General features: G+C 66.9%; 112 protein-coding genes, 1 tRNA gene and 4 pseudogenes (1 of these 117 running past the window's edge). 67 read left to right on the top strand and 50 right to left on the bottom strand.

Features of this window, described 5'->3' with window-relative positions; translation table 11 throughout:
* Positions 1–285, bottom strand: the 5' portion of a protein-coding gene (locus WDM94_14695) for an HlyD family secretion protein (protein MEJ0013832.1). Its footprint begins 810 nt before the window's first position; only the first 285 of its 1,095 coding nucleotides appear in the window; its start codon is at positions 283–285; the stop codon falls past the left edge of the window.
* A gap of 44 nt (positions 286–329) precedes the next feature.
* Positions 330–848: a MarR family transcriptional regulator gene (locus WDM94_14690; GenBank protein ID MEJ0013831.1), complete on the bottom strand. Its 519-nt coding sequence runs from the start codon at positions 846–848 to the stop codon at positions 330–332.
* A 206-nt stretch (positions 849–1,054) separates the two neighbouring features.
* Between WDM94_14690 and ileS the strand changes: the two genes are divergently transcribed.
* The 3 genes from ileS to WDM94_14675 are packed head-to-tail and all read left to right on the top strand — an operon-like array spanning position 1,055 to position 4,676.
* Entirely contained in the window at positions 1,055–4,192 is a 3,138-nt protein-coding gene (gene ileS / locus WDM94_14685; protein ID MEJ0013830.1) for an isoleucine--tRNA ligase, read from the top strand.
* 32 nt (positions 4,193–4,224) lie between these two features.
* Entirely contained in the window at positions 4,225–4,425 is a 201-nt protein-coding gene (locus WDM94_14680; GenBank protein MEJ0013829.1) for a hypothetical protein, read from the top strand.
* Positions 4,422–4,676, top strand: coding sequence for a hypothetical protein (locus WDM94_14675; protein ID MEJ0013828.1), 255 nt, complete (start codon positions 4,422–4,424; stop codon positions 4,674–4,676). Before WDM94_14680 ends, WDM94_14675 begins: the two co-directional genes overlap by 4 nt.
* Positions 4,677–4,682: 6 nt before the next feature.
* On the opposite strand, the gene WDM94_14670 is transcribed toward WDM94_14675, so the two are convergent.
* A complete protein-coding gene (locus tag WDM94_14670; protein ID MEJ0013827.1) occupies positions 4,683–5,294 on the bottom strand; it encodes a biotin transporter BioY in 612 nt (203 codons plus the stop codon).
* Between the two features lie 148 nt (positions 5,295–5,442).
* On the opposite strand from WDM94_14670, the gene eda reads away from it, so the two are divergent.
* The 3 genes from eda to WDM94_14655 all read left to right on the top strand — a co-directional run bounded on the left by eda (position 5,443) and on the right by WDM94_14655 (position 8,154).
* Positions 5,443–6,084: a bifunctional 4-hydroxy-2-oxoglutarate aldolase/2-dehydro-3-deoxy-phosphogluconate aldolase gene (gene eda, locus WDM94_14665; protein MEJ0013826.1), complete on the top strand. Its 642-nt coding sequence runs from the start codon at positions 5,443–5,445 to the stop codon at positions 6,082–6,084.
* A gap of 237 nt (positions 6,085–6,321) precedes the next feature.
* Positions 6,322–6,537, top strand: coding sequence for a cold-shock protein (locus tag WDM94_14660; GenBank protein MEJ0013825.1), 216 nt, complete (start codon positions 6,322–6,324; stop codon positions 6,535–6,537).
* A 783-nt stretch (positions 6,538–7,320) separates the two neighbouring features.
* The gene (locus WDM94_14655) at positions 7,321–8,154 is read left to right on the top strand and encodes an alpha/beta hydrolase (GenBank protein MEJ0013824.1); all 834 of its coding nucleotides are present in this window, start codon (positions 7,321–7,323) and stop codon (positions 8,152–8,154) included.
* 154 nt (positions 8,155–8,308) lie between these two features.
* On the opposite strand, the gene WDM94_14650 is transcribed toward WDM94_14655, so the two are convergent.
* Positions 8,309–9,508: a pyridoxal phosphate-dependent aminotransferase gene (locus tag WDM94_14650; protein MEJ0013823.1), complete on the bottom strand. Its 1,200-nt coding sequence runs from the start codon at positions 9,506–9,508 to the stop codon at positions 8,309–8,311.
* 73 nt (positions 9,509–9,581) lie between these two features.
* Here WDM94_14650 and WDM94_14645 point away from each other — a divergent pair, with 73 nt between their 5' ends.
* Genes WDM94_14645 through denD form a run of 4 tightly spaced genes read left to right on the top strand, consistent with a single transcriptional unit; the run spans position 9,582 to position 12,839 of the window.
* Positions 9,582–10,418 (top strand): isocitrate lyase/phosphoenolpyruvate mutase family protein, encoded by an 837-nt coding sequence (locus WDM94_14645; protein ID MEJ0013822.1) that lies wholly within the window; start codon positions 9,582–9,584, stop codon positions 10,416–10,418.
* The gene (locus WDM94_14640; GenBank protein MEJ0013821.1) at positions 10,415–11,110 is read left to right on the top strand and encodes a GNAT family protein; all 696 of its coding nucleotides are present in this window, start codon (positions 10,415–10,417) and stop codon (positions 11,108–11,110) included. The genes WDM94_14645 and WDM94_14640 overlap by 4 nt, the downstream gene beginning before the upstream one ends.
* Entirely contained in the window at positions 11,107–11,859 is a 753-nt protein-coding gene (locus WDM94_14635; protein MEJ0013820.1) for an SDR family oxidoreductase, read from the top strand. The genes WDM94_14640 and WDM94_14635 overlap by 4 nt, the downstream gene beginning before the upstream one ends.
* Complete coding sequence (gene denD / locus WDM94_14630; protein ID MEJ0013819.1) at positions 11,856–12,839, top strand: D-erythronate dehydrogenase; 984 nt, start codon at positions 11,856–11,858, stop codon at positions 12,837–12,839. The genes WDM94_14635 and denD overlap by 4 nt, the downstream gene beginning before the upstream one ends.
* Here denD and WDM94_14625 read toward each other — a convergent pair.
* From WDM94_14625 to WDM94_14575, 11 genes are all read right to left on the bottom strand, one after another.
* Positions 12,836–13,291, bottom strand: a complete 456-nt coding sequence (locus WDM94_14625; protein MEJ0013818.1) for a hypothetical protein — start codon at positions 13,289–13,291, stop codon at positions 12,836–12,838. The genes denD and WDM94_14625 overlap by 4 nt on opposite strands.
* A 12-nt stretch (positions 13,292–13,303) precedes the next feature.
* Positions 13,304–14,242: a 2-hydroxyacid dehydrogenase gene (locus WDM94_14620; protein ID MEJ0013817.1), complete on the bottom strand. Its 939-nt coding sequence runs from the start codon at positions 14,240–14,242 to the stop codon at positions 13,304–13,306.
* Between the two features lie 14 nt (positions 14,243–14,256).
* Entirely contained in the window at positions 14,257–15,153 is an 897-nt protein-coding gene (locus tag WDM94_14615) for a DMT family transporter (protein ID MEJ0013816.1), read from the bottom strand.
* Positions 15,154–15,167: 14 nt separating this feature from the next.
* Entirely contained in the window at positions 15,168–15,926 is a 759-nt protein-coding gene (locus tag WDM94_14610) for an SDR family NAD(P)-dependent oxidoreductase (protein MEJ0013815.1), read from the bottom strand.
* A 69-nt stretch (positions 15,927–15,995) separates the two neighbouring features.
* Positions 15,996–16,481 carry a MarR family winged helix-turn-helix transcriptional regulator gene (locus WDM94_14605; protein MEJ0013814.1) on the bottom strand — a complete coding sequence of 162 codons (486 nt, stop codon included), beginning with the start codon at positions 16,479–16,481 and terminating at the stop codon, positions 15,996–15,998.
* 224 nt (positions 16,482–16,705) lie between these two features.
* Positions 16,706–17,287: an NAD(P)H-dependent oxidoreductase gene (locus WDM94_14600; GenBank protein ID MEJ0013813.1), complete on the bottom strand. Its 582-nt coding sequence runs from the start codon at positions 17,285–17,287 to the stop codon at positions 16,706–16,708.
* Entirely contained in the window at positions 17,288–18,700 is a 1,413-nt protein-coding gene (locus WDM94_14595; protein ID MEJ0013812.1) for an FAD-binding oxidoreductase, read from the bottom strand. It abuts the gene before it with no gap.
* A 136-nt stretch (positions 18,701–18,836) separates the two neighbouring features.
* Positions 18,837–20,156 carry a cytosine deaminase gene (locus WDM94_14590; GenBank protein ID MEJ0013811.1) on the bottom strand — a complete coding sequence of 440 codons (1,320 nt, stop codon included), beginning with the start codon at positions 20,154–20,156 and terminating at the stop codon, positions 18,837–18,839.
* 1 nt (position 20,157) lies between these two features.
* A complete protein-coding gene (locus WDM94_14585; GenBank protein MEJ0013810.1) occupies positions 20,158–21,027 on the bottom strand; it encodes an ABC transporter permease in 870 nt (289 codons plus the stop codon).
* Complete coding sequence (locus WDM94_14580) at positions 21,024–21,836, bottom strand: ABC transporter ATP-binding protein (GenBank protein ID MEJ0013809.1); 813 nt, start codon at positions 21,834–21,836, stop codon at positions 21,024–21,026. The genes WDM94_14585 and WDM94_14580 overlap by 4 nt, the downstream gene beginning before the upstream one ends.
* A gap of 92 nt (positions 21,837–21,928) precedes the next feature.
* Positions 21,929–22,945 (bottom strand): ABC transporter substrate-binding protein, encoded by a 1,017-nt coding sequence (locus tag WDM94_14575; protein MEJ0013808.1) that lies wholly within the window; start codon positions 22,943–22,945, stop codon positions 21,929–21,931.
* Between the two features lie 298 nt (positions 22,946–23,243).
* Between WDM94_14575 and WDM94_14570 the strand changes: the two genes are divergently transcribed.
* From WDM94_14570 to WDM94_14505, 14 genes are all read left to right on the top strand, one after another.
* A complete protein-coding gene (locus WDM94_14570) occupies positions 23,244–23,633 on the top strand; it encodes a RidA family protein (GenBank protein MEJ0013807.1) in 390 nt (129 codons plus the stop codon).
* A gap of 3 nt (positions 23,634–23,636) precedes the next feature.
* Complete coding sequence (locus WDM94_14565; protein ID MEJ0013806.1) at positions 23,637–24,980, top strand: 8-oxoguanine deaminase; 1,344 nt, start codon at positions 23,637–23,639, stop codon at positions 24,978–24,980.
* A 62-nt stretch (positions 24,981–25,042) separates the two neighbouring features.
* A complete protein-coding gene (locus WDM94_14560) occupies positions 25,043–25,300 on the top strand; it encodes a BrnT family toxin (protein MEJ0013805.1) in 258 nt (85 codons plus the stop codon).
* Positions 25,301–25,319: 19 nt separating this feature from the next.
* Positions 25,320–25,574 (top strand): BrnA antitoxin family protein, encoded by a 255-nt coding sequence (locus WDM94_14555; protein ID MEJ0013804.1) that lies wholly within the window; start codon positions 25,320–25,322, stop codon positions 25,572–25,574.
* Positions 25,575–26,372 carry a creatininase family protein gene (locus tag WDM94_14550; protein MEJ0013803.1) on the top strand — a complete coding sequence of 266 codons (798 nt, stop codon included), beginning with the start codon at positions 25,575–25,577 and terminating at the stop codon, positions 26,370–26,372.
* Entirely contained in the window at positions 26,360–27,730 is a 1,371-nt protein-coding gene (locus WDM94_14545) for an FAD-binding oxidoreductase (protein ID MEJ0013802.1), read from the top strand. Before WDM94_14550 ends, WDM94_14545 begins: the two co-directional genes overlap by 13 nt.
* Before the next feature lie 267 nt (positions 27,731–27,997).
* A complete protein-coding gene (locus WDM94_14540) occupies positions 27,998–29,593 on the top strand; it encodes an ABC transporter substrate-binding protein (protein ID MEJ0013801.1) in 1,596 nt (531 codons plus the stop codon).
* Positions 29,594–29,941: 348 nt separating this feature from the next.
* Positions 29,942–31,543 carry an ABC transporter substrate-binding protein gene (locus WDM94_14535; protein MEJ0013800.1) on the top strand — a complete coding sequence of 534 codons (1,602 nt, stop codon included), beginning with the start codon at positions 29,942–29,944 and terminating at the stop codon, positions 31,541–31,543.
* Between the two features lie 166 nt (positions 31,544–31,709).
* Positions 31,710–32,717: an ABC transporter permease subunit gene (locus tag WDM94_14530; protein MEJ0013799.1), complete on the top strand. Its 1,008-nt coding sequence runs from the start codon at positions 31,710–31,712 to the stop codon at positions 32,715–32,717.
* A gap of 15 nt (positions 32,718–32,732) precedes the next feature.
* Complete coding sequence (locus WDM94_14525; protein MEJ0013798.1) at positions 32,733–33,638, top strand: ABC transporter permease subunit; 906 nt, start codon at positions 32,733–32,735, stop codon at positions 33,636–33,638.
* Between the two features lie 4 nt (positions 33,639–33,642).
* Complete coding sequence (locus WDM94_14520; protein ID MEJ0013797.1) at positions 33,643–34,179, top strand: YbjN domain-containing protein; 537 nt, start codon at positions 33,643–33,645, stop codon at positions 34,177–34,179.
* 5 nt (positions 34,180–34,184) lie between these two features.
* Entirely contained in the window at positions 34,185–34,697 is a 513-nt protein-coding gene (locus tag WDM94_14515; GenBank protein ID MEJ0013796.1) for a YbjN domain-containing protein, read from the top strand.
* Positions 34,698–34,706: 9 nt separating this feature from the next.
* A complete protein-coding gene (locus WDM94_14510) occupies positions 34,707–35,717 on the top strand; it encodes an ABC transporter ATP-binding protein (protein MEJ0013795.1) in 1,011 nt (336 codons plus the stop codon).
* Positions 35,714–36,760, top strand: a complete 1,047-nt coding sequence (locus WDM94_14505; protein ID MEJ0013794.1) for a dipeptide ABC transporter ATP-binding protein — start codon at positions 35,714–35,716, stop codon at positions 36,758–36,760. The genes WDM94_14510 and WDM94_14505 overlap by 4 nt, the downstream gene beginning before the upstream one ends.
* Here WDM94_14505 and WDM94_14500 read toward each other — a convergent pair.
* Both WDM94_14500 and WDM94_14495 read right to left on the bottom strand, forming a co-directional pair.
* Positions 36,757–37,323 (bottom strand): WHG domain-containing protein, encoded by a 567-nt coding sequence (locus WDM94_14500; GenBank protein ID MEJ0013793.1) that lies wholly within the window; start codon positions 37,321–37,323, stop codon positions 36,757–36,759. The two genes, WDM94_14505 and WDM94_14500, sit on opposite strands and share 4 nt — an antisense overlap.
* Positions 37,323–38,177: an alpha/beta hydrolase gene (locus WDM94_14495; protein MEJ0013792.1), complete on the bottom strand. Its 855-nt coding sequence runs from the start codon at positions 38,175–38,177 to the stop codon at positions 37,323–37,325. The genes WDM94_14500 and WDM94_14495 overlap by 1 nt, the downstream gene beginning before the upstream one ends.
* Positions 38,178–38,347: 170 nt before the next feature.
* Here WDM94_14495 and WDM94_14490 point away from each other — a divergent pair, with 170 nt between their 5' ends.
* From WDM94_14490 to WDM94_14470, 5 genes are all read left to right on the top strand, one after another.
* Positions 38,348–38,881: a VOC family protein gene (locus tag WDM94_14490; GenBank protein ID MEJ0013791.1), complete on the top strand. Its 534-nt coding sequence runs from the start codon at positions 38,348–38,350 to the stop codon at positions 38,879–38,881.
* Between the two features lie 56 nt (positions 38,882–38,937).
* Positions 38,938–39,972: a GTP-binding protein gene (locus WDM94_14485; protein MEJ0013790.1), complete on the top strand. Its 1,035-nt coding sequence runs from the start codon at positions 38,938–38,940 to the stop codon at positions 39,970–39,972.
* A 242-nt stretch (positions 39,973–40,214) separates the two neighbouring features.
* Positions 40,215–41,186: a WD40 repeat domain-containing protein gene (locus WDM94_14480; GenBank protein ID MEJ0013789.1), complete on the top strand. Its 972-nt coding sequence runs from the start codon at positions 40,215–40,217 to the stop codon at positions 41,184–41,186.
* A gap of 21 nt (positions 41,187–41,207) precedes the next feature.
* Complete coding sequence (locus WDM94_14475) at positions 41,208–41,738, top strand: DUF2937 family protein (GenBank protein MEJ0013788.1); 531 nt, start codon at positions 41,208–41,210, stop codon at positions 41,736–41,738.
* A 72-nt stretch (positions 41,739–41,810) separates the two neighbouring features.
* Positions 41,811–42,149, top strand: a complete 339-nt coding sequence (locus WDM94_14470) for a hypothetical protein (protein MEJ0013787.1) — start codon at positions 41,811–41,813, stop codon at positions 42,147–42,149.
* On the opposite strand, the gene WDM94_14465 is transcribed toward WDM94_14470, so the two are convergent.
* Complete coding sequence (locus WDM94_14465; GenBank protein MEJ0013786.1) at positions 42,146–43,579, bottom strand: homospermidine synthase; 1,434 nt, start codon at positions 43,577–43,579, stop codon at positions 42,146–42,148. The two genes, WDM94_14470 and WDM94_14465, sit on opposite strands and share 4 nt — an antisense overlap.
* Before the next feature lie 135 nt (positions 43,580–43,714).
* On the opposite strand from WDM94_14465, the gene WDM94_14460 reads away from it, so the two are divergent.
* The 4 genes from WDM94_14460 (at position 43,715) to WDM94_14445 (ending at position 49,691) form a co-directional block, all read left to right on the top strand.
* On the top strand, positions 43,715–44,947 hold the full coding sequence (locus WDM94_14460; protein MEJ0013785.1) for a S41 family peptidase: 1,233 nt from the start codon (positions 43,715–43,717) through the stop codon (positions 44,945–44,947).
* A gap of 672 nt (positions 44,948–45,619) precedes the next feature.
* Positions 45,620–47,659 (top strand): M3 family metallopeptidase, encoded by a 2,040-nt coding sequence (locus tag WDM94_14455; GenBank protein ID MEJ0013784.1) that lies wholly within the window; start codon positions 45,620–45,622, stop codon positions 47,657–47,659.
* Positions 47,660–47,889: 230 nt separating this feature from the next.
* Positions 47,890–48,876, top strand: coding sequence for an NAD-dependent epimerase/dehydratase family protein (locus WDM94_14450; GenBank protein ID MEJ0013783.1), 987 nt, complete (start codon positions 47,890–47,892; stop codon positions 48,874–48,876).
* A gap of 89 nt (positions 48,877–48,965) precedes the next feature.
* The gene (locus tag WDM94_14445) at positions 48,966–49,691 is read left to right on the top strand and encodes an outer membrane beta-barrel protein (GenBank protein MEJ0013782.1); all 726 of its coding nucleotides are present in this window, start codon (positions 48,966–48,968) and stop codon (positions 49,689–49,691) included.
* 61 nt (positions 49,692–49,752) lie between these two features.
* On the opposite strand, the gene WDM94_14440 is transcribed toward WDM94_14445, so the two are convergent.
* Entirely contained in the window at positions 49,753–50,271 is a 519-nt protein-coding gene (locus tag WDM94_14440) for an N-acetyltransferase (GenBank protein MEJ0013781.1), read from the bottom strand.
* 7 nt (positions 50,272–50,278) lie between these two features.
* The gene (locus WDM94_14435) at positions 50,279–51,412 is read right to left on the bottom strand and encodes a type III PLP-dependent enzyme (GenBank protein ID MEJ0013780.1); all 1,134 of its coding nucleotides are present in this window, start codon (positions 51,410–51,412) and stop codon (positions 50,279–50,281) included.
* Positions 51,413–51,872: 460 nt separating this feature from the next.
* On the opposite strand from WDM94_14435, the gene WDM94_14430 reads away from it, so the two are divergent.
* A complete protein-coding gene (locus WDM94_14430) occupies positions 51,873–52,268 on the top strand; it encodes a cupin domain-containing protein (protein ID MEJ0013779.1) in 396 nt (131 codons plus the stop codon).
* A gap of 321 nt (positions 52,269–52,589) precedes the next feature.
* Here WDM94_14430 and WDM94_14425 read toward each other — a convergent pair whose 3' ends face one another.
* Together WDM94_14425 and WDM94_14420 are read right to left on the bottom strand one after the other, a co-directional pair.
* Positions 52,590–53,003: an SRPBCC family protein gene (locus WDM94_14425; protein MEJ0013778.1), complete on the bottom strand. Its 414-nt coding sequence runs from the start codon at positions 53,001–53,003 to the stop codon at positions 52,590–52,592.
* Positions 53,004–53,008: 5 nt separating this feature from the next.
* Positions 53,009–53,317, bottom strand: coding sequence for a metalloregulator ArsR/SmtB family transcription factor (locus tag WDM94_14420; GenBank protein MEJ0013777.1), 309 nt, complete (start codon positions 53,315–53,317; stop codon positions 53,009–53,011).
* 65 nt (positions 53,318–53,382) lie between these two features.
* Here WDM94_14420 and WDM94_14415 point away from each other — a divergent pair, with 65 nt between their 5' ends.
* The 5 genes from WDM94_14415 (at position 53,383) to WDM94_14395 (ending at position 58,145) form a co-directional block, all read left to right on the top strand.
* Positions 53,383–54,978, top strand: a complete 1,596-nt coding sequence (locus tag WDM94_14415) for a gamma-glutamyltransferase (protein MEJ0013776.1) — start codon at positions 53,383–53,385, stop codon at positions 54,976–54,978.
* A 227-nt stretch (positions 54,979–55,205) separates the two neighbouring features.
* Positions 55,206–56,132, top strand: coding sequence for a DUF1007 family protein (locus tag WDM94_14410; GenBank protein MEJ0013775.1), 927 nt, complete (start codon positions 55,206–55,208; stop codon positions 56,130–56,132).
* Positions 56,132–56,512, top strand: coding sequence for a hypothetical protein (locus WDM94_14405; protein MEJ0013774.1), 381 nt, complete (start codon positions 56,132–56,134; stop codon positions 56,510–56,512). Before WDM94_14410 ends, WDM94_14405 begins: the two co-directional genes overlap by 1 nt.
* Entirely contained in the window at positions 56,512–57,630 is a 1,119-nt protein-coding gene (locus WDM94_14400; GenBank protein ID MEJ0013773.1) for a nickel/cobalt transporter, read from the top strand. Before WDM94_14405 ends, WDM94_14400 begins: the two co-directional genes overlap by 1 nt.
* A 29-nt stretch (positions 57,631–57,659) precedes the next feature.
* The gene (locus WDM94_14395) at positions 57,660–58,145 is read left to right on the top strand and encodes a DoxX family protein (protein ID MEJ0013772.1); all 486 of its coding nucleotides are present in this window, start codon (positions 57,660–57,662) and stop codon (positions 58,143–58,145) included.
* 2 nt (positions 58,146–58,147) lie between these two features.
* On the opposite strand, the gene WDM94_14390 is transcribed toward WDM94_14395, so the two are convergent.
* Positions 58,148–58,930 carry a gamma-glutamyl-gamma-aminobutyrate hydrolase family protein gene (locus WDM94_14390; protein ID MEJ0013771.1) on the bottom strand — a complete coding sequence of 261 codons (783 nt, stop codon included), beginning with the start codon at positions 58,928–58,930 and terminating at the stop codon, positions 58,148–58,150.
* A gap of 121 nt (positions 58,931–59,051) precedes the next feature.
* Between WDM94_14390 and hemH the strand changes: the two genes are divergently transcribed.
* From hemH to WDM94_14375, 3 genes and pseudogenes are all read left to right on the top strand, one after another.
* On the top strand, positions 59,052–60,092 hold the full coding sequence (hemH, locus tag WDM94_14385) for a ferrochelatase (GenBank protein MEJ0013770.1): 1,041 nt from the start codon (positions 59,052–59,054) through the stop codon (positions 60,090–60,092).
* Positions 60,093–60,304: 212 nt separating this feature from the next.
* A pseudogene (locus WDM94_14380) lies at positions 60,305–61,272 on the top strand (SPFH domain-containing protein).
* Positions 61,269–61,720: pseudogene (locus WDM94_14375) on the top strand (NfeD family protein). The pseudogenes WDM94_14380 and WDM94_14375 overlap by 4 nt, the downstream one beginning before the upstream one ends.
* Before the next feature lie 3 nt (positions 61,721–61,723).
* On the opposite strand, the pseudogene WDM94_14370 reads toward WDM94_14375, so the two are convergent.
* Both WDM94_14370 and WDM94_14365 read right to left on the bottom strand, forming a co-directional pair.
* Positions 61,724–62,727 (bottom strand): annotated as a pseudogene (locus WDM94_14370) (KpsF/GutQ family sugar-phosphate isomerase).
* A gap of 489 nt (positions 62,728–63,216) precedes the next feature.
* Complete coding sequence (locus WDM94_14365) at positions 63,217–63,408, bottom strand: hypothetical protein (protein MEJ0013769.1); 192 nt, start codon at positions 63,406–63,408, stop codon at positions 63,217–63,219.
* A gap of 71 nt (positions 63,409–63,479) precedes the next feature.
* On the opposite strand from WDM94_14365, the gene WDM94_14360 reads away from it, so the two are divergent.
* Positions 63,480–64,136 carry an outer membrane beta-barrel protein gene (locus WDM94_14360; GenBank protein MEJ0013768.1) on the top strand — a complete coding sequence of 219 codons (657 nt, stop codon included), beginning with the start codon at positions 63,480–63,482 and terminating at the stop codon, positions 64,134–64,136.
* On the opposite strand, the pseudogene WDM94_14355 reads toward WDM94_14360, so the two are convergent.
* A pseudogene (locus tag WDM94_14355) lies at positions 64,091–65,017 on the bottom strand (UTP--glucose-1-phosphate uridylyltransferase). The gene WDM94_14360 and the pseudogene WDM94_14355 overlap by 46 nt on opposite strands.
* Positions 65,018–65,183: 166 nt before the next feature.
* Here WDM94_14355 and galE point away from each other — a divergent pair.
* From galE to WDM94_14335, 4 genes are all read left to right on the top strand, one after another.
* The gene (gene galE, locus WDM94_14350; GenBank protein MEJ0013767.1) at positions 65,184–66,176 is read left to right on the top strand and encodes a UDP-glucose 4-epimerase GalE; all 993 of its coding nucleotides are present in this window, start codon (positions 65,184–65,186) and stop codon (positions 66,174–66,176) included.
* A gap of 61 nt (positions 66,177–66,237) precedes the next feature.
* Positions 66,238–67,434 carry a lytic murein transglycosylase gene (locus WDM94_14345; protein MEJ0013766.1) on the top strand — a complete coding sequence of 399 codons (1,197 nt, stop codon included), beginning with the start codon at positions 66,238–66,240 and terminating at the stop codon, positions 67,432–67,434.
* A gap of 8 nt (positions 67,435–67,442) precedes the next feature.
* Entirely contained in the window at positions 67,443–68,660 is a 1,218-nt protein-coding gene (locus WDM94_14340; GenBank protein ID MEJ0013765.1) for an SGNH family hydrolase, read from the top strand.
* Between the two features lie 133 nt (positions 68,661–68,793).
* Positions 68,794–69,540: an MBL fold metallo-hydrolase gene (locus WDM94_14335; GenBank protein ID MEJ0013764.1), complete on the top strand. Its 747-nt coding sequence runs from the start codon at positions 68,794–68,796 to the stop codon at positions 69,538–69,540.
* Between the two features lies 1 nt (position 69,541).
* Here the strand turns inward: WDM94_14335 and WDM94_14330 are convergent, their stop codons facing one another.
* The 5 genes from WDM94_14330 to gltB are packed head-to-tail and all read right to left on the bottom strand — an operon-like array spanning position 69,542 to position 76,708.
* Positions 69,542–69,919 carry a helix-turn-helix transcriptional regulator gene (locus WDM94_14330; GenBank protein ID MEJ0013763.1) on the bottom strand — a complete coding sequence of 126 codons (378 nt, stop codon included), beginning with the start codon at positions 69,917–69,919 and terminating at the stop codon, positions 69,542–69,544.
* A gap of 9 nt (positions 69,920–69,928) precedes the next feature.
* Positions 69,929–70,171: a type II toxin-antitoxin system RelE/ParE family toxin gene (locus WDM94_14325; GenBank protein ID MEJ0013762.1), complete on the bottom strand. Its 243-nt coding sequence runs from the start codon at positions 70,169–70,171 to the stop codon at positions 69,929–69,931.
* A 43-nt stretch (positions 70,172–70,214) separates the two neighbouring features.
* Positions 70,215–70,553, bottom strand: a complete 339-nt coding sequence (locus tag WDM94_14320) for a hypothetical protein (protein ID MEJ0013761.1) — start codon at positions 70,551–70,553, stop codon at positions 70,215–70,217.
* A gap of 3 nt (positions 70,554–70,556) precedes the next feature.
* Complete coding sequence (locus WDM94_14315) at positions 70,557–71,975, bottom strand: glutamate synthase subunit beta (GenBank protein MEJ0013760.1); 1,419 nt, start codon at positions 71,973–71,975, stop codon at positions 70,557–70,559.
* Positions 71,976–71,989: 14 nt separating this feature from the next.
* On the bottom strand, positions 71,990–76,708 hold the full coding sequence (gltB, locus tag WDM94_14310) for a glutamate synthase large subunit (protein ID MEJ0013759.1): 4,719 nt from the start codon (positions 76,706–76,708) through the stop codon (positions 71,990–71,992).
* 334 nt (positions 76,709–77,042) lie between these two features.
* On the opposite strand from gltB, the gene WDM94_14305 reads away from it, so the two are divergent.
* Positions 77,043–78,098 (top strand): beta-eliminating lyase-related protein, encoded by a 1,056-nt coding sequence (locus WDM94_14305; protein MEJ0013758.1) that lies wholly within the window; start codon positions 77,043–77,045, stop codon positions 78,096–78,098.
* A 17-nt stretch (positions 78,099–78,115) separates the two neighbouring features.
* Here WDM94_14305 and WDM94_14300 read toward each other — a convergent pair whose 3' ends face one another.
* Complete coding sequence (locus WDM94_14300; GenBank protein ID MEJ0013757.1) at positions 78,116–78,313, bottom strand: hypothetical protein; 198 nt, start codon at positions 78,311–78,313, stop codon at positions 78,116–78,118.
* A gap of 145 nt (positions 78,314–78,458) precedes the next feature.
* Complete coding sequence (locus WDM94_14295; GenBank protein MEJ0013756.1) at positions 78,459–78,923, bottom strand: Hsp20 family protein; 465 nt, start codon at positions 78,921–78,923, stop codon at positions 78,459–78,461.
* 386 nt (positions 78,924–79,309) lie between these two features.
* Here WDM94_14295 and WDM94_14290 point away from each other — a divergent pair, with 386 nt between their 5' ends.
* Positions 79,310–80,251 (top strand): alpha/beta hydrolase, encoded by a 942-nt coding sequence (locus tag WDM94_14290; protein MEJ0013755.1) that lies wholly within the window; start codon positions 79,310–79,312, stop codon positions 80,249–80,251.
* A 187-nt stretch (positions 80,252–80,438) separates the two neighbouring features.
* Here WDM94_14290 and hisN read toward each other — a convergent pair whose 3' ends face one another.
* Both hisN and WDM94_14280 read right to left on the bottom strand, forming a co-directional pair.
* Positions 80,439–81,221 carry a histidinol-phosphatase gene (gene hisN, locus WDM94_14285; protein MEJ0013754.1) on the bottom strand — a complete coding sequence of 261 codons (783 nt, stop codon included), beginning with the start codon at positions 81,219–81,221 and terminating at the stop codon, positions 80,439–80,441.
* A 267-nt stretch (positions 81,222–81,488) separates the two neighbouring features.
* On the bottom strand, positions 81,489–82,379 hold the full coding sequence (locus WDM94_14280; GenBank protein MEJ0013753.1) for an N-formylglutamate amidohydrolase: 891 nt from the start codon (positions 82,377–82,379) through the stop codon (positions 81,489–81,491).
* Positions 82,380–82,526: 147 nt separating this feature from the next.
* Here WDM94_14280 and WDM94_14275 point away from each other — a divergent pair, with 147 nt between their 5' ends.
* Positions 82,527–82,886: a response regulator gene (locus WDM94_14275; GenBank protein MEJ0013752.1), complete on the top strand. Its 360-nt coding sequence runs from the start codon at positions 82,527–82,529 to the stop codon at positions 82,884–82,886.
* Here WDM94_14275 and WDM94_14270 read toward each other — a convergent pair.
* Positions 82,843–83,535, bottom strand: coding sequence for a sulfotransferase family 2 domain-containing protein (locus WDM94_14270; protein MEJ0013751.1), 693 nt, complete (start codon positions 83,533–83,535; stop codon positions 82,843–82,845). The two genes, WDM94_14275 and WDM94_14270, sit on opposite strands and share 44 nt — an antisense overlap.
* Before the next feature lie 195 nt (positions 83,536–83,730).
* Between WDM94_14270 and WDM94_14265 the strand changes: the two genes are divergently transcribed.
* Positions 83,731–83,805 (top strand) — tRNA-Val (locus WDM94_14265).
* A gap of 19 nt (positions 83,806–83,824) precedes the next feature.
* Here the strand turns inward: WDM94_14265 and WDM94_14260 are convergent.
* The 4 genes from WDM94_14260 to WDM94_14245 form a co-directional block, all read right to left on the bottom strand.
* Positions 83,825–84,094 carry a hypothetical protein gene (locus tag WDM94_14260; protein MEJ0013750.1) on the bottom strand — a complete coding sequence of 90 codons (270 nt, stop codon included), beginning with the start codon at positions 84,092–84,094 and terminating at the stop codon, positions 83,825–83,827.
* A gap of 68 nt (positions 84,095–84,162) precedes the next feature.
* Entirely contained in the window at positions 84,163–84,951 is a 789-nt protein-coding gene (locus WDM94_14255; GenBank protein MEJ0013749.1) for a sulfotransferase domain-containing protein, read from the bottom strand.
* A 168-nt stretch (positions 84,952–85,119) separates the two neighbouring features.
* On the bottom strand, positions 85,120–86,547 hold the full coding sequence (locus WDM94_14250) for a gamma-aminobutyraldehyde dehydrogenase (protein MEJ0013748.1): 1,428 nt from the start codon (positions 86,545–86,547) through the stop codon (positions 85,120–85,122).
* An 88-nt stretch (positions 86,548–86,635) separates the two neighbouring features.
* Complete coding sequence (locus WDM94_14245; GenBank protein ID MEJ0013747.1) at positions 86,636–87,436, bottom strand: ABC transporter permease; 801 nt, start codon at positions 87,434–87,436, stop codon at positions 86,636–86,638.
* A 191-nt stretch (positions 87,437–87,627) separates the two neighbouring features.
* On the opposite strand from WDM94_14245, the gene WDM94_14240 reads away from it, so the two are divergent.
* Positions 87,628–88,005: an endonuclease domain-containing protein gene (locus WDM94_14240; protein ID MEJ0013746.1), complete on the top strand. Its 378-nt coding sequence runs from the start codon at positions 87,628–87,630 to the stop codon at positions 88,003–88,005.
* Between the two features lie 106 nt (positions 88,006–88,111).
* Here the strand turns inward: WDM94_14240 and WDM94_14235 are convergent, their stop codons facing one another.
* Genes WDM94_14235 through WDM94_14225 form a run of 3 tightly spaced genes read right to left on the bottom strand, consistent with a single transcriptional unit; the run spans position 88,112 to position 91,280 of the window.
* A complete protein-coding gene (locus tag WDM94_14235; GenBank protein ID MEJ0013745.1) occupies positions 88,112–89,017 on the bottom strand; it encodes an ABC transporter permease in 906 nt (301 codons plus the stop codon).
* A 38-nt stretch (positions 89,018–89,055) separates the two neighbouring features.
* A complete protein-coding gene (locus tag WDM94_14230; protein ID MEJ0013744.1) occupies positions 89,056–90,075 on the bottom strand; it encodes an ABC transporter ATP-binding protein in 1,020 nt (339 codons plus the stop codon).
* A 47-nt stretch (positions 90,076–90,122) separates the two neighbouring features.
* Positions 90,123–91,280, bottom strand: a complete 1,158-nt coding sequence (locus tag WDM94_14225; GenBank protein ID MEJ0013743.1) for an ABC transporter substrate-binding protein — start codon at positions 91,278–91,280, stop codon at positions 90,123–90,125.
* A gap of 240 nt (positions 91,281–91,520) precedes the next feature.
* Between WDM94_14225 and ykgO the strand changes: the two genes are divergently transcribed.
* The 3 genes from ykgO to WDM94_14210 all read left to right on the top strand — a co-directional run bounded on the left by ykgO (position 91,521) and on the right by WDM94_14210 (position 93,019).
* Positions 91,521–91,646: a type B 50S ribosomal protein L36 gene (gene ykgO, locus WDM94_14220; GenBank protein ID MEJ0013742.1), complete on the top strand. Its 126-nt coding sequence runs from the start codon at positions 91,521–91,523 to the stop codon at positions 91,644–91,646.
* Positions 91,647–91,709: 63 nt separating this feature from the next.
* Positions 91,710–92,378 (top strand): tetratricopeptide repeat protein, encoded by a 669-nt coding sequence (locus WDM94_14215; protein MEJ0013741.1) that lies wholly within the window; start codon positions 91,710–91,712, stop codon positions 92,376–92,378.
* Between the two features lie 59 nt (positions 92,379–92,437).
* Positions 92,438–93,019: a tetratricopeptide repeat protein gene (locus tag WDM94_14210; GenBank protein ID MEJ0013740.1), complete on the top strand. Its 582-nt coding sequence runs from the start codon at positions 92,438–92,440 to the stop codon at positions 93,017–93,019.
* Positions 93,020–93,025: 6 nt separating this feature from the next.
* Here the strand turns inward: WDM94_14210 and pyk are convergent, their stop codons facing one another.
* On the bottom strand, positions 93,026–94,453 hold the full coding sequence (gene pyk / locus WDM94_14205; protein MEJ0013739.1) for a pyruvate kinase: 1,428 nt from the start codon (positions 94,451–94,453) through the stop codon (positions 93,026–93,028).
* The gene (locus WDM94_14200) at positions 94,453–94,857 is read right to left on the bottom strand and encodes a DUF1036 domain-containing protein (protein MEJ0013738.1); all 405 of its coding nucleotides are present in this window, start codon (positions 94,855–94,857) and stop codon (positions 94,453–94,455) included. The genes pyk and WDM94_14200 overlap by 1 nt, the downstream gene beginning before the upstream one ends.
* 382 nt (positions 94,858–95,239) lie before the next feature.
* On the opposite strand from WDM94_14200, the gene WDM94_14195 reads away from it, so the two are divergent.
* Positions 95,240–96,031, top strand: coding sequence for an N-formylglutamate amidohydrolase (locus WDM94_14195; protein ID MEJ0013737.1), 792 nt, complete (start codon positions 95,240–95,242; stop codon positions 96,029–96,031).
* Positions 96,032–96,140: 109 nt separating this feature from the next.
* Positions 96,141–96,419, top strand: coding sequence for a DUF2312 domain-containing protein (locus WDM94_14190; protein MEJ0013736.1), 279 nt, complete (start codon positions 96,141–96,143; stop codon positions 96,417–96,419).
* A gap of 150 nt (positions 96,420–96,569) precedes the next feature.
* On the opposite strand, the gene WDM94_14185 is transcribed toward WDM94_14190, so the two are convergent.
* The 3 genes from WDM94_14185 to WDM94_14175 all read right to left on the bottom strand — a co-directional run bounded on the left by WDM94_14185 (position 96,570) and on the right by WDM94_14175 (position 101,921).
* Positions 96,570–98,288, bottom strand: coding sequence for a DUF882 domain-containing protein (locus WDM94_14185; GenBank protein MEJ0013735.1), 1,719 nt, complete (start codon positions 98,286–98,288; stop codon positions 96,570–96,572).
* A 268-nt stretch (positions 98,289–98,556) separates the two neighbouring features.
* Positions 98,557–100,290, bottom strand: coding sequence for a L,D-transpeptidase family protein (locus WDM94_14180; protein ID MEJ0013734.1), 1,734 nt, complete (start codon positions 100,288–100,290; stop codon positions 98,557–98,559).
* A gap of 113 nt (positions 100,291–100,403) precedes the next feature.
* Positions 100,404–101,921, bottom strand: coding sequence for a sigma-54 dependent transcriptional regulator (locus WDM94_14175; protein ID MEJ0013733.1), 1,518 nt, complete (start codon positions 101,919–101,921; stop codon positions 100,404–100,406).
* A gap of 246 nt (positions 101,922–102,167) precedes the next feature.
* On the opposite strand from WDM94_14175, the gene WDM94_14170 reads away from it, so the two are divergent.
* The 10 genes from WDM94_14170 to WDM94_14125 all read left to right on the top strand — a co-directional run bounded on the left by WDM94_14170 (position 102,168) and on the right by WDM94_14125 (position 110,002).
* A complete protein-coding gene (locus WDM94_14170) occupies positions 102,168–103,988 on the top strand; it encodes a M3 family oligoendopeptidase (protein ID MEJ0013732.1) in 1,821 nt (606 codons plus the stop codon).
* A 75-nt stretch (positions 103,989–104,063) separates the two neighbouring features.
* On the top strand, positions 104,064–104,231 hold the full coding sequence (locus WDM94_14165; protein MEJ0013731.1) for a hypothetical protein: 168 nt from the start codon (positions 104,064–104,066) through the stop codon (positions 104,229–104,231).
* 55 nt (positions 104,232–104,286) lie between these two features.
* A complete protein-coding gene (locus WDM94_14160) occupies positions 104,287–104,547 on the top strand; it encodes an AbrB/MazE/SpoVT family DNA-binding domain-containing protein (protein MEJ0013730.1) in 261 nt (86 codons plus the stop codon).
* The gene (locus tag WDM94_14155) at positions 104,544–104,930 is read left to right on the top strand and encodes a type II toxin-antitoxin system death-on-curing family toxin (GenBank protein ID MEJ0013729.1); all 387 of its coding nucleotides are present in this window, start codon (positions 104,544–104,546) and stop codon (positions 104,928–104,930) included. The genes WDM94_14160 and WDM94_14155 overlap by 4 nt, the downstream gene beginning before the upstream one ends.
* A gap of 86 nt (positions 104,931–105,016) precedes the next feature.
* Entirely contained in the window at positions 105,017–105,169 is a 153-nt protein-coding gene (locus WDM94_14150) for an aa3-type cytochrome c oxidase subunit IV (protein MEJ0013728.1), read from the top strand.
* A gap of 42 nt (positions 105,170–105,211) precedes the next feature.
* Positions 105,212–106,351, top strand: coding sequence for a Re/Si-specific NAD(P)(+) transhydrogenase subunit alpha (locus WDM94_14145; GenBank protein MEJ0013727.1), 1,140 nt, complete (start codon positions 105,212–105,214; stop codon positions 106,349–106,351).
* Positions 106,348–106,854 carry an NAD(P) transhydrogenase subunit alpha gene (locus tag WDM94_14140; protein ID MEJ0013726.1) on the top strand — a complete coding sequence of 169 codons (507 nt, stop codon included), beginning with the start codon at positions 106,348–106,350 and terminating at the stop codon, positions 106,852–106,854. Before WDM94_14145 ends, WDM94_14140 begins: the two co-directional genes overlap by 4 nt.
* A gap of 11 nt (positions 106,855–106,865) precedes the next feature.
* Entirely contained in the window at positions 106,866–107,138 is a 273-nt protein-coding gene (locus WDM94_14135; GenBank protein MEJ0013725.1) for a hypothetical protein, read from the top strand.
* Complete coding sequence (locus WDM94_14130) at positions 107,138–108,532, top strand: NAD(P)(+) transhydrogenase (Re/Si-specific) subunit beta (protein MEJ0013724.1); 1,395 nt, start codon at positions 107,138–107,140, stop codon at positions 108,530–108,532. The genes WDM94_14135 and WDM94_14130 overlap by 1 nt, the downstream gene beginning before the upstream one ends.
* A 141-nt stretch (positions 108,533–108,673) precedes the next feature.
* On the top strand, positions 108,674–110,002 hold the full coding sequence (locus WDM94_14125; protein MEJ0013723.1) for an outer membrane beta-barrel protein: 1,329 nt from the start codon (positions 108,674–108,676) through the stop codon (positions 110,000–110,002).
* Positions 110,003–110,309: 307 nt separating this feature from the next.
* On the opposite strand, the gene WDM94_14120 is transcribed toward WDM94_14125, so the two are convergent.
* Together WDM94_14120 and rpsU are read right to left on the bottom strand one after the other, a co-directional pair.
* The gene (locus WDM94_14120) at positions 110,310–111,176 is read right to left on the bottom strand and encodes a tetratricopeptide repeat protein (GenBank protein MEJ0013722.1); all 867 of its coding nucleotides are present in this window, start codon (positions 111,174–111,176) and stop codon (positions 110,310–110,312) included.
* A 90-nt stretch (positions 111,177–111,266) separates the two neighbouring features.
* Entirely contained in the window at positions 111,267–111,566 is a 300-nt protein-coding gene (gene rpsU / locus WDM94_14115) for a 30S ribosomal protein S21 (GenBank protein ID MEJ0013721.1), read from the bottom strand.
* Between the last annotated feature and the right edge of the window lie 116 nt (positions 111,567–111,682).

Here is a 111,682-nt window from a genome sequence, read left to right as displayed (position 1 = left end):
CTGGAAGAGGACATCGCCGGCAGCGACGCTGTCGTTCTCGTGCACCGGCGCGGCGACGATGCGGCCCGACACCTGCGCGGTGACCGTGACGCGGTCCTGCTGGACGTAGGCGTTGTCGGTCGAGGCGTAGCGGCCGCCGGTCAGGTAGAAATACCCGCCGATCAGCACGAGCAGCACCGGCACCGACGCCATCAGGATGTAGCGCGTGCGGTTATTCTTCTTCGGCGGCTCTTCCGGCTTCGGCGGAACCGGCGGTTCGGCCTTCATCACCGGAGGCGGGGGCACTGCGGGACGCCCCTCGGCCGGTCGCTTGTCACCACCATCGGCACTCATGATGCAATTCCTTGCTTGATCGTTGAACGGGATTTGGCGGAAGCCTTCGGCTTCGACGCCGGTTTGGGATCGGCAAAGGGCACGACGGTCTCGGCCTTGCCGGTGAGGTTGTTGCGGACGCGGGTGAGGACCTCGGTCATCTTGTCGATCTCGGCCTCGCTGACGCCGGCGAGCGCGCCGTCGAGGCAGCTCGACGCCACCTCGCGGAACTTGGCGACCAGCGGACGGGCGCCTTCCTGCAGGTGAATGCGGTGGGCGCGGCGGTCGGCCGGGTCGGGGCGCCGCTCGATCAGTTTGGCGGCTTCCATGCGGTCGATGAGGCGGGAAAGGGTGATCGGCTCGAGGTCCATCTGCTCGGCGAGGGCGGCCTGGTTGGGCGCCTCCTCGTTGCGGAATTCCGCACGGGCGACGACCGAAAGGACGCGCCACTGGGCGCTGGTCAGGCCGACGGCCTGGGCCCGCTGGTCTATGCGATTGCGGAGCAGCCGGGCCACGTCGTGGATCAGCAGGCCCATGCCTTTCGCGGGAGGAAGGTGGTTTTGCATGCGGCGGATATAATAAGGATGCTTATTATATGCAAGCTTGCCAGATTGTCGCACCCGGTGGGACACTCAAAGGCACGCCGCGCAAGGCTTCTTTAAGTATGGCGCGGCGATGCCGATATCTGTATCGATCCCGCCCAACCCCGACCTGATGCCGCCGGACTCCCATGAATCAGCCCGTGAAGCCGACCGTTTATCCGCCCGCCGAGCCGTCCCCAAGCTTCCCGAAGCTGGAGGAGGGGATCCTCAAGCTGTGGGGCGAGGAGAAGACGTTCCAGCGCTCGATCGACCGACGGAGAGAACAGAAGGCGCCCGAGTACGTCTTCTATGACGGCCCTCCGTTCGCGAACGGCCTGCCGCACTACGGGCACATCGTCACCGGCTTCGTGAAGGATCTGGTGCCGCGCTACCAGACGATGCGCGGCAACACGGTCGAGCGGCGCTTCGGCTGGGACTGCCACGGCCTGCCGGCCGAGCTGCACTCGGAAGCCGAGCTCAAACTCTCCGGGCGCCGCGACATCCTCAAGTATGGCGTCGCGCGCTTCAACGAGCATTGCCGCTCGTCGGTCATGCAATTCCGCAACGACTGGGAATTCTACGTCAACCGCTCGGCGCGCTGGGTCGACTTCGACAACGACTACCGGACGATGGACCTGAACTACATGGAGTCGACCATGTGGGCCTTCAAACAGCTCTGGGACAAAGGGCTGGTCTACGAAGGCTTCCGCGTCGTGCCGTACTCGTGGGCGGCGCAGACGCCGCTGTCGCAGTCGGAGACGCGGCTCGACGATTCCTACCGCATGCGCCAGGACCCGGCGCTTACCGTCGGCTTCAAGCTCGACGGCGAGCCGAACACGCGGCTGGTCGCGTGGACGACGACGCCGTGGACGCTGCCCTCCAACATGGGCCTCGCGGTCAAGCCCGACGCCGACTACGCCGTGATGGAGAAGGGCGGAGCGAAGCTGATCCTTGCCGATTCCTCGCGCGAGCATTACGCGCCGGAGCTCGAGGGCTACACGCACGTCGGCACGCTCAAGGGCGCCGACCTCGTCGGCAAGACCTACGCGCCGCTGTTCCCGTTCTTCGCCGACAAGAAGAAGGAAGGTGCATTCCGCGTCGTGCCCGCCGACTTCATCGAGCTCGGCGAGGGCACCGGCGTCGTCCACATGGCGCCGGCTTTCGGTGAGGACGACCTGGCCGTAGCGCAGAAGGAGAAGCTGCCGCTGGTCGATCCGGTCGACCTCGAGGGCAACTTCACCGACGCGGCGCCGCCCTACCAGGGCAAGAACGTCTTCGTCGCCAACAAGGACGTGATCCACGACCTCAAGGCGGAGCCCGGCGTCGTCATCCGCCACGAGACCTACGACCACAACTACCCGCACTGCTGGCGCACCGATCAGCCGCTGATCTACAAGGCGATGCCGTCCTGGTACATCGCGGTGACCAAGTTCCGCGACCGCATGGTGGAGCTCAATCAGGGCATCGACTGGACGCCCGGCCACATCAAGGACGGCGTCTTCGGCAACTGGCTCGCCAACGCGCGCGACTGGAACGTCGGCCGCAACCGCTACTGGGGCGCGCCGATCCCGGTGTGGAAGTCGGACGACCCGGCCTATCCGCGCATGGATTGCTACGGCTCGCTCGATGAACTCGAGCGCGATTTCGGCGTGCGGCCGAAGGACCTCCATCGCCCGTATGTCGACGATCTGGTGCGTCCTAACCCGGACGATCCCACCGGCAAGTCGATGATGCGGCGCGTGCCGGACGTGCTCGACTGCTGGTTCGAGTCAGGCTCGATGCCGTTCTGCCAGGTGCACTACCCGTTCGAAAACAAGGACTGGTTCGACAACCATTTCCCCGGCGACTTCATCGTCGAATACGTCGGGCAGACGCGCGGCTGGTTCTACACGCTGATGGTGATGTCGACGGCGCTGTTCGACCGCGCCCCGTTCCGCCGCGCCATCTGCCACGGCATCGTGCTCGACGAGAACAAGCAGAAATTATCGAAGCGGCTGAAGAATTATCCGGACCCGGTCGCGGTCTTCAACGAGTACGGCGCCGACGCGCTGCGCTGGTACATGATGTCGTCGCCGCTGATGTCGGGCGGCGATCTCGCCATGCCCAAGGACGGCAAGGCGATCGGCGAGGCGACGCGCGCGGTGCTGCTGCCGCTGTGGAACGCGTATTCGTTCTTCACGCTCTACGCCAACATCGACGGCATCCGCGGCAAGCTGATCACGACCGCGGACGCGGAACTCGATCGCTACATCCTCGGCAAGACGGCCGAGCTGGTGCGGGGCGTGCAGGACGACATGGACCGGCTCGACCTCGCGGCGGCGTGCGATCAGCTTCCGCCGTTCATCGAGGCGCTCAACAACTGGTACATCCGCCGCTCACGCGAGCGCTTCTGGAAGAGCGAGAAGGACGCCGACAAGACCTCTGCCTACGACACGCTCTACACCGTGCTGGTCACGCTGACGCGGACGATGGCGCCGTTCCTGCCATACGTCACCGAGGTGATCCACCGCGCGCTGGTCAACGGCGAGAGCGTGCACCTGCAGGACTGGCCGGATGCGTCCAAGTTCGCGGTCGATGAGGCGCTGGTCGTGCGCATGGACATGGCGCGCGACGTCGCCTCGGCGGCGGCCTCGATCCGCACGGCCAAGAATCTGCGCAACCGCCTGCCGCTCGCCAAGGTGACGGTGGCGCATCCCGACCACGCGATCCTCAGGCCGCTCCGCGAGGTCATCGCCGAGGAGGCGAACGTCAAGGAGGTCGTGCTCACCGACAACCCGTCGCAGTTCGGTGCCGAGGTGCTGGTGGTCAACCCGCGCATCGTCGGCAAGCGGGTCGGCGGCGCGATGAAGGACATCCTCGCGGCGGCGAAGGGCGGCAACTGGCGGCGGATCGACAATGGCGCGGTCGAGGTGGTGAACCACCGCATCGAGGCTGGCGAATACGAGGTGCGCTTCCAGGCGCGGCAGGGACTCGACGCGACCAGCTTCGACGGCAACGCCGGCGTCGTGGTGCTCGACACCCACGTCACGCCGGAGCTCGAACGCGAGGGCCTTGCCCGCGACTTCATCCGCCTGGTGCAGGTCGCCCGCAAGGACGCCGGGTTCAATGTTTCGGATCGCATCGCGATCGAAACGAAGGCCGGGCCGGTGGGCGCGATCGCGCTCGAAGCTTTCGCCGATACGATCCAGCGCGAGACACTGGCCGTGTCGCTGACGCAGTCCGGGGCGCCGGCGGGAACGGTGTCGGAGGCGAAGCTCGGCGATGAGGCGATCACGCTTGGGGTGAGGGTGGCGCGGTAGCCGCGTCGCGTCGTCGGAGGTATGATCGTCCCATGACGAAGGTTCAGGAAATCGAGAAGGCGATCTCGGCGCTGGCTCCGACGGAGCTCGCCGAGTTTCGCGCTTGGTATGAGGCGTTCGACGCGGAGCGCTTTGACGCCCGGATTGCGCGCGATGCCGCCGACGGCAAACTCGATCAGCTCGCCGAGGCTGCCCTTGCAGATTTCAAAACCGGCCGCACGCGCGATTTATGAGGCACGTCGCCAGCCGCGCCTTCTGGAAGGCGTACGATGCATTGCCTCTCCCGGCGCGCGAACTGGCCGACAAGACATTCGAGCGCCTGAAGGACGATCCCGATCATCCCTCGCTCCATTTGAAACGCGTCGGCAAGTATCGGTCAGCACGCGTCGGACTGCGCTATCGGGCGCTGGCCGTCGAGATTGACGGCGGATTGTTGTGGTTCTGGATCGGGACGCACAGTGAGTACGACGTCCTGATCCGCTGAAACCGGCTACCGCTTCCCGACCAATCCCCACACCGCCGGCACCAGCGCGGCGGCGAGTGCAATCTTCAGCAGGTCGCCCAACAGGAACGGCGCGGCGCCGTTGGCCCAGGCGGCGGAGAAGCCGATGCCGGTCTTGCTGCCGAGATGTGCGAAGGCGGCGAGCCAGGTGACGCCCAACGCAAACACCACGGCGTCGGCGACGATCATCGCGCCGAACAGGCGGAAGGGCGACCTGTCCCAGCCGCGGTCGGCGGCGTAGCCGACGATGAGGGCGAGCAGCACGAAGCCGGCGAGGAAGCCGCCGGTGGCGCCGAGGAAATACAGCGGCCCGGCGACGGCGGGCGGCGTCGCGGTGAAGACCGGCAGGCCGGCGAGGCCTTCGCCCAGATATGCCAGCACGGTGAGCGTGCCAAGGCGCAGGCCGTAAGCGGCGGCGATCGCCATCACTGCCAGCGTCTGCAGCGTCATCGGCACAGGATAGAACGGCACCGAGATCTTGGCCGAGAGGTAGAGGACGAGCGTGCCGGCGAGGACCAGCGCCACTTCCTGCAGGGTGCGGCTGCCGCGCGAGGAGAGAAGCGAGGGCGCCAGCGCGGCGCCATGGGAATTCGTCTGCACGGATTTGCCCCCGTTCGGCACGTTGATTTCCAGGCGAAGCTATAGGGAAAATTGCGCTCCCCGACAAGGCGAGCGGCTGTGCACCGCTTCCCGAAAAGACCTTGTCGCCGGCTTGGGCTCCGCTACAACACCGCCCATGGCCGACATGATTGACGATCGCAACCGCCGCCTGACGGCGATACTCACCGCCGCGCCCGTGGTGCCGGTGATCACCATCGAGGATCGTGACACCGCGGTGCCGCTCGCCCGCGCGCTGGTCGAGGGCGGGCTCACCGCGCTGGAGATAACGCTGCGCACCGCCGCCGCGCTCGACTCGATCCGCGCCATCATCGGCGAGGTGCCGGGCGCCAACGTCGGCGCCGGCACGGTGGTCGATGCCGGGCAATACGCGACCGTGGCCAAGCTCGGGGTCAAGTTCGTGGTCAGCCCCGGCGCCACCCCGGCGCTGCTCGCGGCCGCCGCGGACTCGGCCGTGCCGTATCTGCCGGGCGTCGCCACGGCCGGGGAGGCGATGGCGCTGTTCGACGCCGGCTACCGCACGTTGAAATTTTTTCCGGCCGAGCAAGCGGGGGGTGCAGCCTACCTGAAGGCGCTGTCGGCACCGCTGCCGGCTATCCGCTTCTGCCCCACCGGTGGTGTGAGCCTCGTCAACGCACCCACATACCTTGGGTTGCCGAATGTTATCTGCGTCGGCGGCTCATGGGTGGCCCCCGCCGCGGCGGTGGCAAAAGGGGACTGGGCGGCTGTCACAAAGCTGGCACGCGAGGCTGTGACGCTCGTCTCACCATGACGTGAAATACTGGGAATTGCCTTGCAATTCTTGCGTAAAACAGCCATATGACGGCCGTTCGGGCACTACATCCCGGAGACTGGAAAACGGCGCGAGGGCGAATTCCTCGCTGGTTCTGTGTAAAACCGGACCGTCAAGATAAGACGCTTGGTTCCTTTCCCCGAAAGAAAGATGCCGCGGAACGCGGGTTGTAAAGAAACACCCGCGTCACACTAACGGGAGAAGGAATCCCATACTATGGCTCGCCAAACTGGCACCGTGAAGTTCTTCAATTCGTCCAAAGGCTTCGGCTTCATCACCCCGCAGGGCGGCTCCAAGGACGTGTTCGTCCACGTGAGCGCGCTCGAGCAGGCCGGCATCAGCCATCTCACCGATGGCCAGCAGGTCTCCTTCGAGGTTGAGCCGGACCGCATGGGCAAGGGCCCGAAGGCCGTCAAGCTCGAGCTCATCTAGCTCCGGTCTTCCCGCGCTCCGGCGCGGGTCCAAAAATAAAGCGACGCCGCCGGCAGCAATTGCCGGCGGCGTTTCTGTTTATTGGACATGACGAAAAGCGATCAGGTCAGGACGCTTCACGCACTACGCCACCATGCCCCATGAATCAGAAAGGCGTCGCTTGGGTTGCCCCACACGACGCCTCCCTGATCAGTTCGCTTGGCCGTCGATTGCACGTGCTCCAAAGTTGGCCTCAGAAGCACAAGCGCCGTCGACCGCGAGCCGATGCGTGATGTCGCTCCGCATCCCGGTTGCCCGGGAACCTTAGCGCAATCACCCGAGTACGGCCTTGCGACCGGCCCGGACCACCCTTTGCGAACCCGCGATACCGCCTCGCGGCAGCTTCGCGTGAACTTTCCAGGCGGCGCCGCGGGGCATCCGGTTCCTCGGGCTTGCACCCGACCACCGGCGCGGTCCGCGTAAGAACCAGTCTCGGACGTTCGGTTTGCCCTTCCGAACTCGGCCAGTTCCTTGCGGTGATCAGACTGTGCGCGAACGCCGCCCTGGGCGAAAGCGCGAAGGGGCGCGGCTGGGATGAGTGGGGATATTGGGGAGGCAGCGAAGATTCGGACTCGCTTTTGCCGCGCCGTTCGGCCAGCCGCGAAAGATGAGTCGAGTGAGTCGCTTGGCGCGAAGTCTTCACCATGTACGGTGAGAGCGGCGCAAGGAGATCGCGAGTCGCGAGAATCACTTGGCGGAAGTTGCTAAGGTGATCCGGCGGGCGGGGACAAGGATACTTCCGGCTTGCGATCCATCCTCCTGTTTCTGCTGCTGTTGCTCGTCGTTGCCGGCGCAGTCACCGCGTTGTGGCCGCTCCGTGTCCTCTCCGCCGTCACCGGCCATCGCGGCATGGCGCTCCGCGCCAACGTCGCCTTCGGTCCGCTGCCGCAGCAGACGCTCGACGTCTACACGCCCGACGACGTCGCGGCCGATGCGCCGGTGGTGGTCTTCTTCCACGGCGGCTCGTGGGAGATCGGCGACAAGGACGAGTACGGCTTCGTCGCCGATGCGCTGCGGAGCGCAGGCTACGTCGTGGTCGTGCCCAACTACCGCATGAGCCCGCAGGTGACGTTCCCCGCCTTCGTCGATGACGGCGCCGCCGCGGTCGCGTGGGTCGCGGCGAACCTGCCGGGCCGGCCGCTGTTTCTGATCGGCCATTCGGCCGGCGGCCACATCGTGGCGCTGCTCAATCTCGATGAGCGGTATCTGGCCGGGAAGGGCATGCGCATCGCCGGCACCATCGGGCTGTCGGGACCTTACGATTTCCTGCCGCTGACGGAGGAGCGCTACAAGCGCGTCTTCCCGGAGGCGACGCGCGACCAGAGCCAGCCGATCAATTTCGTCGATGGCAGCGAGCCGCCGATGCTGCTGGTCACCGGCGATGCGGATACCACGGTCGATCCCGGCAACACGACCCGGCTGGCGGCGGCGATTACCGCCAGGGGCGGGCGGGTCACGGTCAAGGTTTATCCCGGCGTCGGGCATCTCGGCACGATGACGGCGCTGGCGCGGGTGCTGCTCTACCGGAAGCCGCCGGAGATTGCGGATATCGTGGCGTTCGTAAACGCCAACCGATGATCGTGCTTCGCTGGACGGGGAGGGAGGCGACGCTGGTGCCACCCCACAATTGTCATCCCCGCGAAGGCGGGGATCCGGTAGACACCGGCGGTGCGTGTCGGCAACTGGCGGCGGCGTTTACCGGGTCCCCGCCTTCGCGGGGACGACAGTGGAGCTACGAATTCCGCGTCGCCAGAAACTCGCCGATGCGCGCCACCGCCCGCCGGATGTTCTCCGCCGAGTTGGCATACGACAGCCGCAGATATCCCTCGCCGAGAATGCCGAAGTCGGGACCGCCGATGGTGGCGACACCGGCCTGCTCGAGCAACTGGGAGGCCAGCGCCTTCGCCTTGAAGCCGGTCTTGCCGATGTTGGGGAAGGCGTAGAACGCGCCCTTCGGCATGATGCACGAGAAGCCGGGCAGGCGGTTGACCTCCTCGACCACGATCTTCCGCCGCTTGTCGAACTCCGCCACCATCGCGTTCACTGAATCCTGCGGCCCGGTGAGCGCCGCGAGCCCGGCGTGCTGCGCCGGCGCGTTGACGCAGCTCCACGCGTTCACCGCCAGCTTGCGGATGTGGGCCATCAGCGGCTCCGGCCACACCGAATAGCCCATGCGCCAGCCGGTCATGGCGTAGGTCTTCGACCAGCCGTCGAGCAGGATGACGCGGTCGCGGATCTCCGGGTACGACATGAGCGAGACGTGCGGCAGGCCGTCGTACGTCATCTGGCCGTAGATCTCGTCGGAGAGGATCGCGACGTCGGGGAAGCGGGCGAGGCCTGCGACCAGCGCGTCGATCTCGGCCTTCGGCGTGACGCCGCCGGTCGGGTTTGCCGGCGAGTTCAAAATGATGAGCCGGGTTTGCGGCGTGATCAGCGCCAGCGTCTCCTCGGCCGAGAAGGCGAAGCCGTTCGCCTCGCGGATGGGAATCGGAATCGGCCGGGCGCCGGTGTACTCGATCATCGAGCGATAGATCGGGAAGCCGGGGTCGGGATAAAGAATATCGGCGCCGGGCTCGCCGAACATCAGGATCGCGGCGAACATCGTCACCTTGCCGCCCGGCACGATGGCGACCTGGTCGGGCGACACCGTCACGCCGACGCGGCGGTGGATGTCGGCGACGACGGCCTCGCGCAGCACCTTGATGCCGGTCGCCGGCGTGTAGCCGTGGTGGCCGTCGCGCAGCGCCTTCACCGCCGCCTCGACGATGTGCTCAGGCGTGCGGAAATCGGGCTGGCCGATGCCGAGATTGATGATGTCGCGCCCCTCGGCGGCAAGCTCGGTGGCGCGCGCCAGAACGGCGAACGCATTCTCCTCGCCGATCCGGTCGAAGCCGGCGATGGTGTGGAACACGGGCGATTCCCTAGATTGCATTCCAGTTTGATTTCGCAGGAACAATAGGCGCATAAAACCGCCCAAAATAAAACCTTCCGGAAGCGCCCACCCCTTGCCGACCGTCGCCGAAAAACGCCGCACGTTCCGCGCGCTCCACGAGAGCGGCTGCTTCGTCATGCCCAACCCGTGGGACGTCGGCTCGGCGCGCTATCTGCAGAGCCTCGGCTTCAAGGCGCTGGCGACGACCTCGAGCGGCGCCGGCTGGAGCCTCGGCTACGCCGACGGCGCCGTGCCGATCGACGCGATGCTCGAGCACATCCGTACCATCGCGGCGGCGAGCGACGTGCCGGTCAACGCCGACTACCTCGCCGGCTTCGCGGTCGAGCCGGAGCAGCTCGGCATCAACGTCATCCGCTGCGTCGCCACCGGCGTCGCCGGCCTGTCGATCGAGGATGCCACGGCCGACGTGCCGGTGCTGGATTTCGATCTCGCGGTGGCGCGCATCGCGGCGGCACGCGCGGCGATCGACGCCACCGGCGGCGACACGCTGCTCGTCGCCCGCTCCGAGGTTTTCTTCTCCGATCACGCCGAGCCGCTGAAGGAGGCGATCCGCCGCCTCAAGGCATTCGCCGCGGCGGGCGCCGATTGCCTTTACGCGCCGGGCGCCGCGACGCGCGACGATATCCGCGCACTGGTCGAGGCGGTGGCGCCGAAGCCGTTCAACGTGCTGGTCGGCGGCCCCAGCGAACTCACCGTCGCCGATCTTGCCGCGCTGGGTGTCCGCCGCATCAGCACCGGCGGCGCGCTGGCGCGGGCGGCGTGGGGCGGCTTCCAAGCAGCCGCGGCCGAAATCGCGGAGAAGGGCAGCTTCGCCGGCCTGAAGAATGCCGCGCCGGGCCGTGCGCTCAACGACCTGTTCGCCGCCAATGCCGGCCGGAGGGCAAAATGATGCCGCAGCCGCTTGGCCCCGCCGTCGACACGACGCCGTCCGATCGTCCGGGGCCGGTGACGCTCACCGGCCGCTACGCTCAGGTCGAGAAGCTCGACCCGAAGCGCCACGCCGAGGGGTTGTGGCGCGTGCTGAAGGACGACGATCGCGTCTGGGCCTATCTGCCGTACGGCCCGTTCAAGGATCGCGCGACCTTCGAAGATTGGCTCGACGAGCGCGCCGTGTCGCTCGACCCGTATTTCTACGCCGTCGTCGACAGGGCGACGGGCGCGCCGGTCGGCCAGTTCGCGCTCATGGAAATCCGTCCGGCGATGCGCGTCATCGAGGTCGGCAACGTGCTTTATTCGCCGGCTTTGCAGCGCACGCCGGCGGCGACCGAGGCGCAGTATCTGCTGGCGCGCTACGCGCTCGATACGCTCGCCTACCGCCGCTACGAGTGGAAGTGCAATGCGCTCAACGCGCCGTCGCGCCGCGCCGCCGAGCGCTTCGGCTTCACCTTCGAGGGCATCTTTCGCCAACACATGATCGTCAAGGGCGCCAATCGCGACACCGCCTGGTACGCGATGATCGACGAAGACTGGCCGGCGATCCGCGCCGCCTTCGAGACCTGGCTCAACCCTGAAAATTTCGACGCCGACGGCCAGCAGCGCGTCAGCCTCGCGGACCTGATGAAGAAGAGAGCGACACCATGAACCGACTGAAGGGCAAGCGTGCATTTCTAACGGCGGCGGGCGCCGGCATCGGCCGCGCGACGGCGCTGATGTTTGCCGCAGAGGGCGCCGAGGTCATCGCCACCGATCTCAAGCTGCCGCTGCTTGCCGATCTCAAGGACCACGGCGTCGCCGAGACCTATTCGCTCGACGTGCGCGACACCAAGGCGGTGCGGGCGCTCGCCGACAAGGTCGGCACGGTCGATATTCTCTTCAACTGCGCAGGCTTCGTGCATCACGGCACCGCACTCACCACGAGCGACGAGGACTGGGACTTCTCCTTCGATATCAACGTCAAGGCGATGCACCGCGCGATCGGCGCGTTCCTGCCCGCGATGCTGAAGAAGGGCGCCGGGTCGATCGTCAACATCTCGTCGGGCGCCTCGTCGGTGCGCGGCATCCCCAACCGCTACGTCTACGGCGCGTCGAAGGCGGCGATCATCGGCCTGACGAAATCCGTCGCCGCCGATTTCATCCGCCAGGGCATCCGCTGCAACGCGATCTGCCCGGGCACGGTGCAGTCGCCGTCGCTGGACGGGCGCATCGCCGAGCAGGCCAAGGCGACCGGCAAGCCGGAGAGCGAGATCCGCCAGGCGTTCATCGACCGCCAGCCGATGGGTCGCCTCGGCACCGCCGAGGAGATCGCGGCGCTGGCGGTCTTCCTCGCCTCCGACGAAGCCGCCTATTGCACCGGCCAGCTCTATCTCGCCGACGGCGGCTTCGCGCTTTGACGCGCGTCCTGGTCATCGGCGCCGCCGGCATGATCGGCGCGAAGCTGACCGCTCGCCTGATCGCCGATGGCACGTTGGCCGGCAAGCCGATCGAGGCCCTCGACATCGTCGACGTCGTGCCGCCGACCGCGCCGGACGGCGTGCCGTTTGCGATCGAGCGCCGCGCCATCGACCTGACGGTGCCGGGCAACGCCGACGTGGTGATCGCGCCGCGGCCGGACGTCATCTTCCATCTCGCGGCGATCGTGTCGGGCGAGGCGGAGGCCGATTTCGACAAGGGCTACCGCGTCAACCTCGACGGCGCGCGCTACCTGTTCGACGCCATCCGCAAGGTCGGCGGCTACGTGCCGCGCGTCGTATTCACCTCGTCGATCGCGGTGTTCGGGGCGCCGTTTCCGGACGCCATCGCCGACGATTTTTTCGAGACGCCGCTCACCTCGTACGGCACGCAGAAGGCGATCGGCGAGCTGCTGCTCTCGGACTATACCCGCCGCGGCTTCATGGACGGCATCGGCATCCGCCTGCCGACGATCTGCGTCAGGCCCGGCAAGCCCAACAAGGCGGCGTCCGGCTTCTTCTCCGGCATCATCCGCGAGCCGCTGGCGGGGCTGGAGGCCGTGCTGCCGGTGCCGGAGACCGTGCGCCACTGGCACGCCAGCCCGCGCTCCGCTGTCGGCTTCCTGCTGCACGCCGCCGGCCTCGACGGCGCCAAGCTGGGGGCGCGGCGCAATCTTTCGATGCCGGGCGTCTCGGCGACGGTCGGCGAGCAGATCGCGGCGCTCCGCAAGGTCGCCGGCGACAAGGTCGCGGCGCGCATTCGCCGCGAGCCCGACGCCACGATCATGAAGATCGTCGACGGCTGGCCGCGCAATTTCGCGCCGGAGCGCGCGCTGGCGCTGGGCTTCCGCGCCGAGGCGAACTTCGAGGAAATCATCCGCATCCACATCGCCGACGAACGCGGCGGGACGTGGGTGGCCTAGCCGGCAGGTGCCTCCGCGATCACCCGCGCCGCATCGGTCAGCGGACTTCCCTTGTCGCGCAGCAGCCGCAAGACCTCGGCGAGCGCCGCCCTGCCGCCGGTATTGCCGACAAAGCGGAAGTTCGAGTCGGTGAACGACAGGACCACCGCGGCCCGTCCCCATCCGGTCACGGCGTCGACGCCCGCGATGCCTGAGTAGGCCACTGACGTGCGCTTCAGCACGCGATATTCGATGCGGTCGTCGTAGAGCAGCAGCAGCGGATTGAAGTTGTTGTGGCTGCCCAAGAGGCCGAAGCCCTTGCGCGACCCATAGGCGGCCCTGAGCGGCACGCGGATGCCTCCGTCCGTCTGTCGCGCCGGTCCGCCCTGGCCGCGGAGCGCGAAGACGAACACCGCCGCGACGATGACGACGACCGCGAAGGAGGCGACGCTGACAACGAGGCTAACGTCCACTGGCGGCCCCCGTTATTTCCTGCGCGGCCACGGCGTCTCCGGCACCGGCGTCAGCGGCCGGCCCTGGTCGAACCAGCTCGTCAGGTTGTCGAGTACCAGCTGGCCCATGCCGTCGCGCGTGTGCACGGAGGCGGAGCCAACGTGGGGCAGCAGCACCGCGTTGGGCAGCGCCATCAGCTCGGCCGGCACGCGCGGCTCGTCGGCGAAGACGTCGAGGCCGGCGGCGCGGATGGTGCCGTCCTTGAGTGCGGCGATCAGCGCCGGCTCATCGACCGACATGCCGCGGCCGATGTTGACCAGGATGCCGTCCGGCCCCAGCGCCTTCAGCACGTCGGCGTTGACGATGTTGCGGGTTGCCGCCGTGCCGGGCAGCACCATGACGAGAGTATCGACGTCCCTGGCCATGGCGATCAGGTCGGCGTAGTGGCGGTAGGCGACGTCGTCGCGTTTCGTGCGCGAGTGGTAGACGACCGGCACAGCCATGGCGTCCAGCCGCCGGGCGATGGCGAGGCCGATGCGCCCGAGGCCGAGGATGCCGACGGTGCGGTTGCGCATGGTCGCCTTGGTCAGCGGGTAGGGCTTCTCGGTCCACTTGCCGGCGCGGAGGTAGCGTTCGGCGGCGGAAAATTCGCGCACCGTCATGAGCAGCAGGCCGAGCGCGGTATCGGCGACTTCCTCGGTCAGCACGTTTGGCGTGTTGGTGACGACGATGCCGCGGTCGGCCGCGGCGGCGGTGTCGACGCCGTCGTAGCCGACGCCGAAGTTGGCGACGATCTCGAGCTTGGGCAGCTTCGCGATCAGCGCGCGGTCGACGGTGAAGCGGCCGCCGCCGGCGATGCCGCGGACCGCGGCGATGTCCTCGTTCGCCCGCCGGACGGCGAAGCGCTCGCTTAGTTTCCGCTCGGTGGTGGGCGGGATGGTGCCAGCGTACAGAATCTCGATCTTGTCCACGTTCAGAAGCTCCTTCAGCGGTCGCGGTGCACACGCTCGCGATAGACGATGTAAAGCCCGCTGGCGATGATGACGAGGGCGCCGGCGAGCGTCGAGAGGTCGGGGACGGTGTCGAATACCAGGTAGCCGGCGACCGCCATCGACAGAAGCTGCACATACGAGAATGGCGCCAGCACCGTGGCGGGGGCCCGGCGGTTGGCGAGGATGAGGAACCAGTGCCCGACGGCGCTGGCGACGCCGGTCATGACGAGGGCGCCGAGCACGCGCCAGTCGCCCGGCAGCACCCACACCGTCGGCAGCGTCGGGGTCAGCGCGACGGCGGAGAGGAGCGAGCCGTAGACCAGCATGCCGGCCGCCGATTCGGTGGCGCTGAGCAGGCGCGTCGTCAGGCCGTAGCCGGCGTAGCAGAAGGCGGCGGCGACGGAATAGAGGACCGCCGGCTGGAAGGCGCCGGCCTCCGGGTGGACGACGATGACGACGCCGATGAAGCCGACGACGATCGCCGCCCAGCGATGCACGCCCGCCCACTCGCCGAGTATCGGCCCGGCGAGGGCGGTGACGATGAGCGGCGAGGCGAAGGTGATCGAAACCGTCTGGGTGAGCGGCAGGTACTGCAGCGCGATGAAGTTCAGCACCGTCGAGCCCAGCAGGAACACCGCCCGCAGTCCCTGCACGACGGGGCGGCGCGAAACGTAGTCGGCCGGGTGCTTCCACGGCTGCAGCAACGCGATCGACAGGACGACGGACAGCGCGTAGCGGAACCACGCGATCTCCAGCGTCGGCACGCCGTGGAGGGCGGCAAACTTCGCCGACGTATCGAGCAGCGTGAAGGTCGTGACCGCGATGCAGAACAGGCCGATGCCGACCAGCCGCTCGGCGGATTCATGCTCGGTAAGCGGGGCATGCGGCATGTCGGCGAGGCGGCTCAGTAGGTGGCGCGGCCGCCGGAGATGTCGAAGGTGGCGCCGGTGGTAAAGGAGCACTCCGCCGATACCATGAAAGCGACCATGTCGGCGATCTCTTCCACCTTGACCGTCCGGCCGCGCGGAATTTTGGACAGCATGTAGGCGAGATGTTCCCCGCTCACCTGCTCGGCGACCATCTTGGTCATCGCGGTCACCGGGGTGATGGCGTTGACCGATATGTCGCTGCCGGCCAGTTCCTTGCCGAGCGACTTGGTGAGCGCGATGATGCCGGCCTTCGACGCCGAATAAGCCGAGGCGTTGGGGTTGCCCTCCTTGCCGGCGATCGAGGCGACGTTGGCGATGCGGCCGTAGTTGCGTTCCACCATGCCGGGCACGAGCGCGCGGCAGCAGAGGAATGTGCCGCGGAGGTTGACGCGGATCACGGCGTCCCACGAGTCGATCGGGTAGTTTACCAGCGTAGCGTTGACCCCGTTGATGCCGGCATTGTTGACGAGGATATCGACCTTGCCGAACGCACGGAGCGTCGCGTCGCGGGCGGCGTCGACCGCGGCCTCGTCGCCGACGTCGACCTGAAAGGCGGCGACCTCGCCCTTCGCGGCGAGTTCGGCCGCCGTCGCCTCGGCGGTCGTCTTGTCCCAGTCCCAGATCGCCACCGTGGCGCCGCCGGCGATGAGCCGCTCGGTCACGGCGCGCCCGATACCCTGGCCGCCGCCGGTGACGACGGCGACGCGGTCGGTGAAATCGAACTGAGTTGGCATGGGAGGCTCGGGCGGACGGCGGAGGTGGGCGCGATGCTAGTCCGCCACGCCGACGTTCGGCAAATCGGCTTAGACGGCGTCGTCCTCGACGTCGATCTCGTCGTCCTCGGGGATGCGCCCGGCGCGCTTGCCGCCCAGGTTGCGCTCGACCTGGCGCAGCAGCTTGCGCAGGCGCTTGCGGTCCTTGTCCTCGATGTCGGCGAGGGCCGTCTTCTCGATCCGCTTCCACACCTTGTCGATGGTGGCGATGGCGCGGCGGCCGCGCTCGGTCAGGAACACCTCGGCCTGGCGACCGTCGCCGGAGGAGGCGCGGCGCTCGACGTAATCCTGCGCGGCAAGCCGGCTGATCATTTTGGTGATAGTCGGGGGCTGGACGCCCAAGGCCGCGGCGATGTCGCTCATCGACATGCCGTCCTCGGCCGACAGCGACTTCAGCAGGCTTTCCTGTCCGGAATGAAGGCCGATCCGCGAAAGCTGGCCGCCGGCGCGCACCCGATAGGCGTGCGCCGCCTGGGACAGTCGATGGGTAACCGTGCGGCGATGATCGAAGCCCATGTTAGTGAGCAGGCTAAGGGGGGTCGATGTCGGCTGTATGACAACCGGTTCGCTGGCGTGGGGGGAGGAGAGACACCCCTCCCCAAACGGCCTTCGGCCGTTTGACCCTCCCGCGAGGGGAGGGTTCGCCTTGCTGCCCGACCCAGACTCCACTTGAGCCCACCCCTTGCGGGAGGGCCAAAACCGCACTTCGCGGTTTTGGGGAGGGGTGTGCCAACCCAAACTCAGAACCCACGCATCTCCTGCGACACCTTCGCCAAAAACGCCTTCAGCGCCGGCTCACCATTCCGGTTCATGTCGTAGAGGGCGAGAAACTTCCGCTTGGCGAGCGGGTGGGCGAGGGCGCGCAGCGTGCGCGTGAATTGCTTGCGCGGCGCGTCGCCCATCAGGAAGGTGCGGAACCACGTGCCGCCGTAGGTGTGGATCGCGGCGATCTTGCGCAGGTGCCAAAGATTCGGGCCGACCTTGCCGTTCTCCAGCTTGAACGAGACGCCGGGCAGGAAGACGCGGTCGGAGAATCCCTTCAGCATCGCCGGGTAGCCGTAGTTCCACACCGGGCAGGAGAGCACCAACGCCTCGGCGGCGCGCAGGCGGTCGACGTATTGCTGCACCGGCTTCGTATTGATCGCTTCGTCGTGATAGTCGATGCGCTCCTGCCGCGACATCACCGGGTTGAAGCCTTCGGCGTAGAGATCGCAGTCGTCGACCTCGTAGCCCGACGCCTTCAGCGCATCGACGGCGGCGCGGTGGAGCGCGGCGTTGTAGCTCGTCTCGACCGGATGGCAGTAGATCACCATCACGCGCATCTATTCGGCCGCCTGCATGCCGGGGAAGAGATAGACCTTGTCGGAGTTCAAATCGAAATCCGGATTCTCCCACGCGATCATCTTGCCGGGGTTGAGCAGGCCCTTGGGGTCGGCTTCCTTCTTGAAGGCGAGTTGCACGGCGTCGGTGCGTTTCATGCCGCCTTCCTCCAGCGTGTAGCGGTGCGGGTTGAAGATCGGGCAGCCGTTCTGCTCGTGCAGGCGAATGATCTCGTCGAGCCTTGCTTCGCTGGTGAAGCGGACGATCGGCAGGCCGGTGGCGGCGACGTTGCCGTCGAAGCGGATGAATTCGAGATGGCCGGGCACCTCGTCGCCGAGCAGCGCGGTCATCCTGGCGACATGGGCGACGGTGTCGGGGAAGGGGTAGAGCACCTGCAGGTAGGTGATGGTCGGATCGACGCGCAAGCCCCGCAGCGTCGTGTGGTTCCACGTCAATTCGTAGACCGGCGGCAGGCCCTTCTTCTCGGCCTCGCTCGCCGTATCGGAGCGATGGAGGATCTCCGCCTTCTCGCGGTCGGCGAGCGCCAGGAACGGATCCATCGCGTGCGGCGCGACCATCAGCAGCGCGACGGATTGCTCGCGCTTCAGGAACTTCTGGTGGCGCAGGAAATAGTCGTAGGGCACCGGCGCCGCGACGGTGGCGACTTCCTTGAACAGCAGGCCGTCCTGGTTTGCCAAAAGATTGGCGAAGCGCACCGCCTTGCCGTAGTCGTCGAAGCCGACGACGACGTCGACCCAGTCGTAGGCGGCCTCGAGCGGCATCTCGACCTCGGTGATGATGCCGTTGGTGCCGTAGGCGTGCATCACCTTGGCGAGGTCGCGGCCCTTGACGATCATGACGCGCGGCTCGGCTTCCATCGTCACGACGCGGAGCGACAGGACGTTGCCGGCGTCGCGCAGGCCGCCCCAGTTGATCGACCCGACGCCGCCGGAACCGCCGGCAACGAAGCCGGCTATGGAAGCGGTGTTATACGTCGAAGGATGCAGTCGCAGCTCCTGCTGCGAATGGGCGCGCGTCTGGCGGTCGATCTCGGCGAGGATGGCGCCGGCCTCGGCGACGACGCGGCCGCGGCTGATCGACTTCACCTTGTTCATGTCGGCGAGGCTCAAGATGACGCCGCCGGACAGCGGCATCGCCTGGCCGTAGTTGCCGGTGCCCGAGCCGCGCGGCGTCACCGGGATGGCGCGGGCGTAGCACTCCTTGAGGATGCGGATGACCTCCGCCTCGTCCTTCGGCGAGACGACGATGTCGCCGGTGACGTGATCGAGCTGCCGCTTCAGCACCGGCGAGTACCAGAAGAAGTCGCGCGACTTCTGCTTCACGATCGCCGGGTTCTCCTCGATCTTGAGGCCGGCCAGCGCCGCCTTCAGGCCGGCGATGTCGTAGGTCGTCATGCGCGTGCTCGCCTATCCACCGTCGTCAAACCCGCCCTCGATGTCATCCCCGCGAAGGCGGGGATCCAGTACACGCCGTCGGTCCCGTGGCTACTGGGTCCCCGCCTGCGCGGGGACGACAGCGGAGCGGGCTTCATCATCCGAACCCCACCACGCCATCCAGCTCGCGATAATCCGGCAGCGTCGTGTCGATCGCCTTGCCGGCGCGCAGCACCGTGCGGTCGCCCTGCGGGCGCGACAGAAGTTCGGTGAACGACCTCGCGCGGAACAGCACGAGATCGGCCGCGCCGCCTGCCGCGATGACGCCGAGATCGGGTCGCCGCACGACCAGGGCGGGCGTGCGCGTCACCGCCGCCGGCCAATCGCCGAAGGGATGGTCGAGATGGAGAATGCGCACCGCCTCGCGGAAGACTTCGACCACGTCGAGGTCGCCGTAGGCATAGAACGGATCGCGGGTGTTGTCGGAGGCGACGGACACCTTTACGCCGCGCTCGGCCAGCTCGTGGACGAGCGTGACGCCGCGCCAGTGCGGCGTGTCGCGCTCGCCGTCGCGGCCCTGCAGGTACATGTTGCACATCGGCAGCGAGACGACCGCGATCCCGGCCTCGGCGACCTTGTCCATGGTCGCGTCGGCCTCGGCCGGGTCCTGCGTCGCCAGCGAGCAGCAGTGGCCGGCGACGATCTGGCCGCCGAAATCGGTGCGGAGCGCGGTCTCGGCGATGACGCGCAGCGTGTTGACCGCCGGGTCGCCGGTCTCATCGACGTGGAAATCGAGGTCGAGGTTGCGATTGGCGGCGCGCAGCATCACACCCTCTAGCAGCCGCTCGAGGTCGGGCATGGGATAGGTGACGGCGCCCAGCGTCCCGCCGGTGTCGGCGATCAGGTCGGCCAGTTCGTCGGCGTACTTCTCGTCGCGGAAGGCGTCGATGCCGACGATCGACACCGCCTGCAGGTCGACCTTGCCGCGCCACTTGTCGCGCATCTCGGCAAACACCGGCCACGAGATGCGGTGCTGCGGCGCGGCGGAATCGAGATGCGTGCGGATCAGGCGCGTGCCGTGCGCGCAGGCGGCGCGGATGGCGAAATCCATGCGGGCGGCGACGTCCTTCGCCTTCCAGTACTTGCGGCGGTCGGCATCGACGGCGGCGAGGGCGCCGGCGAAGCTGCCGTCCGGATTTTCCTCGCGCGGCCAGATGTGACCCTTGTCGAGGTGGGTGTGCATGTCGACGAAGCACGGCCACACCATGCCGCGGTCCATGTCGAATTTCGGCAGGGTCGTGCGGCGGCCGGGCGCGTCGATGCGCTCGATCTTGCCGTCTTTCACGATGATGTCGGCGCGGATCAGTCCGTCGCCGTCGGCCTTGGCCGCGAAGCCGTCGACCAGCACGGCGGGCAGCGTCGCGTCGGCGAGGACGAAACGCGGGGCGCGGGGGACGGCGGCAAATCCTTTCGCCACCTCAATTCTCCCGGCGGACGGCGCTCTCGTGCCACTTCCGCAGAAGCAGCCAGGAAATCAGGCTGGTGGCCGCGAAGATGAGAACGCCGGTGAACGACAGCAGTAGCAGTGCGGCGTAGAGGCGCGGAATGTTGAGCCGGAACTGCGACTCGAGCAGGCGGAAGGCGAGGCCGGAATTGGCGCCCGCCGAGCCGGCGGTGAACTCGGCCACGACGGCACCGATGAGCGACAGGCCGCCGGCAATCTTCAGCCCCGTGAGGAAGTAGGGCAGCGCATTCGGCAGCTTCAGGTGGATCAGCGTCTGCCAGCTTGAGGCGCCGTAGAGTTCGAACAGGTTGAGCAGATTGTGGTCAGTCGAGCGGATGCCCTGTGTCGTGTTCGACAGAATCGGGAAGAACGACACGATGAAGGCGACGATCAGCAACGCCACCATGGTCGAGGGCGCATAGATGATGATGAGCGGCGCGATGGCGACGATCGGGGTCACTTGCAGGATCACCGCATAGGGATAGATCGCGAGTGCGACCAGACGCGATTGCGCCATGGCGACCGCGAGCAGCACGCCGCCGACCAGAGCAAGTGCCAGCGCCGATAGCGTCGTCTTTAACGTGATAATCAGCGACTTGAGGAGGATCGGCCAGTCGGTGATCAGCGACTGGACGACCAGCACCGGACTCGGCAGCACGTAGTGGGGAACGTTGGCGAGCGTGACGTAGAGGTGCCATGCGACCAGCACCGCGGCCAGCATCGCCAGCGGGACGGCGATGCGCGCAATCTGCTCGCCGCGGCTGGCGCGAGCGGCCAGCACTGGCGTCTCGTCGCCATCCGGGGTGGCTACGGCGGGGCGCGCCGCGGTCTCGCTGACGCTCATGCTTCGCCTCCCGCGGCGATGGCGGCATGGAGCGCCTCCGAGGTGCGGCGGCAATACTCGTTGTAGACGGCGGACGTGCGGAACGCGTCGTCGCGCGGGTAGGGCGCATCGATGGCAAGATCCTCGAACACGCGGCCGGGCCGCGGCGCCATCACGACAATGCGGTTGGAGAGGTAGACCGACTCGAAGACCGAGTGCGTAACGAAAATCACGGTCCAGCCGAACGTCTCCCAGAGCCGCAGAAGATCGTTGTTGAGCTTGAAGCGGGTGATCTCATCCAGCGCGGCGAAGGGTTCGTCCATAAGCAGCAGCTTCGGCCGCGTGATGAGCGCCCGCGCGATCGAGACCCGCATCTTCATGCCGCCGGAAAGCTCGCGCGGGTAGGAGTCGGCGAATTTCTCGAGGCCGACCATCTGCAGCGCTTCCATGACGCGGTCGCGCGAGGCTTTCCTCGATTGTCCATGCAGGCGAAGCGGAAGCCACACGTTGGCTGCGACCGTCGCCCAGGGCATCAGCGTCGGCTCCTGGAAGACGAAGCCGATCTCGCGCTCCGGTTTGCCGCTGACATCGTAGGAGGACGCGGTCGGCCATTCGATCGCGCCCGAGGACGTGTCGCCGAGGCCGGCGATGATGCGAAGCACGGTGGATTTACCACAACCGGACGGACCGAGCAGGGAGACGAACTGCCCCTCGGCGATGTCGAGCGACATGTTCTGCAGCGCCAGCGTGCCGTTGGAGAATCGCTTGGAGATGCCGCGCAGCGAAACCAGCGTGCGACCGATCTTGTGCGGCCCTGCGGCGTTCGGCATGGCTCCTGTCTGCTGCAGCACGAGGGTATTCCGCCTCCAAACAAACGGTCCCGGCAACGCGCCGGGACCGAGGGATCGTATCCGGGCGATGGCTACTTCTTCAGGTCCTTGCCGACGCCCTTGCACACGAACTGGTTCGTGTAGATCTTCGACAGGTCGACTCCGGCCGGGACGACGTTTGCCTTCACCATCTCGTCGTAGAAGGTTTTCTGGTTGTCGTCGCTGAAGCAGCCAATGCCCTTATCCAGCGTAATGCCGGAATCCACGAGGCCGACTTCCTTCATCTTGGCGATGGAAAAGGCGAGCTGATCGTCGCCCATTTCGGGGTTTGCCGCCTTGATCGCGGCGTTGCCCTTCGACGGATCGCCGTAGATGTAGTTGTACCAGCCGATGATCGAGGCATCGACGAAGCGCTGCACGATGTCCGGATTCTTCGCAGCGTAATCGGCCAGCGTCTCGATCATGGTCGAGGGCGTAACGAAGCCAGCGTCGGCGAGCAGGAATTCCTTGGCCTTGATTCCCGCGGCCTTCTCGACGGCGAAGGGCTCCGAGGTGATGTAGCCCTGCATCGCCGACTGCTTGTCGACGATGAACACCTGCGGATCGAAGTTGTACGGCTTGTACTGCTCGTCCTTGAAGCCCGGATAGGCCTGCTTCATCCACTGGAAGTACGAGGCGAAGCCGTCGGCGCTCATGAAGATAGTCGGCAGCGTCGCCAGGTCGGCGAACTTGTCGATGCCGGGCGCGTCTGGATGGGCCAGCAGCACCTGCGGGTCCTTCTGGAATATTGCGGCGACCTCGAGGATCGGGACGTTCTGCGTCGGCGCCTGCAATGGCACCAGCATGTTGCCCGACATGTAGAACTGGACTTTGCCGGCGAGCAGAGAGGCGCGCGTATCCTCCTGCGGCGCTCCCGGCACGATGGTCACCTTCAGCCCGTACTTCTCGTAGGTGCCGTCGGCGACTGCCTGGTAGAAGCCGCCGTGCTCCGCCTCGGCCACCCAGTTTGTCTTGAAGGAAATTTCATCGAGCGCCATCGCCGGGCCGGCGAGCGCCGCCGCTGCCGCGCCCGCGGCGAGCGCGAGTGTCAGGTTTCTGATGCTACGCATGTTCTCTTGTTCTCCGCCTTCCTTGGCGTGGCCGAAAACTCGGCGCCACGCTTCCCGTTGACCCTTGGGGTGCATCGCTGGTGCAGAGCCGCGATGCGTTGAAAACCAGCCGCCCCGAACGATCCAGCTTCGCAAGAGGTATGCCATCGAAGCCCGGCCGCGACCGCGCCAGACTGACGGCGACCGTCATATTAGGCCAAGGGCGATGCACAAGAAAGCGGCAGCGGCATTCGCCTTGCCATGCCGCCAACCGCAATCGTAGCGTGGCGGCGAGGTTCGAGCCGAGGCCAATCCATCCATGCAGCGTGCGCTCAATCCCGCCGGCATCCGCGCGCCGTTCGGCCGCTACAGCCATGGCATCGCGGTGCCTGCCGGCGCGCGGCTCGTCTTTTGCTCTGGTCAGCTCGGCGTCAAGGAGGGCGACCTCCTGCCGCCGACGGTCGAGGGGCAGGCGGAGGTCTGCTTCACCAACATCGCGGCGATCCTCGCCGAGGATGGGATGACACTGGCCGATATCGTGCGGCTCAACGCCTACGTGACGAACCGCGAGGACATGAAGGCATACATGAGTGTCCGCGACCGCATCGTCACCGATCCGCTGCCGGCCTCGACGCTGATGATCGTCGCCGGCTTCACGCGGGCGGAGTTCCTGGTCGAGATCGAAGCCATAGCCGCGAAGGTGGAATAGTCGATGCGCCAATGGATCAAGAACCCGCTGGCGGTGCTGGCGGATGGGGCGGGCGGCGGCATCGTCGTCGAGGATGGCAAGATCACCGCGCTGGTGGCGAGCGGCAGGACGCCGGAAGGGCAGATCGACCAGACGTTCGATGCCTCCAACCACGTCGTCATCCCCGGCCTCATCAACACGCACCACCACTTCTTCCAGACGCTGACGCGCGCGCACCCAGCAGCGATCAACAAGGAACTGTTTCCATGGCTGAAGGCGCTCTACCCGATCTGGGCGCGCAACGTGAAACCGGAAGCCTTCCGGCAGGCGACGCGGCTGGCGCTGACCGAACTGCTGATGTCTGGCTGCACCTGCGCCTCCGACCACCAGTATCTCTTCCCCGTCGGGCTGGAAAACGCGATGGACATCCAGGCCGAGGAAGCCTCCGCGCTTGGCATCCGCATGACGCTGACGCGCGGCTCGATGAACCTGTCGGAGAAGGACGGCGGCCTGCCGCCCGACGGCGTCGTGCAGGACGAGGAGACGATCCTCGCCGACTGCGAGCGCATCCTCGGCCGCTATCACGATGCCAGTGAGGGCGCGATGCTGCAGGTGGCGCTGGCGCCGTGTGCGCCGTTCACCGTGACCAAGCGGCTGATGGTCGACAGCGTCGGGCTGGCCGAAAAATACAACTGCCGCCTCCACACGCATCTCGGCGAGACCGAGGACGAGAACGAATACTGCCTCGAGCATTTCTCCTGCCGGCCGGTCGACTATCTCGAGGAATGCGGCTGGCTGACCGGACGCGCGTGGCTGGCGCACGGCATCCATTTCACCGACGAAGAAGTGCATCGCCTCGGCCGCCACAAGGTCGGCATCTGCCATTGCCCGACCTCGAACATGACGCTCGCCTCGGGCCAGTGCCGCACGATCGAGCTGGAGGCGGCGGGCAGCCCGGTCGGCCTCGGCGTCGACGGCTCGGCCTCGAACGACAACTCTAATTTGATGGAAAGCATCCGCCACGCGCTGATGCTGAACCGGCTCACGTATGACGCCGCATCGGTGACGCATTTCGACGCCTACCGCTGGGCGACGGAAGGCTCGGCCCGCCTGCTCGGCCGCGACGACCTCGGCGCGATCCAGGTCGGCAGGCAGGCCGACCTCGCGCTCTACACGCTCGACGAACTCCGCTTCTCCGGCGCCGGCGACCCGCTTGCCGCGCTGGTGCTGTGCGGTGCCCACACCGCCGACCGCGTCATGGTCAAGGGCGAATGGAAGGTCGAGGGCGGCATGCCGAAGGGCGTCGATGTCGCCAAGCTCCGGCGCGAGCACGGGGCGGCGGCGAAGGCGTTTCTGGAGGCGGTGTGATCAGATTGTAGATACAATTTGATTGACACGGGCGGAGCCCGGCCTAGATAAGCTGACGTGCAATGATCATCGTCTGGGATGAACCAAAGCGCCTTGCGAATCTGTCGAAGCATAGGCTCGACTTTGCCGACATCGATGATTTTGGCTGGGCCGATGCCTTTATCACTCCCAGTCACTCTCGCCGGCTCAAAGCGGTTGGGCTGCTCCGCGGGAAGATAGTGGTCGTTGTCTATGCGCGCTTGGGAACTGAGGCGATCTCAATCGTAGGCATGCGTCCGGCAAACGCCAAGGAGCGAGGTCTATATGAGCAAAACGGCTAAGGGCTATACGGCCGCTGACATGAAGGTCGTTTCCGAGAAACATGAATGGACCGCCGAAGACTTTCGGCGCGCCCGGCGTGGCCGGGACGTGTTGCCGAAGCGATTTTTCGATGCGCTGGAGACGCGTCGAGCCCGCGGTCCACAAAAGACGCCGACCAAGAAACTCGTATCGCTGCGCATCGATCCGGACGTGCTGGCGAAATTCAAGGCCGGTGGCGAAGGCTGGCAGAGCCGCATGAATGACGCGCTGCGCAAGGCCGCGGGTCTGAAATAGATGCTCCCCCGCCGCTACTGGCACGAAATGACCACCCGCGACTTCGCCGACAGCGACACGTCGTCGTGGATCGCCGTGCTGCCGGTGGCGGCGATCGAGCAGCATGGGCCGCACCTGCCGGTCTACACCGATACCTGCATCGCCGAGGGCATGATCAAGCGCGTGATCGAGCTGCTGCCGGAGAGCGCGGCCGTCACGTTCCTGCCGGTGCAGGCGGTGGGAAAATCGAACGAGCACATCTCGTCGCCGGGCACGCTCACCTCGACCTGGGAGTCGACGACGAAGCTCTGGATCGAGATCGGCGACAGCGTGCATCGCGCCGGCGTCGAGAAACTGATCATCGTCAATTCGCACGGCGGCAACGTGCCGATGGTGGACATCGTCACACGCGAGCTGCGCGTGCGGCACGACATGCTGGCGGTCGGCACGGCGTGGTCGCGTTTCGGATATCCGGAAGGCGTCGCGTCGGCGGAGGAGTCGGCCTACGGCATCCACGGCGGCGACTACGAGACGTCGGAGATGCTGCATTTCCGGCCGGATCTCGTGAAGATGGAGCTGGCCGAGGATTTCCGCTCGACCCAGCTTTCGTTCTTCGCCGAGTTCAAGCATCTGCGCGCCCACGGCCTGCACCAATTCGGCTGGAAGGCGCAGGACCTGAACCCCAAGGGGACCGTCGGCAACGCGGCGAAGGCGACGGCGGAGAAGGGCAGGGCGATCGTCGATCATCAGGCGCGCGGCTTTGTCGAGCTGTGTGCCGATGTCGCCGCCTTCGATGTGGGCCGGCTGTGGACGCCCTGACGGGCCTCGTCGCGCTCCGCGCCGAACTCGCCGGCATCGAACAGGCCGACGACGCGGCGACCGTGAGGCTCAAGAGCCGCGACTTCTTCTGGTTCTCGCCGATCCTGAAAGCCCAGCTCGACGACAAGCGCGCCGATCTCGTCGTGCTTCCAGAGACCAAGGCCGAGGTGATCCGCATCGCCGCCGCGTGCGCGCGCCATCGCGTGCCGCTGACGGTGCGCGGCGGCGGCACCGGCAACTACGGGCAGGCGGTGCCGCTTGCCGGCGGCGTCATCCTCGACATGGCCAATCTCGATCGCGTCGTCGAGGTGGTGCCGGGGGCAGGGCGGTTCGAGGCAGGCGCGCGGCTGCTCGAGATCGACAAGGCCTTGCGGGCCGATCGCTGGGAGCTCCGCTTCCATCCCTCGACGCGCAAGCAGGCGACCATCGGCGGCTTCATCGCCGGCGGCGCGGCGGGGTGCGGCTCGTGCACGTGGGGGCAGATATCCGATCCCGGCGCGGTGCTGGCGCTGGAGGTGGTGACCGTGGAGGAGACGCCGCGCATCGTCGAACTCACCGGCCGCGATATCCTCAAGGTGCTGCACGCCTACGGCGTCAACGGCATCATCACCGAGGTCGCGGTGCCGCTGGCGCCGTGGCAGCCGTGGGCAGAGCGCGTTGCGGCGTTTCCCTCGCTTGCCGGGGCGGCGAAATTCGGATGGGCGCTCGCCGCGGCGGAGGGCGTCGCCAAGAAGGAGATCGGCATCTTCGATGCGCGCATTCCGCCGATGCTGAAGCGGCTGGCGCCGCTGGTGCCGCCGGGTCGTGCGATGGCGGTGGTGATGGTCTCGGAGCCGCAGGCGGGGCAGCTCGCCGATCTCGTCGCCGAGCATGGCGGTGCCATCGTCTACGAACGCAGCGCGGCGGAAGCCGAGGCCGCCGCCTTCGACGGCCACGGCACCATGCCGCCGCTCTACGAGTACACGTGGAACCATACGACGCTGCACGCGCTGAAGGTCGAGCCCACGATCACCTACCTGCAGGTGCGCTACCCCGAGGGTCGCGAACTGGCGGTGGTCGCCGAACTGGAGCAGGCGCTCGGCGACGAGATGCTCCAGCATCTCGAGTTCCAGCGCCGCTTCGGCCGCGTTTTCGTCTCGGCGCTGCCGCTGCTCCGCTACCGCTCGCCCGAGCGGCTGGCGGAGGTCGTCGCCATCATCGAGAAAACGGGCGCCTCGGTTTCCAGCCCGCACACCTACGTCCTCGACAACGCCGGCTGGAAACGCACCGACGCGCCGCAGGCGGCGTTCAAGTCGCGTGCCGATCCGTATGGGCTGATGAATCCGGGGAAACTGAAGGCGTGGCCGCCGGCGGCGTGATCCTCCGCTTCCCCGGCGAAAGCGGGGTCCAGGTATAGGGATAGGCCGCGACCGAAGCCGCCGCACCGTCCCGCACAATCTCACCTCCTGAGTCCCCGCCTTTGCGGGGAAAGCGGAGGGGAGGATCGGTCCGCGCTCCATTACTCGTGGAATGGTCGCGCATCCGGAGCGCCCCGGGTTGCCTGTGACCGGCGCCAATGACAGCATCGCCCGGGCGCGATACAAGGGCCGCCGCCTCGGGGCGGGGTCTGATCTAGGGGAATCACCATGCGGTCCGTGACTTCAGCGCTGCTTGCGGCGGTTTTTGCCGTTGGCCTTGGCTCGGTGGCGCAAGCGAAAATCCTCACCTACTGCTCGGAGGCCGCCCCGGAAGGCTTCGATCCGGCGCCCCATCTCATGGGCGCGACGTTCGATGCCTCGGCGCAGGTGTTCTACGATCGTCTCGTCTCCTTCGTGCCGGGCTCGACCGCGGTGCAGCCCGGCCTCGCGGAAAGCTGGGACGTGTCGGCGGACGGCAAGGTCTACACCTTCCACCTCCGCGACGGCGTCAAGTTTCATACGACGGCGTACTTTACGCCGACGCGCACGCTCAACGCCGACGACGTCGTCTTCTCGATCAACCGCCAGCGCGACAAGAAGAACGCCTGGTACAACTACGCCGGCGGCTCGTGGCCGTACTTCTCGGCGATGGGCCTCGATACGCTGGTGAGGGCGGTCGAGAAGGTGAACGCGACGACGGTGAGGGTGACACTGGCGCGGCCCGACCCCGGCATCCTCGCCGACCTCGCGATGGATTTCGCCTCGATCCTTTCCAAGGAATACGCCGACAGCCTCACCAAGGCGAAGACGCCGGAGCAGCTCGACCAGTTGCCCGTAGGCACGGGCCCGTTTTCGTACATCGTCTACAACGCCGGGCAGGGCCTCTACATGGTCGCCAACCGCGACTACTGGGCCGGCATCCCGCCGATATCGAATCTCAACTTCGCCATCGTGCCCGGCGCGGCGGATCGCCTGGCGAAGCTGCAGGCGGGCGCCTGCCAGGTGATGGCGGCGCCGGATGCGGTCGCGCTCGCTGCCGCGAAGTCCGACGCCAACCTCAAGCTCGTTTCCGGCGAGCGCACCGACGTCGCCTTCCTCGCCTACAACGCGACCGATCCGAAGTTTTCCGATCCGCGCGTGCGCAAGGCGCTCGGCATGGCGATCGACCGGCAGGCGATCGTCGATCAGGTCTACGGCGGCGCCGCCAATGCCTCCAACAGCGTCATGCCGAATACGATGGCCGGCTACGACGGCAAGCTGCTCGGCGATACCTACAACGTCGAGGGCGCCAAGGCGCTGCTTGCCGAGGCGCGCGTCAGCAACCTCAGCATCAAGCTGCTCGCAACCAGGACGCCGCGGCCCTACAGCCCGGATCTTGCCAAGACGGCGACGCTGATCGCCGCCGATCTCGCCAAGGTCGGCGTGACCGCGACGGTCGAGACGCCCGACCTGCTCGGCGATTATCTCAGGCAGTCGACCGACAAGAAGCGCGACAGCGCGGTGCTCATCGGCTGGACCAGCGACAACGGCGACCCGGGCGACTATCTCGCGTTGCTCCTGTCGTGCGAGGCGGTCGGCCAGTCGAACCGGACGGAGTGGTGCGATCCGAATTTCACCAAGGCTCTCGGCGCGGCGCGCGCGGCGACCGATCCGGCCACGCAGGCGACGCTCTACAGCGAGGCGCAGAAGATCGTGCTCGACCAGGCGCCGCTCACGGCCATCGCGCATACGCTGGTAAGCGTGCCGATGCGCAAGACGGTGACCGGGGTGGTTGCCGATCCGCTGGGGCGGCACAACTTTGCCAAGGCTGATATCGGCGGGTAGCCGACGTTGGCGAGGAGGAGAGACACCCCTCCCCAAAACCGCCATGCGGTTTTGGCCCTCCCGCAAGGGGAGGGCTCAAGGGGAGTTTGTTGGAGCGCGATGTTTCAACAAGCCGAACCCTCCCCTTGCGGGAGGGTCAAAACGCCGAAGGCGTTTTGGGGAGGGGTGCCTTCGCGGGCGCAAAGCGACGCCCACCACACCTTCGTGACATTTTCCTTCTTGCATTCGCGCGCCGGCTGCGGTCGATTGAGATCAACCCTCCCGGGGCTGGTCCGCCTGTTCGCGCGGAATCCGGGGCGAAGGGACATGAGCGCCGCCAAAAAAGCGGCATCCAGTTGGAGGTTCCCAATGAAACGTATTGCGTACTTCGCGGCCGCGGCCGTGCTTGCGCTCGGCATGGCCGGCAACGCCTATGCCGCCAAGCAGCTCGTCTATTGTTCGGAAGGCTCGCCGGAAGGCTTCGACCCGGCGCCGTGGACTGCCGGCACGACCTTCGATGCCTCGTCGCGCACGATCTATGACCGCCTGGTCGACTTCAAGAAGGGCGGCACCGACATCGTCCCGAGTCTCGCCGAGAGCTGGGACATCTCGCAGGACGGCACCGAGATCACCTTTCATCTCCGCAAGGGCGTGAAGTTCCAGACGACCGACTACTTCAAGCCGACGCGCGACTTCAATGCCGATGACGTGCTGTTCTCGTTCAACCGCCAGCGCGACAAGACGAGCCCGTGGTACACCTACGCGCCGGGCATCACCTGGCAGTACTGGGATTCGACCGGCTTCGGCGCCGCGGTGAAGGACATCACCAAGGTCGACGACTACACCGTGAAGTTCACCTTCAACTCGGCCGACTCGACCGTGTTCGTGAACTTCCCGACCGACTACCTGTCGATCGTCTCGAAGGAATATGCCGACCAGCTTCAGAAGGCCGGCAACCTCGGCGACCTCAACCTTAAGCCCGTCGGCACCGGCCCGTTCACGTTCGTCGACTACCAGACGGACGCGACCATCCGCTACAAGGCCAACCCGGACTACTGGGGCGACAAGCAGAAGATCGACACCCTGGTCTTCCAGATCACCAAGGAGCCGGCGGCCGCCGAGCAGGCCCTCAAGGCCGGCGACTGCGACGTGATTCCGTATCCGATCCCGGCCGACATCCCTGGCCTCAAGGCGGACCCGAATCTCCAGGTCTTCCAGACGCAGGGCCTCAACGTCGGCTTCCTCGCCTACAACACGCAGCAGAAGCCGTTCGATGACGTGCGCGTCCGCAAGGCGCTCAACATGGCCATCAACAAGCAGGCGATCCTCGAGGGCGTCTACGCCGGCAACGCGCAGATCGCCAAGGAGCCGCTGCCGCCGGCCTCGTGGGGTTACGACGACGCCGTCGTCGACGATGCCTACGATCCGGACGCGGCCAAGAAGCTGCTCGCCGACGCCGGCCAGTCAAACCTCAAGCTGAAGCTTTGGTGGATGCCGGTTGCCCGTCCGTACAATCCGAACGGCAAGCGCATGGGCGAACTGGTGCAGGCCGACTGGAAGGCCATCGGCGTCGACGTCGAGCTGTTCTCGATCGGCGACTGGCCGACGTACCTGGCAGAGTCGTCGAAGGTCGATCGTGACGGCGTCGTCATGGTCGGCTGGGGTGCGGATAACTCCGACCCCGACAACTTCCTCGGCGTGCTGCTCACCTGTGCCGCGGTCGGTTCCAACAACCGCGCGCAGTGGTGCAACAAGGACTACGACGCGCTGATCGCGAAGGGCAAGGCAACCTTCGATCAGGGCGAGCGCGCCAAGATCTATGCGCAGGCGGCGGAGCTCTTCAAGCAAGAGGCTCCGTGGGCGACGATCGCACACTCCGTGCAGTTCGTGGCGACCAGCAAGAAGGTCGTGGACTTTGCCCAGGACCCGCTCGGCTACCATCGCTTCAACGGCGTGGACAAGACCGAGTAGCCTGAACCAAACGAGGGGCGCCGGAGCAATCCGGTGCCCCTTTTCTCTGGTCTGTCGGGCCATCCGAGATCAACGTCACGCTCCGCTTGCGGCCGATCGCCCGCCCTCGACAGCCGGACCTCATGAAGCCGTCGCCGACAGGTGACCGGCAGGCTGCACGGCGAAAATGATCCGCTTCCTCCTCCATCGCCTCGTGGTCATCGTGCCGACGTTCATCGGCATCACCATCGTCGCCTTCCTGTTCATTCACGTGCTGCCGGGCGACCCGGTGGCGGCGCTTGCCGGCGAGCACGGCGTCTCGCCCGAACGCCACGCCGAGATCATGACCCAGCTCGGCCTCGACCTGCCATTGTGGAAACAGTACGCGAATTATCTTGGAGCGCTGGCGCACGGCGATCTCGGATATTCGTTCGCCACGAAACGGCCGGTGGTCACCGAATTCTTCGCGCGCTTCCCGGCGACGCTGGAGCTCGCGCTCTGCGCCATCGTGCTGTCGATCGTCGTCGGCGTGCCGATCGGCATCCTCGCCGCCGTCCGGCGCGGAACGGTCGTCGACCAGGCGACGATGGGCGTCGCGCTTGTCGGCTACTCGATGCCCATCTTCTGGTGGGGCCTGCTGCTCATCATCCTGTTTTCGGGCACGCTGCACTGGACGCCGGTGTCGGGCCGCATCGACCTCGCCTATTTCTTCAAGCCGGTGACCGGCTTCATGCTGATCGACAGCCTGATCGACGGAACGCCGGGCGCGTTCCGCTCGGCGCTCGGCCACCTGCTCCTGCCGACCATCGTGCTTGCCACCATCCCGCTCGCCGTGATCGCGCGCCAGACGCGCTCTGCGATGCTTGAGGTGCTCGGCGACAACTACGTGCGCACCGCCCGCGCCAAGGGCCTCCCCCAGCTCCGCGTCGTCGGCGTCCACGCGCTCCGCAATGCGCTCATCCCGGTGATCACCACCATCGGCCTGCAGGTCGGCGTGCTGATGGCCGGCGCCATCCTCACCGAGACGATCTTCTCGTGGCCGGGGATCGGCAAATGGATGGTCGACGCGATTGCCAAGCGCGACTATTTTGTCGTGCAGGGCGGTCTGCTGCTGATCGCGCTGATCGTCATGGTCGTCAACCTGGTGGTCGACGTGCTCTACGGGCTGATCAACCCGCGTATCCGGCATGCCTGAGAGCGCCGCCCGCCCATGACCCTCGCCGTTTCCCCCATCGAGGTGCCGGTCCGCAAGCCGCCGGGGCTGCTGCGCGAGACGTGGATCTATTTCTCGGAAAGCCGCGGCGCCGTCGTCGGGCTGGTCGTCTTCGGGCTGCTCGTGGTGCTCGCGGTCACGGCGCCGCTGATCGCGCCGTACGACCCGACCGAGCAGTACCGCGACTCGTTCCTGAAGCCGCCGGTGTGGGAGGAGGGCGGCACCTGGCGGTTCATCCTCGGCACCGACCCCATCGGCCGCGACATGCTCTCGCGCCTGATCTTCGGCGCCCGCTATTCGCTGCTCATCGGCACCGTGGTGGTGACGCTGGCGCTGGTCGGCGGCGTCGTGCTCGGCCTTATCGCCGGCTATGTCGGCGGCGTCGTCGATACCGTGATCATGCGCGTCATGGACGTCATCCTGGCGTTCCCCTCGCTGCTCTTGGCGCTGGTGCTGGTGGCGATCCTCGGGCCGGGGCTGTTCAACGCGATGCTGGCGATCGCGCTGGTGCTGCAGCCACATTTCGCGCGCCTGACGCGCGCCAGCGTGATCACGGAGCGCAACAAGGAATACGTCGTCGCCGCGCGCATCGCCGGCGCCGGCCACGTGCGGCTGATGTTCATCACCATTCTGCCCAACTGCCTGGCGCCGCTCATCGTGCAGGGGACGCTGTCGTTCTCCAACGCCATCCTCGAGGCCTCGGCGCTGGGCTTCCTCGGCCTCGGCGCCCAGCCGCCGACGCCGGAGTGGGGCACGATGCTCGCCGACGCGCGCGAATTCATTCTCAGCGCGTGGTGGGTAGTCACGCTCCCCGGTATCGCTATTCTCATCACCGTCCTGTCGATCAATCTGGTCGGCGACGGGCTGCGTGACGCGCTCGACCCCAAGATGAAGAGGAGCTGACGCCATGAAGACAACGCTATTCGCACTGGCCGGTGCGGCGCTGATGCTGAGCGCCGGGCTGGCGCTCGCCGCCGACGACGAATACGCCGAGTTCAACAAGCCGGGCGCGATCGACTCCGCCGTCGCCGAGGGCCTGATCACCGGCTCGCGCGTCGGCCTCATCGTCGACGCGCTGCAGAAGGCCGGCTTCGAGGTCGAGGTCACCAAGGACAACAGCGGCGCGCCGCGCATCGCCTCGACCGACAAGGAGCAGCCGTTCTCGATCCACTTCTACGGCTGCACCGACGGCGTCGATTGCGGCTACATCCAGTTTCTCAACGGCTGGAACATGAAAAACGGCGTCACCGCCGTGACCATCGAGCAGTGGAACTCCGATCAGGTCTGGGGCCAGGCCTTCCGTGACGACGAGAAGGACCCGTGGATGGGCCTGACGGTGAACCTGCGCGGCGGCGTCACCCCGGAGAATTTCCAGGACACCGTCGAATGGTGGGCGAAGGTCCTGCAGGATTTCCAGGATCACATCGGCTGGGACAAGGAGTGAGGGCGATGCAGAAATTGGGGGGCGCTGCCTGCGGCCTGGCCGCGTTGCTTCTGGTCTGTGCGGCGCTGCCCGCTGCGGCCGAAGATCGGCAGACCGGCGGGCCGACGATACTCGACGAGGCGTCGCCCGACGCGGTTCTCGCGGCGCTGGAGCGCGGCGGCTTCGAGGCCGAGATCGGCAAGGACGACGAGGGCGATCCGAAGATCAACTCGACCGACAAGAGCCAGCCGTTCGGCGTGCATTTCTACGGCTGCGACGACGACCACGCGCACTGCAAGTACGTGCAGCTCACGCAGGGCTGGAACCTCAAGAAGGGCATCACGCTCGACAAGATCGACGCGTGGAACAACGACAACGTCTGGGGCCAGGCCTACCGCGACGACGAGAAGGATCCGTGGCTGGCGCTCACCATCAACTTCGAAGGCGGGGTGACGCCCGAATATGTCGACAACATGCTCGACTGGTGGTCGATCATCGTCGACGACTACGAAAAAGCCATCGGCTGGGATAAGGACTAGCCGGGAGACATGGCGCTTCTCGAGATCAGCGGCCTCACCGTCGAGTTCGCCACTTCCGGCGGCGTTTTCCGCGCGGTCGACGAGGTGTCGCTGACGGTCGAGGGCGGCGAGGTCCAGGCGATCGTCGGCGAGTCGGGCTCGGGCAAATCGGTCGCCATGCTGGCGGTCATGGGCCTGTTGCCGTCGACCGCGGTGGTGACGGCGAAGCGGCTGACCTTCGACGGCCAGAATCTCATCGGCCTCTCGCCGCGCCAGCGCCGCCGGATCATCGGCAAGGACATGGCGATGGTTTTCCAGGAGCCGATGTCGAGCCTCAACCCGTGCTTCACCGTCGGCTTCCAGATCGGCGAAAGCCTGAAGGAGCACCTCGGCCTGTCGCGGCAGGAGCGCAAGGCGCGCACTATCGCGCTGCTCCGCTCGGTCGGCATCACCGACGCCGAGCGCCGCATGCGCGCCTTTCCGCACCAGCTTTCCGGCGGCATGAACCAGCGCGTGATGATCGCCATGGCGATCGCCTGCAATCCGAAGCTGATCATCGCCGACGAGCCGACGACGGCGCTCGACGTCACCATCCAGGCGCAGATCCTCGATCTCCTGCTGGCGCTGCAGCGCGAGACCGGCACGGCGCTGATCCTGATCACGCACGACATGGGCGTGGTGGCGGAGACGGCCGAACGCGTCGCGGTCTTCTATTCCGGGCAGAAGGTCGAGGAGCAGCCGGTGCGGCCGCTGTTCGCCGACCCGCACCATCCCTACACCGCGGCGCTGCTCGCCGCGCTGCCCGAGCGCGCCACCGGCCGCCGCCTGCCGTCGATCCCCGGTGTCGTGCCGGGCGCGTTCAACCGGCCGACCGGCTGCCTGTTCTCGCCGCGCTGCCCGCACGCCACCGTCAAGTGCGTCGAGAAGGTGCCGCCGCGGCAACTGGAAAACATGGGCTACGCGCTCTGCCACTATCCGCTGGTCGGCGGTCGGCCGTTCGGCCATCCCGACCGCTTCGGCGAAATCCCGGCCTTCGCATGAGCAACGCGCTGGCCCCCACCGACGACGCGAAACTGCCGGTGCGGCCGGGCGGCGTCGTCATGCAGGCGGAGAACCTGTCGCGCTTCTACAAGGTCGGTCTCGGACCGTTCCGGGCGCCGGTGACACTGAAGGCGGTCAACGGCGTTTCGTTTTCGCTGTCGGCCGGCAAGACGCTGGCGGTCGTCGGCGAATCCGGCTGCGGCAAGTCCACGCTGGCGCGCATGGCAACGATGATCGAGGCGCCGACGTCCGGCCGCCTGCTGGTCGACGGCATCGATGTCGCCGGCCATTCGCGCTCCGTGCTCAGGCGCCTCCGGAGCGAGGTGCAGATCGTCTTCCAGGATCCGTTCGGCTCGCTCAATCCGCGCCAGAAGGTCGGCTCGGCGCTGGAGGAGCCGCTCAAGATCAACCGCCCCGACATGGATCGCGGCCTGCGGCGGACGGCGGCGATGGAAATGCTGACGCGTGTCGGGCTCCGGGAGGAGCACTACGACCGCTATCCGCACATGTTTTCCGGCGGCCAGCGCCAGCGCATCGCGATCGCGCGCTCGCTGATGCTGCGGCCCCGCATCCTCATCCTCGACGAGCCGGTGTCGGCGCTCGACCTGTCGGTGCAGGCGCAGGTGCTCAACATCCTGTCGGCGCTGCAGGAGGAGTTCGGTCTCGCCTACCTGTTCATCAGCCACGGCCTGTCGGTCGTGCGCCACATGGCCGACGAGGTGATGGTGATGTATCTCGGCCGCGCGGTGGAGCAGGGGCCGCGCGAGGAAATTTTCGCCCACCCGCGCCACCCCTACACGCGCGCCCTGCTGTCGGCGACGCCGGTCGCCGACCCGACGCGGCCCAAGGAGCGCATGCGGCTGGAGGGCGAGCTGCCGTCGCCGATCAATCCGCCGAAGGGATGCGCTTTCCATCCGCGCTGCCCGCTGGCCTTCGACCGCTGCCGGGTCGAGCGGCCGGAGCTGGAGCGCAAGGGCGGCGCCGATGTCGCCTGCTTCGCGGTCGATGCCGACGGCGAAACGCGCCGCGCGCTGGCCGCCTAGCCGCTGCGCGCGGCCATGTCCCTGGCGAAGGCGCCGAGCAGGCGATCGAATGACTCGGCGAGATCGAGCTTCATGCGGAAGCCGCCGGCGGCATCGAGCGAGACGAAGCCGTGGATGATGGCGCGCAGGCCGCGCGTGGCGTGCAGCGCGTCGTCGCCCTTGATGCGGTATCCGTTCAGCACGGACAGCACCGTCCCCAGCACGGCTTCCCCGGCCACGGCGACGTCGTTCTCGCCGGGCTTGGCGGCGCGCAGCGATGCGGCGTAGAGGCCGGGCTTGTCGCGGGCGAACTGCCAGTAGGCATGCGCCAGCGCGAACAGCGCCTCGTCGCCGGACTTGCCGACTGTCGCCCGCTGCAGCCGCTCGCCGACCTCGCGCATGCCGCGAACAGCCAGCGCCCGGTTCACCGCATCGACGCTGTCGACGTGCTTGTAGAGCGACGGCGGCTTGATGCCGAACCTTTCGGCGAGACGCGCGAGGGTGACGGCCCCGATCCCGTCGCGGTCGGCGATGTCGGAGGCGGCGTCGATCACCGCCTCGGTGGTCACTCCGGCGCGCGGCATCAGGCGGCCGCGGCGAGGAAGTCGAGGATCGCCGGCGCGGTGACCTCGGGCATCTCGGCGTGCGGATAGTGGCCGGCGCCCTCGATCATGGCGACGCGCCCGCGCACCAGCTTGGCGACCGTCGCGGCCTCGGCGGCGGCATCGGGGAAGTCGGGATCCTTGCTGCCCATGACGACGAGCGCACGGGCGCGGACATCGGCCAGCCTTCCGGCGACGTCGGCCTTGGAGGCGTTCATCATGGCGCGCGTCGCGGCCATGCGGCCCGGCTCGGCGAGGTTCGCCTTCAGCCCTGCGAGGTAAGCATCGAAGTCGGCAGGCTTGGCGGTTGGGTAGAGCGAGCGGTAGTAGGCGCCCCAGGCGGCCACCGCCCACGGCGCGGCAAAGGCGACGCGGAGCATCGCCTTGATCGCCATTTCCTTCCACCACGGGCCGAGCGGCACATCGCGGACGAACGGGCCGATGAGGACGAGTTTGGCGATGTCGGTCGGGGCCTCGGCCGCCGCCCAGGCTGCGGCGCCGGCGCCCATGGATGTGCCGATGACCGTCGCGGGGCCGGCGTTCAGATGGCGGACTAGGGCGACGATGTCGCCGCCCAGCGCCGCGCATGTGTAGTCGGACCAGCCGGCCGACGAGTTGCCGAGGCCGCGGAGATCGGCAGTGACCGCGCGATAGCCGGCGGCGGCGAGCTGGCGGGCGAGGAAGCGATATTCCTCCTTCACGTCGCCGAGGCTCGGGATCATCACCACCAACGGGCCGCTGCCGGCGTCGGTGTAGGCGGCGCGCCCCTCGGGCCGGTCGAGGTAGCGGTCCGCGGCGGGGGACAGGTGGGCGGCGGTCGGGGCGACGGCGTTCATGGCTGTTTCCTTGTTCGTGGCGTAAAAGCTAATATACATAGCTTATAGGCTACGTCAAGTATCTTAGAGAGGGCCTTGCCCTTCGCGCCGGTCAGCCATGACGCAATCGCCCCCTACGCAGCGGGCGCGGCGATGCCTATATCCCTCGAACCGTTTCCCCAGGGGGTTCCATGTCCGACACCATTCTCGCCGAAAAGCCGCCGATTTCCGCGGCTTCCGCGCCGATCGACCCCGGCGTCCGCATAGGCCACGTCCATCTCAAGGTTGCCGACATCGAGCGGTCGCTCGCCTTCTACGTCGGCGTCCTCGGCTTCGAGCTGCAGACGCGCTACGGCACGCAGGCCGCGTTCTTCTCGGCCGGCGGCTACCACCACCATTTCGGCATCAACACGTGGGAAAGCCGCGGCGGTCGCCCGCCGGCCAAGGGCACCACCGGCCTCTACCACACAGCCATCCTCTACCCGACGCGCGCCGCGCTCGCCGATGCGCTCCGCCGCCTGATCGCGGCGGGCATCCCGCTCGACGGCGCCAGCGACCACGGGGTCAGCGAGGCGCTCTACCTCCGCGATCCCGACGACAACGGCGTCGAGCTCTACTGGGACCGGCCCAAGGACCAGTGGCCGACGAATCCCGACGGCTCGCTCGCCATGAAGACCGAGTGGCTAGACCTGGAAGATTTGCTCAACGAGCCTCCGCTCGCTTAAGAAACACGCCACCGCTTTGACACAGGCGGCCTTGAACCGCCCTGGAGACACGATCCATGCCCGACACCCAGATCCCCGTCACCGTGCTCACCGGCTACCTCGGCGCCGGCAAGACGACGCTGCTCAACCGCATCCTCACCGAGAACCACGGCAAGAAGTACGCCGTCATCGTCAACGAGTTCGGCGAGATCGGCATCGACAACGACCTGATCGTCGAGTCCGACGAGGAAGTCTTCGAGATGAACAACGGCTGCATCTGCTGCACCGTGCGCGGCGATCTCATCCGCGTCGTCGAGGGCCTGATGAAGCGGCCGGGCAATTTCGACGGCATTCTGGTCGAGACCACCGGCCTCGCCGATCCGGCGCCGGTGGCGCAGACCTTCTTCATGGACGACGACGTCAAGGCGAAGGCCAAGCTCGACGCGGTCGTCACCGTCGCCGACGCCAAGCATCTGCTCGGCAGCCTCAAGGACAGCCCGGAAGCGCAGGAGCAGATCGGCTTCGCCGACGTCATCCTGCTCAACAAGACCGATCTCGTCACCGCCGACGAACTGAAGATCGTCGAGGCGCGCATCCGCGCCATCAACCCGCACGCCGTCGTCCACAAGACCGAGCGCTGCGCGATCGCGCTCGACCGCGTGCTCGACCGCGGCGCCTTCGACCTCGACCGTATACTGACGCTCGATCCGGAATTCCTCGAGGGCCACGATCACGACCATGATCATGACCACGATCATCACCACCACGACGGGCATGACCACGACCACGATCACCACCATCACCACGACCTTGAGGGGCAGGGCGTGAACAGCGTGTCGCTGCGCATGGGGACGCTCGACCCGAAGAAATTTTTCCCGTGGATCGAGAAGACGACGCAGGAACAGGGGCCGGACATCCTGCGCCTCAAGGGCATCCTGTCGATGAAGGACGACGACGAACGCTACGTCGTGCAGGGCGTCCACATGATCATCGAGGGCACCCACCAGCGTAAGTGGCGCGACGACGAGAAGCGCGATTCTCGGTTGGTATTTATCGGGCGCAAGCTGGACGAGAAGGCGCTGAAGGCGGGCTTGGAGTCTTGCCTGGCTTAGGGAATTTGTGGGGAGGAGGGACACCCCTCCCCAAAACCGCAAAGTGCGGTTTTGGCCCTCCCACAAGGGGAGGGCTCAAGCGGAGTTCTGGTCTTGCAGCGAGGCGAACCCTCCCCTTGTGGGAGGGTCAAAACGCCGTAGGCGTTTTGGGGAGGGGTGTGTCTCAGCGTCCGCACCTCCACAAGGGTACTTCCCCGCCGCCACCCCGATAGGCTAAGGGCAAGGCCCGCAGAGAAGAGTCCATGCCCACCATCCAGGAATTCCCGCTCGGCGCCTTCGTTGTCGAGGCCGCCTTCCTCGGCGAGACGCCGACCTTCGCGCTGGGCAACGGCCTGGTGCGGCGGGTCAAGGGCAATGCCGCCGAGCCGACGCCGGTCCACAAGGGCGCCATCCTGGAAGCCGCGGTCACCGGCGACGGCCGCCTGCTTACCGGCGGCGACGACGGCGCCGTCGGGCTGACCGCCGCGGACGGCACGGTCGAGACCTTCAGCCCACCGCAGAAGAAGTGGATCGACCACGTCGCCGCCGGGCCGAACGGCGCCATCGCCTACTCGGCCGGCAAGCAGGCGATCATCCGCACCGCCGACGGCAAGGAGCGCGTCTTCGAGGAGAAGCGCTCGGTCGGCGGTCTCGCCTTCGCGCCCAAGGGCCTGCGCATCGCGATCGCGCGCTACGACGGGGTGACGCTGCGCTGGGGCGCGACCGAGAACGCCGTGCCGGTCGAGCTTGGCTGGAAAGGCGCGCACCTCGGCGTCACCTTCTCGCCGGACGGAAAATATCTCGTCACCTCGATGCAGGAGAATGCGCTCCACGGCTGGCGCCTCACCGACGGCAAGGACATGCGCATGACCGGCTACCCGGCCAAGCCGCGCTCGCTGTCGTGGTCGGTCAAGGGCCGCTTCCTCGCCTCCAGCGGCGCGCCGGCTGCGATCCTATGGCCGTTCCATTTCAAGGACGGGCCGATGGGCCGCGATCCGCTGCAGCTCGGCCCGCGCGAGGTGGGCGTCACGCGCGTCGCCTGCCATCCGCGCGAGGAGATCCTCGCCATCGGCTACACCGACGGCCAGGTGTCGTCGGTGCGGTTCGACGACGTGCGCACCACGATCTACCGGCGCCCGTCGGGCAGCCCGGTGTCGTCGCTGGCGTGGGACAAGGACGGCGCGCGCCTCATCTTCGGTTGCGAGGATGGCGGCTCGGGCATTGTCACCCTCTAGGGCTCAGATACGATCCGCCCCATGATCATGCGCACGATTGCCCTCGTCCTCGCGATCGCCGGCGGCATTGCCGCATCGCAGGTGCCCGAGTTCGCGCAGCAGTACCGCCAGCGCCTCGGCGGCGCCGTCGACGAGCTCGGCCGCGTGCTCGACAGCTTCGATCAGGATGCGGCATCCACCGGCACCGACCGTGCCGGCGGTCTGGCGCTGATGGCCAAGAACGGCGAGCCGCTGGTGCGCGCGCAGGCGGTGACCGTGGCCAAGGCGATCATCCGCTACGACCGCCTGGTGAAGCAGCAGGCGGCGTTCCAGGCGAGCCTGCCGTTCGAGCGGCTCACCGTCTTCTTCCAGGATTTCGACCGCCCGCTGGTTGAATCGACCTTGCGCGACTACGAGCCGGCAGTGCCGACGACGTCGGAAGGCTTCGTCTTCGCGGTCATCGGATTCTTCGCCATTTACGGCGTGCTCGGCATCCTCGGTGTCATATTTCACCCGCGCCGCCGCCGGCATCGCCACCGCCATCCCGACCCGGCTCCCGAGCAGACCGCCTAGCCGGAAACTTTTCCCGTCCTCGGCCGTTATGGCTTCGTCAGGAGCCGTCAGGAGCCGTAAGGAGCGAGTCCCATGGCCGAAAATTCGCAGAGCACAATCGCCAAAGCCGGCGCGACGCTGTCGTGGCGCGACCTGGAAAATGCCGAGCGCAGGGCCGAGGGTCTGCCGGCTTTGCCCGACGCCAAAACCGAGCCCGAGGTCATCGGCGGCGTCTACGGCGACGAGCCGCGCATGATCGTGCCGGATGCGCTGCCCGAGAATTACGACAGCGCCGCATTCCGGTCGGGCCTGCCGTACAGGACCGGCTGGCCGGCGCGCGACGATGCCCAGGCCAGCCGCGGCCTCATCCTCGGTGCGCTGCTGGTGTTCGTCGCGGTCGCGGCGCTGCTCGGCGTCGCCTTCGCGGTCTAGCGCACCAGCACGTTGCGGAACTGCCAGGGATCGGCGGTGTCGATGTCCTCCGGGAAAAATCCCGGCCGGTCGGTCAGTGGCGTCCAGTCGGTATAGACGCCCTTGACCGGACCGAGATACGGCAACTGCACGTCGAGGCAGCGGCGATAGTCCATCTCGTCCGTCTCGACGATTCCGGCTTGCGGATTTTCCAGCGCCCACACCATGCCGGCGAGCACGGCGGAGGTAACCTGCAGGCCGGTCGCGTTCTGGTACGACGCGATCCGCCGCGTCTCCTCGATCGAAAGCTGCGAGCCGTACCAGTAGGCGTTCTTCTTGTGGCCGTAGAGCAGCACGCCGAGTTCGTCGATGCCGTCGACGATCTCGTCCTCGCTCAGAATATGATGCTGCTTCTGCTGCACGCCGGCGCGGCCGAACAGCTCGTGCAGCGACAGCACGGCGTCGTTCGCCGGGTGATAGGCGTAGTGGCACGTCGGCCGGTAGGCGACCTTGCCGCCGTCGCGCACCGTCAGATAATCGGAGATGGAAATCGCCTCGTTGTGCGTGACGAGGAAGCCGTACTGCGCTCCCGGCGTCGGGCACCATGAGCGCACGCGCGTGTTGGCACCCGGCTGGCGGAGATATATCGCCGAGGCGTCGGGGCCGAGCGTGCCGGCGTTGTCGGGCGTCCACGTCTCGTGCGTGCCCCAGCCGAGCTCCGCCGGCTGCATGCCCTCGGACAGAAATCCCTCGACCGACCAGGTGTTGACGAACACGCCCATCTGCTTCGGATTGCGGGCGCGCTGCGTGTCGCGCTCGGCGATGTGGATGCCCTTGACGCCAAGTGACTGCGCCAGCTTCGCCCAGCCCTCGCGATCGTTCGCCTTCGGCTCCCTGAAGCCGGCGAGTGCGATGTCCTTGGCCAGATTGACCAGCGCCTGCTTGACGAACCACGACACCATGCCGGGATTGGCGCCGCAGCAGGAGACCGCGGTCGGCCCGCCGGGGTTCGCCGCCTTCTCGGTGCGCACGGTCTGGCGCAGCGCATAGTTGGTGCGCGCGTCGGCGCCCAGCGACTTGTCGAAATAGAAGCCCGGCCACGGCTCGACGACCGTGTCGATGTAAAGCGCGCCGACCTCGCGGCAGAGCCGCATGATGTCGAGCGACGACGTATCGACCGAAAGATTGACGCAGAAGCCGGTGCCGCCGCCGGCGGTCAGCAGTTGCGTCAGCAGGGCGCGATAGTTGTCGCGCGTCACCGCCTTGTGCAGGTGGCGGATGCCGTGATTGTCGAGGATGTGCGTGCCGTCCTGGTTGGGATCGATCACGACCATGCGCTTCTTGTCGAACTCGAAGTGCCGCTCGAGCAGCGGCAGCACGCCGCGTCCGATCGAGCCGAAGCCGATCATCACGATGGGGCCGTCGATCTTGCCGTGCACGGGCCATTGCATGGGCCGTCTCCTCGCCTCGATTTTTCTGTGCACCTGATGGCGGGAAAGGCGCGGCGGAGTCAACCGCAGAGCGTTGACAGCGGCGCCCGGCGTCCTATCCTTTGCCCCGGCGACTACGCTTGAGGGTCCGCGATCATGACAATCCGTCACGCGGGGCGCGTCGCCGCCCTGCTGCTCATCGTTCCGCTATGGATGGCGCCGGCCGGCGCCGAGGTGCCGAAATCCGGCAACAACGTCGTCGATGCGGCCGTGGCGCTGATCGACAAGAATCTGTACTCGCCGGCGGCGCTGCCGGCCTTCCACGACGCGGCTACCGCATTGATCGACGATGCCAAGGGCGCACGGATCGCCACCTCGGCCGGCATCGATGCGCTCATCGCCAGTCTGCACGTCTCCCACAGTGGCCGCTATACGCCGGACCAGGTCGATTACTACGACCTCTCCGACGTCTTTCGTTTCAACATCCGAGATCTCGCCCGGAAGCTTTATCCGCCGCGCGGCGAGGTGGTCTACGAGGGCATCGGCATCGCCTCGAAGGTGATCGACGGCCATCGCTTCGTCACGGATGTGTTCGACGGCATGCCGGCGATCAAGGCGCGCATCAAGGCTGGCGACGAAATTCTGTCGGCCGACGGCAAGCCGTTCGAGGAGATCGGTTCGTTCAACCACAAGACCGGGCAGACGGTGGCGCTCGAGGTCCGCCACACCGCCGACGCCGCGCCGGTGACAATTCCCGTCAGCGTCGAAAAGACATCGCCGCTCGCGACCTACATGGAGGCCGTGCGCGAGAGCGCACGCGTCATCGACCAGAACGGCCGCAAGATCGGTTATGTGCATCTATGGACCGGCGCCGGCGATCTCACCGGCGTGCTCAACGAGGTGCTGGCGACGAAACTGAAGGACGTTGACGGCATGGTCGTCGATATGCGCAGCCGCTGGGGCGGCGGTCCGGCCGATGGTGCTGAAACCTTCGTGGGCGGCAGCGCCGACATGACGATCACCGAAAACGACGGCAAGACGCAGTACGTCAACACGCGCTTCCACAAGCCGGTGGTGGCGATCATCGACGAGGGCACGCGCTCGTCGATGGAGATCATGGCGTACGGCCTGAAGAAGAACGGCATCGCGCTGGTCGGCGCGCCAACCGCCGGCGACGTGCTCGCCGCCCGCGCCTTCGCCCTGCCGGACGACTCGCTGCTCGAGCTGCCGGTGGCCGACGTGATGGTCGACGGCCAGCGCCTGGAGGGCAGTCCGGTAACGCCGACCGTCCCGGTCGCCTTCGACGTGCGCTACGCCAACGGCGCCGACCCGCAGATGGACGCGGCATTGGTGGAGTTGGGGAAGAAGCTGGCGGCGGCGGTGAACTGATCCAGCTCGCGCCTCCTCCGACCTCCCCCTTGAGGGGAGGTCGAAATCGCGTCAGCGATTTCGGGAGGGGCGCGCTCCATCTTCCGCTGATCCTCCCCGCGAAGCGGGGGAGGGCGACCGCCGAAGGCGGTGGAGGGGGCGCCCCCGCCACGCCCCCTCAGTCGGCTTCGCCGACAGCTACAGCTCCCCCGTAAACGGGGGAGCATCACAAGCGCGACCGGGCGTAACTAAGAACTATCGGACGGCACTCGAACGAGCGCCCGCCACCCCTTCGGCTTCGGCCGGAGCAACTGACAAGAGACCGTGGAGCGCCGAAGGCGCGACAGGGAAGGAATGAATGCAAGGAGACGATGACTCGGATGCGAAACGCGTCGCGAGAACGCCGAAGCATACTCAGATTTCCCCTCTCCCTGGAGGGAGAGGGCCATGAGCCTTGAGAGCGAAGCGAACTAGCCGAATGGGGTGAGGGGTTAGGGACAGGAGTTTTGGGCGATAGGTCCCTAACCCCTCACCCTTTCTCGCTAGGCTCGCTTCGCTCACCAAGCTCGAAAGCCCTCTCCCTCCAGGGAGAGGTGACCAATGGCTGACGCGGAGCGGTTTGGCAGGGTGACGCAGCCCGCGCCTCCCACTATATCTCCGCCTCAACCCCACCCGAACCGCCCGAGCGCCACCATGACCAATCCGCTTACGACTGAATGGACGTCGCCGCTCGGCCTGCCGCCCTTCGACCAGTTGAAGCCGGAGCACTACCGCCCCGCGTTCGATGCGGAGATGCAGGCGCAGCTCGCGGCCATCGACAAGGTGGCCGCCGACACCTCCCCGGCGACGTTCGACAACACCATCGTGCCGCTGGAAAAATCCGGCCTTGGGCTCGACCGCGTTGCGGCGGTCTTCTTCCATCTCGCCTCGGCCGACACCAACGACGCCCTGCAGGCGGTGGAGCGCGAGATGGCGCCGCTCTTGGCGCGCCACGGCAACACGATATCGCTCAACACGCCGCTGTTCCGGCGCATCGAGCAGGTGTGGAAGGATCGCGAGAAGCTCAACGCCGAGCAGAAGCGCGTCGTCGAGCGCTACCACACGAATTTTGTCCGTTCCGGCGCGGCGCTCGACGAGGCCGGCAAGAAGCGCCTGTCGGAAATCACCGAGCGGCTCGCGGAGATCGGCACGCAGTTCGGCCAGAACGTGCTTGCCGACGAGTCCGAGTTCAAGCTGGTGCTGGAGGGCGCGGCCGATCTCGCCGGCCTGCCGGAGTCGCTCATCGCCGCGGCGGCGGAGGCGGCGAACGAGCGCGGCCTGCCGGGCAAGCACGTGATCACGCTGTCGCGCTCGTCGATCGAGCCGTTCCTGCAATTCTCGACGCGGCGCGATCTTCGCGAGAAGGCGTTCGAGGCGTGGATCAAGCGCGGCGAGTTCGGCGGCAAGACCGACAATCGCGCGCTCATCTCCGAGATGATTTCGCTGCGGGCCGAGCGCGCCAAGCTGATGGGCTTCGAAAGCTACGCGCACTTCCGCCTGGCCGACACGATGGCGAAGACGCCGGAGGCCGTGAGCCGACTGCTGAGTTCCGTCTGGGAGCCGGCGCGGAAGCGTGTCGCCGCCGAGGAGGCCGCGCTGCAGACCGAGGTCACCGCCGAGGGCGGCAACTTCAAAGTCGCGGCGTGGGACTGGCGGCACTATGCCGAGAAGGTGCGGAAGCGCGCCTACGATTTCGACGAGGCGGAGCTGAAGCCGTACCTGCAGCTCGACAAGATCATCGCCGCCGCCTTCGACGTGGCACACCGCCTGTTCGGCTTGTCGTTCGAGGAGGCGACCGGGCCCGGCCTCTACAATCCCGACGTTCGCGTCTGGAAGGTCAGCCGCAACGGTAAGCCGGTCGGCACGTTCCTCGGCGATTATTTCGCGCGCGCCTCGAAGCGTAGCGGCGCGTGGATGTCGGCGCTGCGCGATCAGCAGAAGCTCACCGGCGAGGTGAAGCCGGTGATCGTCAACGTCATGAATTTTTCCAAGGCGCCGAAGGGCCAACCGACGCTGCTGTCGTTCGACGACGCGCGGACGCTGTTCCACGAGTTCGGCCACGCGCTGCACGGCCTGCTTTCGGACGTGACCTACCCGCTGATCGCCGGCACCAACGTCGCGCGCGATTTCGTCGAGCTGCCGTCGCAGCTTTACGAGCACTGGCTCGAGGTGCCGGAGGTGCTGCGCGCCTTCGCCGTGCACGCCGACACCGGCAAGCCGATGCCGGAATCGCTGCTCAACAAGGTGCTCGCCGCGCGGCGCTTCAACCAGGGTTTTGCCACCGTCGAGTACACCTCGTCCGCGATGGTCGATCTCGACCTGCATCTCCTGCCGAGCGCGAAGGACGTCGACGTCATCGCCTTCGAAAAGGCGGCGCTCGACAAGATCGGCATGCCGGCGGCGATGGTCATGCGCCACCGCACGCCGCACTTCGGGCACATCTTCTCCGGCGACGGCTACGCGTCGGGCTACTACAGCTACCTGTGGTCCGAGGTGCTCGATGCCGACGCCTTCGAGGCATTCACCGAGACCGGCGATGCCTTCGATCCGGAGACCGGCAAGAAACTGCACGACTACGTCTACTCGGCCGGCTATCTCCGCGACCCCGAGGAAGCCTACGTCGGCTTCCGCGGGCGGCTGCCGACATCTGACGCATTGCTCAGGAAGCGCGGGCTGGACGGGAAGCCGGGGTAGCACGCGCGCCCGTCGGTCGGCTTCGCCGACAGCTCCCCCCGTAGACGGGGAGCACCGGAGGCGCCCACCCGCTCCTCCCCCGCAAAGCGGGAGAGGGGGACCATGCGAAGCATGGTGGAGGGGCACCTCGGCGTCGTAGGCACCTTAACGTTTCACATTTGAAGCGCGCGAGACCGCCGGTGGTCGTGCTATTTCCTTCGCAGCGAACATAAAGCTGCGGGGGAAGACGCATGGCACTCAGCATCCTGTTCATCGGCGGCACCGGGCAGATTTCGCTGCCGTGCGTCAACGAGGCGGTGGCCTCCGGCCACAAGGTGACCGTGCTGAACCGCGGCAAGACCGACGTCGGCCTGCCGAACGGCGTCGAGACGATCGTCGGCGACATGCATGGAGCCGCTTACGGCAACCTGGCCGACAAGCATTTCGACGTCGTCGCGCAGTTCCGCCTCTACACGGCGGACGAGATGAAGCGCGACATCCAGACGTTCACCGGCAAGACCGGGCAGTACGTCTTCATCTCGTCGGCCTCGGCGTATCAGAAGCCGGCGAAGCACTACATCATCACCGAGAAGACGCCGCTCGAAAATCCGTACTGGGAATACAGCCGCAACAAGATCGCCTGCGAAAAGCTGCTGCGCGACCAGGGCAAGCTGCCGTTCACCATCGTGCGCCCGAGCCACACGGTGCGCACCGGCATGCCGACGCAGATCGGCGACGCCGACGCCGGCATCCGGCGCATGCTCGCCGGTCGCCCGCTGATCATCGCCGGCGACGGCACCTCGCTCTGGACGCTGACGCGCGCGGTGGATTTCGCCGTGCCGTTCGTGAAGCTGTTCGGCAATCCGAAGGCGATCAACGACGATTTCCAGATCACGTCCGACCGCGGTTTCACCTGGGACCAGATCCACGACGCCATCGGCCGCGCCTTCGGCGTCAAGGCGATCCACTGCCACGTGCCGACCGACACGCTGGTGCGCTACCACAAGGCGTGGGAAGGCCCGCTCACCGGCGACAAGTCGTGGTCGGCGCTGTTCGATAATTCCAAGGTGAAGGGCGTCGCCGGTCCATTCAACGCGTCGACCGATCTCGACAAGATCCTCGAGGAGTCGGTGGTGCACGCGAAGGCGCGGCTGAAGACTCCGGCGCCGGCGGAGAGCGCGGAAGAGACGCTGATGGACCGGATCATCGCGGAGCAGTCGGCGCTCGGCCGCGGCTGATCACATCCGCGTCATCGCGGCAATGCTCACTGATTGTTAAGCACGCGGAGCGAGAATCTTCCCGGGACAGATCCTCGGGGATAATCGCGATGACATTCGGTAGAGTAACGATTTTGGCGGCAGCGATTGCCGTTACATTGCCTGGCGCCGCGATGGCGCAGAGCCCCCATAACTGGTCGGGCTATTACGTTGGCGCGGTGGCCGGCTATGGCTGGAGTCAGAGCACGAGCGGCCCGACGCGCATGTATGAAAACTTCGACGGGACAGATGAAGACGTCATCAACTCGCCCATTCCGCCTTTCAGCTTTTCGGGTTCAGGCCTGATCGGCGGCGCCGAGGCCGGCTACAACTGGCAGACGGGCGGCCTGGTCATGGGCGTCGTCGGTGACATCGCGGCAGCGAATATCCGCGGCACCTACATGGACGACAGCGCGCTCTTCTCGGTCGACTCGACGATCAACTGGCTGTCGACCGCGCGCTTCAACATCGGCGTGCCGATGGGCAATGTCCTTTTTTACGGCACCGGTGGTCTCGCCGTCGGTGGCGTGACAAACGGCCTCCACGACTATTACGGCGACGACGTAGTGAACACGTCGGATAAGACCACGAACGTCGGCTGGACGGCCGGCGGCGGTGTCGCCGCGGCGATCACGAACAACTGGATCATCAAGGCCGAGTTTCTCTACGTCGACCTAGGCACGAAGAACGTATCGTTCTCGGAGCCGGATGCCCCCGATCCCGGCTTCGGGTTGATCACCAGCAGCGCCAAGACTACGGCGAGCATCCTTCGCGTCGGCATCGACTACAAGTTCTAGCCGAAGCTGCTTCCTGCGAAATTCAAACGGCCGGTGCGCGAGCGCCGGCCGTCTTCGTTTGTCAGGCCGCCATTGCGGTGGGCGCCATCGCGCCGGTGGCGGAGATGCGACCCTCGGCGCCGTCCAGTGCGCCGTCGTCCAGCTCTAGGCTGAGGAAGCGGAGGCGGTCGACGGGACCGGGCATCAGCAGCCCGCTGGTCTTGTCGGCGGTGAAGCCGAAGCGCGCGTAGTACTCGGGGGCGCCGACCAGGACGATGGCCCTGTGGCCGATCATGCCGGCGCGCGCGATGGCGAGCCGCATGAGGCCGGCGCCGACGCCTTCGCCCTGCGCCGTCTGGTCGACCGCGAGCGGCCCGAGCAGCAGGGCAGGGCGCCCGCCGGCATCGACGTTCCAGAGGCGTACCGAACCGACGAGGCGGCCGTCATCCTCGCGGGCAACGAGCGCCAGCCCGCGCGCGGGCGTGCGGCCGGCGCGGAGTTTCTCCGATGGCTTGAGGAAGCGGGCGCGACCCATGACGCGGTCGAGCAAGGCTTCCCGGGCGCCGGCTTCCGCCGGCGCCTCGGTGGCGAAGTGGATCATGGCCGTTCTAGATGACGTAAGACTTGAGGGGCTCGAAGCCGTTGAAGGCAACGGCCGAGTACGTCGTCGTGTAGGCGCCGGTGCCCTCGATCAGGACCTCGTCGCCGATCGACAGCGATACTGGCAGGTCGTAGGGGACCTTCTCGTAGAGCACGTCGACGGAGTCGCAGGTGGGGCCGGCGATGATGCACGGCGCCTTGGCGTCGCGGTCATGCGCGGTCCGGATCGGGTAGCGGATCGCCTCGTCCATCGTCTCGGCGAGCCCGCCGAACTTGCCGATGTCGAGGTAGACCCAGCGCGGCTCGCCTTCGGCCTTCGACTTCTTCGAGATGAGCACGACCTCGGCCTTGATGACGCCGGCGTCGCCGACCATGCCGCGGCCGGGCTCGATGATGGTCTCGGGAATGCGGTTGCCGAAATGCTTGCGGAGCGCGGTCGAGATGGCGCGGCCGTACTGCAACACCCGCGGCACCTTCTTCAGGTACTTCGCCGGGAAGCCGCCGCCGAGGTTGACCATGCGGAGCTGGATGCCGCGATCGGAGAGCGTGCGGAATACCTCGGCGGTCGCCTTCAGGGCGTTGTCCCAGGCGGCGGTGTTCGGCTGCTGCGAGCCGACGTGGAAGGAGATGCCGTAGGCATCGAGGCCGAGGCGGAAGGCGTGCTCCAGCACGCCGATCGCGAGCTCGGGCTCGCAGCCGAACTTGCGCGACAGCGGCCACTCGGCACCGTCGCCGGCGCAGAGGATGCGGCAGAAAACCCTGGAGCCGGGGGCGGCGCGGGAAATCTTCTCGACCTCCTCGACGCAATCGACCGCGAAGAGGCGGATGCCACGGGCGAAGGCCGCCGCGACGTCGCGCTCTTTCTTGATCGTGTTGCCGAAGGAGATGCGGTCCGGGGTCGCGCCGGCGGCGAGCGCCATGTCGATCTCGTTGACCGAGGCGCAATCGAACGACGAGCCCAGCGAAGCCAGAAGCTTCAGGACTTCCGGAGCGGGGTTGGCCTTGACGGCGTAGTAGACACGGCTGTCCGGCATCGCGCGGGCGAAGGCGGCATAGTTGTCGCGGACGACCTCAAGGTCGACCACCAGGCAAGGGCCCTCGGGACGTCGGTCGCGGAGGAATTCGCGGATGCGGTCAGTCATTCTCAGGGTGCTCCCCAAGCCAAACGGGTTGAAAACCGCGGTGCGCTTCGCCTTCGGCCGATCGCGATGGAGACGATCGGACGTCAGCTCGGTACACCGTTCGCCGGCAGATCGCCGACTGGGTTTCCGGTTGGCAGTCGATCACTCGGACGGGGCCGTCCGCTTGTCGCTGCCTTCGTTTGGATCGGGGTTAGCCTTTCCGCACGGCCGGCAAGATGTAGTGCCTCTTCAGTGACCCCAGCATTTGGACAGCCGGTTGAGACCAAAAAAGCCCGCTACGTCGTTGCTTTAAGCCGCTGTCCTTCGAAGCTGCCGGGATACCTTCCGGCGTTTCGCCCTCGGACTTCGTTTGCGACCACAGGCACGTGCGAATTTGGGCAACGCGTACGTATGCTCGAAAAGTTTCGGAATCAAGAATCTTTTTGGGCTGCGGGAAAAAATCTGAATGACGGAGGAGAGCATGACAATCGGCTTCGCCACCCGAGGCATCGCCGAGGCGCCGGACGTGATGGCGCCCGACGGTTCCGAGGTGCGCCTGCTCGCCACCGCGGCGCGCGGCAGCATGGCGCATTTCCGGCTTCCGGCGGGCGCGACGTCGAAGGCGGTGCGTCACCGCAGCGTCGAGGAGCTCTGGTTCTTCACCGCAGGCAAGGGCCTCATGTGGCGAAAGCTGGGCGAGGACGAAGCGACCATCGCGGTGGCCGCCGGCATCTCGATCTCGATCCCCACCGGCGCCGCATTCCAGTTCCGCGCTGCGGGCGAGGCGCCACTCGATGCGGTGGCGGTAACCATGCCGCCGTGGCCGGGCATGGATGAAGCCGAACCGGCAGAGGGGATTTGGGAGGCGACGGTTTAGGTCGGTGAATCCGCGAGGTCGATGGGGACGAGAGACACCCCTCCCCAAAACCGCGAAGTGCGGTTTTGGCCCTCCCACAAGGGGAGGGCTCAACAAGCGGAGTCTCGGTCGTGCAGCAAGGATGAACCCTCCCCTTGCGGGAGGGTCAAAACGCCGAAGGCGTTTTGGGGAGGGGTGTCTATCCCGCCCGCTATTCCCTCGTCTCTCCCGTCATTCCGGCGAAAGCCGGAATCCAGCGCTGGCGGCGCGGCGCAGGTCGGTCCTGCGCTGGACCCCGGCTTTCGCCGGAGTGACGGCTGAAGTTGGCTGACGAGCGGAGTACTACGCCTCTGCGGTCTTGATGAGCCCGGCCAAAATGCCCTTCCAGCCATTCTTCAAATTCTCGTACGCTTGGCTGCCTTCGATGAATTCATCGTGGACCAGCGTCAGCTTCACGCCGTCGCCGTCCGGTTCGATGGTGAAGGTCACGCGCGAATCCGGCTCCTTGCTCATCTCGCCCCAGGCGATGTGCCACGAAAACTGCAGCTTGCGCGGTTTGTCGGCGACCAGAACCTTGCCCGTGTCGGCCTCGCCTTGCGGCTTCACGAAGGTGATCGGCGAGCCGATCTTCCAGTCGGACTGCAGCTTCGTGCCGTACCAGTAGCGTTCGGTGAACGCCGGATCGGTGATCGCCTGCCAGACTCGTTCGGCGGGAGCGCGGATATGGTTGACGTACACAAGCTCGGGCTTAGCCATCGTCGTTACTCTCCTTCGAGGGCGCGCTTCAGGTCGGCCAGCGCCGCGATCCGCGTGCGTTCGTACTTGCCGATCCAGCGGTCGTAGATCTCGCCGATCGGCGTCGGGTTCAGGTAGTGCAGCTTCTCGCGGCCACGGCGTACCGTCGCCACCAGGTTGGCGTTCTCAAGAATGGCGAGGTGCTTGGTCACCGCCTGCCGCGACATCGCCAGCCGCTCGCACAGTTCGCCGAGCGTCTGGCCGTTGTCGCTGCGCAGCCGGTCAAGGAGCTCGCGTCGCGTGGCGTCGGCGAGTGCCTTGAACACCTCGTCCATGGATCGACCATAGGCAACTAAATAGTTGCATGTCAAGCCGCGTCGTTTCCGGCTAGAAGGGCGCCATGAGCGAGACCGTCGTCGGCGAAAAGGGAATGATCACGGCGCCGCACCGCGCGGCGGCGGAGGCCGGCGCCGCCGTGCTGGCGGAAGGCGGCAACGCGATTGAGGCCATCATCGCGGCTGCCGCGACCATCGCCGTCGTTTATCCGCACATGAACGGCATCGGCGGCGATGCGTTCTTCCTGATCGCGGAGCCGGGCAAGGTGCCGCTGGTCATCGACGCCAGCGGCGCGGCGGGTTCGCTGGCGACGCGCGAGCGTTACGCCAAGGCCGGATATGACACGATCCCGGCGCGCGGCGCCGATGCGGCGCTGACCGTTGCCGGCGCGGTTTCGGGCTGGGCGCTGGCCTTGGAAGCCGCGGCCTCGTTCGGCGGGCGCATTCCGCGCCGCGATCTTCTCGGCGATGCCGTCGCCCGCGCCCGCGAGGGAATATCGGTGCCGCGCTCCCACGCGCGGATGATGAGCGACCATCGGGCGGAGCTGGAGGCTGTGCCCGGCTTCGCGCGGCACTTCTTCGTCGACGGAAAGCCGCCGGAGGCCGGCGCCTCGTTCCGGCAGTCGCGTCTTGCCGATACGCTGGAGCAGATCGCACACGCCGGCTTCGACGATTTCTACCGCGGCGACGTTTCCGCCGAGATCGCCGCCGACCTTGAGGAGGCGGGCGCGCCGGTCACCCGCGCCGATCTCGCCAAGCACGAGGCTCGGGTGCGCCAGCCGCTGTCGCTGCGGCTCAACGATGCGACGCTGTTCAACACTCCGCCGCCGACGCAGGGCATCGCCTCGCTCGTCATTCTCGGCCTGTTCGACCGGCTCGGCGTCAAGCGCGGCGAAAGTTTCGAGCACCACCACGGCCTGATCGAAGCGACGCGGCGAGCCAACGCCGTCCGCGACGCGGTCGTGACCGATCCGGCTTACGGCAGCGAGGTGAAGCCATATCTCGCCGACGCGTGGCTCGATGCGGAGACCGACAAGATCGACCGCAAGCGGGCAGGGGCGGCGGTGACGCTATCGCCGCCCGGCGACACGATCTGGATGGGCGCGATCGACGCCAAGGGGCTCGCGGTGTCGTTCATCCAGTCTATCTTTCACCCATTCGGCTCCGGCCTCGTGCTGCCGCGCACGGGCATCCTCTGGCAGAATCGCGGCGTCAGCTTCTCGCTCGATCCCAAGGCGAAGAATCCGCTGATGCCGGGGCGGAAGCCGTTCCATACGCTGAACCCGGCGCTGGCGCGCTTCAACGACGGCCGCGTGATGGTCTACGGGTCGATGGGTGGCGACGGGCAGCCGCAGTTCCAGGCGCAGGTGTTTACGCGGGCGGCGCGCTTCAGCATGGACCTCGGCGATGCGATTGACGCGCCGCGCTGGCGCGCGGGGCGGACGTGGGGGGAAGGTCCGGCGACGACGACGGTGGTGATGGAGGATCGCTTTGATCCGGACCTCGTCACCGCGCTGGAGCGCGCCGGACACAATGTTACGGTGCTCGGCGAGGGATATTCCGACGGCATGGGCCACGCCGGCGCCGTGGTTCGCCGGGCGGACGGGCGCATTTTTGGCGCCGCCGATCCGCGCGCCGATGGCGCGGCGGTGGGCGGGTAGCCGCCGCTTCCCGGCGAAGGTGAGGGCAGGTCTCTTGCACTAACCGCAGCGGCGCCTTGTATTCGGCACCTGGGTCCCCGCCTTCGCGGGGAAAGCGGACCGGGTGGATTGCACGAGCCAAGCCCCGCCCTCCCGAAAAAGCGGGAAAGATGCGCCACCATGGCGCGCCGGTGAGCCAAGGTTCCGCCGCAGTTATTCGGCGTATGCTCAGCCAACGGGGTGCAGATTTGAACCGATTCCTCCGCCTTCTGCCTTTGGCTGTCGCCGGCATGCTCATCGCCGGGCAGGCGGCGGCGCATCCGCATGTCTGGGTCGACGCCAAGGCCGAGGTGGTGTGGGACGCCAAGGGCGAGATCACCGCGATCCGCCACATCTGGCAGTTCGATCCGGACTTCACCGCCTATGCGACGCTGAACCTCGACGCCAACAACGACGGGCAGCTCAGCGAGGATGAGCTGGGACCCCTGGCGCAGACCAACATGGATGCGCTCAAGGATTACGACTACTTCACGCACCTCTACGTCGGCGGCGACCACAAGAAGATCGCCTTCGCCAAGCCGGAGGAATACTGGCTCGACTTCCATAACAAGCGGCTGACGCTGTTCTACACGCTGCCGCTGGCCAAGCCGCTGGCGCTGCACGGCGCCGCGATGCTCGAGGTCGGCGACCCGGAATATTTCGTCGCCATCAGCTTCGTGAAGAACGCCGAGGTGCATCTCGAAGCGGCGCCCAAGGGCTGCACGGCGACCTACAAGCCGCCGCACGAGCTCGACGCGCAGACGATGACGATCCTCTCGCAGGTGCCGATCGACCAGCGCGACCTGCCGCCCGACCTGGTGCAGGCGGCGTCGCTCTTGTCCAACGTCATCAATCTCAACTGTCCCGGTGGCGCGGCCGGTGCGGTCACGCCACCGCCCAGCGCCGTAGTGCCCGCGCCGCGGCCCGGCCCGGCCGGCACGCTGTCGCCGTCCGATGCGGCGATTCCCGATCCCGCGGCGTCGGCGACGGAGGCCGCGGCTCAGATCGCGCAGAACCAGCCGACCATCGAGATTCCGTCGGAGACGAAGACTGCGCCGGCAGCCCCGCCGGCGCCGAAGCCGGGCTTCTTCGGCTGGCTCGGGCAGGCGTGGCACAACACTTTCGGGGGGAAATGATGAAACGCGAATATTACTTCTGGGTCGCCGCGATCCTGGCGCTGCTGTTCGGGCTGCTGATGTTCTTCGCGCCGGGCACCGCGGCGGGCGCATTCACGCTGACGGCGTCGCCGGACACCGACACGATCTTCCGCGTGCTGGGCTCGGTGATGCTGGGCGTCGCGCTGCTCAATTTTCTCGTCCGCAATCATCCGATGTCGGAAACGCTGAAGGCGGTGCTGTGGGGCAACGCCGCCATCCACGGCATTGGCCTTGTCGGCGACCTGTGGTCGGTGGCGGCGGGCAGCGTGTCTTTCGGCGGCGTCGCAATCGGCCTTGTGGCGCATCTCGTCGTGTTCGCCGGCGCCGCCTACTACCTCTGGCAGCCGGACGCCGCGTGATGTTGCGCCGCCCGGCCGCCTTCGCCGCGCTGCTCGTGCTGCCGGCGGCGGCGCATGCCAGCGGGCCGTTCGGCATCGGCACGCCGGAGCAGGGCGGGGCGGCGTGGTTCGCTGGGCCGCTCGGGCCGTTTTTCATCTGGATCGCGGTCCACCAGTCGCACTTCTATCAGGCGCTGACCGAGGCGCTGACGACGCTGCGCGCCGATCCATGGGGTGTCTGGCTGCTGCTGGCGCTCTCGTTCGCCTACGGCGTTTTCCACGCCGTCGGTCCCGGTCACGGCAAGGCGGTGATCACGTCGTATCTCGTCGCCTCGGGCGACTCGATGCGCCGCGGCGTCGCCATCTCGTTTGCCTCGGCGCTGGTGCAGGCGGCGAGCGCCATCCTGTTCGTGTCGGTGGGCGCGATCCTGCTGCGGCTGACGGCTACGGCGATCACCTTCGCCACCGACTGGGTGGAGATCATCAGCTACGGCGCGATCGCGGTGGTCGGCGCGTGGCTGCTGTGGACGAAGTCTTTCGGTGGCGGGCATCACCACCACCATCATCATCACGTGGAGGCTGTTGCGCGCGCCGACCATGACCATGGCGATCACGATCATGACGACCACGGTCACGAGCATCATGACCACGATCATCACGATCATGATCATGACCATGACCATGACCATGACCATGACCATGACCATGACCATGACCATGACCATGACCATGATGCTCACGATCATGCTCCGGCGACGTCCGGCAAATTCCGCAAGGCGTGGGGCGCGATCCTCGCCGTCGGCATCCGGCCGTGCTCGGGCGCAATCATCGTGCTGGTCTTCGCACTGTCGCAGGGCCTGATCGCGGCCGGCATCGCCGCCACCATCGTGATGGCGCTGGGCACCGGGCTCACCGTCGCGGCGCTGGCGACGCTGGCGGTGTCGGCGCGCGGGGCGGCGCTGCGCTTTGCCGGCGGCGTCGATTCGCCCGTGGCGCACCGCCTGGTGCGGGCGATGGAGATCGGCGGCGCAGCCTGCGTGCTGCTGTTCGGGCTGGTTCTGCTCGGCGGATCGCTGGGCGAACGGCCTGCCGACCTGAGGTTGATCGAAATCAACTCGCGTCGCGGCGGAGGAGCGTAGGGTCGCTCAACAATCCAGCGAGGCGACCCATGTCAAAGACCCAAACCGAACGTGCCCTGATCCTTTTCTTCCGCCTGGCGATGGCGTGGACGTTCCTCTTCGCCGCGTCGCATCAGGTGCTGGTGCCGGGCTGGAGCGTTGCCGGCTTCCTCAACAGCACCAAGACGTTCCACCCGATCTATTCGCTGTTCACCGGCCCCGGCATCGCGCCGTTCCTGTCGTTCCTGGTCGGCTACGGCCACCTGCTCATCGGCCTGTCGCTGCTTGTCGGGCTGTTCGTCCGCGTCAGCGCCGTGTTCGGCATCCTCCTGATGCTGCTCTACTGGACCGCGCACATGGACTTCCCGTACATCAGCGACACCAACAACCTGCTGGTCGACGAGCACATCGTCTTCGCCGGCGTTCTGGTGCTGCTGATCGTCGAGCGGGCCGGTCACGTGTTCGGGCTGGACGGCTGGGCGGAGAAGACAAGCTTCTTCCGCGAGCACCCGAAGCTGATGCCGCTGGTCGCCTGAGCCTACTCGGCGGCTGAAGCAAGACCCGTCCGCAGCGCCATGCGCTTGCGGACGGCATCGCCGAAGGCGGCGAACAGCGCGCGCGAGGGCACGTCGGTGGTCACCCAGTATTCCGGGTGCCACTGAACGCCCAGCGCAAAGGCCGGCGCATTCTTCACGCTCACCGCCTCGATCGTGCCGTCGGGCGCCAAAGCCTCGACGTTGAGGTTCTCGCCGAGGCGGCCGACCGCCTGGCGGTGGAGCGAATTCACCTGATGCGTGCCGGTGCCGAGGATGTGGGCGAGCAGCCCGCCCGGCTTCACATCGACTTCCTGGCGGATGGCGAAGCGCTCCCTCTGGTCGTCGGAGACCGGGGCGCGGTGATCCATGCGGCCGGGCAGCTCCTGCACCTCGGAGACGAGCGAGCCGCCGGCGGCGACGTTGAGCTCCTGCATGCCGCGGCAGACGGCGAACAGCGGCACGCCCTTGGCCAGCGCCTCGCGGATCAGCGGCAGGGTGACCTTGTCGCGGGCCGGATCGTAGGGCTTCGCCGTCTCGGTCTCCGGCTCGCCGTAGTGGGTCGGATTGACGTTGGAGCGGCTGCCCGGGAAGAGCACGCCATCGACGCGCTCGAGCAGCGCCGCGAAATCGAGATTGTCGAGCGAGGGCAGAATCAGCGGCAGGACACCGGCGCCATCGACGAGGGCGCGGAGGTACTGGTCGGCGGCGGCGTGCCAGCGATAGCCGTCGATGTCCTTGACGTCGGCGGCAACGGCCACGAGGGGGATCGGCTGATGGTGCGACATGACCGGAATATATAGCCGAAATCGGCAAAAGAAGCGTCACCGCCGCTGCATGGCATGGCCGCCGGCCGCGGCGCCTTAGCGGTGGACATCGGCGGCTCCCCGCCTATTCTCTCGCCCGCCCATGACGCCGGATTCCCCCGTTCCCAGCCATTTGCCGCCCGGCCACCCGCCGGTGAAGCCAAGCCGCGTCGGCGTGCTCCTGGTCAACCTCGGGTCGCCGTCGGGCACGGACACGGCGTCGGTCCGGCGCTATCTTCGCCAGTTCCTGTCCGACCCGCGCGTCATCGAAATCTGGCGGCCGCTGTGGCTGCTGATTCTCAATCTCGTGATCCTCGTCGTGCGGCCGCCGCGTTCGGCGCACGCCTACCAGCAGATCTGGGACCGCGAGAAGAACGAAAGTCCGCTCATTGTCATCACGCGGCGGCAGAGCGAGAAGCTCGCCGCCAAGCTCGCGGGCGATGGCGTCGTCGTCGACTTCGCCATGCGCTACGGCAAGCCGGCGATCGACGAGCGCGTCGCGGCGCTGCGGGAGGCCGGGTGCGAGCGCATCCTGCTGGCGCCGCTCTATCCGCAATACTCCGCCTCGACGACGGCAACCGCCAACGATGCCGCATTCACCGCGCTGCGCGCCATGCGCTGGGAGCCGGCGGTGCGCACGCTGCCGCCGTACTACGACGATCCCGCCTACATCGATGCGCTGGCGGCGTCGCTCACCCAATCGCTGGCCAAGCTGCCGTTCGAGCCGGAGGTCGTGCTGTCCTCCTTCCACGGCCTGCCGCGCGAGTACCTCAACAAGGGCGACCCCTACTACTGCCAGTGCCACAAGACGACTCGGCTGCTCGCCGAGAAGCTCGGCTGGCGACCAGAGAAACTGCGGCTGGTCTTTCAGTCGCGCTTCGGCCGGGCCGAGTGGCTGCAGCCCTACGCCGACAGGACGATCGTCGAGCTTGCCAAAGCCGGGGTGAAGAAGATCGCGGTCATCATGCCGGGCTTCTCCTCCGACTGCCTCGAGACGCTGGAGGAGATCGCGATCCGCGCGCCGGAGACGTTCCGCAAGAACGGCGGCACCGACTTCGCCGCGATCCCCTGTCTCAACGACAGCGCCGAGGGGATGGCGCTGATCGAGACGCTGGTGCGGCGGGAATTGTCGGGGTGGGTCTAGGCGCTCCTGCGCTGCGGGTGCGGTGAGACACACCCCTCCCCAGGACGCCTTCGGCGTTTTGACCCTCCCACAAGGGGAGGGTTCACCCTTGTTGGAACGCTGTGCTCCACCCAGGGGCTTCCGCGCCTCGTCCCGATTCTCCCTGTTATTCGCCGCTTCCGGTACATACATCGAGGCAAGGCGCGAGAAGCGCCGATTCGCGGGAGGGTGCCATGGGCCTTAGCTGGGTCGTCATCGCCTTGGTGGTGCTGGTCGTGCTGGTGGTGTTCGCCGGCATCAAGACCATCCCGCAGGGCTTACAGTTACACCATCGAAACGCTTCGGCCGCTTCACGCGGACCCTGCAGCCGGGCCTCAACCTGATCGTCCCGTTCATCGACCGCGTCGGCGCGAAGATGAACATGATGGAGCAGGTGCTCGACGTGCCGACGCAGGAGGTCATCACCAAGGACAACGCCACGGTCGCGGTCGATGGCGTCGCCTTCTACCAGGTGATCGACGCGGCGCGCGCGGCCTACGAGGTGAAGGGGCTGCAGAATGCGCTGCTGCAGCTCGTGATGACCAACATCCGCACGTGATGGGGTCGCTCGACCTCGACCAGTTGCTGTCGCATCGCGACGAGATCAACGACCGCCTGCTGCACGTCGTCGATGCGGCGTCGTCGGCGTGGGGCCTCAAGGTCACGCGCATCGAGATCAAGGACATCGTGCCGCCGGCCAACCTGGTCGAGGCGATGGGCCGGCAGATGAAGGCGGAACGCGAGAAGCGCGCCGTCATCCTCGATGCCGAGGGCCTGCGGCAATCCGAAATTCTGAAAGGGAAGGCGAGAAGCAGGCGCTGATCCTGCAGGCCGAAGGCCGGCGCGAGGCGGCATTCCGCGACGCCGAGGCGCGCGAGCGTTCGGCCGAGGCGGAAGCCAAGGCGACCGAGGTGGTGTCGAAGGCGATCGCCGCCGGCGACATCGCGGCGATCAACTATTTCGTGGCGCAGCGGCTACAACCGCCGCGATCCAGGCGCTGGCCTCGGCGCCGAACCAGAAGGTGCTGATGCTGCCGATCGAAGCCTCCGCGCTGATCGGTTCGCTGGCGGGCATCGCCGAGATCGCCAAGGACACGTTCGGCCCAGACGCACGGGCGAACAATGCCCGCAGCGGTCGCGTGCCGCCGACCGGCGGGACCTGAGTCATGCTCGACGTCGTCGCCAGCTCGGGCCGTGGGCGAGGATCATCGCCGGGCTGATCCTGCTCGGTGTCGAGATCCTGGCGCCCGGCAACGTGTTCGTATGGTTCGGCGTCGCGGCCCTGATCACCGGCGGATTCGTGTTCATCACCAACTACGGCTGGCAGGTCGATGCGATCCTGTTCGTCGTGCTGGCGCTGGTTCTGGTGTTCTTCGGCCGGCGCTACTTCGCGCGCGGCGAGGCGAAGAGCGAGCGGCCGTATCTCAACCAGCGCGCCAACGGCCTCGTCGGGCGAGCGCGGTGCTCGACGAGCCGATCGTCGCCGGCCACGGCCGCATCCGCATCGACGATACGACCTGGCGCGTCGTCGGGCCCGACCTCCCGTCGGGGACGCGGATCAGCATCGCGTCGGCGGACGGTGCGATGCTGACGGTGGTGAAGGCCGAGTAGGGCTTACGCGACGCCGATGCGGAGCAGGTCGTGCATGTGCACGACGCCGATCGGCTTGCCGTCGCTGACCACGAACAGCGCGGTGATCTTCGTCTTGTTGAGCAGGTCGAGCGCTGTGCCGACCAGAGCATCGGGCGCGATGGTCTTCGGCGTCTTGGGTCATCACGGCATCGACCTTGCGGCTCAGTTGATCCGGCGCGCCGAGGTTACGGCGCACGTCGCCGTCGGTGATGATGCCCACCAGCTTGCCGCGCGGGTCGATAATGCCGACGCAGCCCAGCCGCTTCTCGCCGATGATCATGATCGCCTCGCCCATGGTCGCGCCGGCCGCGATCAGCGGCATGGCGTCGCCGTCGTGCATGACATCGCGGACGAAATGGAGGCTGGCGCCGAGGCGGCCGCCGGGGTGGAGGACGTGGAAATCTTCCGCGGAGAAGCCGCGATCCTCGAGCAGCGCGATCGCCAGCGCGTCGCCGAGGGCGAGCTGCATCAGCGTCGAGGTCGTCGGCGACAGGCCGTGCGGGCAGGCCTCCTCGGCGCGCGGCAGGAGCAGCACGATGTCGGACTTGCGGCCAAGCGCGCTGTCGGCGGCGGCGGTCATGGCGACCAGCGGAATGCGGAAGCGGCGCGAATGCTCGACGACGGCGCGCAGTTCGGCAGACTCGCCGGACCACGACAACGCGACGATGACGTCGTCGGGCGTGACCCTGCCGAGGTCGCCGTGGCTTGCCTCGGCGGGTGTGACGAAGAAGGCCGGTGTGCCGGTCGAGGCCAAGGTCGAGGCGACCTTGCGGGCGACGTGGCCCGCTCTTGCCGACGCCGGTGACGATGACGCGGCCCCTGGCGACGCGGATCAGCGCGACGGTCTCGGCGAAGGGGGCGGCGAGGCCGTTCGCCAGCGCCGCGGCGAGCGCGTCGAGGCCGGCGCGCTCGGTCGAGAGTGTGCGGAGCGCCGATGCGGCGGCGCCGTCGCTCGGTTTGGCCTTGGTCTTGGCTGAGGTCGCCACGGGGAAATCCTTGATGTTGCGAACGGTTTAGCAGCTTTGCCCGGCCGCCGGAACCGACCGCGGGAGACGGCCGGCAACCTTGCGTTAACCATCAATCTTTACAATTCGGCAAGGATATCCGCCCTTTTGGCCAAAGGCCCGCCGATGCGCGTCCCGATTTTTCTGCTGATCGCGCTGGCCGCCACGGGAGCGTCGGCTCAGGACCTTCGGGCTGCGCCCGGGCATTCCGGCGGTGGATCCGGCCACGACCGCGGCGATCACGCCGCCGCCCGCGCCAGCCAAGGAAGACATCGACCCGTACGAGGCGCTCGGCATCCGGGCCGGCGGCTTCATCCTCTACCCGACGCTGACCGTCACAGGCGGCTACACGACCAACGCCTCGGCAGAGCGCGGGGCGGCGGGCGGCTCGACCTTCGGCATCGTCGCGCCGGAGCTGCTCATCCAGTCCGACTGGGACCGGCACGAATTCACACTGACGGCGAAGGGCGCCTACGAGAAATTCTTCGACGGCACGACGGCGGACAAGCCGAGCGCCTCGGCCGACGCCACCGGTCGCATCGACCTCGCCAACGACTGGACGGCCGACGTTGCCGCCGGCGTGTCCACCAGCCTCGACGATATCCCGACCGGCGCCGACACCGCGCCGACGGTGACCGGGCTCACCTCATCGGCCGCGCTCAACGGCAACTTCGGGCGCGTCAAATTCACGGTGGAGGGGACCACCGACCGGTCTGTCTACGGCGACGCGCAGCTTGCCGGGGCGCCGGTCGATCAAGGCGACCGCACGAACACCGTCTTCGGCGGGCGGCTTCGCGTCGGCTACGACGCGACGGCGTCGCTGTCGCCGTTCGTCGAGGGCGAGGTCGACCGCCGCGCCTACGATCGCCAGACCGACACCAGCTCCTGCAGCGCTCGAGCACCGGCACGCGCTCCGCGCCGGCATCACCTTCGATCACGGGCCGCTGATCACCGGCGAGATCGCGCTCGGCACCCGGCAGGAAGACTTCGACGACGCGTCGCTCGGCACCATCCAGGCGTTCACGGTCGACGGCAACCTCGTCTGGGCGCCGACGGCGCTGACGACCGTGACATTCGATACGGCGACCACGGTCAACCCGAACACCGATCCGGCGTCGTCCGGCTCGGTGGTGCACGACAACTCCGTCGAGGTCGCCTACGCCTGGCGCGACAACGTTACGTTCACCGGCACGGCCAGCGTCAGCAACGAAGCGTTCCAGGGCACGGGCGAGAACGACAATACCTATGACGCCGGCCTCGCCGCGACGTGGAAGATCAACCGCGCCCTCCAGCTCACCGCCGGCTATACGCACGAGTGGTACGTAAGCTCCGACCCGTCGACCAACTACGAGTCGGATGCGGTGCGGGTGGAACTCCGCGCCCAGCGCTGATCCGCTTCCCGGCGAGCGTGGGTTAGCGGCCGCTCTTGCCGAGCAATACACGGATCTCGGCGGCGAGCGCCGGGGCCGAACTCGTCGCGCTCCAGCCCGAAGGCGACGTTGGCGGCGAGGAAGCCGATCTTGGAGCCGCAGTCGAAGGTGCGGCCCGTGAAGCGGCTGCCGTAGAAGGCGTCCGTCTCCGCCAGCTTCTTCATCGCGTCGGTCAACTGGATCTCGTTGCCGGCGCCGCGCTGCTGGCGGGCGAGGTGCTCGAAGATCGCCGGCTGCAGGATGTAGCGGCCGTTGATGTAGAGATTCGACGGCGCGACTTTCGGGTCGGGCTTCTCGACCATCGACGTGATGCGGAAGGCGCTGGTGCCGGCCTTCTCGCCGACGCCGACGATGCCGTATTGCGCGGTGAGCGCCGGGTCGCATTCCTCGACCGCGATGACGTTGCCGCCGGTCTCTTCGTAGACGGCGACCATCTGCGCCAGGCAGCCGGGCTTGCCCTGCATGATCATGTCGGGGAGCAGCACGGCGAACGGCTCGTCGCCGACCAGATCGCGCGCGCACCACACGGCATGGCCGAGGCCCAGCGGCACCTGCTGGCGGGTGAAGCTGGTGGCGCCGGGGGGCGGGAGGTCGCGGGCCAGTTCCTTCAGCGCGTCGGTCTTGCCGCGGTCGCGCAGCGATGCTTCGAGCTCGACCTGGATGTCGAAGTGATCCTCCAGCACCGACTTGTTGCGGCCGGTGACGAAGATGCAATGCTCGATGCCGGCGGCGCGGGCTTCGTCGACGACGTACTGGATGAGCGGCCGGTCGACGACGGTGAGCATCTCCTTCGGCATCGCCTTGGTGGCGGGAAGGAAGCGGGTGCCGAGGCCGGCGACGGGGGAAAACGGCTTTGCGGATGGGCGCGTGCATCGGGGCCTTGGCTATCACGAACGCGGCGAAATCTGTCTCATTGCCGGAAAGCTACCGTCAACAATCTATGCCTATGGTTACGCCGTCGCGGAAGGCCCCCGGTGAAGTTTCACCTCACTTAAAACGAGTTTCAAAATGAGCGTCCTGGTCACCGGCGGTGCGGGCTACATCGGCAGTCACATGGTGTGGCAGCTCGTCGATGCCGGCGAGGAGGTCGTCGTCCTCGACAATCTGTCGACGGGTTTCAAGTGGGCGGTGGCGCCGGAGGCGAAGCTGATCCACGGCGACGTCGGCGACGAGGACCTCGCCGGCCGCATCATCGCCGAGCACAAGGTCGACGCGATCATCCATTTCGCCGGCTCGATCATCGTGCCGGAATCCGTTTCGGATCCGCTGAAGTATTATTTCAACAACACCGTCAGATCGCGCGCGCTCATCGCCGCCGCGGTGAAGGGCGGCGTGCGCCACTTCATCTTCTCATCGACCGCCGCCGTCTACGGCACGCCGTCCGTCTCGCCGGTGCCGGAAAACGCCGTGCTGATGCCGGAGTCGCCCTATGGCCGCTCGAAGCTGATGACCGAGTGGATGCTCGCCGACACGGCCGCGGCGCACGATCTCAAGTATGTCGCGCTGCGCTACTTCAACGTCGCCGGCGCCGATCCCAAGGGACGCACCGGGCAATCGACCAGGGGCGCGACGCACCTGATCAAGGTCGCGTCGGAGACCGCGCTCGGCAAGCGCCACGATATGACGGTGTATGGCACCGACTACGCGACGCCCGACGGCACGTGCGTGCGCGACTACATCCACGTCAGCGATCTCGCCGCGGCGCACTCGGCGGCGCTGGCGCATCTCCGTTCTGGCGGGGCGAGCCTTATCGCCAACGCCGGCTATGGGCGCGGCTATTCGGTGCTGCAGGTGATCGACACGGTGAAGCGGGTGAGCGGCCGCGACCTCAAGGTGATCCTCGGCGATCGCCGGCCGGGGGACCCGACCTCGATCGTCGCCGATCCCTCGCTGATCCGGGCGACGTTCGGCTGGAAGCCGGCGCACGACAATCTCGACGAGATCGTCGCCAATGCGGTCGCCTGGGAAACGACATTGGCGCGCCGAAACGCGCGGGACTAGGCGCCGCCCGGCTTTCGCCGCAAGGCAGTGCTAGGGTTTCGGCCGAATCGGAACCCTGACGATGCGCTTCGCCAGCCTCATCGCCGCCGCCGTTATCGCCGCGTTTGCGGCGGCGCCTGCCGCTGCGCAGACGCCGGCCGAGTGGGTCGCCGCCTTCTGGCCGACCGCCAAGGCCGCCGGGATCAAGAAGCCGGTCTACGACCAGGCGCTCGGCAATTTCCAGCCCGACCCGGACGTCATCAAGCGGGCCGGGTCGCAGGCCGAATTCAACATGGCGATCTGGAACTACATGGACCAGATGGTCTCCGACCAGCGTATCGCGCAGGGCGCGGCGGCCATGATGGCGAACGACAAGGTGCTGGCGCGGATCGAGCAGCGCTATGGCGTCGATCGCTACGTGGTGCTGGCAGTGTGGGGCATCGAAAGCCACTACGGCGAGATTTTCTCCAATCCCAAACTGTTCAAGCAGACGGTTCCGTCGCTGGCGACATTGGCGTACTCGGGCGGGCGGCTGGCGAAATTTGGCCGCCAGCAGCTCCTCGTCGCTCTGAAGATTTTCCAGCGCGGCGACGTCACGCTTGCCGGCATGATCGGGTCATGGGCCGGCGCGATGGGGCAGACGCAGTTCATCCCGACGACCTTCGATGCGTACGCGGTGGATTTCGACGGCGACGGCCGGCGCAACATCTGGACCTCCAACGCCGACGCGCTGGCTTCGACGGCGAATTATCTCCGCGCCTCCGGCTGGCAGAGCGGTGCGACGTGGGGCTACGAGGTCGTGGTGCCGGACAGCTACGACATCAAGAAGGGCGGCACGCATGCGCTCGCCTGGTGGGCGGAGCGCGGCGTCGTGCGCGTCGCCGGCCGCTCGTTCCCGCGCAAGACCGACAACGCGACGCTCTACCTGCCGAACGGGCGCGCCGGGCCGGCGTTCCTGATCCTGAAAAATTTCAGCGTCATCAAGCGCTACAACAACTCCAACTCCTATGCCCTTGCCGTCGGTCACCTTTCCGACCGGCTGGAGGGCGGCGGCGAATTCGTTGGCCAGTGGCCCGAGCACGAGAAGCCGTTTTCGCTCGATGAGGCGAAGCGCATGCAGGCGGCGCTGACCACGGCCGGCTATTATTCCGGCAACATCGACGGCGACCTCGGCAGCGGCAGCCGCGAAGCCATCCGCAACCTGCAGCGGAAGCTCGGACTCAACCCGGACGGCGTCGCTACCCGCGCCCTGTTGCAGCGGCTGGAGAGCGGCAAGTAGGATCGGCCATGGTCAGTCGCGTTGCCCATGTCGTTCTGCTGGTGCTGGCGTTCGCCGTCGCGGCGCCGGAGCTTGCGTCCGCGCAGACGCCGCCGGCCGATGTCAGTGGCGGGCAGGGCCAGGCGCCGCCCAAGCGCGGCGGTTTCCTCGAGATGCTGTTCGGGCCAAGTTTGCTGCGGCCCTTCCGTCCCGAGCCCGGACCGGGCAACGGGTTCCTGCCGCCGCCGCAGCTTGCGCCGCCGCAGCCGGCCGAACCGCCGGTGCCGACCGTGGAGATCCTGCCCAAGGACAAGAACGCCAAGAAGATCCTGGTGATCGGCGATTTCGTCGCCGGCGGCCTTGCCTGGGGTCTCGACCAGATGTTCGCCGACGAAACCAAGCTTGCCGTGGTCGACGATTCCAACACCAATTCGGGGCTGGTGCGCGCCGAGTTCTACGACTGGAACGCCGAGCTGCCGAAGATTCTGAACGACCAGCGGCCGGACATCATCGTCGTGGCGCTCGGCGCCAACGACCGCCAGCAGATGCGCATCGGCAAGGACCGCATCGCGCCGCATTCCGACACATGGGAGGCGACCTACGTGGCGCGGGTCAAGGGCATCGCGGACACGCTCAAGGTCTACGGGCGGCCGTTCTTCTGGGTGAGCGCGCCGCCGATGCGGCTGGCGGCCGCCGGTCGCGACATGGTCTACCTCAACGCGTTCTTCACCGATGCGGTCGAGGAGGCGGGCGGCCACTTCGTCGACATCTGGAACGGCTTCACCAGCGACGAGGGCAACTACATCTCGTCCGGTCCCGACGTCGATGGCCAGCTCCGGGCGCTGCGCGCCGCCGACGGCATCAACTTCACGCGCGCCGGCCGGCTGAAGCTCGCCTTCTACGTCGAGCGCGAAATCCGCCGGCAGACCGGCATCGGCGCCGGCGCGGTCGACCTACTGACCTCGACCAACCAGAACAGCCAGATCGAAGTGGGGCCGGACGGAAAGAAGCGCCTCGTCGGTCCGGTGATCTCGCTGACCGATCCGCGCCCGGGCGCCAGCGACGCCCTCGCCGGCGCGCCTGATCCGCTGCCCGAGGTGGCGCGCGAGGAGGAGACGCCGCAATACCGGATGATCGTCAAGGGCGCGGCGCTGCCGACGGTGGCGGGCCGCGCGGACGATTTCACTTGGCCGCCGCCGGCGACGCCGGCTGCCGCGCCGGCCGGCAGCCCGCAGGCGGCGAACTAGCGGCCGTTCGGCGCGCGATTTTTGTTGCGTAAAAATTGTGTGAGGCGCCGCGTTTTTTCCGCCACGCGCTCGTGATCCCGCCGTCGCATTCCCGTTGCTAGTCTCGCGCGACCGACAACAGGGAGACCGACCGATGACCCTCCGCCTCGCCGCCGTCTTTGCCGCGGCCACGCTCGCCACCTCCGCTGCGCTCGCGCAGAGCGACGATACGCTGGCGACCAGCGCCGGCGACGTCGCCATCCATGCCATCCATCACGCGGCGCTGACGCTGACCTTCAACGGGACGACGATCCTCGTCGATCCGGCGCCGCTCGGCCAGAACGCCGACCCGGCCGAGTTCACCGCGCTGCCGGCGCCGGCGCTGATTCTCGTCACGCACGATCACGGCGATCATTTCAACGTGCCGATCCTGCAGGCGGTGTCGGCCAGCGCCACGATCGTCGCGCCGCAGGCGGTGTTCGACAAGATGCCCGACGATCTCAAGGCCAGGACCAAGGTGATGAAGAACGGCGACAAGCTGGAAGTCGCCGGTATCCCGATCGAGGCGGTGCCCGCCTACAACACGACGCCGGAGCGGCTGAAGAACCATCCGAAGGGCGTCGGCAACGGCTATGTGCTGACCTTTGGCGACAAGCACGTCTACATCGCCGGCGACACCGAGGGCACGCCCGAGATGCTCGCGCTCACCGGCATCGACGTGGCCTTCCTGCCGATGAACCTGCCATACACGATGAGCATCGATCAGGCCGCCGACGCAGTGAAGGCGTTCAAGCCGAAGGTGGTCTATCCGTATCACTCGCAGGGCAGCGACGTGGCGGCGTTCAAGGCGAAGGTCGGCGACGCTGCCGACGTGCGGCTGTTGCAGTGGTATCCGAGCTAGATCAATCGATCAGACGATCGATCGGAACCTTCAAGGCGGAGGCGATCGAGCGAAGGGCGGCCGGTGTCCCCGTGCGCCGGCCGGTTTCGATATCCGAGATGTGGCCCTGGCTCAGCCCGGTCCTGGAGGCCAGGTATATCTGGGTGACGTTGCGCCATTCGCGAAGAACGCGGATGGCGTTTTCGCTGGCCAGCCGGTCCACGACCTGCTTTGGCAACTGCGGTGCGCCGTCCGCGATCTCGCGGCGGCCCGCTGCGACCAGGCGCGCCGTTGCCGTGTCTTCGTCGGCCTCCGCCGCCTTGGCTACCAGCGTGTCGTATTCCTTGCGCGGAAGGATCGCGACTTCACCCTTGCGTGTCTTCTGGAAGCGGACATTCATTCCGGTCTCCTAGTCATTAATTTCCCGGCGATGGCCGACCGCCACAACCACGATGCCCTTGTCCGATTCATCAAAAATAACGCGCCAGTCTCCGACCCTCAGGCGTGCTCCCGCTCGCCCCTTCAGGCGTTTGACATCGCCAGCGCCCGTCCCGGCATAGGCCGTAAGACGTGCGTCGATGCGCTTGTGCGTCTGTGCCGCGAGCTTGATCCACTGGCGCGTTGCTGACGGCGTGAACAAAATCGACTTCACGGCGGATTATCGCATATCGCGATATTCGCTGCGACTCGCTGCACTACGGGATCGGCATAGCCTGGTACTGCCGCAACGGCGCGCGGATGGAGTCGTTGCCGTAGGTGATGACGAGGTCGGTCGTGCCGAACACCCGGTAGGTGTACTCGACGGCCTCGCGACACTCGTCGAGCCAGTCCTTGTTGAGCAGGTGGAGGCTGAACGCGGATTTCGCGTCGATGCCGAACTGGCGCGCGATCTCGGCGTCGAAGCGGCCGAGGTGGGCGTCGCTGACGTAGAGGACGCCGCCGAACCACTCCGGATGCTCGCGGCGCATGTAGTCGATGCGCCGCTGGGCGTCCGTGATCGACAGCCGGCAATGTCCGGTGAAGTCGATCGACATGGCCTACCGCGGCAGGGTGGTCTCGCCCATCAGGAACTCGTCGACGCCGCGGGCGCACTGGCGGCCTTCGCGGATCGCCCAGACGACCAGCGACTGGCCGCGGCGCATGTCGCCGCACGAGAAGATCTTCTCGCCGCTCGCCTTGTACGACTTCATGTCGGCGAGCACGTTGCCGCGCTTGTCGAGATCGACGCCGAGGTCCTTGATCATCCCGTCCTGCACCGGGCCGAGGAAGCCCATGGCGAGCAGCACGAGATCGGCCTTGAGCACGAACTCGGAGCCGGGGATCGGCTGGAACTTGTCGTCGGCGCGGGCGCAGTGCAGCGCCTTGACCTTGCCGTCCTCGCCCTCGAAACGGACGGTGGCGACGGCGAAATCGCGCTCGGCGCCTTCCTCCTGCGAGGAGGAGGTGCGCATCTTCATCGGCCAGTTCGGCCAGGTGAGGAGCTTGTTTTCCTTCTCCGGCGGGCGCGGCATGATCTCGATCTGCGTCACGGAGAGGGCGCCGTGGCGGTTCGACGTGCCGATGCAGTCGGAGCCGGTGTCGCCACCCCCGATGACAACGACGTGCTTGCCGCTGGCGAGTATCGGCATGACGTTGCCGAGCGGCTCGTCGCTGACGCGGCGGTTCTGCTGCGGCAGGAACTGCATGGCGAAATGGATGCCGTCCAGCTCGCGGCCGGGGATCGGCAGGTCGCGCGGCTTCTCGGCGCCGCCGGCGAGCACGACGGCATCGTGCATCTTGAGCAGGTCGGCGACGTCCATCTCGATGCCGACATGGACGTTGGTGTGGAAGTCGACGCCCTCGGCTTCCATCTGCGCGACGCGGCGGTCGAGATGGATCTTCTCCATCTTGAAATCGGGGATGCCGTAGCGGAGCAGGCCGCCCGCCTTGGCGTTCTTCTCGTAGACGTGGACGTCATGGCCGGCGCGGGCGAGTTGCTGGGCGCAGGCGAGGCCGGAGGGGCCGGAGCCGACGACGGCGACCGACTTGCCGGTGCGGCGGGCGGCGACCTGCGGCTTGATCCAGCCTTCCTGCCAGCCGCGATCGACGATGGCGCATTCGATCGTCTTGATGGTCACCGGCGCGTCGGTGAGGTTCAGCGTGCACGACGCCTCGCAGGGCGCCGGGCAGATGCGGCCGGTGAACTCCGGGAAGTTGTTGGTCGAGTGCAGGTTGATCAGCGCCCGCTGCCAGTCGCCGTGATAGACGAGGTCGTTCCAGTCGGGGATCTGGTTGTTGACCGGGCAGCCGCTGTGACAAAACGGAATGCCGCAATCCATGCAGCGCGAGGCCTGCTCGCGCGTCGCCTCGGTCGACAGCGGAATGGTGAATTCGCGGTAGTGGCGAATACGATCGGCGGCGGGCGCGTACTTGCGGTCGCGCCGATCGACTTCGAGGAACCCGGTTACCTTGCCCATCTCAACTCTGCTTCTTACTCGCCGGCGAGCCGCATGGGCACGGCCTCTTGTGCCTTCAGTTCGGCCAGCGCACGGCGGTACTCGACCGGCATGACCTTCTTGAACTTCGGCAGGTACGCGTTCCAGTTGTCGATGATCGTCTTGGCGCGCTCGGAGTCGGTGAAGCGGGCGTGCTTGGCGATCAGCATGTAGAGGCGCGAGGCGTCGTTGCCGCTCATGTCGGACAACACATCGACCAGCCCCATGAATTCGAGGTCGCCGCTCTGGTGCTGCAGCCGCTCGAGCAGCTCGTCCTCCTCGGGCACGGGTTCCAGCGCGACCATCGCCATGTTGCAGAGCGAGGCGAACGTATCGTCCTCGTCCAGCACATAGGCGATGCCGCCCGACATGCCGGCCGCGAAGTTCCTGCCCGTCTTGCCGAGCACGACGACAACGCCGCCGGTCATGTATTCGCAGCCGTGGTCGCCGGTGCCTTCGACGACGGCGATGGCGCCGGAGTTGCGCACGGCGAACCGCTCGCCGGCGACGCCGCGGAAGTAGGCTTCGCCCTTGATGGCGCCGTAGAGCACGGTGTTGCCGATGATGATCGAGTCTTCCGGCACGATGCCGGAGTCGGCCGGCGGGCGGATCGAGATGCGGCCGCCGGACAGGCCCTTGCCGACGTAGTCGTTGGCCTGGCCGACGAGATCGAGCGACACGCCCGACGCCAGCCAGGCGCCGAAGCTCTGGCCGCCGGTGCCGGTGAGGCTGACGGCGATGGTGTCGTCGGGCAGGCCGGCGTGGCCGTAGCGCTTGGCGACTTCGCCGGACAGCATGGCGCCGGCCGAGCGGTCGGTGTTGGCGATCTTGGCCGTAATCTTCACCGGCTTGCGCGTCTCCAGCGCAGCCTTCGCCTCGGCGATCAGCCTGCGGTCGAGGATATCGTGGATCGGGTGGTTCTGCTTCTCGTTGTGCACGATCGACACGCCTTCCGGCGCCGTCGGCTTGTGAAACAGACGCGAGAAGTCGAGGCCCTTCGCCTTCCAGTGCGAAATGGCGGCGGACTTGTCGAGCATCTGCATCTGGCCGACCATCTCGTCGAACCTGCGGTAGCCGAGCTCGGCCATGATCTCGCGCACTTCCTCGGCGACGAAGAAGAGATAGTTGATGACGTGCTCGGGCTTGCCGGTGAAGCGCTTGCGCAGCACGGGGTCCTGCGTCGCGACGCCGGTCGGGCAGGTGTTGAGGTGGCACTTGCGCATCATGATGCAGCCGGCGGCGATCAGCGGCGCCGTCGCCATGCCGAATTCATCGGCGCCGAGCAGCGCGCCGACAACGACGTCACGGCCGGTGCGGATGCCGCCGTCGACCTGCACGGCGATGCGGCCGCGCAGGCGATTGCGGACCAGAGTCTGGTGCGTCTCGGAGAGGCCGATCTCCCACGGGGAACCGGCATGCTTCAGCGAGGTGAGGGGGGCCGCGCCGGTGCCGCCCTCGTAGCCCGAGATGGTGACGTGATCGGCGCGCGCCTTGGCGACGCCGGCGGCGACCGTGCCGACGCCGACCTCGGAGACGAGCTTCACCGATACCTGGCCCGTCGGGTTGACGTTCTTCAGGTCGAAGATGAGCTGCGCCAGGTCCTCGATCGAATAGATGTCATGGTGCGGCGGCGGCGAGATTAGGCCGACGCCGGGCGTCGAATGGCGCACGCGGGCGATGGTCGCATCGACCTTGTGGCCCGGCAACTGGCCGCCTTCGCCGGGCTTCGCGCCCTGCGCCATCTTGATCTGCATCATGTCTGAGTTGACGAGATACTCGGTGGTCGCGCCGAAGCGGCCGGAGGCGACCTGCTTGATGGCGGAGCGCATCGAGTCGCCGTTCGGCAGCGGCTTGTAGCGGTCGGATTCCTCGCCGCCCTCGCCGGTGTTCGACTTGCCGCCGATGCGGTTCATCGCGATTGCCAGCGTCGTGTGCGCCTCGCGGCTGATCGAGCCGTAGCTCATCGCGCCGGTCGAGAAGCGCCTGACGATGTCCTTCGCCGCCTCGACTTCGTCGAGCGGCACGGGCGCGCGGCCGTCTTCCGCCGCCGTCTTGATGCGGAAGAGGGAGCGGATGGTGAGGAACTTGTCCTCGCCCTCGTAGACCATCTTCGAGAATTCGCGGTACTTGTCGCGCGCGTTGCCGCGGGCGGCGTGCTGCAGCGCCGCCACTGTCTCGGAGCGCCAGACGTGCGCCTCGCCGCGGAAGCGGAACTGATAGTCGCCGCCGACCTCGAGGTTGTCCTGCAGGATCGGCGACAGGCCGAAGGCGTCGCGGTGACGGCGGAGCGTCTCCTCGGCGATCTCGGTGAGGCCGACACCTTCGATCGTGGTCGCGGTGCCGGTGAAGTACTTCTTCACGAACGCGCTCGACAGGCCGATGGCGTCGAAGATCTGCGCGCCGCAATACGACTGGTAGGTCGAGATGCCCATCTTGGACATCACCTTCAGGATGCCCTTGCCGATCGACTTGATGTAGCGGTGCACGACCTCGTGGGCGTCGACTTCCTTCGGCAGGTCGCCCTGCATCGCGGTCAGCGTCTCGAAGGCGAGGTACGGGTTGATCGCCTCGGCGCCATAGCCGGCGAGCACCGCGAAATGATGGATCTCACGGGCGTCGCCGGTCTCGACGACGAGGCCGACGGAGGTGCGCTGGCCGTCGCGGATCAGGTGATGGTGCACGCCGGCGGTTGCGAGCAGCGACGGGATCGCGATGCGGTCCGGGCCGACCATGCGGTCCGATAAAATGATGATGTTGAAGCCATCCTTCACCGCCTGGCTGGAGGCGGCGCAGAGCGCGTGCAGCGCCTTCTCCATGCCGGCGGCGCCGTCGCGCGCGGGATAGGTGATGTCCAGCGTCTTCGACTGGAACGGGTTGTCGTCCATGGCGCCGATCGCGCGAATCTTCTCGAGGTCCTCGTTGGCGAGGATCGGCTGGTGCACCTCGAGGCGCTTGCGCTTGCCGGCGCCGGTCAGGTCGAGCACGTTCGGACGCGGTCCGACGAACGAGACGAGGCTCATCACGAGCTCTTCGCGGATCGGATCGATCGGCGGGTTCGTCACCTGCGCGAAGTTCTGCTTGAAGTAGGTGTAGAGCAGCTTCGACTTGTCGGAGAGGGCGGAGATCGGCGCGTCGTTGCCCATGGAGCCGACGGCCTCCTGGCCGGTCGTCGCCATGGGCTCCATCAGCGTCTTCAGGTCTTCCTGCGTGTAGCCGAACGCCTGCTGGCGATCGAGCAGCGACACGTCGCTCCTGACCGGATGCGGCTCGACCTCGGGCAGGTCCTCGAGCTGGATCTGGGTGCGGCCCAGCCACTTCTGGTACGGGTGTGCCTTGGCGAGGCTCGCCTTGATCTCGTCGTCGCCGACGATGCGGCCTTCCTTGAGGTCGATCAGCAGCATCTTGCCGGGCTGCAGGCGCCACTTGCGGACGATGCGCGACTCCTCGACCGGCAGCACGCCGGCTTCCGAGGCCATGATCACCTCGTCGTCCTTGGTCACCATGTACCGGGCAGGGCGCAGGCCGTTGCGGTCGAGCGTCGCGCCGATCTGTTTGCCGTCGCAGAACGCGATCGCGGCGGGGCCGTCCCACGGCTCCATCAGGGCGGCGTGATACTCGTAGAAAGCACGCCGCTCCTCGTCCATGAGCGGGTTGCCCGCCCAGGCTTCGGGGATCAGCATCATCGCGGCGTGCGGCAGCGCGTAGCCGCCGCGCACGAGAAATTCGAGCGCGTTGTCGAAGCAGGCGGTGTCGGACTGGCCCTCGTAGGAGATCGGCCAGAGCTTGGTGATGTCGTCGCCGAACAGCGGCGAGGTCACCGACGCCTGCCGCGCCGCCATCCAGTTGACGTTGCCGCGCACGGTGTTGATCTCGCCGTTGTGGCAGACGAACCGGTAGGGGTGGGCGAGGCGCCACGACGGGAAGGTGTTGGTCGAGAAGCGCTGGTGGACCAGCGCCAAGGCCGACTCGAACTCGGGCACTTGCAGGTCGAGGTAATAGGCGCGAAGCTGCGCCGCCAGGAACATGCCCTTGTAGACCACGGTGCGGCACGACATCGACACGATGTAGAAGTCGTTCTGCAGCCCGGAATACTTGTCGAAGATGCGCGCCGAGATGACCTTGCGCACGATGTAAAGCCTGCGCTCGAAAGCCTCCTCGTCGGCGACGTCCTTGCCGCGACCGATGAACACCTGGCGGTGCATCGGCTCGGTGACCGCGATCTCCGGGGCCTTCGACAGGCCGGAGTTGTCGATCGGCACGTCGCGCCAGCCGAGGAACACCTGGCCCTCCTCGACGATGACCTGCTCGACGATCTTCTCCATCGCCGAACGCATCGCGGCGTCCTTCGGCATGAAGATGTGGCTGACAGCATATTGCCCAAGCGCAGGCAGGGCGAAGCCGGCGCGCTTTGCCTCGGCCGCGAAGAAGGCATGCGGGATCTGCACCATGATGCCGGCGCCGTCGCCCATCAGCGGGTCGGCGCCGACGGCGCCGCGATGCTCGAGGTTCTCGAGAATCTTGAGGCCGTCCTCGACGATCTTGTGCGAGCGCTTGTCCTTCAGGTTGACGATGAAGCCGACGCCGCAGGAGTCGCGCTCGTGGGCCGGGTCGAACAGGCCCTCGGCGATGCCGGTCAGCGGATAGCCGGCGGTTTTGGCAGCGGAAGCCTTCGCTTCGGCCGCCAATTGCGCTCCATCCTTCCGGACCGTTTCCATCGTCGCCCTCACAGTCCCCGGGCGCCAGGCGCGCGGGGTTTTCCGTTCATCTTTGTCGATAGGCCGCCAGCGCGGCCAAAGCTCGACTTCCTCCCTGCGATCCGCGCAGTCCCCGTGCCGGCCGCCAATTGGACAGTGATCCTGTCCTATTTAGACTTGTATGACAGATTTCAAACACGTCATCAAGCGTCCTTGGCATTGTTCTTATCATGGCGGCGGTCCAGATCGCTGATCTGCAATGTTTGGACCAGCCTTTGCGCAACAATCTTGCGCGGTCGCGATATGGTCATTCGGCCGCCTTGCGCCTTGCGGCGGCTCCCGCCAGAACGGCGCCATGATCTTTGCAAGCGACAACTGGTCGGGCGCCTCCGAGCCCGTCATCACCGCCCTCGCCGAAGCCGCCCGCAAGGGCGGGCCTGCCTACGGCAGCGACGAGCTTACCAAATCGGTCGAGAAGCGCTTCGCCGATCTCTTCGAGCACGAGGTGGCGGTGTTCCTGGTGGCGAGCGGCACGGTCGCCAATGCGCTGTCGCTGTCGGCCTATGCCCGCCCGGGCGGGCTCGTCTTCTGCCACCACGAGGCGCACATCATGGTCGATGAAGCGGGGGCGCTGCCCTTCTTCAGCGGCGGGATGCAGCTTGTCGGCGTCGATGCGGAAGCCGGCAAGATCGCGCCCGATACGCTGATCGAGCGGATGGCGGCCTTCCGCGAGGGCGACACCCACCAGGGCCAGCCGGTGGCGCTCAACATCACCAACATCACGGAGCTCGGCGCGGTGTACACGCCGGCCGAGGTCGCTGCACTGGCCAAGGTCGCCAAATCGCGCGGCATGGCGCTGCACATGGACGGCGCGCGCTTCGCCAACGCCATCGCGGCGCTCGATGTTTCGCCGGCCGAGCTGACGTGGAAGACGGGCGTCGATGTGCTCTCCTTCGGCGGCACCAAGAATGGCTGCGTTGCCGCCGAGGCGATCGTCTTCTTCAACCCGGCGCATGCCCGCGATGTCGGCTACGCGCGCCAGCGGGCCGGGCAGGGGTTCTCCAAAAACTGGTTCATCGCGGCGCAGCTCGACGCCTACCTCCGCAACGACCACTGGCTGAAGCTCGCGCGCCAGTCGAATGCGATGGCGGCGAGGCTTGCCGCCGCGCTGTCGTCGTCAACGCGCGCGCGGCTGGCGTTCCAGCCGGCGGGCAACGAGGTTTTCGCGATTCTGGAGAATGGGTTGGACGAGAAACTTCGCGCGGCAGGTGCGCAGTATTATCCGTGGGTGCCGTCGAGCCTGCCGCTGGCGGAGCGTCCCGGCGCCGGCGAGACGATGGCGCGGATGGTGACGAGCTGGCAGACGACGGCGGCCGAGGTCGATCGGTTTGCGGCGCTGCTGGAGTCGTAGCAGCGCCGCTTTTGAAGCTACTTTCCCTGAGCCTTACCCTTGGCTTCAGCGAACTCGGCGAACTGTTTCAAGGTCACGCCAAACCACTTCTTTCCGCCTTTTTGGCCCCAGAGAATCCCGCTTGGTTTCACTCGAAGGTGTCCGACCACTTTGCTCGAAGCATCGACTATTTCGAAATCCTCAAATTTCTTAGGTCGAAATGCGTTGACGGACATTTTCTCGATCCCTGTATTTAACAACCTTTGGTTGGCTCGTCATCGATACAACGCGGCGTCCAAGGTGCCAATTAAAAAGACAAAGGGCGCTCACCCTTTCGGGGAGCGCCCTCTGCTACGTCAGGTCACGGATGCCCGTGGGAGGTCAGGCAGCAACCTGATCGATCTGCTTGGCACCGGCCTTGTTGCCGTTGCCGATCGTAATCGTCCGCGGCTTCTTCGCGTCCGGAATGACGCGGACGAGGTCGACGTGCAGGAGGCCGTTCTCAAGGTTGGCGCCCTTCACCTCGACGTAGTCGGCGAGCTGGAAGCGTCGCTCGAAGGCGCGCGCGCCGATGCCGCGGTAGAGGAATTCGGATTCCTTCTTCTCGGTCTCCGTTTTCTTCTCGCCCTTGACGGTGAGCGTGTTCTCTTTCGCCTCAAGGGTGAGGTCAGCCTCGCCGAAGCCGGCTACCGCCATGGTGATGCGATAGGCGTCCTCGCCGGTGCGCTCGATGTTGTAGGGCGGATAGGTCTGCGCTTCGCCGCCGAGATTGGAGTCGAGCAGGTTGAAGAGGCGGTCGAAACCGACGGTGGAACGATAGAAGGGGGTGAGATCAAAAGTACGCATGGATAGTCCTCCGTAGAGCAACTGTTGCGATCAGGAACCAACGCCAGCCCGCCGCTTGGCCGAGCCTCTGGTCCGGTTCCGCGGGCCCCGACCGGGCGCCCGCAGGAGAGGAGATAGGTACGGCTCCGGCGCCCTTCAAGCCCCCGGAAATCCGCCATTTTCGCCGCCTGAATTGAATATGAACGGCGCCTTCGGGTTCGGTTCAGGCGCACTTTGGCAAGGTGGCGCCGTGCTGAAGGGCTGAGGGAATGCCCCCAACCAGTTCCAGCACAGATCCGGTGCCGAACCCCGCCCCCCTCCGGCACCGGGCTTAATGCCGGCGGCGCTCCCCCGAGCGCCGCCGGTTTCATTTGAGCCGCACCCCCGGCTCGTCTATCAGGGCCGCCATGGAGCTTTTCGCGATTGACGGCAACCCGGTGCCCGACGGCGCTATCGTCGGCACCGTCATCGCCGCCGACGGCGTGCGGCTGCGCTTCGCGCGCTGGCGCGCGGCGACGCGCCGCGCCCAGGGCACGATCTGCCTGCTGCAGGGGCGGAGCGAGACGATCGAGAAATATTTCGAGACAATCACCGACCTGCGCAACCGCGGCTTCGCGGTCGCGACGCTCGACTGGCGCGGGCAGGGCGGATCGGAACGGCGGCTGCGCGACCCGCAGAAGGCGCACGTCGATTCGTTCGCCGAATACGACCGCGACCTCGAAGCTTTCATGCAGCAGGTCGTGCTGCCCGACTGCGCGCCGCCGTACTTTGCGCTGGCGCATTCGACCGGCGGCATGATCGCGCTCCGCGCCGCGCACTCCAACCGCGCGCGTTTCGCGCGCATGGTGCTGTTGTCGCCGCTGATCGATTTCGGCCCGACCAATCCGCCGCCGCCGTTCGCCGAATGGTTTGCCGCGACGATGACGGCGATCGGCCTCGGCGAACTCGATGCGCCGGGCCAGGCGCGCGAGACGATGATCAACACGCCGTTCGACGGCAACAAATTCACCCTCGATCCGGTGCGCTACCGCCGCAGCTACGATCTCGTCACCAAGGTGCCGCAGGTTTTCGTTCGCGGCCCGACCTACGCCTGGATCTACGCCGCCTTCCGCTCGATGGCCGAGCTTGCCGATCCGGCCTACGCCGCGGCCATCCGCGTGCCGACGCTCGCCATCGTCGGCGCGCTCGACCGCATCGTCTCGGTGACGGCGGTGGAGCGATTCATCTCCAACATGCGGGCCGGCGGGCAGGTCGTCATCAAGGGCGCCGAGCACGAGCTGCTGGTGGAGCGCGACGTCATCCGCGAGCAGGTGTTCGCGGCGTTCGATGCATTCGTGCCGGGGTCGTGAACCCGGCTGTGATGTCGTTCCCAACCGCACTCTGATGTCGTCCCCGCGAAGGCGGGGACCCAGTAAACACTGGCCGCGCAGGTCGGACGCGTTTGGTGCACAGATCGCGCGCGACCATGGCCGCCGGCGTTTACTGGATCCCCGCCTTCGCGGGGATGACAGCGGTGGTGTTGCGCCGTCGGTGTGCTTACGCGCTGAGCATCGCCAGCGCCGCCTGGTGCACGCGCGGATCGCCGCTCGCCACCACCCGCCCGCCGCCGGCTGCCGGGCCGTTCTCCCATGTCGTGACGCGGCCGCCGGCGCCTTCGATGATCGGGATCAGTGCGCAGATGTCGTAAGTCTGCAGCCCGGCCTCGACGACGAGGTCGGCGTTGCCGGCCGCGACCATGCAATAGGCGTAACAGTCGGAGCCGTAGCGCGGCATGCGCACCGCGGCCTCGACGCGATCGTAGGCGGCGCGGTCGGCGCCCTTGAACAGCGCCGGCGTCGTGGTGAAGAGGGAGACCTCGGCGAGCGAGGAGCACGGGCGCGTCTTCAGCGCGCGGGCGCCGCCGGGGCCGGTGTACCAGGCGCGCGTGCCGTCGCCAGCGAAGCGCTCGCCGGTGAAGGGCTGCGCCATCATGCCGAGGACCGGCTTGCCGCGCCGCGTCAGCCCGATCAGCGTGCCCCACGTCGGCAGGCCGGTGATGAAGGAGCGCGTGCCGTCGATCGGGTCGAGCACCCAGACGAACTCCGCATCGTCGCGCTCGCTGCCGAATTCTTCGCCGACGATGCCGTGCGCGGGGTAGGTCGCGTTGATGAGGGTACGCATCGCCTGTTCGGCGTTGCGGTCGGCGATGGTCACCGGATCGAAGCGCGCGGTCTCCTTGTTCTCGACGCGCGCCGCCATGCGGAAGTGGGGCATGATCGCCTCGGCGGCGACGTCGGCCAGGCGGTCGAGGAAGGCGGGGAGGGCGTCGGTGTCGGTCATTTTCCGGTGCTGTGCCCGCGGCGCCACACGTTCGAAACCGTACGCTGGCGGGCCGAAAGGCCAGCAATGCTGTCGCTTTTCCGAGGTTCGCCCCTCATCTCGCCCCGCGTCATTCTGTCCACCGTCAAACCCGCAGCCCCTCTTGCTTTTGTGCAGTGCATTGTAGGATTATTGCAGTGCGGCAGTGATGCCGCATGCCCTCCTTGGGCGTTTCCTCCCTAGACTTGGGCCGCCTCGCCCCCGCGAGCGGCCCTTTTTCTTTTTGGGCTACTCCGCCGCTTCCGGCCGCGCGAGGAAACCGTCGTCGAAGGCGGCGGTCAGCGCCGCGATCAGGCGGGCGAGATCGGCGGCAAGCGCATCGAAGCGCGCCGTCTTGGCCAGCGTCCGCTCGTCCATGTAGAGGTTGCGGTTGAACTCGATCTGCACCGCGTGCAGGCCGCGCGCCGGCTGGCCGTAGTGCTCGGTGATGAAGCCGCCGGCGTAGGGCTTGTTGCGGCTGACCGAATATCCGAGCCCCGAGAGAATGCGCGCGGCGAAGTCGGTGAGTTCGCTGGCGCAACTCGTGCCGTAACGGTCGCCGAGCACGATGTCGGGGCGCAGGCGTCCATGCATGCCGCGCACGGTCGACGGCATCGAATGGCAGTCGAGAAGCACAGCGACACCGAACACGGCGCGCGTATCGAGCACCATCTGGCGCAGCGCGCGATGGTAGGGCTTGTAGACCGCGTCGATGCGGGCAAGCGCGTCGCTCACCTCGAGCGGGCGGGCGTAGATTTCCTCGCTCTCGGAGACGATGCGCGCGATCGTGCCGAGGCCGCCGGCGACGCGCACCGAGCGCACGTTGGCGTAGGTCGGCAGCGAGCCGGCAAACATCTTCGGGTCAAGCTCGTAGGGCTCGCGGTTCACGTCCAGCCAGGCGCGCGGAAAATTCGCTTTGAGCAGCGGACAGCCGAGCGCGGCGGCGGGCGCCACCAGGTCGTCGACGTAGGAGTCTTCCGAGCGGCGGATCGCCTTCTCGTCGAGGCGCGAGGCGGCGAGGAAATCGTCGCGGTAGCAGCAGCCCGAGTGGGGCGAGTTCAGCACCACCGGGAGGCGCTGCTCGGCAGGCATGACGATCTCGAACGGAGGCTTGCCGGCAAACGCGGCGGAGGGCTGCATTGGCAGATGTTGCCAACATCCTCCGGGAGTGTCCACAGAAGAGAAACGTGACTTTTCCGCGCTGTTCACGCGATCTTTACTCGGGTAGGAATAATCGCTGCGGCCGCTGTTTGCGCCACGCGTCCACGAGGATCGCCCGTACCCGCGATGACACGTATCCTGCTTGCCGAAGACGACACCGACATGCGCCGCTTCCTGGTAAAGGCGCTGCAGAACGCCGGGCACGACGTCGTCGCCTTCGATAACGGACGCAGCGCCTACGAACGCATCCGCGAGGAGCCGTTCACGCTGCTGCTCACCGATATCGTCATGCCGGAGATGGACGGGATCGAGCTTGCGCGCCGCGCGACCGAACTCGATCCGGACCTCAAGGTGATGTTCATTACCGGGTTCGCGGCGGTGGCGCTCAACCCGGATTCCAACGCTCCGAAGGACGCCAAGGTCCTGTCGAAGCCGTTTCACCTCAAGGATCTGGTGAACGAAGTCCAGAAGCTGATCGCGGCCTGACGGCCGCCGCGTTCTGCAAAAACGCGTAGTCGGCGGCGTAGCGCTGCGCGACCATGGCGCGCAGATCCAGTCCTTCAATCGACCGGGGATCGAGCGCCGGTCCGTCCCGTCGCAGACGTGGCAGTTCGATTTTCCTCCCGGCGCCTCTACTGAGAAAATCCTCAAGGTCCGTCAGCTGATCGACGCGAAAGAGGCGATCGTAGTAGGCGGGATCGTCGCCCAGAAAATAGACCTGCGGATTGGTGTGATGCTCGATCGCGGGAATCTTCCGGTACTCGGTCAGATTCTCGACGAAGGCCCGAAAGTTCGGCAGGGCCGGCAACCGCGCATCGACCGCGTGCTGCTGCATGAGCGACGTCTTGGTCTCGCGATAAAAAAGAACGCGATTCCGATATGCTGAAATCAGCCGCTGCCACGGGTCGCGAACGATCGCGATCTTGGTTACGCCGAGTGGGAGCGACGTAATGGGCGTGAACGGCCCCGCCGGTCCGTAGAACGACCAAAGCTCAACCTTGATCCCGTTCACGACCATATCGCGATACGGAAAGCCGTTGTCGATTTCGAACAGACACGCGCGCATCGAGGTGCACGCGTTCTTCGGCACCGGAAAATAGACGAGGTTGAGTGTCTTCGAAAAGCAGGGCGCCATGCTGGGCAGTCAACGATCTCAGGTACGTCCGGGTTAGTAGCCGCTCCGCCTTCGTTTGTAGAGACGACCGATTGTAGCCTGTGCGGTTTCCGGGCACTGCCCGAGCGCCGCCGCCGCGGTGCTATCCTGGTGCGTTCGATATTCCCGGGCTTGCTGCGGCCGCGCTTGGCCGATATATCGGGCTCCGGAAGTGATGGGCGCGTAGCTCAGCGGGAGAGCACACCCTTGACATGGGTGGGGTCACAGGTTCAATCCCTGTCGCGCCCACCATCCCTTCCGGATCAATAACTTAGCGGGACTTTCGCACCGGCCGCTTGGCCGCCTTGCGGACCACGGTCTTGGCCTTGGCAGCAACCTTCTTCCTGGTGCCGGCGGCGGCCTTCGAGGCAGCCTTCTTGGCCTTGGGCATGACAGCCTTCATGCGGCGCTCGGCGGACTTGGCGCCGGCAGCGACGGCGCGCTTGGCGCCCTTCACGACTTCGTCGGTCTGATGCGGTGCCAGCAGGCGCGCGACACCGGCGGCGGCAACCGCGCCCAGAACTGCTCTTGTGATACCCATGGGACTACCCTCCAGATTATCGGAACTTCCGCGCGTCAACGCGGCGAGGTCGCGATTGGTTCCGGAAGTCAGGCGTAGCCGTGGCGGCGCATGGTATCGCCGACCTCGGCCAGCGCCAATTCGCGGATCGCCGCGTAATCCGGCGCCGGCAGCGCGTCGGCCGACACGCCGGTGACGACGTTCAGCTCGCGGCGCGGCGGCACGAGGCTCCCCGTCCGCTGGCCGAGCAGGGCGTCGAAGCCGACGACGGTTCGCTCATAGGCGCTGCTCAGCGCATCGTAGCGGACGACCTTCAGCCGGCCGCCGCGGGTCTTGGCGACTTCCGTCCAGCCGTCGACGTGGTTGGCCCAGCGGTGCAGCAAACTGCGCGTCTGCTTCTGCTGGTAGCGCATCATCATGCCTTCCGGCTCGGCGGCGGCGAATTCCAGCGCGGTCGGGCGGCGCGGCCCCTCGTGCCACGAGCAGGCGGCAACCAGGCGCCAGAACGAGATCATCACATCGACCGGGTCGCGGTGGATGTAGAACACGGCGACATGCTTCAGGACATCGTCGAGGACGCCGTCGAAGAAATCGACGGCGTGATGCGACTTGATCACGGACGGCGTGGCGTGGCTGCCGACCTTCTCCAGCACGGCGGCGACCGCCGGCGGGTCGAAATAATTGATGTTCAACTGCGGCTGATCGAAATTGAGGAACGGGCCGCGCGGGTAGCCGTAGGCCGCCACGATCGCATTCATCAGGAAATGGGTGCCCGACCGCTCATGGCTGACGACCAGCACGCTCGGGCGCGCCGGCGCGTCTACCTTGGCGGTGTGGGGCGCCAGGTCCTGCAATGACCTGACCGAGGAGTCGCGCAATAGCATCCTATTCGCCGGCTGAGACGCGTCCTCCCGCGCGCCAACGAATCTGTCACGATGCTGAAGCCCGATCCCTACGCCGACAAGCTTAGACGGCGTCGCATCTTCTTCACGTTTTCGTGCGGCCGCTCCGCGGCGCGCGCTACCGCAGCGTGCGGCCGGCAATCGTCAGGCGAGCTTCGCCATGATGTGGCGGGCTACGGTGTAGTCCTCCAGCGCGTAGAGGCTCATGTCCTTGCCGTAGCCGGACTGCTTGAGGCCGCCGTGCGGCATCTCGTTGGTCAGCATGAAGTGGCAGTTGATCCACGTGCAGCCGTACTGCAGCCGCGCCGCGACCGCCATCGCCTTGCCGACGTCCTTAGTCCAGACGGAAGAGGCGAGGCCGTACTCGGAGTCGTTCGCCCAGGTGACGGCATCTTCCGGGTCGGAGAAGCGTGTCACCGAGACGACCGGGCCGAAGACTTCCTTCTGCACGATCTCGTCGCCCTGGCCGGCGCCGGCGACCACCGTCGGCACGTAGTAGAAGCCGGGGCCGCCGGCGACCTTGCCGCCGGTCGCGATCTCGACCTGCTTGTTCTGCACGGCGCGCTCGACGAAGCCGGCGACGCGTTCGCGCTGCTTGGCCGAAATCAGCGGCCCGATCTCGTTCTTGCTGTCGTCGGGCAGGTCGTAGGCAATCGTGGCGACGGCGGAGGAGAGGTCGGCGACGAGATTGTCGTAGACCTTGGCGCCGGCGTAGATGCGGCAGGCGGCGGTGCAATCCTGGCCGGAGTTGGCGTAGCCGAAGACGCGGACGCCTTCGACGACGGCGTCGATATCGGCATCGTCGAACACGATCACCGGCGCCTTGCCGCCAAGCTCGAGGTGCGTGCGCTTGATCGACTTCTGCGCCGCGGCCAGCACCTTCCGGCCGGTGGCGATCGAGCCGGTCAATGAGATCATCGCGACCCTGGGGTGATTGATCAGCGCGTCGCCGACGCTGGCGCCGCGCCCGACGACGATGTTGAGCACGCCCTCGGGCAGCACCTCGGCGGCGATCTTGGCGAGCCGCAGCGTGGTCAGCGGCGTCTGCTCGCTGGGCTTCAGGATCATGGTGTTGCCTGCCGCGAGCGCGGGCGCCAGCTTCCACGCCGCCATCATCAGCGGATAGTTCCACGGCGCGATCGAGGCGACGACGCCGATCGGATCGCGGCGGACGAACGAGGTGAAGCCCGGCAGGTATTCGCCGGCCGCCAGCGCCGGCATGACGCGGCAGGCGCCGGCGAAGAAGCGGATGACGTCGATGATCGCCGGCGTCTCGTCGCGCGTCACGGTGTGGCGCGGCTTGCCGCAGTTCAGCGCCTCGAGGTCGGCGATCTCCTGCTCGGCCGCGGCGATGGCGTCGGCGAGCTTCATCAGGTAGCCGGCGCGCTCCGCTGGCGTGGTGCGCGACCATTTGACGAAGGCCTTGGCCGCCGCCTCGACCGCGTCATTCACCTGCGCCGTCGATGCCTCGGGGATGGAGACGATGACCTTGCCGGTGCGCGGGTTGATCACCGGCTCCTCCGGCCCGGTGCCTTTCACGAAGCGCGATCCGATCAGCATCTCGGTGTTCATGGGAGATTCTCCTCTTCTGGATCCCTGCCGGAGCTTGTCCTCGGGCCGGCGGAAGGCCGGACCCGGGGGCGGGGATGACGCTCACGCGTCATTTCCCGCTGCCCGCGGTCTGCTCGCCGCCCTGCGTCAGGTAGTAGGCGGCGAGGATCGGCAGGAACGTGATGATGATGACGAAAACCGCGACGACATTGGTCACCGGCCGCTGGCGCGGGCGCACCAGCTCGGTCAGCATCCAGATCGGCAGCGTCGTCTGCTGGCCGGCGGTGAAGGTCGTGACGATGACCTCGTCGAACGATAGCGCGAAGGCGAGCATGCCGCCGGCGAGCAAGGCGGTCGCGATATTGGGCAGCACGATGCGGGCGAAGGTCTGGAAGCCGTCGGCGCCGAGATCCATCGAGGCTTCGACCAGCGATGGCGACAGGCGGCGGAAGCGGGCGACGGCATTGTTGTAGACGACGACGATGCAGAACGTCGCGTGGCCGGCGACGATGGTCCAGAACGAGAAGGGCACATCGGCCAGATCGAAGGCGGCGCGCAGCGATATGCCGGTGACGATGCCGGGCAGCGCAATCGGCAGCACGAACAGCAGCGAGATCGAGTCGCGCCCGAAGAAGCGCGACCGCGCCAGCGCCGCCGCGGCGAGGGTGCCGAGCAGCAGCGCCGCGATGGTCGCGCAGGTGGCGACCATCGCCGAGAGGCGGAGCGCGGCGAAGACATCGTCGCGCTGCCAGGCGACGCCGAACCATTTCAGCGTGTAACCCGGCGGCGGAAACTGGAACGAGCGGTCCTCGCTGGTGAAGGCGTAGAGCAGGATGAAGGCGAGCGGGACGTAGATGAACAACAGCCCGGCGCCGGCTGCTAGTTTCAGGCCGAGAGAGGCGCGGTTCATGGCAGCGTGACCCAACGCTTCGCGTGGATGCGCCGGCGGTGACCCCACCCACCGGCCTGCGGCCGGTCCCCCCTCCCCGTTCCGGGGAGGGATAAGCGGAGTTCTGTTCGCGCGAGGAGTGCAACATACTCCAATCCCTCCCCGGGACGGGGAGGGGGGACCACGCGCAGCGTGGTAGGTGGGGACTCTCGATGGCGAACAGGCAAGCCCGCCGTCTGCGTAAGGCTATGACGCCGCAGGAAGTCGCACTGTGGATTCACCTCCGCGCCTGGCGAAAGGAACGCGGTGTCCACTTTCGGCGGCAGGTTCCGCGTCTCGGCTATATTCTCGATTTCGCGTGTCTGCCGGCGCGACTTGCCGTTGAAGTGGACGGAGGCCAACACGGCGGGCCGCGCGATATTGCGCGTGACCAGCGGCTGCACGACGCCGGCTTCCGCGTTTTGCGATTCTGGAACAACGATGTCGACGACAACATCGAGGGCGTCCTGCAGGCCATTCTTGACGCGCTGGCGGAGACCCCACCCAGCGGCATTCGGCCGGTCCCCCCTCCCCGAAACGGGGAGGGATAAGCGGAGTCTCGTTGCGGCGGCACACTCCAATCCCTCCCCGGCACGGGGAGGGGGGACCACGCGAAGCGTGGTGGGTGGGGTCCGCTGTACATTGTACAGCGTCTGCTCACAGCGCATCGAACGCCCCCATGCGCTTCGCGATGGTGAGCAGCACGCCCATGATGACGATCGGCACCACGGAGAACGCCGCCGCCAGCGGGATATTCCCGGCGGTGCCCTGCTGGATGTAGACGACCTGCCCGAGGATGAGCGACGACGGCCCGACGATCTCCGGCACGATGTAGTCGCCGAGGGTCAGCGAGAAGGTGAAGATCCCGCCGGCGACCACGCCGGGCAGCGCCAGCGGCAGGATCACCTTACGGAAGGTCTGGCCGGGGCTGGCGCCGAGATCGCCGGACGCCTCGATCAGCGACAGCGGCACGCGCTCCAGCGCCGCCTGCACCGGCAGGATCATGTACGGGAGCCAGAGGTAGAGGAACACCAGCACCATGCCGATGTAGCTGGTCGACAGAGACGGGCCGCCGACGGTGGGCAGGGCGAGGATGCCGTCGAGGATCCACGAGGCATGCAGTTGCTCGAAGACCCAGCCGATGACGCCTTCTTTCGCCAGCAGCAGCTTCCACGCGTAGACCTTGACCAGGTAGCTCGACCACAGCGGCATGAGGATCGCGACGTAGAACGCCGCCTTCATGCGGCCGCGGGCGTAGCGCGCCGCGTAGTAGGCGATGGGGAAGGCGACGAGGACCGCTAGCAGCGTGACCACGGCGGAGACGGTCGCGGTGCGGACGATGACGTCGAAATTCGCCGGCTGGAAAAGCTGGGCGTAGGTGGAAAGCGTCGGCTGGCGGACGACGACGCCGGAGAAATCGTCGATGGAGAAGAAACTCTCGGCGAGCAGCGCGAAGAGCGAGCCGAGGTAGACGACGCCCAGCCACAATAGCGGCGGCACGAGCAGCAGCAGAAGATAGAAGCCGTGGCGGGCGACCAGTATGTCCGAGATGCGGCGGACGATGCCGTCGCGCGGCGCGCCGATGTCGATGGCGGCGACGCTCACGGCCCGTCCATCAGGTGGAGCGCGGAGCGCGGGAAGGCGAGGCGGACGCGGCCGCCGGGCGTTGCGGTGCCTCCGGCCGAGGCGCTGACGGCGGCGACCAGCGGGCCGGCATCGGTGTTCACTTCTATGCGGCGCATGGCGCCATGATAGAGGACCTCGCCGACGGTGCCTTCGACGATGACCGCATCGGCCGGCGTCGAGTCGCCGGCGAGCGCGATTTTCTCAGGGCGCAGGCTCGCGGCGCGCGCCGTGCCGATCCACGCGCCGGTGGTCGCCGGTTCGATGACGTTGGAGCCGCCGACGAAGTCGGCGACGAAGCGGGTGCGCGGGCGCTCGTAGACGTCCTCCGGCGAGCCGACCTGGATGATGCTGCCCTCGTTGAAGACGGCGACGCGGTCGGCCATCGACAGCGCCTCGCCCTGGTCGTGGGTAACGAAGACGAAGGTGAGGCTGAGGGTGCGGTGCAGGCCCTTCAATTCGCCCTGCATCTCCTCGCGGAGCTTCAGATCGAGGGCGCCGAGCGGCTCGTCGAGCAGCAGCACCTTCGGCCGCACGACCAGCGCGCGGGCGAGCGCGACGCGCTGGCGCTGGCCGCCGGAAAGCTGAGCCGGGCGGCGTTCTTCCATGCCCGCCAGCTTCACCAGCGCGAGGGCTTCGCGGCCGAGCTTCTCGCGCTCGCCGCGCGCCATGCCGCGGATGGCGAGGCCGTAGCAGACGTTGGCAAGCACATTCATGTGCGGGAAGAGGGCGTAGTCCTGGAAGACGGTGTTGACCGGCCGGCGGTAGGCGGGGACGCCCGCGACCGGCTCGCCGAAGATCGCGATTGCGCCCGCCGTCGGCTGCTCGAAGCCGGCGATGAGGCGGAGGCACGTCGTCTTGCCGGAGCCGGAGGGTCCGAGCATGGCGAAGAATTCGCCCGGCGCGATGTCGAGGTCGAGATTGTCGACCGCCTTCACCGGGCCGAAGTGGCGGGCGACGCCGGAAAAGGAAACGGCGGCGGGCGCGTTGGTGCTCATTAGAGAAGCATAGCCCGCCGCCGGATTTTTGGCGTTACGCCATCGGCCTATTGTCCCCCGACGATCGCGACCCAGTCGGTCGCCCAGCGCGAGTAGGGGACGCAGGTGCCCTGGTCGCACTTGGCGACCGGCGTCTTCCAGAACGCGAGCTTGTCGAAGTTGTCGACGCCATTCGCCGCGCAACCGGAGTCGGTCAGCAGCGCGTTGCCCTTGCACGCGGCGGGCACCACCGGCACCGAGCCGAACCAGTAAGCGACGTCGCCCTGCACCTTCGGCTGCAGCGAATGCTCCATCCAGAGGTAGGCGCAGTTCGGATGCGGCGCCTTGGCGTGCATCATCGTGGTGTCGGACCAGCCGGTGGAACCTTCGTCCGGGATGACCGAGGCGATCGGCTGCTTGTTGGCGATCAGCAGGTTCGCCTGGTACGGCCACGAGGTCGCGGCGACCACGCCCTCGTTGGTGAAGTCGTCCACCTGCTGGGTCGCGTCATGCCAATAGCGCTGGACCAGCGGGTGCTGGGCGCGCAGCAGATCGGTCGCGGCCTTGTACTGGGCTTCCGTCAGCTCGTACGGATCCTTGATGCCGAGCTCAGGATTTTTCTTGGCGAGGTAGAGCGCGGCGTCGGCGATGTAGATCGGGCCGCCGTAATCCTGGATGCGGCCCTTGTTGGGCTTGCCGTCCGGGAAGTCCTGTGCCTCGAAAACCGTGCTCCACGACGTCGGCGCTTCCTTGAAGACGTTCGTGTTGTACATCAGCACATTCGGCCCCCACTGGTAGGGCACGCCGTAGTGCTTGCTGTCGATCGTATACCAGGCGCCATTCTGCAGGCGCTCGTCGACGTTCTTGAAACTCGGGATGAGATCGAGATTCACCGCCTGCACGGTGTTGCCGGCGATGAGGCGCAGGCTGGCGTCGCCGGACGCGGTGGCGAGATCGATGCCGCCGCCGTTCATCAGCGTCACCATCTCGTCGGAAGTGCCGGCGATCTTGACGTTGACTTTGCAGCCGGTCTCCGTCTCGAAATCCGTGACCCAATCGACCGTCTTGTCGCTGTCGCCGCGTTCGATGTAGCCGGCCCACGCGACGATATCGACCTCGCCCTCGCCGGGACCGACCTTGGTCATCTCAGCGGCGTTCACCGGAATTGCCCACGCGAACGACAGGGCGACCACGCTGGCGGTCGCCATCCTCATGACATTACGCATGTATTGTCTCCCTCTCCGCCGGCCGGAGAATTTCTGGAATGTTCTCCTAAAGACCGGGGTGACTGCGGCAAAGTGTGCCCCGGCGCCCTACGCTCTGCAATACACAAACGAGGCAGACCTTGGGCAAACCGGGGCTTTGCGACTTATCTTGACACCCCGGCGCGACCTCCATATTTTCCGCGCCAATCGAGGCGCGGGCATTTTCCCGCGCCCTTCCATTTCCAGCACTTGTTGGCCCCGATGAAGATCCGCAACTCGCTCCGTTCGCTCCGCGCGCGCCACCGTGGCAACCGCCTCGTCCGCCGCAAGGGCCGGGTCTACATCATCAACAAGACCAACCGCCGCTTTAAGGCGCGCCAGGGCTAAGGCCGTCGGTGGCTCTTTGGGCTGGTTTTGACGGGCCGGGGTAGCCGGCCTATCTTTCTCTCCATGCGGATTCCCGTCGCGGTCCTCGCCGCCACGCTTGCCTTCGGCTTCCTGCCGGGGAGGGTGGTGCTCGCCGCCGATCCACCCAAGGAAGACGGCCGCGTCGGCGATCCGGCGCCCGCTGCCACCGACACTACTTCTACCGCCAGCGCCCGCGAGGCGCCGCAGGACGCGAAGAAGCCGACGCGCGCCGAGCAGCTCGACTCGCTGTTCGAGCTGCTGCGCACCGCCAAGGACGAGGCCTCCGCCCAATCCACCGAAGCCATGATCGCCGAGCTGTGGCTGAAGTCCGGCAGCGACACCGTCGACCTGCTGATGGAGTGGGCGCAGCAGGCGGTGAAGGACAAGAACTATCCGCTCGCGCTCGACTACCTTGACCGCATCCTGACGCTGAAGCCGGACTACGTCGAAGGCTGGAACACGCGGGCGACGGTCTATTACCTTCGCGAAGACTACGGCCGCGCGCTTGCCGACATCGAGGAGACGCTGAAGCTCGAGCCGCGCCACTTCGGCGCGCTGACCGGCCTCGGCACGATTCTGCGCGAGGTCGGCGAGGACAAGCGGGCGCTGGAAGTCTACCGCAAGGTCATCGTCCTCGATCCGCATCTCGAGACCGTGCAGAAGCAGATCGACGAGCTTTCCGGCAAGGGCGTCGACGGCCGGAACCTCTAGCCGGTAACGCTCGTTTGTTTTGACGCCGGTTCCGCGTTCCTTAGCCTGGAGGCATGGGAATGAGAGCGCAGATCGCCGCCGCCTTCCTTCTGGTTTTCGTCGCCACGACCGCATTGGCCGCCGCGCCATCGACCGACGCTCCAGCCACCGCAACGGACGGCAAGGCCGCGCATCTCGATGCGCTGTTTGCCGAGCTGCATGCGGCGCCTTCGGTCGAGCAGGGCAAGGTCGTTGAAGGACAGATCGTCGACGAGTGGCTGCAGTCGGGCGATCCCGAAATCGATCTGCTGATGCGCAAGGCGATGGTCGCCATGGGGACCGGCGTGCTCAACCAGGCCTTCGGTTATCTCGACCAGGTCATCGCGCGCGACCCGAACTACGTCGAAGGCTGGAACAAGCGCGCCACCGTTTATTATATGATCGACGCCTACGACAAATCGCTGGCCGACATCCAGAAGACGCTGCAACTCGAGCCGCGCCATTTCGGCGCGCTCGCCGGGCTCGGCATGATCATGATCAAGCTCGGCGACAAGCAGCGCGCGCTGGAGGCCTTCGAGCGCGCCTACCAGGTCGATCCGGTGATCAACAACGGCAAGGAAGTGATCGAGGAACTCAAGGACGAGATCAGCAAGGCGCTCTGATCGCCTTCAACTGTTGCTCGATCCGACCTTGGCGATGCGCAGCATGTTGGTCGCGCCGGGGGTGCCGAGCGGCAGGCCGGCGGTGATGATGATGCGCTCGCCGGGCTTGGCGAAGCCCTCGCTCTCGGCGATCTCGCAGGCGCGATCGACCATGCCGTCGACGTCGTCGCGCTCCTCTCCGACCACGCAGTGCAGCCCCCATACGATCGACAGGCGCCGCGCCGTCGCCTCGACCGGCGACATGGCGACGATCGGCGTCGTCGGCCGCTCGCGGGCGGCGCGCATGGCGGTGCCGCCCTTGGCGGTGAACGAGCAGATGGCGGCGAGGCTCAGGGTCTCCGCGATCTGGCGGGCGGCGGCCGAGATGGCGTCCTCGCCGGTCGCTTCCGGTTCGGTGCGCTGGGCGCGCAGGATCTGGATGTAATAGGGGTCGCGTTCCACCTCGGTGGCGATGCGGTCCATCGTGGCGACCGCCTCGGCCGGGTAGGCGCCCGAGGCCGACTCGGCCGACAGCATGATCGCGTCGGCGCCTTCGAAGACGGCGGTGGCGACGTCGGAAACTTCGGCGCGGGTCGGCGTCGGCGCGCTGATCATCGATTCCAGCATCTGCGTCGCTACGACCACCGGCTTGCCGGCGCGGCGGGCGGCGCGGGTGATCTGCTTCTGGATGCCGGGCACGCGTTCGAGCGGCATCTCGACGCCGAGGTCGCCGCGGGCGACCATCAGCGCGTCGCTGGCGACAATGATCTCGGTCAGCCGCTCGACCGCCTGCGGCTTCTCGATCTTGGCGAGGATGCCGGCGCGGCCCTTGACGATCTCGCGCACCTCGAGCACGTCCTCGGGCCGCTGGATGAACGACAGCGCGATCCAGTCGACGCCGGCGGCGAGCGCCGCGTCGAGGTCGAGGCGATCCTTCGGCGTCAGCGCCTTGGTGTCGATAGTCGTATCGGGAACGCTGACGCCTTTGCGGTTGGACAGCACGGTGCCGACCTCGACGGTGGCGAGCGCGCTGGTCGGCGTGCAGGCGACAACGCGCAGGCGCACCTTGCCGTCGTCGAGCAGCAGGCGGTGGCCGGGCTTGAGGGCGCCGAGGATTTCGGGGTGGGGCAGCTCGACGCGCTCGGCGGTGCCGGGCGTCGGGTCGGAGTCCAGCGTGAACATCTGGCCGGGGGTGAGGATCACCGAGCGATCGGCGAAGGCGCCGATGCGCAGCTTCGGTCCCTGCAGGTCGGCAAGGATGCCGATCGGGCGGCCGTTCTCGCTCTCGACCTCACGGATGGTGCCGACCAGGCGGCGCATCATCTCATGGTCGGTGTGACTCATGTTGATGCGGAAAACGTCGGCGCCGGCGCGGAACAGGTTGTTGATCGTCGCCTTATCGGACGACGAGGGGCCAAGCGTCGCCAGAATCTTTACCTTGCGCGTACGTCGCATCAGCCGCCCGTTCCCGTGCTGGCGCTGCTCTGACCGGGTTCGGTCAGTTGCACGGTCCAGCTCTTCTGTTCCCCGGTGTCGACTTCGAAGAAGCCGGAGCGCTCATAGCCGCGCGCCACGCAATCCTCGATGCCGCGGATCGTGAACATCTTGTCGCGCGTGCACATAGCGGCTTTGCCACCCCAAACGCCACCCTGATCATAGTCCACGGCGTAGATGTAATAGAAGCGCGACACGAGCGCACCGGCGACCAGGGTCTCGCAGCTATCCTTGCCGACGTTCCACCAGCCTTCGGTGATCCACTGGTTGTTCTCCTTATAGCCGATGGCGACGCCGACGCGGCTGATCGTGCGATTGCACAGGCGCAGGCCGCGGGCCGAGGCGTCCGACTGGCCGCCGGACACGCCTACCGTGTCGCTGGTGCCGGAGAGCAGCCGCGCCTGGGCCTGGTCCTTGCCGCCGGAAGCCTGCAGCCACCAGAAGACCAGCGCGCCGAGGATGACGACGATGCCGACGGCGCCGATGACGACCGCCTGCCGGTACCATGATGCTTGGGTGATCGGTCGCCTGGCCACGGAACGGGGATACTTCCAATCGCTTTCCGGTTGAAACGGCGCAGCAAACGGCCGGCACCCTTATGACGCGGCAGCCGCGCCCTCGTCAACGCGAGGGGCACGGCCGCGCCGTCCGTTCTCCAGTCGCCGGGGAAGGCGGCGGCATCATGGCTTGGCGCACCGGGCGCCGATGATACAGTCAGCCGCGATGGAGCAGGGGGCGAGCGGGGCGATGGAACGGGCGGGGGAGACGTACCCGGCGTTCACCGTCGTCGAAGGCGATCCGGCGTCGGGGTTGCTGCTCCTCTGCGATCACGCCGAGAACCGGCTGCCGCCGGAATACGGCGACCTCGGCCTGCCGGCCGGCGAATTCCGGCGCCACATCGCCTACGATCCCGGCGCCGCGGCGGTGACACGCGGGCTGGCGGCGGCGCTCGGCGTGCCGGCGGTGCTATCGACCTTCTCGCGCCTGCTCATCGATCCGAACCGCGGCGACGACGATCCGACCCTGATCATGCGGCTCTCCGACGGCGCCGTCGTGCCGGGCAACGCCGGCGTCGATGAGGCCGAGCGCCAGCGCCGCATCGCGCGCTTCCACCGGCCGTATCATGCGGCGATCGAGGCGGCGATCGACCGGGCTATGGCGAGCGGCGTCGTGCCGGCGCTTTTCTCGGTCCACTCGTTCACGCCGGTGTGGCGGGGTGTGCCGCGGCCGTGGCAGGTGGGCATCCTGTGGGACCTCGATCCGCGCCTGGCGGTTCCGTTCATCGATGCGCTGCGCGCCGACCCCGGGCTCATCGTCGGCGACAACGAGCCCTACGCCGGCGCGCTCGGCGGCGACACGATGTACCGCCATGCGACGCAGCGGGGCCTCGCGCATGCGCTGATCGAGGTGCGCCAGGACCTCATCGCGGACGATGCCGGCGTGGCGGACTGGACGGCGCGGCTGGCGGCGATTCTGGCGATCCTCAACCGCGACCCGGCAATTCACAAAGTCCAGCATTTCGGCTCGAAATCCGACTGATTTTCGCTGGCGGTGGAACCGGTGGAGAAGCCCGGCGCGCGCTTGACCCTCGGGGGTGCGAGGGGCTTCAAACGGTCCATTGCAGCCAGCGCATTTTCACGAGGTTCCGATGGACGCCGCCGTCAACAACAATCCCGCTTCCTTCGCCAAGGACCAGCTCCGCTCGATCGTCGAGCGCATCGAGCGGCTGGAGGAAGAGAAGGCAGCGCTGTCGGAGGACATCAAGGAAGTCTACGCCGAGGCCAAGGGCAACGGCTTCGACACCAAGATTCTCCGCACCGTCGTGCGCCTCAGGAAACAGGACTCCAGCGAGCGCGCCGAGCAGGAGGCGCTGCTTGATCTCTACATGCACGCGCTGGGCATGGTGGTCGCCGAGGCGGCGGAGTAGGTCCCACCCACCCCGCTCATCCCCGCGAAAGCGGGGATCTGCATAGAGGGCGCACAGTCCGCGCGTCCCAAGCCACACCGATTTCGCGCATGCTTGGATCCCCGCTTTCGTGGGGATGAGCGGAGGGGGTGAGGAAGGAAGCGGAGTGCCTTACCGGATCGAAGCGATCAGCGGCTCGGCCTCGAGATCGACCATCTTCGGCTGCTGGACGAGTGCGCCCGAGAAGCGGTCGGTGCGGAGGTCGGTATAGGCCGTCCGCGAGAAGCCGGCGCCGAAGGTCACGGCCGGCTTGTCGAACAGGCCCGGCGTCTGGCCGAAGTCGGGCATGGTGAGCAGGGCGTAACCCTTCTGGCGGGTCGATTGCGGCGCCATCCACATGCGCAGGCCCTGCGTGTCGAGCGAGGTCATGGTCAGGTCGGGAGCGTCCATGCGCGGGCGGGCAACCGGGCGGATCGCGGCGACGCGCACGCCGACATCGTCCGGACGCGGGCGAAGCTGGGGCAGGGGCACGCCGCCGAAGGCGCTGGCGACCTTCGGGCGGACGGCGCCGGTAAGCGGCATCGGCTCGGCTTCGGCGTAGGCCATGACGCGCGGCACCGTCGGCACCGGCGCGTTGCTCGAACGCAGCACGGCGGTGGTGATAGCCTCGGCGCGCAGCGGACGGCTCACGTCGATGGTGGCGACGACCGCGGTCGGCGGGATCGGCAGCGAGGCGCCGCGGCGAAGCTGGTCACGCTCGGCCATCGCCTTGGCGAGCGCGGCGGGCACCGCCGGCGACGACCAGTCCTGCGGCGAGCCGAAGTCGAATTCGGGGTTCAGCGTGTTGGCGCGCGGCGCGAGCGCCGCGAGCGCGACGAAGGTCGGCTTTGCCGTCTCGACCGGCGCCGGGGCGGCGGCCGCAGCGGCGATAATGACCGGCGCGATGGCGTCGCGGCGCGGGGCGAGGCGCGGCAGCGGGATCGCCGTGGTGCCGTAGGCGGCAGCGGCGACCGCGACAGCCTTGCGGACCGGAGCGGCGGGGGCCGCATCGTCGATACTGTCGTCCTCGTCATCCGCCGCGTCGGCGGAGGCGAGCTGGATCGGCGCGGCGTTGGCGACCGGGTTCTTGACCGGCTTGGCTGCCTCGGCGGTGGCGACGGCGAAGGTCGCGACGGCGCCGCCGGCGGCCTTGCGCGCCTTGTACTCGGCGAGCGCCTCGGCGTAGCCCGGCAGCGGCTTGCCATCGGCGGGAATGTAGAGGGTGCGGCCGTTCGGGAAGATCTGCACGAGCTGCTGGCGCGTCATGCGCGGCCAGTGGCGCACCGAGCCGGTGTCCATGTGGACGAAGGGCGAGCCCGAAGTCGGGTAGAAGCCGACGCCGCCGGTCTGCATCTGCAGGCCGATCTGGCGGAGCTTGGCCAGGGGCACGTCGGGGATGAAGAAATCCATCGCCTTGCCCTGCATGTGCAGGCTGTTCTCGGCGACGCCCTTCGAACGGCGGCGGAGCATGCCGTTGGTTTCCGGCGAGCGGAAGCCGCACACGACGTGGATGAAGTCCTGCGAGCCCGACGCGCGGTAGACCTGATAGATCAGGTCGAACAGGTGCGGGTCCATGTTGGTCGGGCGATCCTTCCGCCAGTCGCGGAGGAATTCGTTCAGCGCCTGCAAGCCGGCGCGATCGTAGACGCCGCCACGCTTGAAGACGAACGTGCCCTTTTCCTGGGTATGGATGTTGTAGAGCTTGAGGGAGAGGACTTCGGGGGTCGCGTCGGTGTGGACGACGGCAAAACTGGCAAGGGCGAGGCCGAGGGCGAGGCTTATGGCGCGCGATTTCAGGCGGCCCGCAAACGAGCGCCCCCTACGCCATCCCTGGTGAAGTCCCCCGAGCAATATACCCGCCGTCCCCTAACCCGAACCGCCCACGCCCACAGGAACCCGTATTGTCGGAGCGCTAGGTTAACGCTCCTTTACCAACTCCCTACGCCCGCCGCAGCGCGCTCCCCTGCCTTAAATATCAGGGAGACCGCCGAATAAGGACGGATGATGGCAAATAGAAGGCTGATTCGGGAAGCGATTTTCTCAATAAGGTCCGGGAGCTATTCGGGTTTCCACCGAATCTTCCGGCCTTTCCTGCGCCTTTGAGGGATTAACCAAGCCCTCAAAGACCCATCATCTGCTTCATGTGCTTGTCGTGGCCGTAGACGTCGTTGCGCATCTGGAGCGTGCCGGCGTCGTCGATCCAGGCCGTGAAGTACGTGATGTTGACCGGGATGTGGTGGGTGAGGGCGACCGAGGTTTCCTTGCCGCCGACCAGCGACTTCAACTGCGAAACCGAGACGTTCGGGTCGTCCTGGAGGAGGGCGGCGGCGAAGTCCCACGGGTTCTGCACGCGCATGCAGCCGTGGCTCAGCGCGCGGTAGTCGCGGGCAAAGAAGCTCTTCGACGGCGTGTCGTGCAGGTAGACGGCGTAGGGGTTCGGGAACAGGAACTTGATCGAGCCCAGGGCATTGTCGTCGCCCGGCGGCTGCTTGATCTGGACGCGGCGCATGTCGATCGTCGACCAGTCGATCTGGGTCGGGTCGACCGGCCGGAAGCTGCCGTCGAGATTGGCGAACACCTGGTAGCCGCGAAGCGCGCCGCCACCGCCGGCCTGCAGCTTGGGCAGCATCTCCTTGACCGCGATCGAGGCCGGGACGTTCCAGGTCGGGTTGACCACGGCCGTCTCGATCTCGTCGGAGAACACGGGCGTCTGCTTGTCGGTCTGGCCGACAACGATGCGCGTCGTGTAGCTGATCTTGCCGCCGCGGTAGATGTCGAGGTTGAAGTTCGGGATGTTCACGCGGACGTAGAACGGCCCGAGATCCTCCGGCATCCAGCGCCAGCGCTCCATGTTGACCAGAATGGTCGAAACCGGATCGGGCGGCGGCGTGTTCATCGCGGCGACCGTGCCCTTGCCGGCGGCGCCATCGGCCTTGATGCCCTTCGAGGTCTGGAAAGCCTTCACCGCCTCGACGACCGACTTGTCGTAAAGCTGGAGATCGTCGGTCGGGTCGGTCACCTTGAGGCGGGCGCGCAGGATGACGACGCGCGGATCCTTGACGCCAAGCTTCAACGTGGCGCCGTCCGGCACCTGGATCGGAATGTCGAGCGGCTGGTTGCGGACCTGATCGAGCTCTGCCTTCAGCGCCGCGAATTCCACGTGCTTGGGATCGTACGCCGTGAACGTCGCGAGCGGATCGGCAGCGGCCGTCATCGTCGTCAGCACGGCGAGCGGGTCGAGCAGGTGCGGGGCGTAGTCGAAGTTTTCGCTGACCGCGCCGGGATCGAGCTGGCCTGAGTGCAGGTGGCGGGCGTAGGTGACGATGGCGTCGGAAAGCTGCACGTCGGCTGCGGCGAGCTTGTCGGCCGGGGCCGGCTGCGCAGCACCCAACTGCATCATCGGCAGATTGTAGTTCGCCGGGTCGAGGCCTTCGCCGGCGGCCTGCCGGATAGCGGCAATGATCGACAGCGCCTGCGGCGTCAGCTTGCCGCCGGCAGTCCACAGCGAGGTGAAGCCGCGCTCGGCGTAGAACTCGGCCACAGCCGCCGCATCGCGCTTGTCGAGGAAGCTGCCCTGCGTGCCGGCGCTGACCAGCGCGGCGCGAATCGCTGCCGTCTCCGGGTCGAGGATGCTGTCGTAGATCGGGAACTGGGAGGCGAGCAGAACGTCAGGCGCGGCCGGCTTGGGCTTGGCGACCGCGACGGCGGCGGGCTTCGGTTTGGCGAGCGCAGGCTTCGGCAGGCCGAGGATCGGTGCGGCGGGGCGGGGCGGATCGAGCGGCGCCGCCGAGGCAGCGGCGATCGCCATCACCGAGACGCCCGCGAGGGCTACGGAAAGTGCGCGGAGAATCATAGCGGCGTGCCCTCGAAATTTGGGTCGCGGGATGGTCGGCGATTTTCGTGAAAAGAGGGCAAAGACTGCCCCAATTCAAGCAGGAAAGCCGAGCTTCAAGCGGAATTGACCGGCTACTCGGCCGCAATTCCCGCGACTGTGTCAGAAATGCCAAGCTCTTTCAGCTTGCGGTAAAGGGTCGAGCGGCCAATGCCCAGTCGGCGCGCCACCAGCGTCATCCGCCCGGCGTAGCGCTCCAGCGCCAGCTTGATCATCTGGGCCTCGATTTCGGCGAGCGGACGGACCTCGCCGTCGGCGCCGATGGCGGTGAGCTGGCCGGTGAGCGACGGCGAATCGGTGAGCGGGGGCAGGCCGAAATCGAGTTCGACTTCTTCCACCGGATCGGACGATGCCTTCGGGGGCGGCGCCGGATCGCGCGCGGCTTCCGCGGCCCACGCGTTGCCATCGACGTGGGCGGCGATCTGCGGGAATTCGTCCGGCGTCAGCACCGGCTCGTCCGCGAGCACGACGGCGCGGAAGACTGCGTTCTCCAACTGGCGGACGTTGCCCGGCCAATCGTAGCGCGACAGCATCGTGAGGGCGGCGGCATTGACGCCGCGGATGAACGATTTGCCTTCCTCGGCGGCGAAGCGCGCCGTGAAGTGGCGGACCAGCGCCGGGATGTCGTCGCGGCGCTCGCGCAGCGGCGGCACGCGGATCGGGAAGACGTTGAGCCGGTAGTAGAGGTCTTCGCGGAATTTCCCGGCCTTGACCAGATCGATCAGGTTCTGGTTGGTCGCCGAGATGAGGCGGAAGTCGACGCGCACAGGCCGGCGCGAACCGACCGGATCGATCTCGCCGTCCTGCAGGGCGCGGAGCAGCTTGACCTGGATATCGAGCGGCAGTTCGCCGACCTCGTCGAGGAACAGCGTGCCGCCGTGGGCCTCGCGGAACTTGCCGGTGTGCTTGTCGGCGGCGCCGGTGAAGGCGCCTTTCTCGTGGCCGAACAGGATGCTCTCGACCAGATTGTCGGGGATGGCGCCGCAGTTGACGGTGACGAACGGCTTCGACTTGCGGTCGCCGGCGCCCTGGATGGCGCGGGCGATCAGCTCCTTGCCGACGCCCGACTCGCCTTCGATGAGGATCGGGATCTGCGAGGCGGCGCCGCGCTGGCCGAGGCGGATGACGCGCTCCATCGCCGGGCTGTGTGTCAGGATATCGCGGAACGTGAGGGTGCCGGTCTGCACGCGCTTCATGCGCGCGATCTCGCCTTCAAGCGCGCCGAGCTTCAGCGCGTTCTCGACGGAGACCTGCAGCCGCTCCGGCGAAGCGGGCTTCACCACGAAATCGACGGCACCGGCGCGCATGGCGCTGACCACGGTCTCGATGCCGCCGTGCGCGGTCTGCACGATGACCGGGATCGTGCGATCCATCTCGCGAAGCTTGGCGAGCACGGCCATGCCGTTCACGTCGGGCATGACGAGATCAAGGATGACCAGCGCGATCGCCTCGCCTTCCTGGCGCGACAGGAGATCGAGCGCGGCGGTGCCGCCATCGACGGCGATGGCCTGGTGGCCCATGCGCTCGACGGCCGAGGAAAGCAGACGCCGCTGGATGGGATCGTCGTCGGCGATGAGAATTTGCGTGGGCATCAGCGCGGAGGCGTCCCGGAGCGGCACATGTGACGGCGATACTCTGGGCCGCCAGTTAATCGGCGCTTAACCCGGCGGGCTTGTCCCCAACCAATTCGGGACTGTTGCGCGGCGACCACTCTCCTATGCGCGGACTTGCGGCATGCCGCCATCGCGCCGTATTGGAACGGTTAACGTCCACACCCCGAAAACAACGGGCGGATATAGCTGCGATATCCGCTCGCTTAACGCTCGAGTCTTTATCCCATGGCCACGACCAACACCGCCGTCGATCTCGGCCCGCTGCCGGAGTGGAACCTCGACGATCTCTACGTCGGGCTCGAAGACCCGGCGCTGGTCCGCGACCTGAAGCTTGCAGAGACGCGCTCACAGGATTTTGAGACGCGGTTCAAGGGCAAGCTGGTGCAGGCGGCTTCGGGTGGCGGTGCCGGGAAGGCGCTGTCCGAGGCGGTGGTCGCCTACGAGGAGCTCGAGGAGCTGCTCGGGCGGATCGTTTCGTTCGCCGGGCTGGTGCATGCCGGCGACACGAGCGACCCGAAGCGATCCAAGTTTTACGGCGACGTGCAGGAGAAGATCACGCTCGCCTCTTCGCATCTCTTGTTCTTCGCGCTGGAGCTCAACCGCATTCCCGACGACCAGCTTGCCGCCGCGCTGAAGGATCCGGCGCTCGGCCACTACAAGCCGTGGATCGACGACGTGCGCGCCGAGAAGCCATACCAGCTCGAGGACCGCGTCGAGCTTCTCTTCCACGAGAAATCGGTGACGGCGCGCGGCGCGTGGAACCGGCTGTTCGACGACACGATGGCGGCCTTGCGCTTCACCATCGGCGGCAAGGAACTGGCGATCGAGCCGATGCTCAATCTTCTGCAGGACGTCGATGGCGCCAAGCGTAAAGCGGCGGCCGAGGCGCTGGGCGATACGTTCAAGAAGAACATTCGCCTCTTCGCGCACGTCACCAACACGCTCGCCAAGGACAAGGAAATCTCCGACCGCTGGCGCGGCTTCAAGGACGTTGCGGCGGCGCGGCATCTTTCGAACCGCGTCGAGCCGGAGGTGGTCGATGCACTGGTCGCGGCGGTGCAGGCGGCGTATCCGCGCCTGTCGCACCGCTACTACAAGCTCAAGGCCAAGTGGTTCGGGCGCGACAGCCTCGACTATTGGGACCGCAACGCGCCGCTGCCCGACGTGGCGAGCGAGACCATCCCTTTCGCCGAGGCCCGCGCCACCGTGCTCGATGCCTACGGCCAGTTCGCACCGGAGATGGCGACCATCGCCGCGCGCTTCTTCGACGAGCGCTGGATCGATGCGCCGGTCCGCCCGGGCAAGGCGCCGGGTGCCTTTGCCCATCCGACGGTGCCGTCGGCGCATCCGTACGTGCTGCTCAACTACCAGGGCAAGACACGCGATGTGATGACGCTGGCGCACGAGCTCGGCCACGGCGTCCATCAGGTGCTCGCCGCCGACCAGGGCGCGCTGATGGCCTCGACGCCGCTGACGCTTGCCGAGACGGCGAGCGTGTTCGGCGAGATGCTCACCTTCCGTGCGCTGCTCAAGGAGACGACGGACAGGTCCGAGCGGCGCGCGATGATCGCCGCCAAGGTCGAGGACATGATCAATACGGTCGTGCGGCAGATCGCGTTCTATTCCTTCGAGCGCAAGCTGCACATCGAGCGGCGGGAAGGGGAACTGACGTCGGAGCGCATCGGCGAGATCTGGATGGGCGTGCAGTCGGAGAGTCTCGGTCCGGCGATCAAGCTGCATCCCGGCTACGAGACGTTCTGGAGCTACATCCCGCACTTCATCCACTCGCCGTTCTACGTCTACGCGTACGCCTTCGGCGACTGTCTGGTGAACTCGCTCTATGCCGTCTACGAGGAAGCGGCCTCCGGCTTCCAGGAGAAATATTTCGCGATGCTCAAGGCCGGCGGCACGAAGCATCACAAGGAGCTGCTGGCGCCGTTCGGACTCGATGCCACCGATCCGGGATTCTGGGATCGCGGGCTCGGCGTCATCGAGCGGCTGATCGTCGAGCTCGAGACGATGGAGGGCGACCCGCCGGTCGGCTGAACGAGGGCCGATTTCTTCTTGTGCGAGGGTTGCGGGTCACTACATCACTCGCGTCCCGCTGGAGGGGATACGGAAATGCGCTTCGTCTTCTTCGTGCTTCTCATCCTGCTGATCGCGCAGATCGGCTTCTGGCACACGCTGTTCGCCGTGCTCGGCGCGGTGCTGATGTTCGTACTGTTCATCCCGCTGCTGCTGGTCGTCGTGCTGCTCGGCGGGATTCTCGTGCTGGCGGGAATGCGGTAGGCGTTTTACATTCTGTATAACGCGTGTTATACGGAATGTATAACGGAGACGTGTCATGAACGAGAAAGTCAGTGACGTCGAGATTGCCGGAGCGGTTGTGCAGGTCCGGAAGATCGGGAATTCGGTAGGCGTTATCTTGCCGAAGGAAATCCTGGCCCGCCTGAAGCTCCAAGTCGGCGACAAGCTCCATGTCATCGAACAGACCGAGCGCGGCCTGAAGCTCAGTCCATACGATCCGGTGCACGCGAAGGGCATGGAGATCGCCCGGCGTGCTTTCAGCCGGTACGCCGACACCTTCAAAGCGCTCGCGAAATGATCGAGCCTGTTTGGCTCGATATCGACCTCGCGCTTGACGTCCACACCGAGCAACTGGCGCTATTTGGCGGCGCCGATGGCCTTCGTGACCGCGGATTGCTGGAGTCGGCCCTCGCAAGGCCGATCAACAAACACGCTTATGGTTCGGAGGATCTGGCTGAGCTTGCTGCCGCATACGGCTTCGGGATTGCGCGAAATCATCCGTTTGTTGATGGCAACAAGCGCGTCGCTTTCGCATCGATCATCGTTTTTCTTGGGCTGAACGGAATCGACTTCGACGTACCCTCGGCTGTGGCCACCGCCATGATTCTCGACCTCGCCGCCGGCAGCGTGTCCGAGGAAGGCCTGACACGCTGGATACGCGACAATCTGCCGAAAACTTAAGCGTGCCGCGACCTTAGGCCATTGTTGCCCGGGGGCCGCCGTTTGCTATAAAGCGGCGGCTTTTCCGGGCGAAGGAACGAGATTCTATGGCTGATCACGCGCAAAGCGCCGTCGAGCTGGGCGGCATCGTCGATGTCGCGGACCACGAGCGGACCTACCGCGGCTTCCTCACGCTCACCAAGTGGGGAACCATCGTCGTCGCGGTCATCGTGGCGTTCCTGTTCGCCGTCGCCTTCTAGCGCCCGTCCGGCGGTTCGCCGCCGGCTTTCGAGGACCTGTCCATGAAGATCGCCGTCCCGGCGGAACACGACGAGCCGCGCGTTGCCGCGACGCCGGAGACCGTGAAGAAATTCGCGGCCCTCGGCGCCACGGTCACGGTTGAAACCGGCGCCGGCACGAAGTCGCGCATCACCGACGCCGACTACCAGGCAGCCGGCGCAACGATTGCGCCCGATGCGGCGACCGCCGTGCTCGACGCCGACATCGTGCTGAAGGTGCGCCGCCCGAGCGAGTCCGAGGTGCGCGCCTACAAGCCCGGCGCGCTGGTTTTCGCGACCATGGATCCGTACGGCCACGAGGCGGAGATCCGCGCGATCGCGGCCGCCAACGTCGCGGCCTTCGCGATGGAGCTGATGCCGCGCATCACGCGCGCCCAGTCGATGGACGTGCTGTCGTCGCAGGCCAATCTTGCCGGCTATCAGGCAGTGGTCGATGCCGCGTCGGAATACGGCCGCGCGCTGCCGATGATGATGACGGCGGCGGGCACGGTGCCGGCGGCGAAGGTCTTCGTCATGGGCGTCGGCGTCGCGGGACTCCAAGCGATCGCCACCGCGCGGCGCCTCGGCGCTGTCGTCACGGCGACCGACGTGCGGCCGGCGACCAAGGAGCAGGTGGAGAGCCTCGGCGCCAAGTTCCTCGCGGTCGAGGACGATGAATTCAAGAATGCGCAGACCGCCGGCGGTTACGCCAAGCCGATGTCGGCGGAGTATCAGGCGAAGCAGGCGGTGCTCACCGCCGAGCACATCAAGAAGCAGGACATCGTCATCACGACGGCGCTGATTCCGGGGCGTCCGGCGCCGCGGCTGGTCACTGCCGCCATGGTCGCGTCGATGCGTCCGGGCTCGGTGCTGGTCGATCTCGCGGTCGAGCGCGGCGGCAACGTCGAGGGCGCCAGGCCCGGCGAGGTCGTCGAGACCAACGGCGTCAAGATCGTCGGCTACCTCAACGTGCCGGGCCGGATTGCGGCCTCGGCGTCGGCGCTATACGCGCGCAACCTCTACACGTTCGTCGAGACGCTGATCGACAAGACGACCAAGACGCTCGCCGTCAAATGGGACGACGAACTGGTCAAGGCGACCGACCTCACGCGCGACGGCAAGGTCGTCCACCCCGCGTTTTCCGGTGAAGGGAAGCCCGCATGAACGAGACGCTGACGCCCGATCAGGCCGCCGTCGCCGCCGAGGGCGCGCGCCAGGCAGCGCAGAGCGCCGTAGAGGCGGCGAATGCCGCGGCGGCATCCGCCGCGCAGGCGCAGAACTATGCCGACCAGCTTGCGGATGCGGCCGGCGTCGCCGTGCACAACGCGACCGGCGGCCTGATCGATCCGTTCGTCTTCCGCCTCGCCATCTTCGTGCTGGCGATCTTCGTCGGCTACTACGTCGTCTGGTCGGTGACGCCGGCGCTGCATACGCCGCTGATGTCGGTGACCAACGCCATCTCATCGGTCATCGTGGTCGGCGCGCTGCTCGCCGTGTCGGTGCAACTGGTCGAAGGCGCGGGCGCCGGGCACTGGTGGGCGCGCAGCTTCGGCTTCGTCGCGCTCATCCTCGCGTCGGTGAATATCTTCGGCGGCTTCCTCGTCACCCAGCGCATGCTGGCGATGTACAAGAAGAAGGCGCCGGCACCGGCGAAGTCGGCCTCGTGATGGGCGCTGCGGTGTTTGAAATCGTAACCGGCGTCGCCTTTGCGGCCGTACTCTACGTCGGCCTGTTCGCGCGCAAGGCCATCGCGCCGTTCGGCGGGCGGCTGCAGGCGTTCGGTATCCTGCTCATCGCTGCCGGCGCGTTCTGTGTCTACGAGGGCCTCGACACGCGCGACGACACCTTCCTGACCATCGGCGCGGCCGCCTTCGCGGTCGCCGCCATCTTCATTGCAGTCGGCCTCGGCATGCGCGCCCGGCAAGCCGCGCGGACGGAGCTGACCCAATGATCAACGCCAACTTCGCGGCCGTTCTCTACCTCGTCTCCGGCGTCCTGTTCATCCAGGCGCTGCGCGGCCTGTCGAATCCGGAATCCTCGCGGCAGGGCAACTACCTCGGCATCGCCGGCATGGTGATCGCGGTGCTGACCACGCTCGCGGTCGCGGCGCCCGGCTGGGCAAGCTTCGGCCTGATCGTGCTTGCCGTCGCCATCGGCGGCGGCATCGGCGCGTTCATCGCGCGTTCCATTGCCATGACGGCCATGCCGCAACTGATCGCGGCGTTCCACTCGCTGGTCGGTCTCGCGGCGGTGATGGTGGCGGCGGCGGCGCTCTACGCGCCGGAAGCCTTCGGCATCGCGGAAGCTGGCGGCGGCATCCATGGCCAGAGCCTGATCGAGATGTCGCTCGGCGTCGCCATCGGCGCGCTGACCTTCACCGGCTCGATCATCGCGTTCCTCAAGCTCGACGGGCGCATGTCGGGCAAGCCGATCCTTTTGCCCAACCGCCACCTCATCAATATCGGGCTCGGCGTCGCGCTGGCGGTGTTCATCATCGTCTTCTTCTTCACGCAGTCGGCCGTCGTCTTCTGGCTGGTGACGATCATCGCGCTGGTGCTGGGCGTACTGCTCATCGTGCCGATCGGCGGCGCCGACATGCCGGTGGTCATCTCGATGCTCAACTCGTACTCGGGCTGGGCGGCGGCGGGCATCGGCTTCACGCTCGGCAACACGGCGCTGATCATCACCGGCGCGCTGGTCGGTTCGTCGGGCGCGATCCTGTCATACATCATGTGCAAGGGCATGAACCGGAGCTTCATCTCGGTCATCCTCGGCGGCTTCGGCGGCGAGACCGCGGCTGCGGCCGAGGGCGGCGAGCAGAAGCCGGTGAAGCTCGGCTCGGCCGAGGACGCCGCCTACATCATGAAGAACGCGCAGAAGGTCATCATCGTGCCGGGCTACGGCATGGCGGTGGCGCAGGCGCAGCATGCGCTTCGCGAGATGGCCGACAAGCTCAAGGCCGCGGGCGTCGAGGTGAAGTACGCGATCCATCCGGTCGCCGGCCGCATGCCGGGCCACATGAACGTGCTGCTCGCCGAGGCGAACGTTCCCTACGACGAGGTCTTCGAACTGGAAGACATCAACTCGGAGTTCGCGCAGGCCGACGTCGCCTACGTCATCGGCGCCAACGACGTGACCAACCCGGCGGCGGAGGACGACAAGACCTCGCCGATCTACGGCATGCCGGTGCTGCAGGTGTGGAAGGCGGGCACGGTGATGTTCGTGAAGCGGTCGCTGGCGTCCGGCTACGCCGGCATCGACAACCCGCTGTTCTATCGCGACAACACGATGATGCTACTCGGCGACGCCAAGAAGATGACTGAGGGCATCGTCAAGGCATTGTAATTTCTGTCGCTGTGGCACGGGCGTCGCGGCGGCCAGATTTTTACTTCGAACAGGCGATTCTCACGCGCCGGCGACTGCCAGCGTGACGGCGTTGCCCTATCATTGCGTTGCGGCATAAGTGTGTGAGTTCGAGCGTTCACAATGAAACGCGTCGCTTTGTTTGCCGTCGGAGCAGCTCTATTTTCCGCGCCCGCTGCCGCGGATCAGCCTGTCTATCAGTGGTCCGGTCTCTACGTCGGCGGACAAGCCGGCTACGCGATGGTCAACGGCAGGTGGCCGGACATCATCTATTCCGACGGGATTACGCAGAACTTCGGTGCGGAAGGCTTCGGCGGTGGGGTCTTTGCCGGCTACAACCATGTAGGCGGCAACTGGCTTATCGGCGGCGAGGCCGAGGCCAATGTTTCCGATCTCGAGCAACAATTCGGCAGCAGCAGCCTCGGCCCGCTCTATTTGCAGGACTGGTCGGCGGGCGCGCGCCTTCGCCTCGGTTTCCTCGCGTCGCTGTCTTCGCTATTTTACGCCAGTGTCGGTGCGACGGTTGCGCACTTCGACTACACCAAAGGCGTCTACAGCTATCCGAAGCCGGACACCATGCCGGAAACCTATTACGGCAGCCTCGACCAAGTACTGACCGGGCTACAACTGGGCGCAGGCATCGAGGCGTTTGTCACGCCGCAGCTCAGCGTGCGGGTGGAGGCCGATTTCACGCACTACTCCGATGGAATTATCCACTACTACAAACGGCCCGAAGACTCATCAACGTACGCCGACACACCGTTTCGCCTCAGCCCTGATACGCTGGTAGCTCGCGTGGGCGTTGCCTATCATCCCGGCTGGCTGGGCCAGTCGCAGACGGGCACGGAGCAGCCGATCCGGCAGTCGTGGCAGGGCTTCTACGCTGGCGCAGACTCCGGCGTGTCGATGCTCAATTCGTTCGAGGACTTCGATCCACGAGTCCACGCGCCCCTGCGGCCCTACTATACGTTCGTGAACGGAGCGGTGATGGGCGGGGCGCATGCCGGGTACAACTGGCAGAGCGGTCGGCTTGTTGCAGGCGTTGAAGTGAGCGGCGAAGGTCCGTTGTCCGAACTCGGCACTGGCAGCGGCGAGCGTGAGACCTGGTCGGCAGCGGTCAGAGGGCGCCTCGGCATCGTGACGGCGGATAATGTGCTCTTCTATGGGGCGCTTGGCTGGGCCGTTGGAGGCTTCGACTACAGCGGGCTCTTCCCCTCTTCGTCCGGCTTTCCGAACTATCTGGGCAATATTTTCACCAAACAGGGCATCCAGATCGGCGCCGGCACCGAGGCTTTCCTCTCGCCGCACCTCAGCGCCAGCGTCGAAGGCGTCTATACCGTTTATGGCTCTCAGGACATCTACCTGGAAGGCTCGGTGCCGCCGTATCCGAATATCGTCGTGACGCCACATACGCTGGAAGGTCGCGTGGGCGTCGCCTACCACTTCAATTGAGGTAGCCTGCGCAGGGCCGGCTCGCACCGGCCTCTGTCACGACTGCTGGTCTCGGTCGGCGCCGCTTACCGGTCACTCCGCGGTTCGTCAGCGGCCACCTTGGCTGGGCCGTTCTGAACTCCGTCGAAGACTACGATCCGTCGTATTCCGCGACATACAATCCCTATTGGATCGCGTCGGCGATCAGTACGGTACGCACGTTATCAACTATCACGACGATCCGTACTGGGTCGTCAACCCGCGCACGCTGGAGGCCCGGGTCGGTCTGACCCTGCATCTGAATTGACGGATAGCGGCGGCAGCGCCGCTACCCCTGGCTCAACGCGACGCCGCCGCCTTGCGCAGTGCGGTGCATGCCTTCGCTGGCGGGGGCGTAGCCGGGGTTGAGGTTGGCGGCGTGGGCGAAGGCGGCGAAGGCCTTCTGCGTCTCGCCGAGGCGCTCCAGCGCCAGGCCCTCGTTGGTCCAGCCCTCGAAGGATTGGGCGTCGCGCTTCACCACCTCGTTGAAGTCGTCGAGGGCGGCGCGGTAGTCGCTGGTCGCCAGATACGACATGCCGCGCGCGTTGAACGGCTCGGCGGCGGTCGGCGCCAGCGAGATCGCCTTGGAGAAATCGTCGATCGCCGGCACGTGCTGGCCTTCTGCCTGATAGATCAGGCCGCGGTTGTGGTAGGCGCGCGGGTCGTTGGCGTCGAGCTCGATCGCCTTGTTGAAGTCGGCGAGGGCGAGATCGAACTGCTTGCGCTGGCGGTACATGTTGCCGCGCCCGACGTAGGCGACGGCGTAGCTCGGGTTGATCTGGATCGCCTGGTTGTAGTCGGCGAAGGCGAGATCGTCCTTCTTGAGGTTGCGCTGGACGAGCGCGCGGTTGGCGTAGGCCTGGTAGAAGTCCGGCTTGATCTTGATGGCGGCGTCGAAGTCGGCGATCGCCTCGCGGCTGCGGCCGGCGCGGCCGTAGGCGCTGCCGCGCACGTTGTAGGTCGTGGCGTCGTTCGGGTTCTGCGCGATGACGGCCGACAGCGAGTCGAGATTGACCATCGAGGCGGCGGACGTGTCGATGGCGCCGCTGGCGAGATCGGAGCTCTGGCAACCGGCAAGCGCCAGCGCGGCGGCGAGCACCGCCGCCAGCGCCGTGAGCCGGGGCAGGGAAGAAATGGAAAATGCCGCTTCAGCCATCCGCGTCCTTCGACCTTTTCAAAAGCAATTCAGTCGGGCGGCGTTCGCGCCGCGTCGCAGCATAAGCGAAATAGGTCGAAGCGGGCGAATTTAAGGGCTGCGCCGTCCGAATTCGGAAGCGCCGGCACCGCGACCGCCGCGACCGGGGCCGCCGGCGGCGTGGCGCGGCGCGACTTTCGGCGTCGGCAGCAGGCCCTCACGCTGCAGGCGCTTGCGCGCCAGCTTGCGGGCGCGACGGATGGCTTCGGCCTTTTCGCGGGCGCGCTTCTCGGACGGCTTCTCGTAGTGATCGCGCAGCTTCATCTCGCGAAACAGACCCTCGCGCTGCATCTTCTTCTTGAGGGCCTTCAGCGCCTGATCGACGTTGTTGTCGCGAACGAGTACCTGCAAGCGAGCCGTCCTTCAGCGGGTTGATGTCCACCGGAGGGGCGCGCGGGCGTCCTCCGAGCGGCGGCTGATTTACCAGAATCCGGATTGCCCGTCAAAATGCCGCGGGTGTTGCTTGA

Origin of the sequence: Bauldia sp., from assembly GCA_037200845.1 — a bacterium.
Lineage (GTDB): Bacteria > Pseudomonadota > Alphaproteobacteria > Rhizobiales > Kaistiaceae > DASZQY01.
The sequence above is the reverse complement of the archived record's forward strand: the minus strand, read 5'-3'. Positions and strand labels throughout refer to the sequence as shown.

Bases quoted from the DNA above. Each gene is read 5' to 3' on its own strand.
- WDM94_14470 (MEJ0013787.1), top strand. From the start codon at position 41,811: ATGGCCGAAAATTCGCAGAGCACAATCGCCAAAGCCGGCGCGACGCTG.
- WDM94_14580 (MEJ0013809.1), bottom strand. From the start codon at position 21,836: ATGCCGAACGCCGCAGGGCCGCACAAGATCGGTCGCACGCTGGTTTCG.
- WDM94_14305 (MEJ0013758.1), top strand. From the start codon at position 77,043: ATGATCTTTGCAAGCGACAACTGGTCGGGCGCCTCCGAGCCCGTCATC.
- WDM94_14460 (MEJ0013785.1), top strand. From the start codon at position 43,715: ATGACAATCCGTCACGCGGGGCGCGTCGCCGCCCTGCTGCTCATCGTT.
- pyk (MEJ0013739.1), bottom strand. From the start codon at position 94,453: ATGCGACGTACGCGCAAGGTAAAGATTCTGGCGACGCTTGGCCCCTCG.
- WDM94_14435 (MEJ0013780.1), bottom strand. From the start codon at position 51,412: ATGACTGACCGCATCCGCGAATTCCTCCGCGACCGACGTCCCGAGGGC.
- WDM94_14635 (MEJ0013820.1), top strand. From the start codon at position 11,107: ATGAACCGACTGAAGGGCAAGCGTGCATTTCTAACGGCGGCGGGCGCC.
- WDM94_14270 (MEJ0013751.1), bottom strand. From the start codon at position 83,535: ATGGCGCCCTGCTTTTCGAAGACACTCAACCTCGTCTATTTTCCGGTG.
- WDM94_14240 (MEJ0013746.1), top strand. From the start codon at position 87,628: ATGGCGAACAGGCAAGCCCGCCGTCTGCGTAAGGCTATGACGCCGCAG.
- WDM94_14125 (MEJ0013723.1), top strand. From the start codon at position 108,674: ATGAAACGCGTCGCTTTGTTTGCCGTCGGAGCAGCTCTATTTTCCGCG.
- WDM94_14675 (MEJ0013828.1), top strand. From the start codon at position 4,422: ATGAGGCACGTCGCCAGCCGCGCCTTCTGGAAGGCGTACGATGCATTG.
- WDM94_14550 (MEJ0013803.1), top strand. From the start codon at position 25,575: ATGCTCCCCCGCCGCTACTGGCACGAAATGACCACCCGCGACTTCGCC.
- WDM94_14490 (MEJ0013791.1), top strand. From the start codon at position 38,348: ATGTCCGACACCATTCTCGCCGAAAAGCCGCCGATTTCCGCGGCTTCC.
- WDM94_14525 (MEJ0013798.1), top strand. From the start codon at position 32,733: ATGACCCTCGCCGTTTCCCCCATCGAGGTGCCGGTCCGCAAGCCGCCG.
- WDM94_14340 (MEJ0013765.1), top strand. From the start codon at position 67,443: ATGGTCAGTCGCGTTGCCCATGTCGTTCTGCTGGTGCTGGCGTTCGCC.
- WDM94_14510 (MEJ0013795.1), top strand. From the start codon at position 34,707: ATGGCGCTTCTCGAGATCAGCGGCCTCACCGTCGAGTTCGCCACTTCC.
- WDM94_14570 (MEJ0013807.1), top strand. From the start codon at position 23,244: ATGCAGCGTGCGCTCAATCCCGCCGGCATCCGCGCGCCGTTCGGCCGC.
- WDM94_14480 (MEJ0013789.1), top strand. From the start codon at position 40,215: ATGCCCACCATCCAGGAATTCCCGCTCGGCGCCTTCGTTGTCGAGGCC.
- WDM94_14560 (MEJ0013805.1), top strand. From the start codon at position 25,043: ATGATCATCGTCTGGGATGAACCAAAGCGCCTTGCGAATCTGTCGAAG.
- WDM94_14585 (MEJ0013810.1), bottom strand. From the start codon at position 21,027: ATGAGCGTCAGCGAGACCGCGGCGCGCCCCGCCGTAGCCACCCCGGAT.
- WDM94_14415 (MEJ0013776.1), top strand. From the start codon at position 53,383: ATGAGCGAGACCGTCGTCGGCGAAAAGGGAATGATCACGGCGCCGCAC.
- WDM94_14450 (MEJ0013783.1), top strand. From the start codon at position 47,890: ATGGCACTCAGCATCCTGTTCATCGGCGGCACCGGGCAGATTTCGCTG.
- WDM94_14475 (MEJ0013788.1), top strand. From the start codon at position 41,208: ATGATCATGCGCACGATTGCCCTCGTCCTCGCGATCGCCGGCGGCATT.
- WDM94_14530 (MEJ0013799.1), top strand. From the start codon at position 31,710: ATGATCCGCTTCCTCCTCCATCGCCTCGTGGTCATCGTGCCGACGTTC.
- WDM94_14165 (MEJ0013731.1), top strand. From the start codon at position 104,064: ATGCGCTTCGTCTTCTTCGTGCTTCTCATCCTGCTGATCGCGCAGATC.
- WDM94_14210 (MEJ0013740.1), top strand. From the start codon at position 92,438: ATGAGAGCGCAGATCGCCGCCGCCTTCCTTCTGGTTTTCGTCGCCACG.
- WDM94_14260 (MEJ0013750.1), bottom strand. From the start codon at position 84,094: ATGGGTATCACAAGAGCAGTTCTGGGCGCGGTTGCCGCCGCCGGTGTC.
- WDM94_14660 (MEJ0013825.1), top strand. From the start codon at position 6,322: ATGGCTCGCCAAACTGGCACCGTGAAGTTCTTCAATTCGTCCAAAGGC.
- WDM94_14615 (MEJ0013816.1), bottom strand. From the start codon at position 15,153: ATGCCGCATGCCCCGCTTACCGAGCATGAATCCGCCGAGCGGCTGGTC.
- WDM94_14445 (MEJ0013782.1), top strand. From the start codon at position 48,966: ATGACATTCGGTAGAGTAACGATTTTGGCGGCAGCGATTGCCGTTACA.
- WDM94_14225 (MEJ0013743.1), bottom strand. From the start codon at position 91,280: ATGCGTAATGTCATGAGGATGGCGACCGCCAGCGTGGTCGCCCTGTCG.
- WDM94_14245 (MEJ0013747.1), bottom strand. From the start codon at position 87,436: ATGAACCGCGCCTCTCTCGGCCTGAAACTAGCAGCCGGCGCCGGGCTG.
- WDM94_14150 (MEJ0013728.1), top strand. From the start codon at position 105,017: ATGGCTGATCACGCGCAAAGCGCCGTCGAGCTGGGCGGCATCGTCGAT.
- WDM94_14155 (MEJ0013729.1), top strand. From the start codon at position 104,544: ATGATCGAGCCTGTTTGGCTCGATATCGACCTCGCGCTTGACGTCCAC.
- ykgO (MEJ0013742.1), top strand. From the start codon at position 91,521: ATGAAGATCCGCAACTCGCTCCGTTCGCTCCGCGCGCGCCACCGTGGC.
- WDM94_14565 (MEJ0013806.1), top strand. From the start codon at position 23,637: ATGCGCCAATGGATCAAGAACCCGCTGGCGGTGCTGGCGGATGGGGCG.
- WDM94_14520 (MEJ0013797.1), top strand. From the start codon at position 33,643: ATGAAGACAACGCTATTCGCACTGGCCGGTGCGGCGCTGATGCTGAGC.
- WDM94_14640 (MEJ0013821.1), top strand. From the start codon at position 10,415: ATGATGCCGCAGCCGCTTGGCCCCGCCGTCGACACGACGCCGTCCGAT.
- WDM94_14405 (MEJ0013774.1), top strand. From the start codon at position 56,132: ATGAAACGCGAATATTACTTCTGGGTCGCCGCGATCCTGGCGCTGCTG.
- WDM94_14455 (MEJ0013784.1), top strand. From the start codon at position 45,620: ATGACCAATCCGCTTACGACTGAATGGACGTCGCCGCTCGGCCTGCCG.
- hemH (MEJ0013770.1), top strand. From the start codon at position 59,052: ATGACGCCGGATTCCCCCGTTCCCAGCCATTTGCCGCCCGGCCACCCG.
- galE (MEJ0013767.1), top strand. From the start codon at position 65,184: ATGAGCGTCCTGGTCACCGGCGGTGCGGGCTACATCGGCAGTCACATG.
- WDM94_14215 (MEJ0013741.1), top strand. From the start codon at position 91,710: ATGCGGATTCCCGTCGCGGTCCTCGCCGCCACGCTTGCCTTCGGCTTC.
- WDM94_14535 (MEJ0013800.1), top strand. From the start codon at position 29,942: ATGAAACGTATTGCGTACTTCGCGGCCGCGGCCGTGCTTGCGCTCGGC.
- gltB (MEJ0013759.1), bottom strand. From the start codon at position 76,708: ATGGAAACGGTCCGGAAGGATGGAGCGCAATTGGCGGCCGAAGCGAAG.
- WDM94_14275 (MEJ0013752.1), top strand. From the start codon at position 82,527: ATGACACGTATCCTGCTTGCCGAAGACGACACCGACATGCGCCGCTTC.
- WDM94_14170 (MEJ0013732.1), top strand. From the start codon at position 102,168: ATGGCCACGACCAACACCGCCGTCGATCTCGGCCCGCTGCCGGAGTGG.
- WDM94_14120 (MEJ0013722.1), bottom strand. From the start codon at position 111,176: ATGGCTGAAGCGGCATTTTCCATTTCTTCCCTGCCCCGGCTCACGGCG.
- WDM94_14500 (MEJ0013793.1), bottom strand. From the start codon at position 37,323: ATGCCGCGCGCCGGAGTGACCACCGAGGCGGTGATCGACGCCGCCTCC.
- WDM94_14610 (MEJ0013815.1), bottom strand. From the start codon at position 15,926: ATGCCAACTCAGTTCGATTTCACCGACCGCGTCGCCGTCGTCACCGGC.
- WDM94_14140 (MEJ0013726.1), top strand. From the start codon at position 106,348: ATGAACGAGACGCTGACGCCCGATCAGGCCGCCGTCGCCGCCGAGGGC.
- WDM94_14690 (MEJ0013831.1), bottom strand. From the start codon at position 848: ATGGGCCTGCTGATCCACGACGTGGCCCGGCTGCTCCGCAATCGCATA.
- WDM94_14680 (MEJ0013829.1), top strand. From the start codon at position 4,225: ATGACGAAGGTTCAGGAAATCGAGAAGGCGATCTCGGCGCTGGCTCCG.
- WDM94_14175 (MEJ0013733.1), bottom strand. From the start codon at position 101,921: ATGCCCACGCAAATTCTCATCGCCGACGACGATCCCATCCAGCGGCGT.
- WDM94_14330 (MEJ0013763.1), bottom strand. From the start codon at position 69,919: ATGAATGTCCGCTTCCAGAAGACACGCAAGGGTGAAGTCGCGATCCTT.
- WDM94_14230 (MEJ0013744.1), bottom strand. From the start codon at position 90,075: ATGAGCACCAACGCGCCCGCCGCCGTTTCCTTTTCCGGCGTCGCCCGC.
- WDM94_14320 (MEJ0013761.1), bottom strand. From the start codon at position 70,553: ATGTCGATCGACTTCACCGGACATTGCCGGCTGTCGATCACGGACGCC.
- WDM94_14505 (MEJ0013794.1), top strand. From the start codon at position 35,714: ATGAGCAACGCGCTGGCCCCCACCGACGACGCGAAACTGCCGGTGCGG.
- WDM94_14400 (MEJ0013773.1), top strand. From the start codon at position 56,512: ATGTTGCGCCGCCCGGCCGCCTTCGCCGCGCTGCTCGTGCTGCCGGCG.
- WDM94_14440 (MEJ0013781.1), bottom strand. From the start codon at position 50,271: ATGATCCACTTCGCCACCGAGGCGCCGGCGGAAGCCGGCGCCCGGGAA.
- WDM94_14300 (MEJ0013757.1), bottom strand. From the start codon at position 78,313: ATGTCCGTCAACGCATTTCGACCTAAGAAATTTGAGGATTTCGAAATA.
- WDM94_14600 (MEJ0013813.1), bottom strand. From the start codon at position 17,287: ATGCGCGTGATGGTGATCTACTGCCATCCGGTCGAGACGAGCTACAAC.
- WDM94_14515 (MEJ0013796.1), top strand. From the start codon at position 34,185: ATGCAGAAATTGGGGGGCGCTGCCTGCGGCCTGGCCGCGTTGCTTCTG.
- WDM94_14430 (MEJ0013779.1), top strand. From the start codon at position 51,873: ATGACAATCGGCTTCGCCACCCGAGGCATCGCCGAGGCGCCGGACGTG.
- WDM94_14160 (MEJ0013730.1), top strand. From the start codon at position 104,287: ATGAACGAGAAAGTCAGTGACGTCGAGATTGCCGGAGCGGTTGTGCAG.
- WDM94_14250 (MEJ0013748.1), bottom strand. From the start codon at position 86,547: ATGAACACCGAGATGCTGATCGGATCGCGCTTCGTGAAAGGCACCGGG.
- WDM94_14425 (MEJ0013778.1), bottom strand. From the start codon at position 53,003: ATGGCTAAGCCCGAGCTTGTGTACGTCAACCATATCCGCGCTCCCGCC.
- WDM94_14335 (MEJ0013764.1), top strand. From the start codon at position 68,794: ATGACCCTCCGCCTCGCCGCCGTCTTTGCCGCGGCCACGCTCGCCACC.
- WDM94_14390 (MEJ0013771.1), bottom strand. From the start codon at position 58,930: ATGTCGCACCATCAGCCGATCCCCCTCGTGGCCGTTGCCGCCGACGTC.
- hisN (MEJ0013754.1), bottom strand. From the start codon at position 81,221: ATGACCGACACCGACGCCCTCCCCGCCTTCCTCGACCGCCTGGCCGAC.
- WDM94_14650 (MEJ0013823.1), bottom strand. From the start codon at position 9,508: ATGCAATCTAGGGAATCGCCCGTGTTCCACACCATCGCCGGCTTCGAC.
- WDM94_14280 (MEJ0013753.1), bottom strand. From the start codon at position 82,379: ATGCAGCCCTCCGCCGCGTTTGCCGGCAAGCCTCCGTTCGAGATCGTC.
- WDM94_14345 (MEJ0013766.1), top strand. From the start codon at position 66,238: ATGCGCTTCGCCAGCCTCATCGCCGCCGCCGTTATCGCCGCGTTTGCG.
- WDM94_14195 (MEJ0013737.1), top strand. From the start codon at position 95,240: ATGGAACGGGCGGGGGAGACGTACCCGGCGTTCACCGTCGTCGAAGGC.
- WDM94_14575 (MEJ0013808.1), bottom strand. From the start codon at position 22,945: ATGCGTAGCATCAGAAACCTGACACTCGCGCTCGCCGCGGGCGCGGCA.
- WDM94_14540 (MEJ0013801.1), top strand. From the start codon at position 27,998: ATGCGGTCCGTGACTTCAGCGCTGCTTGCGGCGGTTTTTGCCGTTGGC.
- WDM94_14555 (MEJ0013804.1), top strand. From the start codon at position 25,320: ATGAAGGTCGTTTCCGAGAAACATGAATGGACCGCCGAAGACTTTCGG.
- WDM94_14605 (MEJ0013814.1), bottom strand. From the start codon at position 16,481: ATGGGCTTCGATCATCGCCGCACGGTTACCCATCGACTGTCCCAGGCG.
- WDM94_14180 (MEJ0013734.1), bottom strand. From the start codon at position 100,290: ATGATTCTCCGCGCACTTTCCGTAGCCCTCGCGGGCGTCTCGGTGATG.
- WDM94_14190 (MEJ0013736.1), top strand. From the start codon at position 96,141: ATGGACGCCGCCGTCAACAACAATCCCGCTTCCTTCGCCAAGGACCAG.
- WDM94_14395 (MEJ0013772.1), top strand. From the start codon at position 57,660: ATGTCAAAGACCCAAACCGAACGTGCCCTGATCCTTTTCTTCCGCCTG.
- WDM94_14485 (MEJ0013790.1), top strand. From the start codon at position 38,938: ATGCCCGACACCCAGATCCCCGTCACCGTGCTCACCGGCTACCTCGGC.
- WDM94_14595 (MEJ0013812.1), bottom strand. From the start codon at position 18,700: ATGACGACCTACGACATCGCCGGCCTGAAGGCGGCGCTGGCCGGCCTC.
- WDM94_14420 (MEJ0013777.1), bottom strand. From the start codon at position 53,317: ATGGACGAGGTGTTCAAGGCACTCGCCGACGCCACGCGACGCGAGCTC.
- WDM94_14495 (MEJ0013792.1), bottom strand. From the start codon at position 38,177: ATGAACGCCGTCGCCCCGACCGCCGCCCACCTGTCCCCCGCCGCGGAC.
- WDM94_14295 (MEJ0013756.1), bottom strand. From the start codon at position 78,923: ATGCGTACTTTTGATCTCACCCCCTTCTATCGTTCCACCGTCGGTTTC.
- WDM94_14465 (MEJ0013786.1), bottom strand. From the start codon at position 43,579: ATGCAATGGCCCGTGCACGGCAAGATCGACGGCCCCATCGTGATGATC.
- WDM94_14315 (MEJ0013760.1), bottom strand. From the start codon at position 71,975: ATGGGCAAGGTAACCGGGTTCCTCGAAGTCGATCGGCGCGACCGCAAG.
- WDM94_14290 (MEJ0013755.1), top strand. From the start codon at position 79,310: ATGGAGCTTTTCGCGATTGACGGCAACCCGGTGCCCGACGGCGCTATC.
- WDM94_14145 (MEJ0013727.1), top strand. From the start codon at position 105,212: ATGAAGATCGCCGTCCCGGCGGAACACGACGAGCCGCGCGTTGCCGCG.